114 protein-coding genes, 3 tRNA genes, 1 other RNA gene, 1 pseudogene and 1 riboswitch (2 of these 120 cut by a window edge) are annotated in these 111,852 nt (G+C 61.9%); of the genes and pseudogenes, 64 read left to right on the top strand and 55 right to left on the bottom strand.

The window, feature by feature from the left end; all coding sequences use genetic code 11:
• On the bottom strand, positions 1–563 hold the 5' portion of the coding sequence (ctrA, locus tag M3N55_RS01530) for a response regulator transcription factor CtrA (RefSeq protein WP_249055698.1). Its footprint begins 160 nt before the window's first position; the window shows 563 of its 723 coding nt (coding positions 1–563); it begins with the start codon at positions 561–563; its stop codon lies off the left edge, out of view.
• An 88-nt stretch (positions 564–651) separates the two neighbouring features.
• A complete protein-coding gene (gene sciP / locus M3N55_RS01525; RefSeq protein WP_249055697.1) occupies positions 652–930 on the bottom strand; it encodes a CtrA inhibitor SciP in 279 nt (92 codons plus the stop codon).
• Positions 931–1,064: 134 nt separating this feature from the next.
• On the opposite strand from sciP, the gene mnmA reads away from it, so the two are divergent.
• The 4 genes from mnmA to alr all read left to right on the top strand — a co-directional run bounded on the left by mnmA (position 1,065) and on the right by alr (position 5,143).
• Positions 1,065–2,204, top strand: coding sequence for a tRNA 2-thiouridine(34) synthase MnmA (gene mnmA, locus M3N55_RS01520; RefSeq protein WP_249055695.1), 1,140 nt, complete (start codon positions 1,065–1,067; stop codon positions 2,202–2,204).
• Positions 2,205–2,301: 97 nt separating this feature from the next.
• Complete coding sequence (gene pdxA / locus M3N55_RS01515) at positions 2,302–3,255, top strand: 4-hydroxythreonine-4-phosphate dehydrogenase PdxA (protein ID WP_249055693.1); 954 nt, start codon at positions 2,302–2,304, stop codon at positions 3,253–3,255.
• Positions 3,252–4,091: a 16S rRNA (adenine(1518)-N(6)/adenine(1519)-N(6))-dimethyltransferase RsmA gene (gene rsmA, locus M3N55_RS01510; protein WP_249055692.1), complete on the top strand. Its 840-nt coding sequence runs from the start codon at positions 3,252–3,254 to the stop codon at positions 4,089–4,091. Before pdxA ends, rsmA begins: the two co-directional genes overlap by 4 nt.
• Positions 4,092–4,108: 17 nt before the next feature.
• Positions 4,109–5,143, top strand: a complete 1,035-nt coding sequence (alr, locus tag M3N55_RS01505) for an alanine racemase (RefSeq protein ID WP_249055690.1) — start codon at positions 4,109–4,111, stop codon at positions 5,141–5,143.
• Positions 5,144–5,228: 85 nt separating this feature from the next.
• Here alr and M3N55_RS01500 read toward each other — a convergent pair whose 3' ends face one another.
• Together M3N55_RS01500 and M3N55_RS01495 are read right to left on the bottom strand one after the other, a co-directional pair.
• Positions 5,229–5,921 carry an ABC transporter ATP-binding protein gene (locus M3N55_RS01500; protein WP_249055688.1) on the bottom strand — a complete coding sequence of 231 codons (693 nt, stop codon included), beginning with the start codon at positions 5,919–5,921 and terminating at the stop codon, positions 5,229–5,231.
• On the bottom strand, positions 5,914–7,200 hold the full coding sequence (locus tag M3N55_RS01495) for a lipoprotein-releasing ABC transporter permease subunit (protein WP_249055686.1): 1,287 nt from the start codon (positions 7,198–7,200) through the stop codon (positions 5,914–5,916). Before M3N55_RS01495 ends, M3N55_RS01500 begins: the two co-directional genes overlap by 8 nt.
• A gap of 150 nt (positions 7,201–7,350) precedes the next feature.
• Here M3N55_RS01495 and M3N55_RS01490 point away from each other — a divergent pair, with 150 nt between their 5' ends.
• A complete protein-coding gene (locus M3N55_RS01490) occupies positions 7,351–8,268 on the top strand; it encodes a class I SAM-dependent methyltransferase (RefSeq protein ID WP_249055684.1) in 918 nt (305 codons plus the stop codon).
• 36 nt (positions 8,269–8,304) lie between these two features.
• Here the strand turns inward: M3N55_RS01490 and fumC are convergent, their stop codons facing one another.
• Positions 8,305–9,699 (bottom strand): class II fumarate hydratase, encoded by a 1,395-nt coding sequence (gene fumC / locus M3N55_RS01485; protein ID WP_249055682.1) that lies wholly within the window; start codon positions 9,697–9,699, stop codon positions 8,305–8,307.
• Between the two features lie 80 nt (positions 9,700–9,779).
• A complete protein-coding gene (locus tag M3N55_RS01480; RefSeq protein ID WP_249055680.1) occupies positions 9,780–10,256 on the bottom strand; it encodes an SspB family protein in 477 nt (158 codons plus the stop codon).
• A 352-nt stretch (positions 10,257–10,608) separates the two neighbouring features.
• Between M3N55_RS01480 and M3N55_RS01475 the strand changes: the two genes are divergently transcribed.
• Positions 10,609–10,905 carry a hypothetical protein gene (locus tag M3N55_RS01475; RefSeq protein WP_249055678.1) on the top strand — a complete coding sequence of 99 codons (297 nt, stop codon included), beginning with the start codon at positions 10,609–10,611 and terminating at the stop codon, positions 10,903–10,905.
• 162 nt (positions 10,906–11,067) lie between these two features.
• Here M3N55_RS01475 and ssrA read toward each other — a convergent pair.
• Positions 11,068–11,416: a transfer-messenger RNA gene (gene ssrA, locus M3N55_RS01470) on the bottom strand.
• A gap of 171 nt (positions 11,417–11,587) precedes the next feature.
• On the opposite strand from ssrA, the gene M3N55_RS01465 reads away from it, so the two are divergent.
• From M3N55_RS01465 to M3N55_RS01450, 4 genes and pseudogenes are all read left to right on the top strand, one after another.
• Positions 11,588–12,547, top strand: a complete 960-nt coding sequence (locus tag M3N55_RS01465) for a metal ABC transporter solute-binding protein, Zn/Mn family (protein ID WP_249055676.1) — start codon at positions 11,588–11,590, stop codon at positions 12,545–12,547.
• Positions 12,544–13,311, top strand: a complete 768-nt coding sequence (locus M3N55_RS01460) for a metal ABC transporter ATP-binding protein (RefSeq protein WP_249055674.1) — start codon at positions 12,544–12,546, stop codon at positions 13,309–13,311. Before M3N55_RS01465 ends, M3N55_RS01460 begins: the two co-directional genes overlap by 4 nt.
• Positions 13,308–14,213, top strand: a pseudogene (locus tag M3N55_RS01455) (metal ABC transporter permease); the annotation flags it as partial. The gene M3N55_RS01460 and the pseudogene M3N55_RS01455, both read left to right, overlap by 4 nt.
• A gap of 17 nt (positions 14,214–14,230) precedes the next feature.
• Positions 14,231–15,148 (top strand): metal ABC transporter permease, encoded by a 918-nt coding sequence (locus M3N55_RS01450; protein WP_249055673.1) that lies wholly within the window; start codon positions 14,231–14,233, stop codon positions 15,146–15,148.
• 5 nt (positions 15,149–15,153) lie between these two features.
• Here M3N55_RS01450 and M3N55_RS01445 read toward each other — a convergent pair whose 3' ends face one another.
• From M3N55_RS01445 to M3N55_RS01435, 3 genes are all read right to left on the bottom strand, one after another.
• The gene (locus M3N55_RS01445) at positions 15,154–15,738 is read right to left on the bottom strand and encodes a hypothetical protein (protein WP_249055671.1); all 585 of its coding nucleotides are present in this window, start codon (positions 15,736–15,738) and stop codon (positions 15,154–15,156) included.
• 87 nt (positions 15,739–15,825) lie between these two features.
• Entirely contained in the window at positions 15,826–16,491 is a 666-nt protein-coding gene (locus tag M3N55_RS01440; RefSeq protein WP_249055669.1) for an alpha/beta hydrolase, read from the bottom strand.
• Positions 16,488–17,135: a DNA-3-methyladenine glycosylase family protein gene (locus tag M3N55_RS01435; RefSeq protein ID WP_249055667.1), complete on the bottom strand. Its 648-nt coding sequence runs from the start codon at positions 17,133–17,135 to the stop codon at positions 16,488–16,490. The genes M3N55_RS01440 and M3N55_RS01435 overlap by 4 nt, the downstream gene beginning before the upstream one ends.
• A 48-nt stretch (positions 17,136–17,183) precedes the next feature.
• Here M3N55_RS01435 and M3N55_RS01430 point away from each other — a divergent pair, with 48 nt between their 5' ends.
• The 3 genes from M3N55_RS01430 to M3N55_RS01420 all read left to right on the top strand — a co-directional run bounded on the left by M3N55_RS01430 (position 17,184) and on the right by M3N55_RS01420 (position 21,335).
• Entirely contained in the window at positions 17,184–18,413 is a 1,230-nt protein-coding gene (locus tag M3N55_RS01430) for an MFS transporter (protein WP_249055665.1), read from the top strand.
• 102 nt (positions 18,414–18,515) lie between these two features.
• Positions 18,516–20,396: an acyl-CoA synthetase gene (locus M3N55_RS01425; RefSeq protein ID WP_249055663.1), complete on the top strand. Its 1,881-nt coding sequence runs from the start codon at positions 18,516–18,518 to the stop codon at positions 20,394–20,396.
• Positions 20,397–20,510: 114 nt separating this feature from the next.
• Positions 20,511–21,335 carry a transferrin-binding protein-like solute binding protein gene (locus M3N55_RS01420; RefSeq protein WP_249055661.1) on the top strand — a complete coding sequence of 275 codons (825 nt, stop codon included), beginning with the start codon at positions 20,511–20,513 and terminating at the stop codon, positions 21,333–21,335.
• A gap of 56 nt (positions 21,336–21,391) precedes the next feature.
• Here the strand turns inward: M3N55_RS01420 and M3N55_RS01415 are convergent.
• The 4 genes from M3N55_RS01415 to pdxH all read right to left on the bottom strand — a co-directional run bounded on the left by M3N55_RS01415 (position 21,392) and on the right by pdxH (position 23,257).
• Positions 21,392–21,468, bottom strand: a tRNA-Pro gene (locus M3N55_RS01415).
• Between the two features lie 90 nt (positions 21,469–21,558).
• Positions 21,559–22,020: a DUF192 domain-containing protein gene (locus M3N55_RS01410; RefSeq protein WP_249055659.1), complete on the bottom strand. Its 462-nt coding sequence runs from the start codon at positions 22,018–22,020 to the stop codon at positions 21,559–21,561.
• 16 nt (positions 22,021–22,036) lie between these two features.
• A complete protein-coding gene (locus M3N55_RS01405) occupies positions 22,037–22,564 on the bottom strand; it encodes a cold-shock protein (protein WP_249055657.1) in 528 nt (175 codons plus the stop codon).
• 87 nt (positions 22,565–22,651) lie between these two features.
• Positions 22,652–23,257: a pyridoxamine 5'-phosphate oxidase gene (gene pdxH, locus M3N55_RS01400; RefSeq protein WP_249055656.1), complete on the bottom strand. Its 606-nt coding sequence runs from the start codon at positions 23,255–23,257 to the stop codon at positions 22,652–22,654.
• Positions 23,258–23,449: 192 nt separating this feature from the next.
• On the opposite strand from pdxH, the gene fabI reads away from it, so the two are divergent.
• The 7 genes from fabI (at position 23,450) to rimO (ending at position 31,519) form a co-directional block, all read left to right on the top strand.
• Entirely contained in the window at positions 23,450–24,271 is an 822-nt protein-coding gene (fabI, locus tag M3N55_RS01395; protein WP_249055654.1) for an enoyl-ACP reductase FabI, read from the top strand.
• 3 nt (positions 24,272–24,274) lie between these two features.
• Positions 24,275–24,778 (top strand): xanthine phosphoribosyltransferase, encoded by a 504-nt coding sequence (gpt, locus tag M3N55_RS01390; protein WP_249055651.1) that lies wholly within the window; start codon positions 24,275–24,277, stop codon positions 24,776–24,778.
• Between the two features lie 142 nt (positions 24,779–24,920).
• Complete coding sequence (locus M3N55_RS01385) at positions 24,921–25,643, top strand: MipA/OmpV family protein (RefSeq protein WP_249055650.1); 723 nt, start codon at positions 24,921–24,923, stop codon at positions 25,641–25,643.
• 98 nt (positions 25,644–25,741) lie between these two features.
• Positions 25,742–27,589, top strand: a complete 1,848-nt coding sequence (locus tag M3N55_RS01380; RefSeq protein ID WP_249055648.1) for a peptidylprolyl isomerase — start codon at positions 25,742–25,744, stop codon at positions 27,587–27,589.
• Between the two features lie 3 nt (positions 27,590–27,592).
• The gene (gene trpE / locus M3N55_RS01375) at positions 27,593–29,119 is read left to right on the top strand and encodes an anthranilate synthase component I (RefSeq protein WP_249055646.1); all 1,527 of its coding nucleotides are present in this window, start codon (positions 27,593–27,595) and stop codon (positions 29,117–29,119) included.
• Positions 29,076–30,092, top strand: coding sequence for a class I SAM-dependent methyltransferase (locus tag M3N55_RS01370; RefSeq protein ID WP_249055644.1), 1,017 nt, complete (start codon positions 29,076–29,078; stop codon positions 30,090–30,092). Before trpE ends, M3N55_RS01370 begins: the two co-directional genes overlap by 44 nt.
• A gap of 44 nt (positions 30,093–30,136) precedes the next feature.
• Positions 30,137–31,519 carry a 30S ribosomal protein S12 methylthiotransferase RimO gene (rimO, locus tag M3N55_RS01365; protein ID WP_249055643.1) on the top strand — a complete coding sequence of 461 codons (1,383 nt, stop codon included), beginning with the start codon at positions 30,137–30,139 and terminating at the stop codon, positions 31,517–31,519.
• Positions 31,520–31,712: 193 nt separating this feature from the next.
• On the opposite strand, the gene M3N55_RS01360 is transcribed toward rimO, so the two are convergent.
• Complete coding sequence (locus M3N55_RS01360; RefSeq protein WP_249055641.1) at positions 31,713–32,723, bottom strand: hypothetical protein; 1,011 nt, start codon at positions 32,721–32,723, stop codon at positions 31,713–31,715.
• A 429-nt stretch (positions 32,724–33,152) separates the two neighbouring features.
• Between M3N55_RS01360 and M3N55_RS01355 the strand changes: the two genes are divergently transcribed.
• The 4 genes from M3N55_RS01355 to M3N55_RS01340 all read left to right on the top strand — a co-directional run bounded on the left by M3N55_RS01355 (position 33,153) and on the right by M3N55_RS01340 (position 36,659).
• Positions 33,153–34,067 (top strand): phosphoadenosine phosphosulfate reductase, encoded by a 915-nt coding sequence (locus M3N55_RS01355; protein WP_249055639.1) that lies wholly within the window; start codon positions 33,153–33,155, stop codon positions 34,065–34,067.
• 97 nt (positions 34,068–34,164) lie between these two features.
• On the top strand, positions 34,165–34,761 hold the full coding sequence (locus M3N55_RS01350; protein ID WP_249055638.1) for a VOC family protein: 597 nt from the start codon (positions 34,165–34,167) through the stop codon (positions 34,759–34,761).
• Between the two features lie 68 nt (positions 34,762–34,829).
• Positions 34,830–36,164, top strand: a complete 1,335-nt coding sequence (gene proS, locus M3N55_RS01345; protein WP_249055636.1) for a proline--tRNA ligase — start codon at positions 34,830–34,832, stop codon at positions 36,162–36,164.
• A gap of 144 nt (positions 36,165–36,308) precedes the next feature.
• Complete coding sequence (locus M3N55_RS01340) at positions 36,309–36,659, top strand: single stranded DNA-binding domain-containing protein (protein ID WP_249055634.1); 351 nt, start codon at positions 36,309–36,311, stop codon at positions 36,657–36,659.
• A gap of 63 nt (positions 36,660–36,722) precedes the next feature.
• Here M3N55_RS01340 and carA read toward each other — a convergent pair whose 3' ends face one another.
• A complete protein-coding gene (carA, locus tag M3N55_RS01335; RefSeq protein ID WP_249055633.1) occupies positions 36,723–37,883 on the bottom strand; it encodes a glutamine-hydrolyzing carbamoyl-phosphate synthase small subunit in 1,161 nt (386 codons plus the stop codon).
• A 193-nt stretch (positions 37,884–38,076) separates the two neighbouring features.
• Here carA and M3N55_RS01330 point away from each other — a divergent pair, with 193 nt between their 5' ends.
• From M3N55_RS01330 to M3N55_RS01290, 9 genes are all read left to right on the top strand, one after another.
• The gene (locus M3N55_RS01330) at positions 38,077–38,532 is read left to right on the top strand and encodes a GatB/YqeY domain-containing protein (protein ID WP_249055630.1); all 456 of its coding nucleotides are present in this window, start codon (positions 38,077–38,079) and stop codon (positions 38,530–38,532) included.
• Positions 38,525–39,757, top strand: a complete 1,233-nt coding sequence (locus M3N55_RS01325) for an AGE family epimerase/isomerase (protein ID WP_249055627.1) — start codon at positions 38,525–38,527, stop codon at positions 39,755–39,757. Before M3N55_RS01330 ends, M3N55_RS01325 begins: the two co-directional genes overlap by 8 nt.
• Before the next feature lie 142 nt (positions 39,758–39,899).
• The gene (locus tag M3N55_RS01320) at positions 39,900–40,937 is read left to right on the top strand and encodes a rod shape-determining protein (RefSeq protein ID WP_249055626.1); all 1,038 of its coding nucleotides are present in this window, start codon (positions 39,900–39,902) and stop codon (positions 40,935–40,937) included.
• A 16-nt stretch (positions 40,938–40,953) separates the two neighbouring features.
• The gene (gene mreC, locus M3N55_RS01315; RefSeq protein WP_249055624.1) at positions 40,954–41,937 is read left to right on the top strand and encodes a rod shape-determining protein MreC; all 984 of its coding nucleotides are present in this window, start codon (positions 40,954–40,956) and stop codon (positions 41,935–41,937) included.
• On the top strand, positions 41,930–42,508 hold the full coding sequence (locus M3N55_RS01310) for a rod shape-determining protein MreD (RefSeq protein ID WP_249055621.1): 579 nt from the start codon (positions 41,930–41,932) through the stop codon (positions 42,506–42,508). The genes mreC and M3N55_RS01310 overlap by 8 nt, the downstream gene beginning before the upstream one ends.
• Positions 42,505–44,442: a penicillin-binding protein 2 gene (gene mrdA / locus M3N55_RS01305; protein WP_249055620.1), complete on the top strand. Its 1,938-nt coding sequence runs from the start codon at positions 42,505–42,507 to the stop codon at positions 44,440–44,442. Before M3N55_RS01310 ends, mrdA begins: the two co-directional genes overlap by 4 nt.
• A complete protein-coding gene (rodA, locus tag M3N55_RS01300; RefSeq protein WP_249055618.1) occupies positions 44,439–45,587 on the top strand; it encodes a rod shape-determining protein RodA in 1,149 nt (382 codons plus the stop codon). The genes mrdA and rodA overlap by 4 nt, the downstream gene beginning before the upstream one ends.
• The gene (locus tag M3N55_RS01295) at positions 45,584–46,504 is read left to right on the top strand and encodes a 2-hydroxyacid dehydrogenase (protein ID WP_249055615.1); all 921 of its coding nucleotides are present in this window, start codon (positions 45,584–45,586) and stop codon (positions 46,502–46,504) included. Before rodA ends, M3N55_RS01295 begins: the two co-directional genes overlap by 4 nt.
• 101 nt (positions 46,505–46,605) lie before the next feature.
• Positions 46,606–47,172, top strand: a complete 567-nt coding sequence (locus tag M3N55_RS01290; RefSeq protein ID WP_249055614.1) for a pilus assembly protein PilP — start codon at positions 46,606–46,608, stop codon at positions 47,170–47,172.
• On the opposite strand, the gene M3N55_RS01285 is transcribed toward M3N55_RS01290, so the two are convergent.
• Positions 47,169–47,771 (bottom strand): rhodanese-like domain-containing protein, encoded by a 603-nt coding sequence (locus M3N55_RS01285; protein WP_249055612.1) that lies wholly within the window; start codon positions 47,769–47,771, stop codon positions 47,169–47,171. The two genes, M3N55_RS01290 and M3N55_RS01285, sit on opposite strands and share 4 nt — an antisense overlap.
• Before the next feature lie 250 nt (positions 47,772–48,021).
• Between M3N55_RS01285 and M3N55_RS01280 the strand changes: the two genes are divergently transcribed.
• The 3 genes from M3N55_RS01280 (at position 48,022) to M3N55_RS01270 (ending at position 49,674) form a co-directional block, all read left to right on the top strand.
• Positions 48,022–48,711 carry a 50S ribosomal protein L21 gene (locus M3N55_RS01280; protein ID WP_249055907.1) on the top strand — a complete coding sequence of 230 codons (690 nt, stop codon included), beginning with the start codon at positions 48,022–48,024 and terminating at the stop codon, positions 48,709–48,711.
• Positions 48,712–48,717: 6 nt separating this feature from the next.
• A complete protein-coding gene (gene rpmA / locus M3N55_RS01275; RefSeq protein WP_249055610.1) occupies positions 48,718–48,987 on the top strand; it encodes a 50S ribosomal protein L27 in 270 nt (89 codons plus the stop codon).
• 144 nt (positions 48,988–49,131) lie between these two features.
• Complete coding sequence (locus tag M3N55_RS01270) at positions 49,132–49,674, top strand: GNAT family N-acetyltransferase (protein ID WP_249055609.1); 543 nt, start codon at positions 49,132–49,134, stop codon at positions 49,672–49,674.
• A 56-nt stretch (positions 49,675–49,730) separates the two neighbouring features.
• Here M3N55_RS01270 and infC read toward each other — a convergent pair whose 3' ends face one another.
• Positions 49,731–50,270 (bottom strand): translation initiation factor IF-3, encoded by a 540-nt coding sequence (gene infC / locus M3N55_RS01265; protein WP_249055905.1) that lies wholly within the window; start codon positions 50,268–50,270, stop codon positions 49,731–49,733.
• Positions 50,271–50,444: 174 nt separating this feature from the next.
• On the opposite strand from infC, the gene M3N55_RS01260 reads away from it, so the two are divergent.
• On the top strand, positions 50,445–51,056 hold the full coding sequence (locus tag M3N55_RS01260; protein ID WP_249055606.1) for a hypothetical protein: 612 nt from the start codon (positions 50,445–50,447) through the stop codon (positions 51,054–51,056).
• A 103-nt stretch (positions 51,057–51,159) separates the two neighbouring features.
• Here M3N55_RS01260 and M3N55_RS01255 read toward each other — a convergent pair whose 3' ends face one another.
• The 5 genes from M3N55_RS01255 to M3N55_RS01235 all read right to left on the bottom strand — a co-directional run bounded on the left by M3N55_RS01255 (position 51,160) and on the right by M3N55_RS01235 (position 55,402).
• Positions 51,160–52,092: an SPOR domain-containing protein gene (locus tag M3N55_RS01255; protein WP_249055604.1), complete on the bottom strand. Its 933-nt coding sequence runs from the start codon at positions 52,090–52,092 to the stop codon at positions 51,160–51,162.
• Positions 52,093–52,168: 76 nt separating this feature from the next.
• Positions 52,169–52,804: a uracil phosphoribosyltransferase gene (gene upp / locus M3N55_RS01250; RefSeq protein WP_249055603.1), complete on the bottom strand. Its 636-nt coding sequence runs from the start codon at positions 52,802–52,804 to the stop codon at positions 52,169–52,171.
• The gene (locus M3N55_RS01245; RefSeq protein WP_249055602.1) at positions 52,801–53,790 is read right to left on the bottom strand and encodes an adenosine deaminase; all 990 of its coding nucleotides are present in this window, start codon (positions 53,788–53,790) and stop codon (positions 52,801–52,803) included. Before M3N55_RS01245 ends, upp begins: the two co-directional genes overlap by 4 nt.
• Positions 53,787–54,986: a phosphopentomutase gene (locus M3N55_RS01240; protein WP_249055600.1), complete on the bottom strand. Its 1,200-nt coding sequence runs from the start codon at positions 54,984–54,986 to the stop codon at positions 53,787–53,789. Before M3N55_RS01240 ends, M3N55_RS01245 begins: the two co-directional genes overlap by 4 nt.
• Complete coding sequence (locus M3N55_RS01235; protein ID WP_283163827.1) at positions 54,986–55,402, bottom strand: cytidine deaminase; 417 nt, start codon at positions 55,400–55,402, stop codon at positions 54,986–54,988. Before M3N55_RS01235 ends, M3N55_RS01240 begins: the two co-directional genes overlap by 1 nt.
• 140 nt (positions 55,403–55,542) lie before the next feature.
• On the opposite strand from M3N55_RS01235, the gene M3N55_RS01230 reads away from it, so the two are divergent.
• From M3N55_RS01230 to M3N55_RS01200, 7 genes are all read left to right on the top strand, one after another.
• A complete protein-coding gene (locus M3N55_RS01230; protein ID WP_249055597.1) occupies positions 55,543–57,822 on the top strand; it encodes an NADP-dependent malic enzyme in 2,280 nt (759 codons plus the stop codon).
• A 360-nt stretch (positions 57,823–58,182) separates the two neighbouring features.
• Positions 58,183–60,084 carry a propionate-CoA ligase PrpE gene (gene prpE, locus M3N55_RS01225; RefSeq protein WP_249055595.1) on the top strand — a complete coding sequence of 634 codons (1,902 nt, stop codon included), beginning with the start codon at positions 58,183–58,185 and terminating at the stop codon, positions 60,082–60,084.
• Positions 60,085–60,211: 127 nt separating this feature from the next.
• Positions 60,212–60,592: an Hpt domain-containing protein gene (locus M3N55_RS01220; protein ID WP_249055593.1), complete on the top strand. Its 381-nt coding sequence runs from the start codon at positions 60,212–60,214 to the stop codon at positions 60,590–60,592.
• Positions 60,592–61,986, top strand: a complete 1,395-nt coding sequence (locus tag M3N55_RS01215) for a sigma-54-dependent transcriptional regulator (RefSeq protein WP_249055592.1) — start codon at positions 60,592–60,594, stop codon at positions 61,984–61,986. Before M3N55_RS01220 ends, M3N55_RS01215 begins: the two co-directional genes overlap by 1 nt.
• 9 nt (positions 61,987–61,995) lie before the next feature.
• Complete coding sequence (locus M3N55_RS01210) at positions 61,996–62,820, top strand: SDR family oxidoreductase (protein WP_249055590.1); 825 nt, start codon at positions 61,996–61,998, stop codon at positions 62,818–62,820.
• 81 nt (positions 62,821–62,901) lie between these two features.
• Positions 62,902–63,111, top strand: coding sequence for a twin transmembrane helix small protein (locus M3N55_RS01205; RefSeq protein ID WP_249055589.1), 210 nt, complete (start codon positions 62,902–62,904; stop codon positions 63,109–63,111).
• A 1-nt stretch (position 63,112) separates the two neighbouring features.
• The gene (locus tag M3N55_RS01200; RefSeq protein ID WP_249055587.1) at positions 63,113–63,685 is read left to right on the top strand and encodes a cob(I)yrinic acid a,c-diamide adenosyltransferase; all 573 of its coding nucleotides are present in this window, start codon (positions 63,113–63,115) and stop codon (positions 63,683–63,685) included.
• Between the two features lie 47 nt (positions 63,686–63,732).
• Here the strand turns inward: M3N55_RS01200 and M3N55_RS01195 are convergent, their stop codons facing one another.
• Entirely contained in the window at positions 63,733–64,134 is a 402-nt protein-coding gene (locus M3N55_RS01195) for a DUF4864 domain-containing protein (RefSeq protein ID WP_249055585.1), read from the bottom strand.
• Between the two features lie 139 nt (positions 64,135–64,273).
• Here M3N55_RS01195 and M3N55_RS01190 point away from each other — a divergent pair, with 139 nt between their 5' ends.
• Complete coding sequence (locus M3N55_RS01190; protein ID WP_249055584.1) at positions 64,274–65,143, top strand: CHAD domain-containing protein; 870 nt, start codon at positions 64,274–64,276, stop codon at positions 65,141–65,143.
• Here M3N55_RS01190 and M3N55_RS01185 read toward each other — a convergent pair.
• Entirely contained in the window at positions 65,140–66,759 is a 1,620-nt protein-coding gene (locus M3N55_RS01185; RefSeq protein WP_249055581.1) for a lysine--tRNA ligase, read from the bottom strand. The two genes, M3N55_RS01190 and M3N55_RS01185, sit on opposite strands and share 4 nt — an antisense overlap.
• Positions 66,760–66,868: 109 nt before the next feature.
• Here M3N55_RS01185 and M3N55_RS01180 point away from each other — a divergent pair, with 109 nt between their 5' ends.
• The 5 genes from M3N55_RS01180 to M3N55_RS01160 all read left to right on the top strand — a co-directional run bounded on the left by M3N55_RS01180 (position 66,869) and on the right by M3N55_RS01160 (position 72,352).
• Positions 66,869–67,291 (top strand): tellurite resistance TerB family protein, encoded by a 423-nt coding sequence (locus tag M3N55_RS01180; RefSeq protein ID WP_249055580.1) that lies wholly within the window; start codon positions 66,869–66,871, stop codon positions 67,289–67,291.
• A gap of 20 nt (positions 67,292–67,311) precedes the next feature.
• Entirely contained in the window at positions 67,312–68,367 is a 1,056-nt protein-coding gene (locus M3N55_RS01175; RefSeq protein WP_428982579.1) for an AI-2E family transporter, read from the top strand.
• Positions 68,364–69,032 (top strand): P-loop NTPase family protein, encoded by a 669-nt coding sequence (locus M3N55_RS01170; protein WP_249055576.1) that lies wholly within the window; start codon positions 68,364–68,366, stop codon positions 69,030–69,032. Before M3N55_RS01175 ends, M3N55_RS01170 begins: the two co-directional genes overlap by 4 nt.
• Positions 69,033–69,171: 139 nt before the next feature.
• Positions 69,172–70,113, top strand: a complete 942-nt coding sequence (locus M3N55_RS01165) for an META domain-containing protein (protein WP_249055573.1) — start codon at positions 69,172–69,174, stop codon at positions 70,111–70,113.
• A gap of 55 nt (positions 70,114–70,168) precedes the next feature.
• Positions 70,169–72,352, top strand: a complete 2,184-nt coding sequence (locus M3N55_RS01160) for an RNA degradosome polyphosphate kinase (protein WP_249055571.1) — start codon at positions 70,169–70,171, stop codon at positions 72,350–72,352.
• A 218-nt stretch (positions 72,353–72,570) separates the two neighbouring features.
• On the opposite strand, the gene M3N55_RS01155 is transcribed toward M3N55_RS01160, so the two are convergent.
• A tRNA-Pro gene (locus M3N55_RS01155) sits at positions 72,571–72,647 on the bottom strand.
• A 100-nt stretch (positions 72,648–72,747) separates the two neighbouring features.
• Here M3N55_RS01155 and rnd point away from each other — a divergent pair.
• On the top strand, positions 72,748–73,932 hold the full coding sequence (gene rnd, locus M3N55_RS01150; protein ID WP_249055570.1) for a ribonuclease D: 1,185 nt from the start codon (positions 72,748–72,750) through the stop codon (positions 73,930–73,932).
• Positions 73,933–74,106: 174 nt separating this feature from the next.
• On the opposite strand, the gene M3N55_RS01145 is transcribed toward rnd, so the two are convergent.
• A complete protein-coding gene (locus M3N55_RS01145) occupies positions 74,107–74,574 on the bottom strand; it encodes a hypothetical protein (RefSeq protein ID WP_249055568.1) in 468 nt (155 codons plus the stop codon).
• A gap of 133 nt (positions 74,575–74,707) precedes the next feature.
• Between M3N55_RS01145 and M3N55_RS01140 the strand changes: the two genes are divergently transcribed.
• On the top strand, positions 74,708–75,133 hold the full coding sequence (locus M3N55_RS01140) for a SufE family protein (RefSeq protein ID WP_249055566.1): 426 nt from the start codon (positions 74,708–74,710) through the stop codon (positions 75,131–75,133).
• A gap of 26 nt (positions 75,134–75,159) precedes the next feature.
• On the top strand, positions 75,160–75,951 hold the full coding sequence (locus M3N55_RS01135; RefSeq protein ID WP_249055902.1) for a sulfite exporter TauE/SafE family protein: 792 nt from the start codon (positions 75,160–75,162) through the stop codon (positions 75,949–75,951).
• A gap of 166 nt (positions 75,952–76,117) precedes the next feature.
• On the opposite strand, the gene M3N55_RS01130 is transcribed toward M3N55_RS01135, so the two are convergent.
• Both M3N55_RS01130 and M3N55_RS01125 read right to left on the bottom strand, forming a co-directional pair.
• Positions 76,118–76,654 carry an RSP_2648 family PIN domain-containing protein gene (locus M3N55_RS01130; RefSeq protein WP_249055564.1) on the bottom strand — a complete coding sequence of 179 codons (537 nt, stop codon included), beginning with the start codon at positions 76,652–76,654 and terminating at the stop codon, positions 76,118–76,120.
• Positions 76,654–77,835 (bottom strand): RSP_2647 family RNA methyltransferase, encoded by a 1,182-nt coding sequence (locus M3N55_RS01125; RefSeq protein WP_249055563.1) that lies wholly within the window; start codon positions 77,833–77,835, stop codon positions 76,654–76,656. The genes M3N55_RS01130 and M3N55_RS01125 overlap by 1 nt, the downstream gene beginning before the upstream one ends.
• Before the next feature lie 146 nt (positions 77,836–77,981).
• On the opposite strand from M3N55_RS01125, the gene M3N55_RS01120 reads away from it, so the two are divergent.
• The 3 genes from M3N55_RS01120 to M3N55_RS01110 all read left to right on the top strand — a co-directional run bounded on the left by M3N55_RS01120 (position 77,982) and on the right by M3N55_RS01110 (position 80,923).
• Positions 77,982–78,221, top strand: coding sequence for a hypothetical protein (locus M3N55_RS01120; protein ID WP_249055900.1), 240 nt, complete (start codon positions 77,982–77,984; stop codon positions 78,219–78,221).
• A 77-nt stretch (positions 78,222–78,298) separates the two neighbouring features.
• Positions 78,299–79,675 (top strand): aminotransferase, encoded by a 1,377-nt coding sequence (locus M3N55_RS01115; protein WP_249055560.1) that lies wholly within the window; start codon positions 78,299–78,301, stop codon positions 79,673–79,675.
• 66 nt (positions 79,676–79,741) lie between these two features.
• On the top strand, positions 79,742–80,923 hold the full coding sequence (locus tag M3N55_RS01110) for a M24 family metallopeptidase (protein ID WP_249055558.1): 1,182 nt from the start codon (positions 79,742–79,744) through the stop codon (positions 80,921–80,923).
• A gap of 173 nt (positions 80,924–81,096) precedes the next feature.
• Here the strand turns inward: M3N55_RS01110 and M3N55_RS01105 are convergent, their stop codons facing one another.
• Positions 81,097–82,752, bottom strand: a complete 1,656-nt coding sequence (locus tag M3N55_RS01105; RefSeq protein WP_249055556.1) for an ABC transporter permease — start codon at positions 82,750–82,752, stop codon at positions 81,097–81,099.
• A 202-nt stretch (positions 82,753–82,954) separates the two neighbouring features.
• Between M3N55_RS01105 and M3N55_RS01100 the strand changes: the two genes are divergently transcribed.
• Positions 82,955–83,965: a Fe(3+) ABC transporter substrate-binding protein gene (locus tag M3N55_RS01100; RefSeq protein WP_249055554.1), complete on the top strand. Its 1,011-nt coding sequence runs from the start codon at positions 82,955–82,957 to the stop codon at positions 83,963–83,965.
• Positions 83,966–84,037: 72 nt separating this feature from the next.
• Here M3N55_RS01100 and M3N55_RS01095 read toward each other — a convergent pair whose 3' ends face one another.
• The 3 genes from M3N55_RS01095 to M3N55_RS01085 form a co-directional block, all read right to left on the bottom strand.
• Positions 84,038–85,033 carry an NAD(P)H-quinone oxidoreductase gene (locus tag M3N55_RS01095; protein WP_249055898.1) on the bottom strand — a complete coding sequence of 332 codons (996 nt, stop codon included), beginning with the start codon at positions 85,031–85,033 and terminating at the stop codon, positions 84,038–84,040.
• Positions 85,034–85,111: 78 nt separating this feature from the next.
• Positions 85,112–86,011, bottom strand: coding sequence for a branched-chain amino acid aminotransferase (locus M3N55_RS01090; protein WP_249055552.1), 900 nt, complete (start codon positions 86,009–86,011; stop codon positions 85,112–85,114).
• Between the two features lie 58 nt (positions 86,012–86,069).
• Positions 86,070–86,759 (bottom strand): COQ9 family protein, encoded by a 690-nt coding sequence (locus tag M3N55_RS01085; protein ID WP_249055549.1) that lies wholly within the window; start codon positions 86,757–86,759, stop codon positions 86,070–86,072.
• Between the two features lie 109 nt (positions 86,760–86,868).
• Here M3N55_RS01085 and rpsU point away from each other — a divergent pair, with 109 nt between their 5' ends.
• Positions 86,869–87,075, top strand: a complete 207-nt coding sequence (gene rpsU / locus M3N55_RS01080; RefSeq protein WP_092885234.1) for a 30S ribosomal protein S21 — start codon at positions 86,869–86,871, stop codon at positions 87,073–87,075.
• An 80-nt stretch (positions 87,076–87,155) separates the two neighbouring features.
• On the opposite strand, the gene M3N55_RS01075 is transcribed toward rpsU, so the two are convergent.
• The 5 genes from M3N55_RS01075 to M3N55_RS01055 form a co-directional block, all read right to left on the bottom strand.
• The gene (locus M3N55_RS01075; RefSeq protein WP_249055548.1) at positions 87,156–87,572 is read right to left on the bottom strand and encodes a universal stress protein; all 417 of its coding nucleotides are present in this window, start codon (positions 87,570–87,572) and stop codon (positions 87,156–87,158) included.
• Between the two features lie 118 nt (positions 87,573–87,690).
• Positions 87,691–88,185 (bottom strand): 30S ribosomal protein S9, encoded by a 495-nt coding sequence (rpsI, locus tag M3N55_RS01070; protein WP_249055545.1) that lies wholly within the window; start codon positions 88,183–88,185, stop codon positions 87,691–87,693.
• Between the two features lie 2 nt (positions 88,186–88,187).
• Positions 88,188–88,649 carry a 50S ribosomal protein L13 gene (gene rplM, locus M3N55_RS01065; RefSeq protein WP_121093098.1) on the bottom strand — a complete coding sequence of 154 codons (462 nt, stop codon included), beginning with the start codon at positions 88,647–88,649 and terminating at the stop codon, positions 88,188–88,190.
• Positions 88,650–88,786: 137 nt separating this feature from the next.
• Positions 88,787–89,560 (bottom strand): YiiX/YebB-like N1pC/P60 family cysteine hydrolase, encoded by a 774-nt coding sequence (locus tag M3N55_RS01060; protein WP_249055543.1) that lies wholly within the window; start codon positions 89,558–89,560, stop codon positions 88,787–88,789.
• A 39-nt stretch (positions 89,561–89,599) separates the two neighbouring features.
• On the bottom strand, positions 89,600–90,382 hold the full coding sequence (locus tag M3N55_RS01055; RefSeq protein ID WP_249055541.1) for an SseB family protein: 783 nt from the start codon (positions 90,380–90,382) through the stop codon (positions 89,600–89,602).
• Between the two features lie 120 nt (positions 90,383–90,502).
• Here M3N55_RS01055 and M3N55_RS01050 point away from each other — a divergent pair, with 120 nt between their 5' ends.
• The 4 genes from M3N55_RS01050 (at position 90,503) to M3N55_RS01035 (ending at position 93,951) form a co-directional block, all read left to right on the top strand.
• Complete coding sequence (locus M3N55_RS01050; protein WP_249055539.1) at positions 90,503–91,429, top strand: DMT family transporter; 927 nt, start codon at positions 90,503–90,505, stop codon at positions 91,427–91,429.
• A 217-nt stretch (positions 91,430–91,646) separates the two neighbouring features.
• Positions 91,647–92,579 carry a sulfurtransferase gene (locus M3N55_RS01045; RefSeq protein ID WP_249055536.1) on the top strand — a complete coding sequence of 311 codons (933 nt, stop codon included), beginning with the start codon at positions 91,647–91,649 and terminating at the stop codon, positions 92,577–92,579.
• Positions 92,580–92,659: 80 nt separating this feature from the next.
• Complete coding sequence (locus M3N55_RS01040; protein WP_249055535.1) at positions 92,660–93,778, top strand: YeeE/YedE family protein; 1,119 nt, start codon at positions 92,660–92,662, stop codon at positions 93,776–93,778.
• Complete coding sequence (locus M3N55_RS01035) at positions 93,775–93,951, top strand: hypothetical protein (RefSeq protein WP_249055532.1); 177 nt, start codon at positions 93,775–93,777, stop codon at positions 93,949–93,951. Before M3N55_RS01040 ends, M3N55_RS01035 begins: the two co-directional genes overlap by 4 nt.
• A gap of 5 nt (positions 93,952–93,956) precedes the next feature.
• On the opposite strand, the gene M3N55_RS01030 is transcribed toward M3N55_RS01035, so the two are convergent.
• Positions 93,957–94,469 carry an SH3 domain-containing protein gene (locus tag M3N55_RS01030; protein ID WP_249055530.1) on the bottom strand — a complete coding sequence of 171 codons (513 nt, stop codon included), beginning with the start codon at positions 94,467–94,469 and terminating at the stop codon, positions 93,957–93,959.
• Positions 94,470–94,626: 157 nt separating this feature from the next.
• Here M3N55_RS01030 and M3N55_RS01025 point away from each other — a divergent pair, with 157 nt between their 5' ends.
• The gene (locus M3N55_RS01025; protein WP_249055529.1) at positions 94,627–95,613 is read left to right on the top strand and encodes a 2-hydroxyacid dehydrogenase; all 987 of its coding nucleotides are present in this window, start codon (positions 94,627–94,629) and stop codon (positions 95,611–95,613) included.
• 89 nt (positions 95,614–95,702) lie between these two features.
• On the opposite strand, the gene M3N55_RS01020 is transcribed toward M3N55_RS01025, so the two are convergent.
• From M3N55_RS01020 to M3N55_RS00955, 14 genes are all read right to left on the bottom strand, one after another.
• Positions 95,703–96,053 (bottom strand): DUF6614 family protein, encoded by a 351-nt coding sequence (locus M3N55_RS01020; protein WP_249055528.1) that lies wholly within the window; start codon positions 96,051–96,053, stop codon positions 95,703–95,705.
• A 58-nt stretch (positions 96,054–96,111) separates the two neighbouring features.
• On the bottom strand, positions 96,112–96,573 hold the full coding sequence (locus M3N55_RS01015; RefSeq protein WP_249055526.1) for a disulfide bond formation protein B: 462 nt from the start codon (positions 96,571–96,573) through the stop codon (positions 96,112–96,114).
• Positions 96,570–97,148, bottom strand: coding sequence for a YqaA family protein (locus tag M3N55_RS01010; RefSeq protein ID WP_249055525.1), 579 nt, complete (start codon positions 97,146–97,148; stop codon positions 96,570–96,572). The genes M3N55_RS01015 and M3N55_RS01010 overlap by 4 nt, the downstream gene beginning before the upstream one ends.
• 90 nt (positions 97,149–97,238) lie before the next feature.
• Positions 97,239–97,871: an ABC-type transport auxiliary lipoprotein family protein gene (locus M3N55_RS01005; RefSeq protein WP_249055524.1), complete on the bottom strand. Its 633-nt coding sequence runs from the start codon at positions 97,869–97,871 to the stop codon at positions 97,239–97,241.
• Positions 97,868–99,580 carry an MlaD family protein gene (locus M3N55_RS01000; RefSeq protein ID WP_249055522.1) on the bottom strand — a complete coding sequence of 571 codons (1,713 nt, stop codon included), beginning with the start codon at positions 99,578–99,580 and terminating at the stop codon, positions 97,868–97,870. Before M3N55_RS01000 ends, M3N55_RS01005 begins: the two co-directional genes overlap by 4 nt.
• Positions 99,581–99,583: 3 nt before the next feature.
• Complete coding sequence (locus M3N55_RS00995; RefSeq protein WP_249055521.1) at positions 99,584–100,363, bottom strand: ABC transporter ATP-binding protein; 780 nt, start codon at positions 100,361–100,363, stop codon at positions 99,584–99,586.
• Complete coding sequence (locus tag M3N55_RS00990) at positions 100,363–101,490, bottom strand: ABC transporter permease (RefSeq protein ID WP_428982573.1); 1,128 nt, start codon at positions 101,488–101,490, stop codon at positions 100,363–100,365. Before M3N55_RS00990 ends, M3N55_RS00995 begins: the two co-directional genes overlap by 1 nt.
• Before the next feature lie 115 nt (positions 101,491–101,605).
• Positions 101,606–101,681 (bottom strand) — tRNA-Thr (locus tag M3N55_RS00985).
• Positions 101,682–101,741: 60 nt separating this feature from the next.
• Positions 101,742–102,482 (bottom strand): glutamine amidotransferase, encoded by a 741-nt coding sequence (locus M3N55_RS00980; protein WP_249055520.1) that lies wholly within the window; start codon positions 102,480–102,482, stop codon positions 101,742–101,744.
• On the bottom strand, positions 102,483–103,931 hold the full coding sequence (locus M3N55_RS00975; protein WP_249055518.1) for a TrkH family potassium uptake protein: 1,449 nt from the start codon (positions 103,929–103,931) through the stop codon (positions 102,483–102,485).
• Between the two features lie 59 nt (positions 103,932–103,990).
• A complete protein-coding gene (locus M3N55_RS00970) occupies positions 103,991–104,530 on the bottom strand; it encodes an AprI/Inh family metalloprotease inhibitor (RefSeq protein WP_249055517.1) in 540 nt (179 codons plus the stop codon).
• 139 nt (positions 104,531–104,669) lie between these two features.
• Positions 104,670–105,761 (bottom strand): GTP cyclohydrolase FolE2, encoded by a 1,092-nt coding sequence (gene folE2 / locus M3N55_RS00965; RefSeq protein WP_249055516.1) that lies wholly within the window; start codon positions 105,759–105,761, stop codon positions 104,670–104,672.
• Positions 105,762–105,863: 102 nt separating this feature from the next.
• On the bottom strand, positions 105,864–107,045 hold the full coding sequence (metZ, locus tag M3N55_RS00960) for an O-succinylhomoserine sulfhydrylase (RefSeq protein ID WP_249055514.1): 1,182 nt from the start codon (positions 107,043–107,045) through the stop codon (positions 105,864–105,866).
• Between the two features lie 54 nt (positions 107,046–107,099).
• Positions 107,100–107,177: riboswitch (SAM riboswitch) on the bottom strand.
• Positions 107,178–107,246: 69 nt separating this feature from the next.
• Positions 107,247–109,088 carry a M3 family oligoendopeptidase gene (locus M3N55_RS00955; RefSeq protein ID WP_249055513.1) on the bottom strand — a complete coding sequence of 614 codons (1,842 nt, stop codon included), beginning with the start codon at positions 109,086–109,088 and terminating at the stop codon, positions 107,247–107,249.
• 205 nt (positions 109,089–109,293) lie between these two features.
• On the opposite strand from M3N55_RS00955, the gene mgtE reads away from it, so the two are divergent.
• Positions 109,294–110,676, top strand: coding sequence for a magnesium transporter (mgtE, locus tag M3N55_RS00950; protein ID WP_249055511.1), 1,383 nt, complete (start codon positions 109,294–109,296; stop codon positions 110,674–110,676).
• Between the two features lie 3 nt (positions 110,677–110,679).
• Here the strand turns inward: mgtE and M3N55_RS00945 are convergent, their stop codons facing one another.
• A complete protein-coding gene (locus M3N55_RS00945) occupies positions 110,680–110,970 on the bottom strand; it encodes a DUF4389 domain-containing protein (protein WP_249055510.1) in 291 nt (96 codons plus the stop codon).
• A gap of 40 nt (positions 110,971–111,010) precedes the next feature.
• A protein-coding gene (locus M3N55_RS00940) for an SAM-dependent methyltransferase (RefSeq protein WP_249055508.1) crosses the window boundary here: on the bottom strand, positions 111,011–111,852 show its 3' portion. 400 nt of this gene lie beyond the right edge of the window; the window shows 842 of its 1,242 coding nt (coding positions 401–1,242); its start codon lies beyond the right edge, outside the window; it ends in the stop codon at positions 111,011–111,013.

The raw sequence follows: 111,852 nt of genomic DNA, 5'->3' as shown, positions 1-111,852 counted from the left end.
TTCAATTCCGGTTCATCCATCCCGCCATACAGGTGATTCAGGAACATTTCCTTGGTCAGCGTGGTGCCTTTGCGCAGGCTTAAAAGTTCCAGCATCTGATATTCCTTGCCGGTCAAATGCACCACAGTGCCATCCACCTCGACCGATTTCGCATCAAGGTTCACATTCAACCGTCCGGTGCGAATGACCGATTGCGCATGCCCCTTGCTGCGACGGATAATCGCATGAATGCGCGCCACCAGTTCTTCGCGATGGAAGGGTTTTGTCAGATAATCATCCGCACCGCCGCCGAAGCCGCGCAGCTTGGTGTCGGTGTCCAGATCGCCCGTTAAAATCAACACGGGCGTGTCGACCTTTGCGACCCGGATCTGGCGCAGCACATCCAGCCCCGCCATGTCCGGCAGGTTCAGGTCCAGCAATATCAGATCGTAATCGTAAAGCTTGCTGAGCTCGACCGCGTCCTCGCCCAAGTCGGTGCAATAGACGTTAAAATTCGAGTGTGTCAGCATTAATTCGATCGAGCGGGCAGTGGTCGGATCATCTTCAACAAGCAGCACGCGCATAAGGGTTCTCCATTGTCGCCATTAACCCTAGCTTCAACCAAATTCGTTAATTCTAGGTTACCGTGCGTCAATAAAGAGCACACTCGCCTTATAGTTGTCTATATCTTTGAAGTGCCGTGACTTTCAATGCCTCTATCCCGTGGGTTTCGACCGCGTCTGCCCAGAGATCGAACTCCTCCTCCGACAATGCGTAGCGTTCCAGCGCGGCCTTGCGTGAGATCAGCCCCGCGCCGACGGCTTGCACGACAATCGCTTTGCGGCTGGCGACCCAGCGGCGTGTGTCCTGCGGCGGCAGGTCCGCCAATGTCAGAACCGTTCCATCGTCCAGACTAACCGCGCGCGGCCCGTCCACTTTCTTGATATACATTAGGCACCCTCCTTGGTCCTTCGCCCCGATGACCCAAGAATTGCGCGAGAATGTTAAGCAGAGGTTGAATGCAGGGGTTGAGAATACAGAGCATTTTCTTATATTTCGCGCTTGTTTTCCAGGAGTGATCCAAAATGCCCTTCGACCCGCCGCTCAATTCGCTCGGGCTGCCCAAGCCGGTGGCCGAAACCCGCGTGGTTGTGGCCATGTCCGGCGGTGTGGACAGTTCGGTCGTGGCTGCCGAACTGGCCGCCGAAGGGTATGATGTGGTGGGCGTCACGCTCCAGCTTTATGACCATGGCGCGGCACTGGCGAAAAAAGGCGCCTGCTGCGCGGGCCGCGACATTCACGATGCCCGCCGCGTGGCAGAGGACATGGGCTTTCCGCATTATGTGCTGGATTACGAATCGAAATTCCGCGACGCGGTGATTGACGAATTCGCGGACGCCTACCTTGGTGGCGCGACGCCCGTGCCCTGCATTCGCTGCAACGAGCGGGTAAAGTTCCGGGACCTGCTGGAAACCGCGAAAGATTTGGGCGCGGATTGCATGGCGACCGGCCATTACATTCAGCGCAAAATGGGCGCGCAGGGCGCGGAATTGCACCGCGCCGCAGACCCGGTGCGCGACCAAAGCTACTTTCTGTTTTCGACCACGCAAGAGCAATTGGATTACCTGCGCTTCCCGCTGGGGCATCTGGCGACCAAGGCGGAAACCCGCGCGCTGGCCGCAAAGCACGGGCTGGCGGTGGCTGACAAGCCCGACAGTCAGGATATTTGTTTTGTGCCCGATGGCAATTATGCCGCCGTAATCGAGAAACTGCGCCCCGGCGCGGGCGAGCCGGGCGAGATTGTCGATATGGACGGGCATGTTCTGGGCACGCATGAGGGCGTCATTCACTACACGATCGGTCAGCGGCGCGGACTTGGCATTGGCGGGCTGTCCGACCCATTATATGTGGTCAAGCTGGACCCGGAGGCGCGACAGGTCATCGTTGGCCCGAAAACCGCTTTGGCGACCCGCACCGTGCCGATACGTGAGGTGAATTGGCTGGGGGATGGACCTTTCACGGGGCAAGCCGAATGGCACCTGTCGGTCAAGCTGCGCTCCACCCGGCCACCGGCGCCCGCGATCATTCGGCCTGTGTCCGCCACCGAGGCCGAGGTTGAATTGCTAACGCCCGAAGAAGGGGTCAGCCCCGGACAGGCCTGCGTATTCTATGATGGCGACGGCACGCGTGTTTTGGGCGGCGGCTGGATCTGGAAAGGGCGTTAAGCGGGTAAAGGGGGGCGTGCGCCGCCCCCCTCTGGCCCTTGCGGGCCATTCACCCCCTTGCGGAGTATTTCGGGCAAGATGAAGAGGAGTACGGCGCATGGGTGAACGACCCTTGGTGATGTCTTGCGGCGACCCGTCCGGCATTGGCCCAGAGATTGCGGCAAAGGCATGGAACGCGGTGGGGCGCGCGTGCCCTTTTGTCTGGCTGGGCGACCCACAGCATTTGCCCGAAGGCGTAGCGTTTCGGGTTGTCGATGACGTGGCCGATTGCGGCGGCGACGTGTTGCCCGTGGTGCCCGTGACTTTTGCGGCACAAGCGCGCGCGGGCCATCCCGACCTGGCCAATGCGGCGGGCGTGATAGACGCAATCCGGCGCGGGGCGGAGCTTGTGCAATCCGGTGCGGCGCGGGGTCTTGTGACCTGTCCGATCCACAAAGCGGCCCTGAAGGCCGGGGCGGGGTTCAGGTTTCCGGGCCATACCGAATATCTGGCGCATCTGGCCGGCGTGGACCGCGTGGTGATGATGCTGGCGAGCGACGCGTTGCGCGTGGTGCCCGTGACGATCCACATTCCGTTGGCCGATGTGCCGAAGGCTTTGACGCCCGATCTGCTGGAGGCGACGATCCGCATCACCCATGCCGCTCTGATCCGCGATTTCGGGATTGCGCGCCCGCGTTTGGCCGTGGCGGGGCTGAACCCGCATGCGGGCGAGGATGGCACGATGGGGCATGAGGACCGCGAGGTGATTGCGCGGGTGATTGCGCGGCTTTGCGCCGAAGGAATGGACCTGCGCGGACCGCTGCCCGCCGACACCATGTTCCACGGCCCTGCCCGCGCGCGCTACGACGCGGCGCTGTGCATGTATCACGATCAAGCGCTGATCCCGATCAAGACGCTGGCCTTTGACGAGGGCGTGAATGTCACGCTGGGGCTGCCTTTCGTGCGCACATCTCCCGATCATGGCACGGCTTATGACATCGCAGGGCAAGACGTGGCGCGGCCCGACAGCCTGATTGCGGCCATCCGCATGGCGTGGGAGATGGGCGCGTGATCGACGACTTGCCGCCTCTGCGCGAGGTGATCCGCAACCATGACCTGCGGGCGAAAAAGAGCTTTGGGCAAAATTTTTTGCTGGATCTGAACCTGACGGCGCGGATTGCGCGGGCGGCGGGCGATTTGGCCGGGTCCGACGTGTTAGAGGTTGGCCCCGGCCCCGGCGGGCTGACGCGCGGGTTGCTGGCGACAGGCGCGCGCCGGGTGCTGGCGATTGAAAAGGATGCGCGCTGTTTGCCGGCCTTGGCCGAGATCGAGGCCGCCTATCCGGGCCGGTTGGCTGTGATAGAAGGCGACGCTCTGGCGATTGACCCGCTGGGTCATCTGACGCCGCCCATCAAGATCGTGTCGAACCTGCCCTATAACGTGGGCACGGAACTGCTGATCCGCTGGATGACGCCCGCACAATGGCCGCCCTTCTGGGACAGTCTGACGCTGATGTTTCAGCGCGAGGTGGCCGAGCGGATCGTGGCAAAACCGGGGTCCAAGGCTTACGGACGGTTGGCGCTGATGGTCGCGTGGCGGGCCGAGGCGAAGATCGTGCTGCACCTGCCGCCAGAGGCGTTCACACCGCCGCCCAAGGTCAGCTCGGCGGTGGTGCATATCACCCGGCTGGAGACGCCGCGCTATCCGGCGGATGCGAAGGTTCTGGAGCGCGTGATCGCCATGGCGTTTAACCAGAGGCGCAAGATGTTGCGCGCGGCGTTGAAAGGGTTGCACCCGGATATTGAAACGCTGCTACAGACATCGGGCATCGCGCCCACCGCGCGGGCAGAAGAAATCGGGCTAGAGCAGTTCTGCGCCTTGGCGCGGGCGGTCAAAGACAACAGGTAAAGGACGCGAAACCACGCATGGCACAGGCAGAATTGCAGATCGACCTTGGCGCGCTGAAAGCGAATTGGCGCGCGCTGGATGCAATGACTTCGGTCGAGACAGCCGCGACCGTCAAGGCCAATGGCTACGGGCTTGGCGCAGGCCGTGTGGCATATGCGCTGGCAGAAGCTGGCGCGCGGCGGTTTTTCGTGGCGGTGGCCGAAGAAGGGGCCGCCATACGCGCGGCGATTGGTCCCGACCTGCCAATTCACGTCTATGGCGGGCATATGGCGGATGACGCAGCCACGCTGCGCGACGGGGCTCTGATCCCGATGCTGAACTCGGTCGAGCAACTGACCCGGCATGTCGAAGACCTGCCGGGCGCGCCCTTTGGCATACAGCTTGATACCGGCATGAACCGGCTGGGCATGGAACCCGCCGAATGGGCCAGCGTGGCGGAAATTGCTTTGGCGCAAGGCCCGACGCTGATTATGTCGCATTTGGCGTGTTCGGACGAACCAGACCACGCCATGAACGCGCAACAACTGGCCACCTTCCGCGAATTGACCGATGGTGCCGGGGTGCCGCGCTCGCTTTCTGCCACGGGCGGGGTGCTGCTGGGGCGCGAGTATCATTTCGACCTGACCCGACCGGGGATCGGGCTTTATGGCGGGCTACCCTTCGCGCAGGCGCAGCCGGTGGTGCGCCTGTCGATCCCGGTGATCCAGACGCGGGCTGTCGCGGCAGGCGAAAGCGTGGGCTATGGCAACAGTTTCGTGGCCGAGCGCGATATGCGGGTGGCCACCATCGCGGCGGGTTATGCCGATGGCATTCAGCGCGCCTTGTCGGGCAAGGCCACGCTTTGGGCGGGCGATACGCCCTGCCCGCTTGTTGGCCGCGTGTCGATGGATTTGCTGACGATTGATGTCAGCCGCGTTGATGGCCCTGTCGAGGCGCTGGACCTGCTGGGTCCGCATCAGGGCGTAGACGCACTGGCAGATATGATCGGGACCATCGGGTATGAGATGCTGACCGGGTTGGGGCCACGGTATCGGCGGGTCTATTCGGACTGATCGAAACAACTTACGCCCACCCAAGGCGGATGCGGAGGACCCGCGCCGTCTGGGAGGGCGCGCGTTCAGCATTAACCGCCCAGGTTCACCCCACCACCTGCCCATCTTCCAGCCGCAACACGCGGTCCATGCGGCGGGCCAGTTCAAGGTTATGCGTGGCGATCAAGGCCGATAAGCCGGTTTCGCGCACAAGGTCCATTAGTGCGCCGAAGACCTGATCGGATGTTGTCGGGTCAAGATTGCCCGTCGGTTCATCCGCCAGCAAAAGCCCCGGCGCATTGGCCAGCGCGCGGCAGAAGGCGACGCGCTGTTGCTCACCGCCCGACAAAGCGGCGGGGCGATGATCGGCGCGCGGCGCCACACCAACACGGTCCAGCAACAGACGCGCGCGGTCCCGCGCTTGTGCCGCCCCGACACCATTGGCCAGTTGCGGCAGCACGATATTTTCCAGCGCGGTAAATTCGGGCAACAGGTGATGAAACTGGTAGATGAACCCAATTTGATCGCGCCGTGCGCGCGTGCGCGCATCATCGCCCAGCCGGGTCATATTCATGCCATCCACTTGCACATCGCCTGTATCGGGCATGTCCAGTAGCCCCGCGATATGCAGCAACGTGGACTTGCCGGCACCGGACGGCGCTACAAGGGCGACCACCTCTCCCCGGTCCAGCGTGACGGACACATCGCGCAGCACCTGCACCTCGTTTGGGCGACCGGCATTATAGGTTTTGCTGATACCGTGCAGCGCCAGCGCCTGATCCAACGACAGCTCATTCATAGCGCAACGCCTCTACCGGGTTCATACGGGCCGCGCGGCGCGCCGGAAAGATGGTGACAATAAACGACAGCGACAGCGACAAAGCCACAGATTTCAACACATCTTCCAGCCGCAATTCGGCCGGCAGAGCATAGATGCCGCGAATGGCCGGGTCCCAGACGCCGCCGCCCGAGACAAAGTTCACAAGGCTGAAAATCGGGTCGATATAGATGACGAACAGGCACCCCAGCACGACGCCCGCCAGCGTGCCCAGAATGCCGATACTCGCGCCACAGATAAAGAATACCCGCAGGATGGAGCCTTCGGTCAATCCCATCGTGCGCAGGATGCCGATATCGCGGCCCTTGTTTTTGACCAGCATGATAAGCCCGGAAATGATGTTCATCGCCGCGATCAGCACAAGGATAGAGAGGATCACGAACATCACGTTGTCCTCGACCTCCAGCGCGCGCAGGAACGACCCGGCACTGTCGCGCCATGTCCAGAGCATGGCGCGCTCGCCGCCTGCACGCAAAAGGGCGGCGCGCAGCGTGTCAATCTGGTCGGGGTTTTCGACCATCACTTCCATTTCGTCAGCCACGCCGTCGCGGTTAAAGTAAAGCTGCGCTTCGGAAAACGGCATGTAAAGGCGCGTGCGGTCGATATCATACCGCCCGGCGCTGAAAATATAGACCACCTCATAGGCCGAAATGCGCGGGCTGGTCCCGAATGCCGTGCGCACCCCATCGGGAGAGATCAACCGGATGCTGTCGCCCACCCCAAGGTTCAACTCTCGCGCAACGCCAGAGCCAATGGCGACCCCGTCCGCAAAGCGGTCGATATCGCCCATGGAGGTCTGAGGGTCAGCGATACGCGGGATCGTGGCCAGATTTTCGGGGCTGATCCCGAACACCTCTACCCCGGTATTGCGGCCATTGGCAGAGGCCATGACCTGCCCTTTCACCAACGGCGCAACACGGGTCACACCAGGGATTGCGGCAAGCTGGGCAGCCATATCGTCATAATCTTCAATCACACGGCTGGTGCGCCCGGCCTCATCAACCTCTACTGCGGAATAGACGGTGACATGGGCATTGGCCCCCAGAATCGTGCCCACGAATTCGGTGCGAAAGCCCGACCGCACCGCCAAGGTGGCGATCAGCGCGAAGACCGCAAGCGTGATCCCGATGAAGGAGATCACCGTCATGACACTGACGCCGCCCTCTGCCCGGCGCGCACGCAGATATCGCCAGGCGATCATCCATTCGAAAGGCGCGAAAGGTGGGGTACGATGCGGCATGGATGGCAGGGCCTTGGATTGGAGCAACATGTTGCCGCATGTCTAGCCCCTGCCCGGCTTAAGCGCAAAGCCAAAGCGGGCATAAGGTTCTTGAACTTGCCCTGTTTCTCGGTCACGCTTTGGTCATTATGAGTTCGGCAAGGCTATGACATGAAATCCTACTTGCGTGGCGATCGCGGATTTCGCGCCATGATGGCAGAGCTCTTGGCCCTGTATCGGCGGCAGACACAGGACATTCCCCGCAGCGTCTCTGAATTTCTTGAAGTGCAGCGCGATACGGTTGCACGGATAGAGCAGTTGCGCGGCGCGCCATTGGCCGGATGCGATGTGCTTGAAATCGGCCCCGGTCAGACACGGCTGTTCCTGATGGCCGTAGGTTTGACAAATCGCGCGGTCGGCGTCGATATGGAGCGCACGCCAGACCACCTTGGGTTGGCTGCATTATGGCGCATCTGGCGCAAGAATGGCAGCCTGCGACTGGTGAAGACACTGGGCCGTCATGCGCTGGGGGTAGACCGGCGGACCCGTGCGGAACTGGCGCGGCAACTTGGGGTGCGGAAGGGCCAGTTGCGCAGCCGGATCACAGAGGGCGACGCGATGGCCCTGCCCTTTCCCGATGCCAGCTTCGACGCGGTTGTGTCCACATCTGTTTTCGAGCATCTGGAACACCCTGACCGCGCGGCTGCCGAAGTTGCGCGCGTGCTGCGCCCCGGCGGCGTGGCGCATATGATTACCCATCTTTATACCAGCCACACCGGCGCGCATGACACGCGGCTGTTTGCCGACCCGCATGCGCTGCCGCCATGGTCGCATTTGCGCGCAAAGACACGCGCGTTGGTGCAGTCAAATTCCTACCTGAACGAATGGCGGCTGGCTGATTACCGGCATGTGTTCGAAGACCACTGGCCCGGCCATTCGGACTGGCTGGGGATAGAGGACTATCCGGCACAATCGGATCTGGACACGCTGCGGGCGGCGGGCGAATTGCAGGGGTTCAGCGACGAGGAATTGCGCGCTTCGGTTCTGATAACCTACTGGCGCAAGCCCGGAACAACCGTGGCGAATTAGGGCGCACCCCCGGCAAATCCGAGGGTGCGGATGGTTTTAACCCTTCGGGCCAATCATCTCTTCCGGCCGCACGACGCGGTCGAAAGTTTCCGCATCGACGAACCCAAGCGCAATCGCTTCTTCCTTCAATGTGGTGCCGTTCTTATGCGCCGTCTTGGCGACCTTGGTGGCGTTGTCATAGCCAATGGTCGGGGCCAGCGCCGTGACCAGCATCAGCGATTCTTTCATCAGCTTGTCGATCCGATCGACATTGGCACGGGTTCCAACGACCATATTATCGGTAAAGCTGCTGGCCGCATCGCCCAGAAGCTGCATGGACTGCAACACATTGTAGGACATCATCGGGTTATACACGTTCAACTCGAAATGCCCCTGAGAACCGGCGAAGCCAACCGCCGCATCATTGCCCATAACATGCGCGCAGACCATGGTCAGCGCCTCGGCCTGCGTGGGGTTCACCTTGCCGGGCATAATGGAACTGCCCGGCTCATTTTCCGGCAGAATCAACTCTCCCAGTCCCGAACGCGGGCCGGAGCCGAGCAAGCGCATGTCATTGGCGATCTTGAACAGGCTTGCGGCGACCGTTTTCAGCGCGCCAGAGAACATGACCATTGCGTCATGCGCGGCGAGCGCTTCGAACTTGTTCGGCGCGGTCACAAAAGGCAGATCGGTGATCTGCGCGATATGCGCGGCCACGCCCGTATCCCAGCCCTTGCGGGTGTTCAGGCCCGTGCCGACTGCCGTGCCGCCTTGGGCCAACTCATAGATATGCGGCAGGCACATTTCCACCCGCGCAATGCCCATTTTCACCTGATGCGCATAGCCGCCGAATTCCTGCCCCAGGGTCAGCGGCGTCGCATCCTGCGTATGCGTGCGGCCGATTTTGATGATGTCCTTGAATTCCTCGGATTTGGCGGCAAGTGCCAAATGCAGCTTTGTCAGCCCCGGCAACAGCACATCGCGCGCCAGCATGCCGATACCGACATGCATCGCGGTCGGGAAGGTGTCGTTGCTGGACTGGCCCATGTTGCAATGGTCGTTGGGGTGCACCGGGTCTTTTGACCCCATCTCGCCGCCCAGAATTTCGATGGCACGGTTCGAGATGACCTCATTCGCGTTCATGTTCGACTGTGTGCCGGACCCCGTCTGCCACACGACCAGCGGGAAATTGTCGTCGAACTTGCCGTTGAACACCTCTGTTGCGGCCTGCACGATAGCCCCGCCCCGGCGGTCATCGAGCGTGCCTTGTTCCATATTTACCAAGGCGCAAGCCCATTTGATCGCCCCAAGTGCGCGGATAATCGGCACCGGCTGGCGTTCCCAACCAATCGGGAAATTCATAATGGAGCGTTGCGTCTGCGCGCCCCAATACTTGTCGGCGGGCACGTCCAGCGGGCCGAAGCTGTCGGTTTCAACGCGGATATTGGTCATGGCGGCGCTCCTTGCGACTGATTTCCCTTTCGCTTAGCGCCAGAGCGCGCGAAGATCAATCAGCATACCGCCGCATACCGCTATTTGCGGAACTGATCCAGACTAACGACATCGGCGCTTTTCTCGACGCGCTCGGCATCCTCAAGCATCGGGGCTTCCCCATCGTCATCATCACCGAACTCTGCGTCGTCATCCTCGTCATCCTGCTGCAATTCAAAGCGCAGCCCGAATTCTACGGACGGGTCCACAAAGGTCGAGATCGAATCGAACGGGATATACAAAGGTTCCGGCGCGTTGCCGAAATTGAGCGTGATGGCAAAACCGTTCGGGTCCACCACCAGGTTCTCGAACCAATGTTGCACCACAAGCGTGATTTCTTCTGGGTAGCGGTCGCGCAGCCAGTCGGCCATCTGCATGTCAGGGTGCCCGGTATCGACGGTGATGAAGAAATGATGCTCGCCCGGCAAACCGTCCTGCGCCACGCGTTCCATCACCGACCGGATCAGGCCGCGCATGGCGTCATGCATCAGGTTGCCATAGTCGATTTCGCCAATCATTCCGTTCCGTCCTTCGAAGCTTGTGCGCCCAGCATACCCAACTGTGACCCGATTGAAAGGGGCGCCGTGAGCCTGCGACAGTAAATGCTTGGGGAAAGTGCAGGCAGGGAGTGTTAAGGAAGCGACTAATTTAACCAAGACTCAACGCCATCTAGCGCCAACAACGCGTTGGAACTACATAAAAGCTGCGTTAGGTCCGAATACAAAAGTCCAGTCTTCTCCATCGCTCATTCGGATCGTTCCAGAACCAGAAACGCCATTTGTCTCTCTTATAGCTGTGCCTAAGCCTTTTCTACCATCAGTGCAGAGGATAGGGAAACTGAGCGTTGGGCTTTGCGACAGTGCATCGTAATTGCCGCTGCATCTGATATCTCCACGCGACAAGATGAAGCTTCCGCCTTCCGTAAGACTTGCTGTCGCTGTTCCTCTGTATATCTCGCCACGTTCGCTGATTGCAGTGATCGGCTGCGAAACCGAACCGCAAGCCGACAAGGCAAGGATTGAGAAAATGGCAGCTAGCGATCGCATTAAGACAATACCTTTTCTGAAGAAGCTTGCGGGCAGTCGCGCAAGCTTTCCTAACCCGGCTTCTACTTGTCGTAATCTTGTTCCTGTTGCAACTTCATTCGTGAATCCTTTAGCAAAATGAGGAAAGGTTTCATCCTATAATTCATAGCGTTTTGATAGCCTTGGCCCAAACCTGAGCTCAACAGCACCGGAAAGCAAACCTCGTGCAACAAACCACAAGACTATTACCTAAATGAGACTACATATCTCTGTACTAAACTTACATTGAAAGGGGAGTGATGAAAGTGCAGGCTTCTGTTGCCAGGTGCCTGCGAACCCCGCCTTACGCTGCTAGGCGCAAGGGCTTAAGTTTCGGTCTAGAGGCAGCTTACGCTGCGACTGCGACCGGAGCACGGTTGTCATTTGCAACTGTACGTTTTGCACCGATAACGGTGGTGGCTCACCGAAGCAAAGCTAACCCCTTTACACGTTCGTCGATCCTGTTTCGGCCCCATGATCCCCAAATGAAGGATATTGGTGGAGCCGCCGGGTACCGCCCCCGGGTCCGATCCGCTTATTCCGAGCGCGTTTATGCTCATAGTCCCTTGCGAGACAAGACAGATGTAAGGGTGCATTGCGGCTGATGCAAGAGGCACATGAAGACAGATTGGCCCCCGCTTGATGATCGGAACCCGGAACCTGCTGGCAAATTCGTGATTGCGGCGTGATCTGGTATCGCTTGTTTTTGAGAATGATTTGCATTTACGTTGACGTTGCGACTTAATCGCAATATATCCCACTGAGACGAGAGGAGTCTTGCGTCCATGCGTGCCATAACGCGTTTGTTTCAAACCTGTGCCCTTGCGGGCATTGCGGCCTTTCTGACCGCCCCCCTTGCCGCTCAGGAGCGGCTGAACGTGGTCGCCACGACCGGGATGATCGCCGACACGGCCCGCGCCATTGGCGGTGACTTGGTCGAGATGCGTGCACTGATGGGGCCGGGCATTGACCCGCATGCCTTCCGCCAGACCCGCACCGATATTGTCGCACTTGCCCAAGCCGATCTGGTGCTGTGGAACGGGTTGTTTCTAGAAGCGCAGATGGAAGAATTTTTGCTGGAACTGGGCGAGGACGGGCATGTTGTCGCCGTGGCCGAAACCTTGCCGCAAGACCGGCTGCTTGCGCATGAAGATTATGAAGGCCGGTTCGATCCGCATGTCTGGATGGACCCGACGCTTTGGGCCGATGTGACCGTGACAATACGCGACGCCCTGATAGCGGCGGACCCGGAGGGCGCCGATACTTTCACAGCCAATGCCGAAGCCTATCTGGCAAAACTGGAGCAGTTGGAAAGCTACTCGCGCGATGTGCTGTCCTCTGTGCCGGAAACGGCGCGTGTGCTTCTTAGCGCGCATGACGCTTTTGGTTACTTTGGTGCGGCCTACGGGTTCGAGGTGGTGGGCATTCAGGGCGTTTCGACCGCATCCGAGGCCGGGCTTGGCCGCATTGCAGAGATGGTCAACATGTTGGTCGACCGTGAGATCGACGCGGTTTTCGTGGAAACCTCTGTCAGTGACCGCAATATCCGGGCGCTGATCGAAGGGGCCGCCGCGCAGGGCCATGAGGTGGTCATTGGCGGTGAACTGTTTTCCGACGCAATGGGCGCGGATGGCACCTATGAGGGAACGTATATCGGCATGATCGATTCCAACGTCACCACCATTGCCCGCGCATTGGGCGGCAGCGCACCCGAATTGGGCCTGAAAGGAACGCTCACGCAATGACACCCTTACCCCACCATAGCCCCCTCGCCGTGCACGGCCTGAGTGTGACCTATGGTGACAAACCTGCTGTGCGCGCGGTGGATGCCAATTTCCCGCGCGCCGCGCTTTCGGCCATCATCGGGCCTAACGGCGCAGGCAAATCGACCTTTCTGAAAGCCTGCCTTGGCATTGTTGCGCCCCTGTCGGGAGAGGTCGCGTTCTTCGGCCAGCCGATTGCTCAGGCCCGCGCGCGCGTGGCCTATGTGCCGCAGCGCGCCAGCGTGGATTGGGATTTCCCGACAACGGTGCTGGATGTGGTGCAGATGGGGCAATACCGCCGCGCCGGTCTGTGGGGGCGGCTGTCGGGTGCCGCACGCACGCAAGCCATGGGCTGCCTGGAGCGCGTTGGCATGGCCGAATTCGCCAGCCGTCAGATCGGGCAGCTTTCGGGCGGGCAGCAGCAGCGCGTGTTCCTTGCCCGCGCTCTGGCGCAAGAGGCCGAGCTTTACCTGCTGGATGAACCCTTCGCCGGGGTCGATGCCGCGACAGAACATGCCATCATGGACGTGCTGCGCGGGCTGCGCGCAGAGGGCAAATCGGTCATTGCCGTGCATCATGACCTTGCCACGGTGGAGGACTATTTCGACCATGTGTTCCTGATTAACGTGGACCGCATCGCCGAAGGGCCGGTCAAGACAACCTTTACGGCGCAGAACCTGAACGCCGCGTATGGCGGGCGCTTGGTGGCGTCCACTCCGACGACTCTCATACAGGCGGCGGAATGACACAATTCTGGGCCGCCCTGACGCTGCAAGCGGGCTATAACGCCGCCCTTGTGGCCATTGGCGCGGCGCTTCTGGGTCTGGCGGCAGGTGTTGCGGGCAGTTTCGTGATGCTGCGCAAACGGTCGCTGGTCTCTGATGCGGTTGCCCATGCCGCGCTTCCCGGCATTGTGCTGGCCTTCATGGTCATGGTGGCGCTTGGCGGCGAGGGGCGCTCGCTTCTGGGGCTGCTGCTGGGGGCCGCGTTAAGCGGTGGCGCGGGGCTGCTGGTCATGTCCTGGCTGACGACCCGCACCCGACTGGCGGAAGATGCCGCGATTGGCGCAGTGCTGGGTGTGTTCTTCGGGGCCGGGATCGTGCTGTTGACTGTGGTGCAGACAATGCGCGCCGGGCGGCAGGCGGGGCTGGAGGATTTCCTGCTGGGCGCCACCGCCGGAATGCTGCGCGAGGATGCCATTCTGATCGCGCTGGGCGGGGCGGTGGTTCTGGCGCTATGCTGGCTGCTGCGCCGCCCCATGACGCTTGTCGCGTTCGATCCGGGCCATGCCGCGACATTGGGCTACAACACCCGCGCGATTGATCTTGCCATCATGGGGCTTGCCATGGCGGTTACGATCATCGGGCTGAAGCTGGTTGGGCTGGTGCTGATTGTCGCGCTGTTGATTATTCCACCGGTCGCGGCGCGGTTCTGGACGGATCGCGCAGGGGTGATGGTCTGGATCGCGGGCGGCATTGGAGGCGCGGGCGCCTATCTGGGGGCCGCCATTTCGGCAAGCGCGCCAGATCTGCCCACCGGTCCGGTAATCGTGCTGGTGCTTGCAGCGGGCTTTGCGCTGTCGATGCTTTTAGCGCCCAAGCGCGGGATTGTTAGCGCGGCATGGCGCTATCTTCGGCTGCGTCGACAGTTTCAACAGGGGGCGTGATGGGTGCGGAATTCGTGCAATTCTCGCTGACGCCAATCCTCATTGGCACTTTCGCCGCGATGGCCTGCGCCCTGCCCGGCAATTTCCTGATATTACGGCGTCAGGCCCTGATTGGCGATGCGATCAGCCATGTCGTATTGCCCGGCATCGTGGTCGGTTTTCTGGTTAGCGGCACGATCGCAGCGGGGCCAATGGGGCTGGGCGCTGCGGGCGCGGCGATTATCGCCGTTGTGCTGATCGAAGCCATCCGCCGCTTTGGCCGGGTCGAGCCGGGTGCGGCAATGGGTGTCGTCTTTACCACCATGTTCGCCGCCGGGGTGCTGCTGCTGGAGCAATCCGGCAGCGCGCAGGTGCATCTGGATGTGGAACACGCGTTGATGGGCAATCTGGAGCAGTTGATCTGGTTGCGCGCGTCTGGTTGGCAGTCGCTGACCGATCCCGCAGCCCTGTCCGCCCTGCCCCAGGAATTGCCCACCATGGCACTGGCCTGCGCCCTGATCGCGGCGCTGATCCTTGCCTTCTGGCGCTGGCTGAAGATCGCGACCTTTGATGAGGGCTTTGCGCAATCGCTGGGCATTCCCACCGGCGCACTGGGTTTTGGACTGGTCATTTCGGCAGCACTGGCCGCTGTCGCCGCCTTTCAGGCCGTCGGGTCGATCCTTGTGATCGCGATGTTCATCTGCCCGCCCGCCGCCGCGCGCCTGATGACCAATTCACTTGCCGCGCAGGTCTGGTGGTCGCTTTTATTCGCCGCAGCCTCGGCCATCCTTGGCTATGTGCTGGCTGGCTATGGCCCGCTCTGGCTGGGCGCACAGAACGCGGTCAGTGCGGCGGGGATGATCGCCGTGGTGTCTGGCGTGATCCTTGCCCTTGCTGCCATGTTCGGCCCACACCGCAAGGGCGCGCAAACGGTCTGACCGGGTCAGCCGCCCTGCATCATCTTTTCATGCACCGCCTGCATCCCGCGTTCGGCCATGTCGGTGACTTCTTGCGCATGGACATGCAGCGCCGTGACCATTTCCGGGTCTTCCGAGGTCTGGACCACGATAATCCCTTCATCCGTCAGGTCGATTTCGGTCGCAAGCACCTCTGGCCGCTCAAAGAAAATATCCAGCGTGCGGCTTTGGATGAAAATCTGCGGATCGCGGCCCTCTTCCACGCGGGCAATCATGCCGACAACGTGGCTGACCAGTGCGGCCATCACATCGGCGTCGGTCGAACTGGTCACGGTGCGAATGCCATTTGGCAGCAACTCGACCTCGCGGCGAAGCGTGTCGAAATTGCGGAACATGACCGCCAATTCCTCGCTTTCCAGCGCTGTTGCGTCCAACCCGCGCAGGCCGGGCATGGTCGCTTCGTCATGGCCGGTGCCGTCGGCGCCGTGCATGTGGCCATGGCCATGGCCCATCATCTGCGCCAAAGCGCGGGTGTCGGCGGCAAACAGACCCGCGCCGATTACGGCAGCCCCCAGTAATGCGGCAAATCCAATCTTGATGGTGCGGTGCATATCTCTCTCCTAGTCGCTGGCATCCGGGTCGCACAACCTGCGCCCGGTTCATATGACAGCGATCATGTTCACGCGAATATGAGGGGCTTAGCCGGGCAGTTTGTCACGCAGGAAAGACAGCGCCAGCGACAGACCGTCATGGGCAATGCCATGCGCGGTGCCCTTGGAGATATGGCTATAGGTTTCGAACCCCGTCGCAACCAGCGCATCGGCGGCCTCTGGCAAAGACGCAACCGGAACCACATCATCCTGATCGCCATGGACCAGCAACACCGGCGGGCGGCTGACGGTCTCTGCCTCCAGCAGGTTGGGTTCCAGCAAGCGGCCCGAAAACCCGACCAAAGCCCCCAAAGGTGCCGCGCGCCGTGGCGCGACATGCAGGCTTAGCATGGTGCCTTGCGAAAAGCCGACCAGCGCCAAGGCTTCGGGCGCAAGCCCTTCGGTTTCCAGAATACCATCCAGAAAGGCATTGAAATCATCCGCGGCGGCCAGCAGGCCTGCGCGCGCTTGGTCCTCGGATGACCCGTCGATCCATGGAATCGGGAACCACTGAAAGCCCATCGGGTTGGCCACACTGCGTTCGGGGGCATCGGGCGCGTAGAACACCGTGCCCGGCATATGTGGCCCCAACGGGTCGGCCAGCCCCAGCAGGTCGGACCCGTCCGCGCCATAGCCATGCACGAACACCACAGCCGATGTTGCCTGGCCGCCGTTGGCAGGCCCGCGCTTTTCCGATTTCAACACCCGTGTCATATGACGCCTTCCCTGTCGGTTTCCACGCGGTAATAGGCCCACAAGAGGCCCGCCGCAACCGTGCGCCACGGCGACCAGCTTTCGGCCATACGGCGCATGGGCGCTTCACGCGGGCGGTCGGGTAACATGAACAGGCGGCGCGCGGATTCTTGCAGCGCCAGATCGTTCGGCGCAAACACATCGGCGCGGCCAAGGCTGAACATGGCGTAAATCTCGGCGGTCCAGCGGCCTATGCCGGTGACTTGCACAAGCGTTGCCGTGACCTCGGCATCGGGCGCATCGCGCAGCGCGTCAAAGTCGATCCCCGCCTCTGCCAAGGCCCGCGCATAGCGAATTTTCTGGCGCGACAGGCCCGGCGCGCGCAATGTTTCGTCATCCGCGGCCAGAACCGCTTCGGGCGTGGTCAGGCCCGCCGCGTCCATCCGGTCCCAGATGGCGCGGGCGGCATGGGTGCTGACCTGCTGGCCGATAATGGCGCCCAATAGGTGCCCGAACCCCTCGGGGCGGCGGCGCAAGGGCGGCACGCCGGTCAGGGACAGCGCATGGGCAAAGCGCGGCTCTGCACGTGCCAGCCATTCCGCCCCTTCGGCCATGCAAGCCTCCGAGGTCAGGATACGGCCAATCGCCCCCCTATCGTTGCACATGTAAAACACCTCTTCCAAATGGAATACGTTCAGGCTAATCCTGCGCGCATGACCGACACGATTGCAACCCCCGCAACCCAAGCCCGCGCCAAGCGCAATGTCGCCGTTCTGGTCGCCGCACAAGCGGTGGTGGGCGCGCAACTGCCGATCATGTTCATCATTGGCGGGCTGTCGGGTCAGATGCTGGCCCCGAATCCCTGCTGGGCGACCCTGCCGATTTCCATGATCGTGCTGGGCTCTATGCTGGCGGCGACCCCGCTTTCGGCCATTATGCAGGCTTACGGGCGGCGCGCGGGCTTCTGGCTGGCCTGCGTTTGCGGGGCGATTGGCGCAATGCTGGCGGCCTATGGGCTGTATGCCGGGTCTTTCATCATCTTCCTGCTGGGCAGTTTGCTGTCGGGTGTCTACATGTCGGCCAATGGTTTCTACCGCTTTGCCGCCGCCGATATGGCCAGCCCCGAATTCCGCCCCAAGGCAATTTCCTTTGTCATGGCGGGCGGGCTGCTATCGGCCATTTTCGGCCCGCAACTGGTGTCGGCCACGTCCGACGCCATGGCGGTGCCTTTTCTGGCGACCTATCTGGGCGTGATCTGCCTGAACATTGCGGGCATGGTGCTGCTATCCTTCCTGGACATCCCGACGCCCCCGAAACCCGAAGAGGGCGCCGACCGGGGCCGACCCGTGCGCGAGTTGCTAACAAGCCCGGTCATTGCCGTTGCCATCATCTGCGGCACAGTGGCCTATGCGCTGATGAACCTTGTCATGACCTCTACGCCGCTGGCCGTGGTCGGCTGCGGGTTCGATACCGGGGATGCGGCCAATATCGTCTCGGCGCATGTGCTGGCCATGTATGCGCCCTCCTTCATTACCGGCCATGTCATTACGCGCTTCGGGTCGCGCGCGGTGGTGGCGGTTGGGCTGGTCATTCTGGCGTTGTCGGGTGCTGTGGCCATTTCCGGGGTCGAGCTGGAGCAGTTCTACATCGCACTGATCCTGCTGGGCATTGGCTGGAACTTTGGCTTTATCGGCGCGACCACCATGCTGACCGCCGCGCATTCGGTGGAAGAGCGCGGCCGCGTGCAGGGGCTGAACGACATGATCGTGTTTGGCGGTGTGTTCCTGGCCTCGCTCAGTTCGGGCACGTTGATGAACTGCTCTGGCGGGACCACGCAAACCGGCTGGCAATTCGTCAATATGGCCATGATCCCCTTCCTTGTGCTGGCTGGCGGTGCGCTGATCTGGCTGGCCATGCGCCCGAAAGACGCCGCGGCGCGCTAAAGCGCCCTGACGCCACGTGATTTTCCTGTTTCACTTGCACGCCCCCGGCGCCGGTGCTTTTGTGTTTGCAACATAAAAATACTGGAACGGGAGGGGGACGGTATGCGGGATTTCAGATCACCCGAGGATGTGCGCACGGTCGAAGCAGAAGGCGCGTGGGAAGCGCGCGATCTGCCGGTCTCTGTCTATCAGGCGCTGACACGCGCGCGCGACAAATGGGGTAACAGGCCCGCAATCTCGTTTCAGTTGTTTTCTGACCCGAAAGCGCAGGCGGAAACCTATACATGGGCACAGCTTCATAACCGTGTCACGCAGGCGGCGAACCTGTTTCGCAGTCTTGGCGTGCAAGAGGATGACACGGTCGCCTATGTGCTGCCCACGTTGAACGACACCGCCATCGCGCTGCTGGGCGGAATGACTGTCGGGCGTGTGAACCCGATTAACCCGCTGCTGGAGCCGGAGAAGATTTCGTCCATCCTGCGCGAAACCGGTGCGAAAGTCGTGGTCACGCTCAAGGCGTTTCCGAAAACCGATGTCGCGCAAAAGGTGGCAGAAGCCGTGGCCCATGCACCAGAGGTCAAACATGTGCTGGAAGTGGACCTTCTGCGCCATCTGTCACCGCCGAAAAGCTGGATCGTGCCGCTGATCCGCCCCAAGGTGACGGTGCATCATCATGCCAAAGTGCAAGATTTTCACGCCGCCATGTTCGAATGTAGCAAGGCGCTGTCCTTTGCCGCGCCCAATACAGACCGGGTGGCCGCCTATTTCCACACCGGCGGCACCACCGGCACGCCGAAAGTGGCGCAGCACAGGTTCGCGGGCATGATCTACAATGGCTGGCTTGGGGCGGAACTGCTGTTTAACGAGCGCGACGTGCTGCTCTGCCCGCTGCCGCTGTTCCATGTCTTTGCCGCCTACCCAATCCTGATGTGCTGCGTCATGTCGGGCGCGCATGTGGTTTTCCCGACCCCGCAAGGCTACCGGGGTGAAGGTGTGTTCGACAATTTCTGGAAGCTGATCGAACGGTGGAATGCCACCTTCATGATTACCGTGCCGACCGCGCTGTCCGCACTCATGCAGCGCCCGGTCAATGCAGATGTATCCAGCCTGCGGACTGGCATTTCAGGGTCCGCCCCCTTGCCCAAGGAACTTTACCGCCGCTTCGAAGAGGCAACCGGCGTGCAGATTTCCGAAGGCTACGGGCTGACCGAAGCCACCTGTCTTGTCTCGTGCAACCCGGTGGACGGGTTGAAAAAGGTGGGCTCCGTTGGCATTCCCCTGCCCTTTACAGAGGTGAAGATCCTGCGCACCGGCCCAGATGGCTTTATCGACTGCGCGACTGATGAGGTGGGCGAGATCTGCGTGTCCTCGCCGGGCGTGTTTGAAGGGGCAACCTATACAGAGGCCGACAAGAATAACGACCTGTTCGCCCAAGGCCGCTTCCTGCGCACGGGCGATTTGGGACGCATTGATCCCGATGGGTATCTGTGGATCACCGGACGCGCGAAAGACCTGATTATTCGCGGCGGCCATAACCTTGATCCCGCAGAGATAGAGGAAGCCCTGTTGACGCATCCCGCGGTTGGCTTCGTGGGCGCTATCGGCCAGCCCGACCCGGTAACCGGCGAAATGCCCTGCGCCTATGTCGAACTGGTCGGGGGCGCACAGGTCACGCCAGAGGAATTGCTGGCCCATGCCACGCCGCGTATATCGGAACGCGCCGCCATCCCCAAACATGTCGAAGTGCTGGCCGAACTGCCCAAAACCGCTGTGGGAAAGGTGTTCAAGCCCGACCTGCGCAAATTGGCCATAGCACGGGTGCTGGATGCAGACCTGTCGGATGCCGGGCTGGATGCCCGTGTGGATACGGTGTTCGAGGATAAAAAACGCGGGCTTGTTGCACAGATCACGGGGGCAGATGCGACCGATCCGCGGCTGGCCGAACGTCTGGGCCGCTTCACCGTAGCCTGGGACGCGAAATAGAGTCTTTCCCGCCACAGCCTTACGCGATTGCCTCGGTGCCTCTGGTAGCGTCCTTGACAAGTCGATGGCGCATGCAGAATCTGCTCACAAAACAAAAACTTATTGAGGCACATTATGAGCAGTCACGCAAAGGCCGCAGGCGCGGTCCTGTCCCTTGGCATTTTGGCCGCCTGTGGTGGCGGCGGCGGTGGCGGGTCCGCACAAATTGCGCCGCCTAACAGCTTTACCCTTGGGACGGCTGGCAAAGTGACGGAGTCGCGCGCCGATATTTCTCGTAGCAGTGACGGGCGCATTGTTCTGAACATGACCGAAGGGGATATGGCAGGCATGACGGTCCTGTGCGAGGATCAGACCATGGGGCGCTGCCAGGTTGTCGGCGGCCCGGCTGGCACCAGCGCCGAAGGCACATTGCTTCAGCGCATGGCTGGCAGCTATGCCTTCGTCGGCAATTTCGCTGTGTTGCAACTGGTTAATGGCACCTTGGTCAGCAATAACCAACTTGCGCATGGCGCTTTGCCGGAAACCGCCAGCATAACGCCCACACTCCCCGCAGGACAGGCCAGCTACACCGGCGCTTTCGAAGCCGGGTTCGGGCTGGAAAGCGGCGAGAGCGGGCTCATGTCAGGCAATGCGCAACTGATCGCCAATTTCAACACCGGGCAGTTGTCGGGTGCTTTTTCGGGCGCGACCGAAAGCGGCACCGGCATTAATGCCAGTTTCAACAACATCACCATCAGTGCCACGAATGGCGAGTTCACGTCCAATGACGACACGCTGATCTTGTTTCAAGGTGCCGAAGCCGGAGGCGACATTCATGGCGCGTTCTATGGCCCGAATGCGGATGAAGCCGCAGGTATCTTCAACTTTGGAAATGCGGCGGGCGGCATGAGCGGGGTCTTCCTGACCTGCCATGGCAACACGGCCACCTGCCTCGAGTAAGACATGCGCGCGCGACCTTGGAAGGCGCGCGCGTTTTATCACATTCAAAGGAAAGATGGTCGGGGCGATAGGATTCGAACCTACGACCTACGGTACCCAAAACCGTCGCGCTACCAGGCTGCGCCACGCCCCGACACGCATCGTTTACTCGGGCAAGCGGCGCTAGGAAAGGGCGAAATCGCCTTTGGGGACGATTTATTTTTCCCGACCAGCGAAGCAAGCCTCAGGGCTGGCAAGGCCAGAGCGCGTTGTCTTGATCTAGACGCGGGTGCCGCAACTCACTTCCGGGTGCGATGCCGAAGCGTTCGGCCAATCCGCCGTTAATTTCCAGCACCATCAGAACATTCTCACCGCCGGGAATCGGGGTTTCGTCCAACGGGATCGCGTTGTGATGCACATGTGTCACGCCCCCATCGGGGCCGACAAAGATCATGTCCAGCGGGATAAGCGTGTTGCGCATCCAGAAACTCGCCGTGGTCGGCGCTTCATAGATGAACAACATGCCCGCGAAACGCGGCAGGCTTTCGCGGAACATCAGCCCTTGCGCGCGGGTTTCGGGCGTGTCCACCACTTCCGCGGTGAAGCGCGCCTGCCCCCACGGGCCGCGCAGGTCAACACGGTCTGGCGCGCAGTCAGCGGCAGCTTGGGCAACAAGCGACAGCACCAGCGCAGCCGCGCCAAGCATCGCCCTGAGTTGCGCCCTAGCCTTCATGCAGCGCGGCCTCCCATGGTTCGATCACCACGGCCATGCGGCCGCGCTCGCCATCTACCACACGGATCGCGATCGCCTCTCCGGGCATAAGTTCGGCCAAACCCGCGCGCCGCAGGGTTTCCATATGCACGAACACATCTTCTGACTTGCCAAAACAGTTGGCAAACCCGAACCCCTTAACCTTGTCGAACCATTTTACGCGCGCGGCTTCCAACGGGACAGAGCGGTCCACGACCGGCGCATCCCCGTCTTCGCCAGTCTCCGGTAGCGTGCTATCCAACGGCGGCAGAACCGCGAACACCTCTGTCACCTGATAACCGCGCGCAGTTTTCTGCACCGACACGGTCATGCGGGCATTGTCGCACACGGAACTTAGGCCGAAATTGCGCAACGCATTGGCATGCAACAGAATATCCGGGCCGCCCTCGGTCGCGACCAGAAACCCAAACCCCTTTGCCGGGTCGAACCACTTTACCGACCCCTGAACCTGTTCATCGGGATCATAATCGGACGCCATGCTATATCTCGCTCGTGCTCTTGGCGCTCTGCGGCGCAATTTCATGAGATAGCCGGAACTCTGGCCAATACAAACCTGTGCTGCGCGCTACGGCGCTAGGCGCGTTATCGCCCAGCCATTGACGGAAGCCCCTTTGCGCCATTGGAAGCGGTCATGCAAGCGGAAAGCACCATCTGCCCAGAACTCGATCTCTGAGGGCACGATGCGAATTCCGCCCCAGAATGGCGGGCGCGGTGGGTTGGTCCCATGTCGGGCGGTCTGTCGCGCAACTTCTGCCATAAGGCTGGCCCGAGACGCAATAGGTTGCGATTGCGGCGAAGACCACGCTCCAAGGCGGCTTTTCAGCGAGCGCGAGGCGTAATAGGCATCCGCCTCTGGCCCCTCGAAGCGTTCTGTCACACCGCGCACGCGAATTTGTCGGCGCAGCGATTTCCAATGCAGAACGAAGGCTGCCTTGCCGGTTGCCGCGATCTCTTGCCCCTTGGTGCTGGTGTAATTCGTGTAGAACACGAAAGAATCGTCCAGAATATCCTTGAGCAGAACCATTCGGACATTTGGCAACCCGTCGGCATCGACGCTGGCAAGCGCAATCGCATTCGGGTCGTTAGGTTCAACCGGCTCGGCCTCTGCCAGCCATTTGCGCGCAATCTCGAAGGGGTCATCTCCAACGAAAATACCGTCCCGTTCGCTCACTCTATCACCATGGTTTCTTGTGTCTTTCGGGGAGGACCTGAGCGAAGGTGCCCTGTCTCGTCTCTGGCAGGAGTATTAACATCTTGGATATATGATGCAAGCGCAGCCCGTAAAGCTCTGAACGACTTGCTGTAGCTTGCAGCAACCGGGCCGATGTCCTAAAGCAGGTTTAATGGGTAAAGGAGCGACCTCATGTCCCTTTTGATGAGCGGCAAACGTGGCCTGATTATGGGCGTGGCCAATGACAAGTCAATCGCCTGGGGCATTGCCAAGGCATTGGGCGAACAAGGGGCCGAACTGGCCTTCAGCTATCAGGGCGACGCTTTGAAAAAGCGCGTGCTGCCACTGGCCGAAAGCCTTGGGACCGCGCATCTGTTCGAATGCGACGTGACCGACATGGCCTCTGTCGATGCGCTGTTCAGCGACTTGGAAGCGCAATGGGGCACGCTTGATTTCGTGGTCCATGCCATCGGGTTTTCGGACAAGGCCGAACTTCGCGGTCGTTATGTCGATACCAGTCGCGATAATTTTACCATGACGATGGATATTTCTGTCTATTCCTTCACCGCTGTGTGCCAGCGCGCAGCCAAACTCATGCCCAATGGCGGCAGCCTGCTGACCATGACCTATTATGGCGCAGAGCAGGTCATGCCGCACTACAATGTCATGGGCGTGGCCAAAGCCGCACTGGAAGCATCGGTCAAATACATTGCCGAGGATTTGGGCAAGGACGGTATTCGCTGCAACGCCATCAGCGCCGGACCGATCAAGACACTTGCGGCTTCGGGCATTGGCGATTTCCGCTATATAATGAAATGGAACGAGTTGAACTCACCGCTGCGCCGCAACGTCACCCAAGAAGAGGTCGGCAAAGCCGCGCTTTACCTACTGTCCGACCTTGGCACCGGCACCACGGGGGAAAACCTGCATGTGGATGCAGGCTATCATGTGGTCGGCATGAAAGCGGTCGATGCGCCCGATATCGACGTTGTGACCGGCAAGAAGGAGGCGTGATCCATGAATGACCGCCTGCCCCACGAAAAAGGCTTCCACATCTCTTGGGACCAGATTCACCGCGACAGCCGCGCGCTGGCGTGGCGGCTGGACAAGCATGGCCCCGATGGCGGCGACTGGCGCGCGGTTGTGGCCATCACCCGTGGCGGGCTGGCCCCGGCGATGATTATCGCGCGCGAGTTGGACATTCGCGTGGTCGATACGATCAGCGTGAAATCCTACGACCATCAAACTCAGGCAGACGCTGCGGTGCTGAAAGCCCCGCAAACCGATATCATGGGGAAGGACGGTGAAGGCGTGCTGATTATCGACGATCTGGTCGATACCGGCAAAACGCTGGAGCTGGTGCGCCGGATGTTCCCCAAAGCCCATTTCGCGACCGTCTATGCCAAGCCGCAAGGCCGCGAGATGGTGGACAGTTTCATCACCGAAGTGTCGCAGGATACATGGATTTTCTTTCCATGGGACATGGCTTTGCAATATGTCGAACCCTATCGCGGCACCTGAACTTAGGGTTTTGTAAACCAGACGTGACTAGACTTGGCGCAGAGCACCCCCAAATATCTGGTGTTGCATGCGGGGTGGGACATTCATGGCAGGAAATTTTATGGTCACGTCCAGAGTTTGCTCAGCTCTTTTCGCCGCTTGTATGGCTGCCAGCCCGCTTGCCGCGCAGGATAACGCACTGTCATTCTCGTTAACCGCAGGCGCGCGCACGGCGCCCAGCTATTTCGGGGCAAACGGGTCCAGCGTGACCCCGGCTTTTGCGTTTGGCTTTACCGGTTTGCGCGCCGGTGGGCTTCAGCTTGGCGACCCGGATGGCCCTGCACTCTTTGCCCCCGGCACCGGGTTGCGCGGTGCAGTCCGCTTTATCCCCAAGCGCGAAGGGCGCAATGAACTTGCCGGTCTGGATGATGTCGATGCCGCGCTGGAACTGGGCATGGGCCTGCATCACACGACCGAAACGTGGCAAGTCTTTGCTGACATTCGCTACGGCGTCACCGGGCATAATGGGTTCGCCGCCGAAACCGGCGCGAACCTGATTTACCGTGCCGATAGCGGGCTGGTCCTGCATGGCGGGCCGCGCGCTGAATTCGGTTCCGGCGCCTTTGCGCGCAGCTATTTCGGCGTCACCCCGGCCGAGGCGCTCGGCTCCAACCTTGGCACCTATACACCATCGGGCGGCCTGACCTCTCTGGGGGTGGAACTGGGTGCATATCAGCCGCTGACCACCGATTGGGGCATTACCGGCACGCTGCGCTATGATCGTTTAATGGGTGATGCGGCGAACTCTCCCATTACGCGGCAAGGCAGTCGCGATCAGATCAGCGCGAAAATTGGCCTGACACGCCATTTCAACCTGCGTTTCTGACCGACTGCGGGTCTGCGGCGCGCGGGCAGCCTTGCCCCTGCCCGGCGCATTCTCTAGACAGGCAAAATATCCTTTCCTCGCTGATCGAGAGTGCCCGCATGTCGTCGAACAAGAATTCCAAAGGCAAGAAACTGGGCGCTGGCCTGCTGATGGGTTTGCTGGCGCTCAGCCTGCTCGGTTTCGGCGTCGAAGGCTTCGGCACCGCGCGCCAGACCATTGGCACAGTCGGCGACCGTGACATAACCGCGGATGAGTATGCGCGCACGCTGCAAAACGACCTGCGCGCGTTGCAAGCGCAGCTTGGCCAGCCGATCACAATGGAACAGGCGCGTCTATTCGGGTTGGACCAGCGCGCGCTGGAACAACTCATCGATCAAGCCGCGCTCAACACCGAAGCCGACCGCCTTGGCGTGTCGGCTGGCGACGAAACCGTGCAGGCAGAGATCCTCGCCATACCAAGTTTCCAAGGGCTGGATGGGTCTTTCGACCGCGAATCCTACCGCTTCGCCTTGCAAAACGCGGGCCTGAGCGAAGCAGAATTCGAAACCTCGATCCGCGAAGAAATCAGCCGTTCCATTCTGCAACTGGCGACAATCGGCGGCGCCAGCGCGCCCGAAGGGTTGGTTGAACCGCTGCTGGAATATCAGGCCCAAACGCGCGATTTCACCGTGCTGACATTGACTGCGGATGATCTGGACAGCCCCGTCGGCCAGCCAAACAACGCGGAGTTAACGGCGTATTACGAGGCAAATCTTGAGCGTTACACCCTGCCTGCCGGAAAACGGCTGGATTACGCATGGATCACCCCGGAAATGCTTCTTGACACGCTGGAAGCTGACGAGGACGAGTTGCGTGCGGCTTATGAGGCGCGCTCAGCACAGTATCGTCAACCCGAACGGCGGCTTGTAGAGCGCTTGATCCTGCCCGACATGACCGCCGCGCAAGACGCGTTGGACCGTATCACATCGGGCGAAACCACCTTCGAAGACGTGGTCGCCGCGCGCGGTCTGACATTGGACGATACCGATATGGGCGATGTGACCCGCGAAGCTCTTGGCGCCGCAGGGGACACTGTGTTCGCGCTGAATGAGCCGGGCGTGGCCGGGCCGGTAGAGACCAATCTTGGCCCCGCGATCTTTCGGATGAACGCCATTCTGGCCGCACGCGAAACCCCGTTTGAAGACGCGCGCACCGAATTGCGCGATGCTTTGCTGATGGACCGCGCGCGCCGCATTCTGGCAGAGAATATTGATCTCTATGAAGACCTGCTGGCCGGCGGCGCCACGGTGACGCAACTGGCCAATGAAACAGAGATGCAGGCCGGACAGATAGACTGGCGCCCCGATGTGCAAAGCGGGATCGCGGCATACGAGGAATTCCGCGACGCCGCACGCAGCGTGCAAGCGGGCGATTTTGCCGAAATCCTGATACTGGAAGATGGCGGCATGTTCGCGCTTGAACTGGTCGAAGAGCTGCCCGCCGCGCCGCGCCCGCTGGAAGATATCCGCACGCAGGCCGTGCAGGATTGGCAAACTGCCGAAATCCGTGCGCGACTGAGCGCGCAGGCCGACGCCTTGATCGCCGAGGTTGAAAGCGGCACCGAGATAGATGCGCTGGGAATCGACAGTCTGCGCTTTGCCGACCTGTCGCGTTCGGACCCCGTGCCAGACCTGCCCCGCGCGGTCCTGACCCAAGCGTTCGAGTTGCAAAGCGGAGAGTTGGCCACCGTGACCGATGGCGCGCGGGTGCATGTCGTGCAGTTGCACGCCGTTGCGTCCCCCGATCCTGATCTGGATACCACGCAGCAAATACGCCGCGCCCTCGAAAGCCAGATCACGCAAAGCTATACGCAAGACCTGTTCGGGTATTTCAGCGGTGCGCTGCGCCAGTCCATGCCGATTACGCTGAACCAGCAGATGATCGACGCGGTTCAGCAGAGCTTTTGACGCATGGCCAGCCTGACCCCCGATTTCGACCGTTTCGAGGCTGCTTGGTCGCGCGGTGAAAACCAGCTTGTCTATATGCGGCTGGCGGCCGATCTGGACACGCCGGTTTCGCTATACCTGAAACTGGCAGGTGCTGCGCGCGGCAGTTTCATCCTCGAATCCGTCACCGGCGGAGAGGTGCGTGGGCGCTATTCGATCATCGGGATGAAACCGGATCTGGTCTGGCAATGCCGCGATGGCCGCGCGCGGCTGAACCGCGCTGCACGGTTCGACCCGGATGCGTGGGAAGATCAGGGGGCGGCCCCACTGGACGCGCTGCGCGCCCTGTTGGCCGAATCGCGAATCGAGATACCCGACGACCTGCCCGCCGCCTGTGCCGGACTGTTCGGCTATCTGGGTTACGATATGATCCGGCTGGTCGAGCACTTGCCCGATGTGAACCCCGACCCCATCGGTGCACCCGATGCGCTGATGCTGCGACCTTCGGTCGTGGCGGTGCTGGACGGGGTCAAGGGCGAGGTCATCGTGGTTGCCCCGGCCTGGGTGGCGTCTGACCTGCCTGCCCGCGCGGCTTACGCCCAAGCCGCCGAGCGGGTCATGGACGCCGTGCGCGACCTTGAACGCGGCTTGCCAAGCGCCCCGCGCGAGTTGGCCGATGCGGACGCGCCGATTGGCGTGCCCATGTCCAATTTCGCCAAGCCGGATTATCTGGCGGCTGTGGACAAGGCCAAGGATTACATTCGGGCGGGTGACATCTTTCAGGTGGTGCCGTCGCAGCGTTGGTCGCAGCGTTTCGCGCTACCGCCCTTTGCGCTGTATCGATCCTTGCGGCGGATGAACCCATCGCCTTTCATGTTCTATTTCGATTTCTCGCTGGCTGAGGGGCCGTTTCAGGTCATTGGCGCCAGTCCCGAAATCTTGGTGCGCCTGCGCGATAACGAGGTCACGATTCGCCCCATCGCAGGCACGCGCCCGCGCGGCGCCACGCCGGAAGAAGATCGCGCGCATGAACAGGATTTGCTGTCCGATGAAAAGGAACTGTCAGAACATTTGATGTTGCTGGACCTTGGCCGCAACGATGTAGGCCGTGTCGCCCGCATTGGCACCGTGCGCCCGACAGAGGAATTCGTGATCGAACGCTACAGCCATGTCATGCATATCGTATCCAACGTGGTGGGCGAGTTGGCCGAGGGGCAGGATGCGCTATCCGCGCTGTTGGCCGGGCTGCCCGCAGGCACGGTCAGCGGTGCGCCGAAAGTCCGCGCCATGCAGATCATAGACGAGTTGGAACCCGAAAAACGGGGTGTCTATGGTGGCGGGGCGGGATATTTTTCTGCCAATGGCGAAATGGACATGTGCATCTGCCTGCGCACGGCCGTTCTGAAGGATGAAACTTTGTATATTCAGGCCGGGGGCGGTGTTGTCTATGACAGCGATCCAGAGGCCGAATATCAAGAGACGGTGAACAAATCCCGAGCCCTGCGCCGTGCCGCAGAAGAAGCGGGCCGCTTTGCGCGCGGCAACGCCTGACCGTTTCGCCATGCCCCATGCCCGGACCACACCCTTTGCCATGTCCTTGACCGAAGCTCTGGGGCATGTGGACCGGGTTTTCGGCATTGACCAGATCCTGGCCGATGAAGGGCAGGACATTCTGAAACCTTATTATCTGCAATCCGAACCGGGCTATAAACGTGTGCATTCCGAAAAGGGGTGTATGCATATGGCTCTGAACCCTGACGGGGTTTACGCCACCGATGGCTATTTCACCCAGATCCGCAACGTGGCCTACCAGATCAGGCAGGTGCAAGCCGCCCGCGTGCTGGAACTGGGCAGCGGCATGGGGTTCAACACACTCTCGCTTGCGCCAGATCATCCGGATGTGCAGTTCACCGGGCTGGACCTGATGGCGCATCATGTCAAAGCCGCCCGCAAGAACGCGGGCCATGTGCCCAATCTGCGGTTCCTGCAGGGCAGCTATTTCGACATTTCCCCCGATCTGCACAATGCGGATGTGATCTTTGCCTTGGAAACCCTGTGCTATGCCAACGACCTGGATGCTGTAGCACGCCAGATTGCCGCCGCGATGGCGCCGGGCGGGCGTTTCGTGATGTATGACGGGTTTCGCCGCGCCGATTTCGTCACCGCGCCCGAAGATGTGCAGACCGCCGCCCGACTGTTCGAGGTGACGACCGCTGTCACCGGGGGCTTTCATATGATCGAGGCTTGGGAAGCCGCGCTCGCCCGTGCCGGGCTGGTGGTCCTGCACTCCGATGATCTGAGCGATCAATCCATCGCCGGACTGCGCTACCTGCACAATCGCGCGGCGCGGTTTTTTCATTCGTGGAAATACCGTCTGCTGCGTCCTTTCTTGCCGAAATACCTGATCCGCAATGCCGTGGCCGCGCTGGTCGGCCCCTATATGATCGAAGGGGCCGGGCCGAATTCTGGCGACACGATGGGAGCAATCACCTATTCGGTGTTAGTTGCCGAAAAGCCGCGCTGAGTTTTGCGCTTTCCTGCGCGCCTGCGTGGGACTATATGGCGCGCATGTCTCAAAACCCGCCCCAGCTTCGCCCCGATATCGCCCCGCGCGCGCTTATGCGTGACAGCACCCGCCCTGGTCAGCCGACCATCGGTATGGTCAGCCTTGGCTGCCCCAAGGCGCTGGTCGACAGCGAACGCATTTTGACCCGCCTGCGCGCCGAGGGGTATGCTATCAGCCCCGATTACACCGGCGCGGATGCAGTGATCGTCAACACCTGCGGGTTTCTGGACAGCGCCAAGGCCGAAAGTCTGGATGCAATTGGCGAGGCGTTGACCGAAAACGGCCGCGTAATCGTGACCGGCTGTCTGGGCGCGGAACCCGATTACATCACCGGGGCGCATCCCAAGGTTCTGGCCGTGACCGGGCCGCACCAATATGAGCAAGTGCTGGACGCTGTGCACAAGGCCGTCCCGCCGAAGCCCGATCCGTTCGTGGACCTGCTGCCCGCCAGCAGTGTCAGCCTGACGCCACGCCATTACAGCTACCTCAAGATTTCCGAGGGCTGTAACCACAAGTGCAAATTCTGCATTATCCCCGACATGCGCGGGAAACTGGTCAGCCGTCCCGCCCATGCAATCATACGCGAGGCCGAAAAGCTGGTCGAGGCCGGGGTGCGGGAATTGCTGGTGATTTCGCAGGATACATCGGCTTATGGCGTGGACATTAAACACGCCGAGGACCGGGGCCACCGCGCCCATATCACAGACCTTGCGCGCGATCTGGGGTCTTTGGGCGCTTGGGTGCGGCTGCATTATGTCTACCCCTACCCGCATGTCCGCGATCTGATCCCGCTTATGGCAGACGGGTTGATCCTGCCCTATCTGGATATACCCTTCCAGCACGCGCATCCCGACACATTGAAACGCATGGCGCGGCCCGCCCATGCAGAGCGCACGCTGGACCATATCGCGGCTTGGCGCGACATCTGCCCCGACATCACGCTACGGTCCACCTTCATCGTCGGCTATCCGGGAGAGACGGAAGCAGAATTCCAGACCCTGCTGGATTGGCTGGACGAGGCGCAGTTGGACCGTGTCGGGTGTTTCCAATACGAAAATGTTGCGGGCGCCCGCGCCAATGCCCTGCCCGACCATGTGCCCGCCGAGGTCAAGGCCGACCGCTGGGACCGTTTCATGCAAAAAGCGCAAGCCATTTCCGAGGCCAAATTGGCCGCGAAAGTAGGTCAGGTGATGCAGGTGATTGTTGATGATATCGACGAAGACGGCATTGCCACCTGCCGCACCAAGGCCGATGCGCCAGAGATCGACGGCAACCTGTTCATTGACGAAAACACGGACGGGTTGGCCGCCGGTGATATCGTCACAGTCGAAGTGGACGAAGCCGGCGAGTATGACCTTTGGGGAACGCGGGCAGACGGGGTCTGACCCCCTGCTCGCGCCATCTTCTGCCCCGCAGAGGCGACCAAGCGGCGCCAGCAAATCGGCGCTTTTCAGAGATCGGCAAGCATTTTCGGATGTGTCGGCAAAGGTCGCACTTGTCTATAAGCCGATCATAGGTGGCTGCACCACCCTATGACTTTCCATAAGGCCGACACCTGGCCACGAGCGAATTTACCACCTACTGCGGCGCGGGGATTTTGCGCGTGGTATGCGCCTCGAATTGCGCGGCAAGCCAGTCGGTGGCGCACAGGCTGACCTCTACCAGTTTCACGCGCTCTGCTTCGCGCATCCGGGTCGAGCGCATCAGCATAATGCGCCGCGCCAGAGCAGCTTGCCCGCGCGGGCTGGCGGCCAGCTCTGCATCCGGGACAATGCTGTTCGCCGGGCTACCATGGGTAAGCAGCGCCTGATAATTGCCCAGAGCATGATACAGCGCCAGCACGCATTGCGACGCCTCAGACGGACAGACAGAGGCACAGGTCGCGCGCAAATGCAGCGCAGCGGGGGCTTGCCCCAACCAATCCTGCAAGGCGGCCTTGGGTGGCTTCAGCCCATTTTGGTAACGGTGCTGCGGATCTCCCGGATGTAGCCCTGCTGCCCGCTCTGCGGTCAGGGTCATGTCCGGCGACAGAAACAACAAGGTTTCAGGATACCAGTCCTGCGCCACTATATCGGCGGCAAAACCATGCTCTTGCCGTTTTGCAATGCTCAGCAGCGCCTGCGCCAATGCGCGCGTTTCTTCCAATTCGGCAAATTGGGCGGCCATCTCCAGGTCGCTTTGCACCTCGGCCATAGCACGCCACGCGCGCGCAAGCGCATTGCCCTGCTCGGCAGCGACGCCCACCCAGTTGCGGCCAGACATCCCGCCGGGTGCGCGCAACAGCGCAATTCGGTCCGCCCGCGTCAGGCCCAACACGGCTGGCCCCTGCAACGCGGCATGGCGGTCGATCAGCCCCAGGAAAAGCTGGGCTTGCGCATCACCTTGATGCGCAAGATCCGCCAAGCCGCGCAAGCCCGTCAATTCGTCATCCGCCAGCCAGGCGGCAATCGCCGCATCGCGCCGCACTTCCAGTGTTTGGGCACGCAGCGCGCCCGGCACCAGCATGACAGCCAGGCACAGCAACACAAACAGCCACACCACCGTTCGGGGACAACGCAGGGCATAATCTGGGCCGTAAGAGTTCGTCATGGGGCCTCGGCTCTGGGTCATGGCGCGACTATGCAGCGCAACGCACAGCACGGCAAGCCATCTCGGGTGTCAAAGACCATATCCGGAGCAAGGAAAAAGCCCGCCCTTGGTCAAGGGCGGGTTAGTCACCCGCGTGTCGGCGGGACAGGGAGGAAAGTGTTTTCCGGCAAAGCCAAAAAACATATATATGCGTATAATCATTGTGTCCGGCGTTCATTGATCTGGATCAAGAAGCGCACCGCAAACGTGTCAAAGACCTGATAATGCGCACAATCAGCTATTTTGCAGAGGAAAGTCTGCGTTACGCAAACAATCCTTCAAGATTGCCTCGATTTTGACAGAAACTTGACGTTTCTTCGCCATGCGGGATTTGCCAGCGCAGGTCCTGCTCGGTAGTTTTACAGCAATCCATGATCCGGCAGGGTAACCATGACCGATATTGACCTTTCCACCGCGCGCACCGATGCCGAATGGCTGGCACGACTGGACGAATTGGGCGATGAGTTGGGCGCGTTCACCCCGCTGGGCAGCCAGCACGCCGCATTCTATGCCGATGGCGATGACACCCTGATCGTCAGCTTTGAGACGATCGCAGAGTGTCGCGCCACCGGCCCAGAACACAAACCCCTCGGGTTGCTCGTCGCAGAGGCGAATGGCTGGTCGCACTTAAGCCTGATCGCCCGTGCCCCGCGGTGGTATCGCGACACGGAAGTGCTGGATTTTTTCGATGCGCAGATTGACGAAGGGTTCTTCGACAGCTTCAAGCGCGTGCTGTTCTTCGGTGTCGGCATGGCCGGCTACGCGGCCTGCGCCTTCAGCCTGACCGCGCCGGGTGCGACGGTTCTGGCGATTGCCCCGCAAGCCACGCTCGACCCGGAATTCGCGGTTTGGGACACGCGTTTCAAATGGGCGCGACGGCTGGATTTCCGCAGCCGCTTCGGCTTTGCACCCGACATGCTCGACGGCAGCCGCAACGCCTTTGTGGTAAGTGATCCGTCCCGCCCGGAAGACAGCATGCATGCAGCATTGTTCCAGCGGCCTTTCGTGCATGTTCTGCGCACCCCACGCCTTTATGGCCCAACGCCAGAGGTGCTTGCCCGGATGGACCTGCTTGCGCCCATTATGGAACTGGCGGTCACTGGCCGCCTGACCGGCACCAAGCTGGCCGCGCTCTTGCGCAAACGCCATAGCGACAAAGCCTATCTGCGCGCCCTGACCCGCCACATCGCCCGCAGCGAGCGCCCGGCCCTGACCGCAATCGCCGCGCGCAAGGCCATGGCGCTGACCCGCGACGCCAAGACATCACAAACCGGCGCCCGCCAACCGGTCGAACCGGTCGCCTGACCGGATCGCGCCGAGCCAACAGGGCCTGTGCAGCGGCGAACAGGACAAAGGCAGAATTTTGCGCTACCTGTCGACGACACCAAGTCAGGGGGGCATCATGTCCGACGCGCAGCACCGAAAAATTCAAACCCAAGGGGTCCATCACATCACCCTGATCGGGGCGGATCGGCAGACTTCGATCGATTTCTGGGAAGGGGTGCTGGGCATGCCCTTCATCTTCGACCAGCCCAATCTGGACAACCCGGATGAAGGGCATCTGTATTTCGATCCGGGTGATGGACGGCTGATAACCATCTTCACCAACGAGTCCCGCAAGCCCGACCCGAAAGCTGTGCCGGAAGATACCGGCAGCTTGCACCATCTGGCCTTCAACCTGTCGCAAGCCACGTTCTGGCAAGTGGCCGCGCGGCTGGACGCGCGGGGCGTGCGCCATTCGGGGCCGGTGGATCGCGGCTTCATGGACTCGATCTATTTCCGCGACCCTTTGGGCCTGCGCATCGAACTGGCCAGCTACCGGTTCGAGCCGCCCGAAGGCTGCCGCCATGCCGACGTGATGATCGAAGCCCACCGCATCCGCGTGGCGCAGGGCGACCGCAACATTGACCGCGAGCACTTGGCCGACGCGATAGAGCTGCTTGTGGAACGGCGGCAACAGTCGCTGAGTGGCGACCGGGGCGCGCGAAAGGGATATTGAGGGCGCTTGCCCCTGCCCGCGCCACGTCTTACACCGGGCGCAGACCGCAGATGCCAAAGGACACCCCCATGCGCCTGACCCGCTATTTCCTGCCCGTGCTGAAGGAAACCCCGTCCGAGGCGCAGATCGTCAGCCACCGGCTGATGCTGCGCGCAGGGCTTATAAAGCAGGCGAGCGCGGGGATCTATTCGTGGCTGCCCTTGGGCTACAAGGTGCTGAAGCGCATTGAAACCATCGTGCATGAAGAACAGATCCGCGCGGGGCATATCCCCATGCTCATGCCCACGCTGCAATCGGCCGATCTGTGGCGCGAATCCGGGCGCTACGATGACTACGGGCAGGAAATGCTGCGCATCACCGACCGGCACGGGCGCGATATGCTCTATGGTCCCACCAACGAAGAGCTGATTACCGACATTTTCCGCACCCATGTCAGCAGCTACAAGGATCTGCCGCTGACGCTGTATCATATTCAGTGGAAGTTCCGCGACGAGGTGCGCCCGCGCTTCGGCGTCATGCGGGGCCGCGAGTTCTATATGAAGGACGGGTATAATTTCGACCTGACCAAGGAAGACGCGCTGCACGCCTATAACCGCCATCTGGTCAGCTACCTGCGCAGCTATGAGCGGATGGGGCTGCAAGCCATCCCGATGCGCGCCGATGGTGGCCCGATTGGCGGCGATTACACGCATGAGTTTCTGGTTCTGGCCGAAACGGGCGAGTCGGAAGTGTTCTATGACAGCGCGATCACCGACCAGAGCTTTGGCGACCGCGCGGTAGATTACGACAGCGTGCCCGAATGCCAGGCGGTGCTGGAGGAGTTTACCTCGCGCTACGCACGCACCGATGAAACCCACGACGAAGCCACATTTAACGAGCAAGTGCCCGAAGAGCGCCGCCGCGTTGCGCGCGGGATCGAAGTGGGGCAAATCTTCTATTTCGGCACCAAGTATTCCGAAGCTATGGGCGCCACCGTTGTGACCCCCGATGGCAGCCGCGTGCCGGTGCATATGGGCAGCCACGGGATTGGCGTGTCGCGCCTGCTGGGCGCGATTATCGAGGCGAGCCATGATGACCGTGGCATCATCTGGCCCGAAGGCGTGACGCCCTTCCATTGCGGGATCGTGAACCTGAAGCAGGGCGATGAAGCAGCGGATGCAGCCTGTGAAAGCCTGTATGCGGCACTAACTGCCAAGGGGCTGGAGCCGCTTTACGACGACCGCTCGGAACGCGCGGGCGCGAAATTCGCCACGATGGACCTGATTGGCCTGCCATGGCGCATTACCGTCGGCCCGCGCGGGTTGGCGAAAGGTGTTGTGGAACTGACCTCGCGCCGCACGGGCGAGAGCGAAGACATGTCGCCAGAGGTCGCGATCGATCGGATCGCCCAGATCTACGCATAAATCCGGCGGGCGGCGACAGCGCGGCCTCCCCCCCTGCAATTCATCGATAACGCCGAAGTCATCCGGCGTTATCGTGTCGGCGATTGCCACCGAACCCGGTTGTTCCTAAATGTTAAACACCTTAACATGAAAGGAATAACACCAATGGCTCGCTTGGGCTTTCTGCCTGCAATGTTCACCACCGCCCTGATCGCGCTGCCCCTTGGCGGGGCCAGCTTGGCCGATACGGTCATTCCCATCGCCGACGCCAAGCGCGGCATGATGGTGACGGTCGCGGGCACGGTAGAGCGCATTACCGACGAAGATGAATTCATCCTGACCGATACCAGCGACAGTATCCGCGTCTATGTCGGCCCGAACTGGGTGCCCGCCAAGGTGGGCGATGCCGTGACAGTGCATGGATTCATAGACAATGACCTGCTGCGCGAGCTTTATGCCCGCACCCTGACCATGCCCAATGGCGAGGTTGTCACATTCGAGCGCCGCTACGATTGATACAAAAAGGGCCAGCCCGAAGCTGCGGCTGGCCCTTTCAAAATACCGGGAACAGGCTTGCTATCAGACAGTTGCCTTGCGGTCTTCCATCGCCTTGGCGAACCTTTCAAACAGGTAGAAGCTGTCTTGCGGGCCGGGGCTGGCCTCTGGGTGGTGCTGAACCGAAAACACCGGCTTGCCCTGCACTTGGATGCCGCAATTTGACCCATCGAACAGCGAGGTATGCGTTTCGACCACCCCATCCGGCAGAGTCTGCGCATCGACCGCGAACCCGTGGTTCATGGAGGTGATCTCGACCTTGCCGGTGGTGTGGTCTTTCACCGGGTGGTTCGCACCGTGATGGCCGTGGCTCATCTTGATGGTTTTCGCGCCAAGGGCCAGCGCCAGCATCTGGTGGCCAAGGCAAATGCCAAAAACCGGCAGATCGGCTTTCAACACGTCGCGGATCATCGGCACGGCATAATCGCCCGTCGCGGCGGGGTCGCCGGGTCCGTTCGACAAGAACACCCCATCGGGGTTCAGCGCCAGCACATCTTCCGCTGTAGCGCTGGCCGGGAGCACGGTCACATCGCAGCCCGCCGAGGCCAAACACCGAAGGATGTTGCGCTTCGCGCCATAGTCGATGGCGACGACCTTGTGCTTCGGGTCGGTCTGGCGGGTGTAGCCTTCGGGCCAAGCCCACCGCATTTCATCCCACCGGTAGCTTTGCGCGCAGGTCACATCGCGTGCAAGATCAAGGCCAACCAGCCCTTTCCAGGCGCGCGCCTTGGCAACCAGCGCTTCCAGATCGAACACCCCGTCGGGGTTATGGGCCAACGCGACATGCGGTGCGCCTTGCAGGCGGATCGCACGGGTCAGGCGGCGGGTATCCACCCCGCCCATGCAGATACGGCCACGCCGCTCCAGCCACGTCAGAAGCGTTTCCTGCGCGCGCCAGTTGGAAGGCGCGGTCGGGTCCCATTTCACCACCATGCCGGCAGCAACGGGTTCAGCGGTTTCATCGTCTTCAATGGTCACGCCGGTATTGCCGATATGCGGGAAGGTGAAGGTCACGATCTGGCCCGCATAGGACGGGTCGGTCATGATTTCCTGATAGCCGGTCATGGCGGTGTTGAAGCACAGTTCCGCCACCGTTTCGCCAGTCGCGCCAAAGCCGCGCCCGTAGAAAATGGTTCCATCGGCCAATGCAAGGCATGCTGTGGGTTTGAGTGGCTGGGCACACATTGCGAAACGACTCCGGGCTGGCTGAATTTGGCGCAAACTATGGGGCCGGACCAAAAGAATCAAGCGAAACCGGCCCGAAGTGAAAATACGCACAAGGCTATGTTTTCATGAAGTTTTAATTGGCATTGCCGTGCTCGCTCTGCTTGCCTAGTATGTGGCCTTTGCAGAACCGACCATGAAAAGAGGACCGCCCATGTCCATGCGGGACAAGATCTCTAACGCGCTGAAAACAGCCATGAAAGCGCGCGATACAGAGCGCCTTGCCGCGTTGCGGCTGATAAACGCCGCCATCAAGGACCGCGACATCGTGGCCCGCGGCGAGGGTGCGCCAGAGGTGTCGGATGCAGAGATCATCACGGTGCTGACCCGGATGGTCAAGCAACGCCGCGAATCGGCGCGCGCCTATGAAGAAGCCGCACGTCTGGACCTGGCCGAGAAGGAAACCGCAGAGATCGCCGTTATCGAGGATTTCCTGCCGCGCCAGATGACCGACGACGAAATCGCCGCCGCAGTAGAGGCAGCTGTGACAGAAACCAACGCCGCCAGCGTGCGCGATATTGGCCGCGTCATGGGGGTATTGAAAACCCGCCATGCGGGCGAGATGGATTTTGCCAAGGCCGGAGCAGCAATCAAGGCCCGCCTTGGCTGAGTCGCTCACTCTGTTGCAAGACCCGTCCCATCGTGCGGCACTTGCCAGCGATGCGCGGGCGTTGCTGGGCTTTCACCGCGCCAGCCTTGGCCCGGATGGCGCTTTCGTGCCCCTTGGCACTGATGGCACGCGGCAGCACGGGGCTGCGCAAGAACTGCATGTGACCACGCGCATGGTGCATTCCTATGCAATGGGTCAGGCTTGGGGCGCACCCGATTGCGCTGGCCTGATAGAGGCCGGGATGCGCGCGCTTTGGAACTGGCACCGCGACCCGGATCACGGCGGCTATGTCTGGGCGGTGCAAGGGCCAAAAGCACTGGACACGCGCAAGCTGGCCTATGGGCATGTGTTCGTGTTGCTCGCAGCCAGCAGCGCGTCAGAGGTCGGGCATGACGACGCGCCGCGCCTGATGGCCGATATATCCACCATATTGGAGCGCCACTTCTGGGACGAAGAGGCCGGTCGCCTGCGCGAAGAATTCGCGCGCGATTGGTCGCCGCTGTCGCGTTACCGGGGCATGAACGCCAATATGCACGGGGTAGAGGCGTTTCTGGCCGCCTATGAGGCTACGGGGCAAGAGGTCTGGCTTGACCGTGCGGGGCGCATTCTGGATTTCTTCACCGACCGGATGGCCGGGGCTAATGGCCACCGCATTCCCGAACATTACACCGAAACCTGGCAGGTTGACCCGGATTTCCGGGGCGATCCGGTCTTTCGCCCACCGGGCACGACGCCCGGTCATTCGCTGGAATTTGCGCGGCTTCTATTGCAACACTGGGATTTGACAGGCCGCGCCGATCCGACAGCCCTGCCCCGCGCCCGCGCGCTTGTTGACACCGCCCTGAACGATGCTTGGTTGCCGGCTGGCGGGCTGGCCTACACGCTTGCCCCCGGCGGCGCTGTCGATCAATCTGTGCGGCTATGGTGGCCGGTGGCCGAAGGGCTGGCCGTGTTGGCCATGTTGCAAAAGCTGGACCCGCGCCCGCCAGAAGCCGTCTGGTATGCCAGACTGCATGATTTCGCGCGCGCGCATTTCATCGACAGCCGTCATGGCGGGTGGCATCCCGAATTGGGTGATGACGGATTGCCCGCAGCATCCATCTTTCACGGCAAGCCCGATATATACCACGCGCTGCAAGCCGATCTGCTGGCGCTGGTTCCGGGCGTGTCGGGTGTGTTTGACGGGCTGCGCAAGCAGCGTCAGGCGGGGTCGGACACGCAATAGTGTCGCGCGCTGGCCATTTCCTGCCGATCCCGACAAGACGCCCCCTTTACCGCCTGCCCTACCCGGCCCTATAAGGTGCGAGAGAATCCGGCTATCTCCCCCATATCTTGGGGTTTCGCGGCGCAAACACGGAAATACCAGTATGAACCCTTTTGCCAGCCTGTTCACATCCGATATGGCGATAGACCTCGGCACCGCGAATACGCTCGTCTACGTCAAAGGGCGCGGGATCATCCTGAATGAACCCTCCGTGGTGGCCTATCATATCAAGGACGGGCGCAAGGCGGTTCTGGCCGTGGGTGAAGATGCCAAGCTTATGCTGGGGCGCACCCCCGGCAGCATCGAGGCGATCCGCCCCATGCGCGACGGGGTGATTGCGGATTTTGATGTTGCGGAAGAAATGATTAAGCATTTCATCCGCAAGGTTCACCGCAACACATTGTTTTCCAAGCCAAAAGTTATCGTCTGTGTGCCTTATGGCGCGACCCCTGTGGAAAAGCGCGCAATCCGTCAGTCGGTGCTGTCGGCAGGTGCGCGGCGCGCGGGTCTGATCTCGGAACCCATCGCGGCGGCAATTGGTGCCGGTATGCCCATCACCGACCCGACGGGCAGCATGGTCGTCGATATCGGCGGCGGCACGACCGAAGTGGCGGTGCTGTCGCTGGGTGACATCGTCTATGCGCGCTCGGTGCGCGTGGGCGGCGACCGGATGGATGAAGCCATCGTCAACTTCCTGCGCCGTAACCAGAACCTGTTGATCGGGGATGCGACGGCGGAAAAGATCAAATGCTCCATCGGCACGGCGCGGATGCCCGATGACGGGCGCGGCAAATCCATGCTGGTGCGCGGGCGTGACCTGCTGAACGGGGTGCCCAAGGAAACCGAGATCACGCAGGCGCAGGTCGCCGAGGCGCTCTCGGAAACCGTGACCACCATGTGCGAAGCGGTGATGATCGCGCTGGAAACCACGCCGCCTGATCTGGCCGCCGACATTGTGGACCGCGGCGTCATGCTGACCGGTGGCGGCGCGTTGCTGGGAGAGCTGGACCTTGCCTTGCGCGAACAGACGGGACTCAGCATCTCTGTTGCGGATGAAGCGTTGAACTGTGTCGCCATCGGCACCGGCAAAGCGCTGGAATATGAGAAACAATTGCGCCACGCGATTGATTATGACAGCTGACAGGTAGGGCTTGGCCTTGGCCAGCGAACGCCAGACAGACACAGAGTACGCACGGCCGTTACGACGCATCTTCGTCGGCTTGCTTGCTGTTGTCTTGATTGCGGTATTTCTGGTCTGGCGCATCGACAGCCCACGCGTTGAGCGTTTTCGTATGGCCGTGATTGACACTGTAGTGCCCTCCTTCGATTGGGCGATTGCCCCTGTCACACAGGCCACGGCGCTGCTGGATGATTTCCGGTCCTATGCCCGGATCATGGAGCAGAACCAACAGCTTCGCCGCGAATTGCAACAGATGCGCGCTTGGCGCGAGGCGGCCTTGCAACTGGAACAGCGCAATGCAGAGTTGCTGGATTTGAACCAAGTGCGGCTTGACCCGCAACTGACCCATGTTACCGGTGTCGTCATGGCCGATAGCGGCTCTCCCTTCCGCAATTCGGTGCTGCTGAACGTAGGCGCGCGCGACGGGCTGATTGATGGCTGGGCAGTGATGGACGGGCTTGGCCTTGCCGGTCGCATTGCCGGCGTGGGGCAACGCACATCACGGGTTGTGTTGCTGACCGACAGCGCCAGCCGCGTGCCGGTGGTGGTGCAACCCTCTGGGCAACGCGCCATGCTGTCGGGCGACAACAGCGCCTTCCCGCTTCTGGATTTTGTCGAAGACCCTGACGACCTGCGCCCCGGCGACCGGGTGGTGAGTTCCGACGATGGCGGCGTGTTTCCCGCCGGGCTGCTGGTGGGCGAAGTGGTGTTGTCCCGCGACCGCCGTTTGCGGGTGCGTCTGGCTGCGGATTATGGGCGGTTGGAATTTCTGCGCGTCCTGCGGTCGCGCCCGCTGGAAGAGATCACCTCGACCGGCGAATTGATCCTGCCCCCCGAAGTCGATAGCGCGCCCGAAACGCCCGGACCCGAGGGTGAAACACCATCCGTGACCGGCATTGTGACGCCAAATATTGCGCCCCCCCTTGCCCCCGTCCCCGACGCGGCCCGGACCGATGGCTGAGCGGAGCCTCTCTAGCCGGCTCTGGTATGTTGCGCTGTTCCTTGGCATCGGCGCATTGATCTGGTTGTTTCGCTTATTGCCATTGCAGGGCTTGGGTGATGCCAGTCGCGTGCCCGGTGATACAAGCCTCAGCCTTGCGACATGGCCTACCCCCGACCTGATGCTGGCCCTATGCTTGGCGTGGGTGGTGCGCCGACCCGACCTGCTACCCGCGCCATTGATCGCAGGTTACATCTTTTTCGAAGACATCCTGATGATGCGCCCGCCCGGATTATGGGCGCTGATCGTGCTGGGGGCGACAGAATTTCTGCGCCAACGCAACCCGACCTTGCGCGGATTGTCCTTCTTGCTGGAATATGCGTTGATAGCGGCTCTTATGCTGGGCATGTTCTTGCTGAACCGTATGATGCTCGGAATTGTGATGGTGCCGCAAGCGCCACTTGGCTTGAGCCTTGCGCAGTTTGTCGGCACTGTCGCCACATACCCGCTGGTGGCGGCGGGGCTGCATTTCGGGCTGAGCCTGCGCAAACCCGCCACCGGCGAAGTCGATGATCTGGGGCAGAAACTGTGAAACGCACCGACCGTGACAAGGAACAGAGTCGCCGGGTGATTACACGCCGGGCGCTTGGTCTTGGTGCGCTACAACTGGCGGTTACGGGCACGCTGCTCTGGCGGCTGCGTGATATGCAACTGGAACAGGCCGACGCCTTTCGCCTGCTGGCAGAGGAAAACCGCATCAACCTGCGGCTGTTGCCGCCTACGCGTGGCCCGATCCACGATCGCAACGGCGTGCTGCTGGCCGGGAATGAGCAGAATTACCGCGTGGTCATGACCCGCGATGATGCGGGCGATATCGACCTTGTTCTGGACCGGCTGCAACGCTTGATCGGGCTGGAGGACGAGATGGTCGAGCGCGCCCGCGAGGATATGCTGCGCAACCGTCCCTTCGTGCCGGTCACGGTCGCAGAGCGGCTGAGCTGGGAAGAGATAAGCCGCGTTGCCGCCAATGCCCCGGCCCTGCCCGGCGTCACGCCAGAGATGGGGCTGTCGCGCGCTTATCCGCTGATGGCCGATATGGCGCATGTGGTTGGTTATGTCGGCCCTGTCTCGGACCGTGATCTTGCGCGCGAGGAAAGCCCAGATCCGGTGCTGATGATCCCGCGCTTCCAGATCGGCAAAAGCGGGGTCGAGCGCGAGGTGGAAGCGCGTCTGCGTGGCAAGGCCGGATCGCAACGTGTCGAGGTGAACTCGGTCGGTCGGGTCATGCGCGAGCTGGACCGGATCGAGGGAGAACCGGGCGAAACCCTGCACCTGACCATTGACGCACGTTTGCAGAATTACGCGCTGGAACGGCTTGCGGGGCAAAGCGCAGCCGCGGTGGTCATCGACATTCCGACCGGCGACATCCTCGCCTCGGCCTCTGCGCCCAGCTATGACGCCAACATGTTCGTGCGCGGCATTTCCAGGACGAACTACAATGCTCTGCTGGAAAATGATTTCCGCCCGTTGGTCAATAAATGCGTGCAGGGCATGTATCCGCCGGGCTCAACCTTCAAGATGGTCACGGCGCTGGCAGCGCTGGACGCCGCCGAAACCGATGGTCGCGAGCGCGTCTACTGCCCCGGCCATATGGACGTGTCGGGCAACCGGTTTCATTGTTGGAAGCGCAGCGGCCACGGGCAGATGGACCTTGTATCGGCGCTGTCGGAAAGCTGTGACGTCTATTTCTATGAAATGTCGCAGCGTTGCGGGATTGACCGCATCAACGCCATGGCAGAACGTCTTGGGCTTGGCGAGCGTTACGACCTGCCAATGACCTCTGTCGCGTCCGGCCTGAACCCCTCGCGTGAGTGGAAGACGCGCACCCGCGATGCCGCTTGGCGCATTGGTGACACGGTCAATGTCTCTATCGGGCAAGGCTATGTGCTGACCACGCCTTTGCAACTGGCGATCATGACAGCGCGTCTGGCGAGCAATCGCGCGGTGTTGCCGCGCTTGCTGCGCGACCCGCTGGAACGCGCGATACCGCAAGCCGCAAGTCTTGATTTGCGCCCTGAATGGCTGGAGATGGTGCGCCGTGGCATGGTGCAAACCGTCAATGACCGGCGCGGCACGGCCTATTCCTCTCGCGTGGTAGAGCCAACGATGGCGATGGCTGGCAAGACCGGCACCAGCCAGGTATTCCGCATCACCCAAGCCGAGCGTGACGCCGGAATCCGACGGCAGGAAGATCTGCCCTGGAACCGGCGCAACCATGCGCTGTTCGTGAATTACGCGCCGATCGACAATCCGCGTGTGGCCGTGGCCGTCATTGTCGAACATGGGGGCGGCGGGTCCACGGCAGCCGCCCCCATTGGGCGCGATATTCTGCTTGCCGCGCTGAATGAGGGACGTCCCCCGCTTGGCGCTTACCCGACATCGCAGCGCAACCGCATCAATGCCGAACAAGAAGCCCTGAAAGACCGGCTGCGCGATCTGGGCTCTTTCCGGGTAAGCCGCGCATGAGCTACCTTGAATACAACACCCAACGCATGCCCAAGGGTATGGCCAAGGTGCTTTACATGAATTGGCCGCTGGTGGTGCTGCTGATCGCGGTCGCATGTTATGGTTTCGTGATGCTGTATTCGGTGGCGGCAGGCAATGCGCGCCCGTGGATGGAACCGCAGATGCAGCGTTTTGGCGTCGGGCTGGTTGTGATGCTCGTGGTTGCCATGGTGCCGATCTGGTTCTGGCGCTCTGTATCCGGGTTGGCCTATGGGCTGACCACCATTCTGCTGTTGGGGGTCGAATTCTTCGGGTCGGTCGGCATGGGGGCGCAGCGCTGGCTGGAGATCGGGCCGCTGCGCCTGCAACCGTCGGAACTGGCCAAGATCACGACAATCATGGCGCTCGCCGCCTATTTCGACTGGGTCGACATCAAGAAAATCTCGCGCCCCGTGTTCGTTCTGGGCGCGGCGGTCATTGTCTTGCTGCCGGTCTTTCTTGTGGTGCGCCAGCCCGATCTGGGCACGGCTTTGCTTATCGCGGCTGCAGGCGGCGCCGTGATCTTCGCCGCGGGCGTGCATTGGGGGTATTTCGCCGGGGTTATCGGGTCTTTCGTGGGCCTGGTTGTGGCCGTGTTCACCTCTCGCGGCACGGACTGGCAACTGCTGAAAGACTACCAGTATCGCCGGATCGATGCGTTTCTGGACCCCACGCTCGACCCGCTGGGCGCGGGCTACCACATTAACCAAGCCATGATCGCGCTGGGGTCAGGTGGTTGGTCCGGACGCGGCTTTATGGAAGGCACGCAATCGCGGCTGAACTTCTTGCCCGAAAAGCAGACCGATTTCATCTTCACCACCTTGGCCGAGGAATTCGGCTTTATCGGGGCCGGATCGCTTCTGGTCCTCTATGTGATGATCCTTGGCTTCTGCCTTGTGACGGTGCTGCGCACGTCGAACCGTTTTGCGGCCCTGCTTGCTGTGGGGGTGACGGCCAATTTCTTCCTGTATTTTGCCGTGAATACCGCAATGGTCATGGGGCTTGCGCCCGTGGTCGGCGTGCCCTTGCCGCTGGTCAGCTATGGCGGCTCTGCCATGCTGGTGCTGATGGGCGGCTTCGGATTGCTGCAATCTGCCCATATCCACCGCCCAAGGTTGCCGACATGACTCTGACTGTTCTGCTGGCCGCCGGGGATGGTGTATTCGAAGATTATGACGCGCCTTTGCGCGCGGCCATCGCAAAACAGGGGCTGGACGCGCAGCTTGTAACCGATGCGCCCGCCCAGACGGTGGATTACATCGTCTACGCCCCGTCCAGCCCGTTGCAGGATTTCACGCCCTTTACCAACTGCCGCGCCGTTCTAAGCCTGTGGGCCGGGGTTGAGCGCATTGTCGGCAACGCGACCCTGACGCAGCCCTTGGCGCGCATGGTCGACCCCAGCCTGACACAAGGCATGGTCGAATATGTCGTGGGGCATGTGTTGCGCTATCATCTGGCACTGGATAAGCCCGCCACATCATGGACGCCGGTTGTGCCGCCGCTGGCGCAGGATCGCTGCGTTGGCTTTCTTGGACTGGGCGAATTGGGCCGTGCCTGTGCCGGGGCTTTAAGAGCGTTGGGGTTTGACGTGGCGGGCTGGTCGCGCAGCCCCCGCCAGCTTGAGGGCATCGCCTGCCATAGCGGGCCAGAGGGGCTGCGCGCCGTGCTGGCGCGCTCGGACATCCTTGTCACCCTTCTGCCCGACACGCCGGCCACAACCAACATTCTGAACGCAACGACGCTGGCGCACCTGCCGCGCGGCGCACGGATCATCAATCCGGGACGCGGGACAGCGATTGATGATGCGGCACTTCTGGCCGCGCTGGACCAAGGCCAAATTGCCGCCGCCACGCTTGATGTGTTCCGCACCGAACCTTTGCCCGAAAATCATCCGTTCTGGCACCACCCGAATGTGACCGTGACCCCGCATATCGCGGCGGCCACGCGAACCGAAACGGCATCCGACGTGATCGCGGCGAATATCGCGCGGGTCGAGCGCGGGCAACCGCTCTTGCACGAGGTCTCACGCCATAACGGCTATTAACGCCCAGCTTCATGCATTCGTAACCCACGGCTGTTACACTTCAGGCTCTCGCACAGACGCATGATCTATACTACGTTTGCACCATGAAAGCCCGCCGCCCTATGCGACAGATTTCGCACCCCCTGCCGGAGCATCTGCGCCCGGTATCACCCGCACCTGCCCGCGCTTGGCTGTGGCAGGTGCCGCTCTGCGTTACACTGACCTTGGGCGCGCTTTACGCAGCGGCGGCGCTGGTCGGCCCTTGTGCCGGGCCGGGCGCCACTTGCCCCGAACCCGCCTTGCCAATGGTAACGGCAGCGCCATCGCCACAAGACCCACCGTCAGAAGCAGCGCCACCCGCGCGCCCTATCCTGCGTGTGGCCTTTGCACCCTTGCCGCTCAGTATGGCGGATGCTCCGACACATCGAACCTACAGCCTGCCGCCGGGCCAGACGGTGCAGGATGTGGCGACCTTGCCCAATGCCATCCCGCTGGATGAAATGAACCTGATCGCCGTTGTCGAAGCTGACGGCGTGCGCCATGCGCTTGTGCGCTTACCCGGCGGGCGCATCCTGCGCGTGCAAGAAGGCGACACGTTGCAAGATGCCACCGTGGCCACGATCGGCGCGCGCAAACTTTACATGCTGCGCCCTGACAACACGTCCAGCGCGCTGGTGCTGGGGGGTTAACCCTCGGCGCCACCGGCCACCGTCAGGCCCAACATACGCCAGCCCTGCATACCCCACCGATAATAGGCGATCTTTTCGACCGGGTAGCCCGCATCGATAATGCGCCGGATTGCAGCGGGCGATTGACCGCACCACGGCCCGTTGCAGAACATCACCAGATTCGGCACCACATCGGCATCGCAGATAAAGCCCTCGAAATCCGGCTCGCAGCCCAGTTCATGCAACTGATCGGCCATTTCCGTGTAGGGCATGCTGATCGCGCCGGGGATCGTGCCGGTTTGCCAGTCGGGGCGCACGCGGCCATCGACAACCAAGGTGCCGGGGTCTTGCAGCGCGTCCATCACTTCCAGCTCACCCACGGTGCGCACACCTTCGGCGGGTGTCATGGGCTGAATACAAAATTCCGGGCAAGGTCGCGCGATGCGTGCGAACTCCCCCTCTATCACCGCCGATTCGTCCTGCACGCGCGAAATCTCTACCGCGCCGGACGGTGTTTCGACCGTGACAGCGGACATATCGGGCGTGATATTGACGCTCTCAGCCAGCGCAGGCCCGGCAAAGGCCAAGGCGATGGCAGTCATGGGAACAAAGCGGGTCATGGTCTTCTCCTCCGATAAGACAAGCCCCCAGCCTAACGCAGTTCTCTCAGCACGCAACACCCCGCGAAACTACCGCCGGGAGCGCTTGACAGAGCGCGCCCTCTGGTGCATCAGGCAGCTTCCGTTCGGGCATTCGGTCCGCGCGGACTTATGGCTATGCCCCAAAAGGGGCACGCAGCCCGACGGCACCAAACGCCTGCGCCAGCCGCAGGGGCCACAGGGCGCGGCAGACAGACAAGGAATGACCGACATGTTCGCGGTCCTGAAAACAGGTGGCAAGCAATACCGGGTGCAGGCGGGTGACGTTCTGCGCGTGGAACGCATTGCCGCACAAGCTGGCGAAACCGTCCAGTTCAACGAAATTCTGATGGTTGGCGGCGACAGCCCCGTCATCGGCACGCCCACCGTTGAAGGTGCAGGCGTGCAGGCCGAAGTGATCGACCAGATCAAGGCCGACAAAGTCATCCATTTTGTCAAGCGTCGCCGCAAGCACAGCTCGCAGCGCACCAAGGGCCACCGCCAGAAGCTGACGCTTGTGCGCGTGACCGACATTCTGGCCTCTGGCGCGGATGCATCCGGCGTGAAAGCGGCGATCGGCACGGGTTCGGTATCGGGCTTTGCGATCGAAGCGGCCGCCCCTGGCCCCAAACCCGGCAAGAAAGCCGCAGCCCCTGCGGCCGATGCAGTCGAAGGCACCCGCCCTGCCAACCTGCTGACCGAAGCCCGCGACGGCAAAGCCGATGATCTGAAAAAGATTTCCGGCGTTGGTCCCAAGCTGGAAGGTCTGCTGCACGAAAACGGCGTGTTCCATTTCGACCAGATCGCCTCTTGGGGTCCGGCAGAGATTGCCTATATGGATGACAAGCTGTCGTTCAAAGGCCGCATCGAACGCGATGGCTGGATCGACCAAGCCAAGCAATTCGCATCTGAACAGGAGTAACAGCTCATGGCACACAAGAAAGCAGGCGGTTCCTCCCGCAACGGTCGCGACTCTGCCGGACGCCGCCTTGGCGTCAAGCTCTATGGCGGTCAGCTCGCGATCCCCGGCAACATCATCGTGCGTCAGCGCGGCACCAAACATTTCGCAGGTGAAGGCGTCGGCATGGGCCGCGACCACACCCTGTTTGCCCTGACTGAAGGTCACGTGACCTTTACCAAGGGTTTGAAAGGTCGCAGCTTCGTGTCCATTCAACCGATGGCAGACGCCGCTGAATAAGCCGAACTGTTACATTTATTTAGTAACACGGGGTCGGCAGAAATGCCGGCCCTGTTTCGTTTTGCGCTATGTGTCGCCTGGAGGAGCAGCCGACCAATCACCCCGCGCGAAACGATCCGGGTGAGGGCCCGATTGGAGGATGACATGACACTCAACACCACGTTCGGCGCGGATTTGCCGGTGCTCACCAGCGCGCGTTTGGTGCTGCGCCCGTTGCAGCCGTCAGACGAAGGGCTGCTGGAACTTTACACAAGCGATGCCCGCGTGGCCAAGGGAACGCGGTCCATTCCCCACCCGTTGCCACCGGGCGCGACAGAGCAATTCATTGCCCGCGCAACCGCCCCCAACCACGAGGAAGACGTCTGGGTTCTGGACGGTGCCGGGCATGATCGCGCGGCGGTGCTGGGGCTGATTTCGCTCAAACCGCTGGACCGCCAGCAAAGCCAGATCGGCTACTGGGTGGCACCCGCCTTCTGGAACGCGGGCTACGCATCGGAAGCCGTGGCCTGCATCATCAAGGCAAACCCGCACAACGCCCGCACGCTGTTTGCCGAAGTGTTTCAGGACAACGCGGCCTCTGCCCATGTGCTGACCAATGCAGGGTTCGATTATCTGGGCGATGCCGAAGCCTACTCGGTCGCCCGCCGCGCCAATGTGCCCACATGGACCTATATCCGGCGGATGTAGCGCATGAAAAAGCCCGGCAGGCGCCGGGCTTTTGCCAATCTGAAAGCTTGAAAGGGTCAGCGCGGCGCGATCATCATGATCATCTGCCGTCCTTCCATCTTGGGCATGTTCTCGACCTTGCCGATTTCGTCGACATCAGCCGCCACACGGTGAAGCAGGTCTGACCCAAGATTCTGGTGCGCCATTTCACGCCCCCGGAAACGCAGCGTCACCTTCACCTTGTCGCCCCCTTCAAGAAAGCGCATGACATTGCGCATCTTGACCTCGTAGTCATGCGTGTCGGTGTTGGGGCGGAATTTGACTTCCTTGATCTCGATGATGTGCTGCTTCTTGCGGGCCTCGGCCTCGCGCTTCTGCTGCTCATACTTGAACTTACCGAAATCCATGATCTTGCACACCGGCGGGGTGGCATTGGGCGAAATCTCGACCAAATCGAGGCCGGCCTCTTCCGCCAGCATCATGGCTTGAGACGGTTTAACCACGCCCAGATTCTCGCCTTCGGCACCGATCAGGCGTATTTCAGGCGCACGAATGCGCTCATTGACGCGGGGTCCGGTATCGCGCGGGGGCGGGGCGTTGTGCGGTCTGCGAGCTATGGCTGAATTCCTTGTATATTGACGTGTGTGGCGCGCAATCTAAGGCCGCGCCCCGCGTGATTCAAGCAGGAATCGCGCGCAGTATATCGCTGGTTTATCGGGGCTCACCTTTGCAAGCGCAGAAAAATCTGGCATAGGCAGCGGCAGCGTAATTAGGTTTGAGAGGACCGTAACATGAATAAAATGGTTTTGGCATTGATCGCGATCGCGGTCGCCGCGGTGGGAATCTGGCTGGGTGTTCAGTCGCGCACGCCGACAGAAGTTGTCGCGCCTGTCGAAGAACCGGTCGAGGCACCGGCCGAAGAAAGCACCGAAGCGCCCGAATCTGACCCGGTGGAAGATGCCGTGACCGAAGCGGAAACTGCGGTCGAAGACGCAACCGGCGCGGTCGAAACGGCTGTGGAAGATGCCGTAACGGCGGCTGAGACTGCTGTGGAAGACGCAACCACCGCAGCGCAAGACGCCGTGGACAGTGCTGTCGAAGAAGCCGAATCAATGGTGAACGATCTGATGGGTTCGGGCGAAGAGGCCGCAACTGACGCCGCATCTGAAGGCGCTGACATGGCCAATGACGCAGCAGAGGCCAGCACCGAGGCCGCGACCGATGCAGTCGATGCGACCACAGACGCCGTCGATGCAACGACCGACGCCGCTTCTGAGGCCACAACCGACGCAACCACAGACGCGGTTGATGCTACATCTGACGCAGCGACGGAAGCCACGGACGCCGCAACGGACGCTGCCGAAGACATCCTGCCCGAAGGCGAAGACGCCACCGCTCAATAAGCGCGGGCCAGATTGGCAAAACAGAACCCCCGGCGCGATGCTTGCGTGCCGGGGGTTTTTTAATGTCATCTGTTTCAGCAGGTCGTGGCGAAGGAGCCGCCGATCAGCGACGCAGGAACGCGTCTCCGAACCCCATGGCCCGCACTTGCGACAAAGCCTGATGTGCCGATGAACCGCTGGCAAAAGGCCCGACGGTGACAACCATCAGCCCGCGTGCAGAATGAGTTCCGGCAGGCAGACCATGCGCTTTCAGACGCGCAACAAGGCGATGCGCGTTGCTTGCCACGCCAAAACTGCCCACCTGAACCCGTGCCCCTTGCCCAACCGCAGCGCGCACAGCAGGGGCCGCAGCTTGCACCGGGCTGACATCATAGTCGCTCAGAAAGAGCGACGGGCTGGTCACGCAGCGCACCATTTTGCGGCCAACCATCGTGTCGACCAATTGCCCGTAAGGCGCGCTGCCGGGGCAAGACGGATGCCGGCCAGAGGCATCAGCCACTGGATAACGCGGCTTGGCACGGGCCACGGGCGCTGCCGCCTGACGGCGCGGCGCAAGACCCGACACGGTTGGTTCTTTGCCAAGATAGCTTGGGGCCGGGCGGCGCACCGGGTCATTGACCGGGCCAACCACTTCTATCCGGCCGCGCGGCGCCTCGGGGGCAGTCACTGCTGCCGCATCATTAGAGTCCGGAGCTGGTGCCATGCTGGACGCCGCATTCTCGGTCGCTGCGGGATCATTCTGGGCAGGCAGTTCGGTTTCGGCGGCCTCCATCGCAGGTGCCGCAGACGGAGCAGACGCGAAATCGGTTGGTGACAGGTCGCAGACCGGGTTGCGGTCCGGCCCGTAGCGCGGAACCCATGTCACCTCGCCCCCGAATGTCGAGCGCAGAAAGGAACAGCCCGCGCTGTCAACGAACTCGCGCCCCTCGAAGCTGGAAGGCGGTAAATTCGCCGGGTCAAGCCCATTGGTTTGGGCCTGCGCCGCTAACCCGGTGCAAATTGCCGCCACGCTTGCGGCCATTAAAAATCGGTTCATCCTAACCCCCCGGTCAATTGCTTAAAGGATGCCGTTGCAACCCTAAGAAAGTAAAGCCGATTCGCCGTGAATGCCGTCAAACTGTCCCGAAAATGCGATCACCCGCATCGCCCAAGCCCGGCACAATATAGCCTTTCTCGTTCAGATGGCTGTCAAGCGCGGCGGTCACGATCCGCACATCGGGGTGTTGCTCGGCCATAACCGCCACGCCTTCGGGCGCCGCCAGAAGGCAGATGAAACAGATCCGCGCGGCGCCCGCCCGTTTCAACAGGTCAATCGCGGCAGCGGCGGAATGGCCGGTGGCCAGCATCGGGTCCACGGCTATGACAAACCGCGCATCCATGTCCGAGGGCAACTTGTTGTAATACTCGATGGGGCGGAGGGTTTTCTCGTCACGATAGAGGCCGACGAACCCGACCTTCGCGGTTGGCACCACGTCCAACACCCCGTCCAGCAAGCCGTTACCCGCCCGCAGGATCGAGACCACAGCAGGGTCGGGACCGGCCAGCATGGGCGCGTCCATCGCCGTCAACGGCGTGTCGATGCGTTGCGGCGCGATGGGCAGATCGCGCGTGGCCTCATAGGTCAGCAGCAGCGCGATTTCACGCAGCAGGCGACGAAATTCCGGGCTGGGCGTGCGCATGTCGCGCATCAGGCTAAGTTTATGCTGCACCAGCGGGTGGTCGATCAGGGTCAGGTCGGGATGGGTCATGCAGGCTCCAATCGTTTGGCAAGTCGTGCGCGGGTGCTGTCGTCGCAAAAGGCAGCACGCAGCCCGGTTTGCGCCAGCGCGTCGAATTCGGGCTGTTCCCAGCCAAAGGCGCGGTGCAGCCCGGCATATTCCGCGCTCATATCGGTGTGGAAAAATGGCGGATCATCGGTCGAGACAGTTATGGCCACGCCCGCCGCCCTCAGTTTTTCAACCGGATGTGCGCGCAAATCGGGATAAACACCAAGCACGACATTAGAGCCGGGGCAGACTTCCAGCACCGTGCCGGTTTCGGCCAGATGGTCCACCAAGGCGGGATCGTCGATGGCGCGCACCCCGTGGCCGATGCGACTGACACGCAAGTGCTTGAGCGCCGCGCGCACCTCATCCGGGCCACGCCACTCGCCCGCATGGGCGGTCAGACCCAGCCCTGCCTCGCGCGCGGCGTCGAAACTGTAGATAAAATCGGCCAACTCGCCCGCGTTCTCATCCCCGGCTATGCCAAAACCAGTGATGAAATCGCCCGCCGTTTCCTGAGCGCAGCGCGCAATGATGCGCGCCTGTTCCGGCCCGAAATGCCGGATGCAAGTGATGCAACCGCGCAGGGTGACGCCCATCTGCGCCTCTGCCGTTTGTGCCGCCGTCTGGATCGCCGCCATATAGTCGCGCCATGCCAGCAGATCGCCGCCGCCGCAGAAATCCGGCGACAGGAACGCTTCGGAATAGATCACCCCATGGGCCGCGGATTGCTCCAGCACCGCAAGCGTCAGATCGTGGAAATCCTGCGGCGTGGTCAGCACCGTGCAAGCGGCTTCATAGACGCGCAGAAAATCTACGAAGCCCTTGTATTTATAGGCACCCTGCTCATCGAAGATGCCGGACAAATCGACACCCTTGCGCTGTGCAAGCCCACGGATAAAGGCAGGCGGCGCCGCTCCTTCCAGATGCAGATGCAGTTCCAGTTTCGGCAGGTTTGTGAAATCGTTCATGGCAGAAAGCTCCGTCCCGGCCCTTGCGCGGGGACGCCAAGGTGATCGGCGACACTTGCCGCGACATCGACGAAACCGCAATGCCCGATTTGCCCTGCGCCCTGCCCTGCCACCAGCACCGGCACGCGCTCGCGCGTGTGGTCGGATCCCGGCGCGGTTGGGTCATTGCCGTGGTCGGCAGTAAAGATCGCCATATCGCCGGGGCGCAAGCGGTCAAGCATCTGGCCCGCCACCTTATCGAAGCGCTCCAGCGCGCGCGCATATCCCGCCACGTCGCGCGGGTGGCCATAGAGGCTGTCGAATTCGACCAAGTTGCAGAAAGTCAGCGCGCCATCCTCCGCACTTTCAACCAGCCGTAACAGGTGATTGCAAAGTGCAGCGTCATCCTTGCCCTTGTGGCTATGGGTAATGCCCTGCCCCGAAAAAATGTCAGAAATCTTGCCCACGGCATGCACCGCGCGCCCGGAGTTGCTGACCCAGTCGCAGAGCGTGGGCGCGGGCGGGGCAATGGCGTAGTCGCGGCGGTGATGGGTGCGCGTGAAATTGCCGTCGGTCCCGACAAAGGGGCGCGCAATGACCCGGCCCACGCGCATTGCATGCAGATGCGGGGCAAGGTCGGCGCATAGCTTGTGCAAGCGTTCTAGACCGAAGGCGGTTTCATGCGCGGCAATCTGGAACACGCTATCGGCAGACGTGTAGCAAATAGGCCAGCCGGTGCGCAGGTGCTCTGCCCCGAAACGGTCGATTATGGCCACCCCGCCGGAATGGCAGTTGCCCAAAATGCCGTCGGTCCCGGCCAAGTCGCAAACCTTGGAGGTCAGTTCGGGCGGAAAGGCAGGCACCTGACGCGGAAAATATGTCCAGTCCCACGGAACCGGCACGCCCGCCAGTTCCCAATGCCCAGAGGGCGTGTCCTTCCCGCGCGAGAGTTCGGTCGCCGCCCCCCACAGCCCCGTGGGTATGGCCCCAAGCCCCGGCGCCGTCATACCAGAGGCCAGCTTGATCGCAGCCCCCAGCCCCAGCCGGTCCAGCACGGGCAGACGCAGCGGGCCTGCGCGACCCTGATCTGCCTGCCCCAAAGCGCAGGCCTGCGCGATATGACCCAGCGTATTCGCGCCCGCATCGCCGAACGCTTCGGCATCGGGCGCGCCGCCGCAGCCGACAGAATCGAGCACGACCACGAAAGCGCGCGGCATCAGCCGCGCTCCATATGATCCGCGCCAAAGGCTCCGGGCAGCAGGGCTGCGACCGTGGTCTCCAGCCGCGCGCCGTTCAGTGACAATAGCGTGACCGGGACGTCACCCGCCGCGAATTCCGCGATCTTTTGGCGGCAGCCACCGCAGGGCGGCACCGGCGTCGGACTATCGGCAATAACCACGATTTCCATGATCCGCCGCGCGCCACCGGCGACCATGGCTGCAATCGCCCCCGCTTCGGCGCAAGTGCCTTCCGGATAGGCCACGTTTTCCACGTTGCAGCCAACAAAGACGGCACCGGTATCGGACCGCAACGCGGCCCCCACCTTGAAATTGGAATAGGGCACATAGGCCCGCTCTCGCACATCGCGCGCCGCGTCTTCCAGTGTCATGTCGCACCCCTTGTTCTGGGCCAAGTTTGCGCCGCGACGCAGGCCGATGCAAGCCTTGGGCGCGCCAATTGTCCGCACAGGCTTGAAACAGCTTTAGCGCTACCGGGCCTTGCAGCGATCCAGCAATGGTTTAAGGGTAAACCAGATTTCGGCAGGAGGGACAGATGACCGAGCAGACCCAAGACGACAACCGCCACCCTGCCCTTTTGTATCACGAATACCCGCGCCCCGGTAAACTGGAGATCCGCGCAACCAAGCCTTTGGCAAATGGGTATGACCTGTCGCGCGCGTATTCGCCCGGCGTTGCCGAAGCCTGCCTGGAGATAAAGGCAGACCCGGAAAACGCCGCCCGCTACACCACGCGCGGCAACCTTGTGGCAGTTGTCACCAATGGCAGCGCCGTTCTGGGATTGGGCAATATCGGCGCGCTGGCCTCCAAGCCGGTGATGGAAGGCAAGGCGGTTCTGTTCAAGAAATTCGCCAATATTGATTGTTTTGATATCGAGCTGGATGAACCGGACCCGGTGAAGCTGGCGGAAATTGTCTGCGCGATGGAACCAACCTTCGGCGCGATCAATCTGGAAGACATCAAGGCGCCCGATTGTTTTATCGTGGAAAAAATCTGCCGCGAGCGGATGGGCATTCCGGTGTTCCATGATGACCAGCACGGCACCGCGATTGTGGTCGGCGCTGCCGCAACCAACGCGCTGCGGGTTGCGGGCAAACGGTTCGAGGATATCAAGATCGTCAGCACCGGCGGTGGCGCCGCGGGCATTGCCTGCCTGAACATGCTGCTGAAGCTGGGTGTGAAGCGCGAAAACGTGTGGCTGTGCGATATTCACGGGCTGGTCCATGCGGGGCGCGAGGTGGATATGAACCCGCAAAAAGCCGCCTTCGCCCAAGTCACTGACGGGCGCACGCTGGATGATGTGATCGACGGGGCCGACCTGTTTTTGGGCCTGTCCGGCCCCGGCGCTTTGACTGCCGATCATGTCGCCCGCATGGCGCAGCGGCCGATTATTTTTGCACTGGCCAACCCGACGCCCGAAATTCTGCCTGACCAAGTGCGCGAAGTCGCCCCCGATGCCATCATTGCGACCGGGCGTTCTGATTTTCCCAATCAGGTCAATAACGTGCTGTGCTTTCCGTTCATCTTTCGCGGTGCGCTGGATGTCGGCGCGACCGAAATCAACGATGCCATGCAAATCGGCTGTGTTGAAGGAATCGCCGCTTTGGCCCGCGCAACCACCAGCGCCGAAGCGGCGGCGGCCTATAAGGGCGAGCAACTGAGCTTCGGGGCGGATTACCTGATCCCCAAGCCGTTTGACCCGCGCCTGATGGGGATTGTCGCCAGTTCCGTGGCGCGCGCGGCAATGGACTCTGGCGTGGCCAAGCGCCCCTTGCCCGATCTGGACGCCTACAAGGCCGGGCTGGATGCCTCTGTCTTCCGGTCTGCGATGATTATGCGCCCGGTGTTTGAGGCCGCGCGCCACGCGTCACGCCGTATCGTCTTTGCCGAGGGCGAGGATGAGCGCGTGCTGCGCGCCGCCAGCGCCATGCTGGAAGAAACCACCGAAGTTCCAATTCTGATCGGTCGGCCAGAGGTCATCGCCAACAGGCTGGAACGCGCGGGCCTGTCGATCAAGCCGGGGCGCGATTTCGAACTGGTCAACCCGCAAGATGACCCGCGCTACCGGAATTACTGGCAAAGCTACCACCAGATCATGCAACGGCGCGGTGTCACGCCGGACCTTGCGCGTGCCATTCTGCGCACCAACACCACCGCCATCGGGGCGATCATGGTGCACAGAGGCGATGCCGACAGCCTGATCTGCGGCACGTTTGGGCAATATCTGTGGCACCTGAATTACATCTCTCAGATACTTGGAAGCGCCGCGCGTCACCCGGTTGGCGCGCTGTCCTTGCTGATCCAGCAGGAAGGCAACCTGTTCGTGGCCGATACGCAGGTCCATCCAAACCCAACCCCCGAGCAGATTGTCGAAACCACAATCGGGGCTGCGCGCCATGTGCGCCGCTTTGGTCTGGACCCGAAAATCGCGCTCTGTTCGCACAGTCAGTTCGGCAATCTGGACACACCCTCGGGCCGCAACATGCGCGCCGCGCTGGAAATGCTGGACTCTATGGGCATGGATTTCGACTACGAGGGCGAGATGCATGTCGATGCGGCGCTGGATACAGACCTGCGCGCGCGGTTGTTGCCCGATGCGCGGTTCAGCGGCCCGGCAAATGTGCTGATCTTTGCCAATACCGATGCCGCAAGCGGCGTGCGCAACATTCTGAAAACCCGCGCGGGTGCGTTGGAAGTGGGGCCGATCCTGATGGGCATGGGCAACACGGCGCATATCGTGACACCGTCGATCACAGCGCGGGGCTTGTTGAACATGTCGGCGCTGGCGGGCACGCCGGTGGCGCAATACGGGTAGGCGAACGTGTTGGGCGCGGAACAAGGGCGAAGCCCGCCGCGCCATCGGCAGGCCGTCCCGCGGCCTGCCGATTTGTTGCAGCAACTGCGTAGGTCAGATGGACGATGGACATGGCTGCCATAAAGCGCGGCAGATCATAGGACGGTTCGGCAGTCCCCGGCCCGCCGCTGGCGCTCTGATCGCACCAATTTGCAAACATGGCACCAGATCAGGCAATCAGGCGCAGAACGCGCAATATTTGCAAACTCTACCCGCAAAATTGCAAACTTTCCGCACCCCCGGCCCGCATGTTCCCGGTAACACCCATTGCGCGTGGCCCTTGCGCTCGGCTAAGCCATAGTCATTCTGAGGAGGATGACCATGGCCTATGCCGATCTGCACCGCGCATCATTGACCGACCCCAACGCATTCTGGATGGAGCAAGCAAAATCCATCGACTGGGTGACGCCGCCGACCAAGGCACTGTTCGACGAGAACGCACCGCTTTACGAATGGTTCAAGGACGGTCAGGTCAACACGTGCTGGAACGCGGTCGACCGCCATGTCGAAGCCGGGCGCGGGGACCAAACGGCCATCATCTATGATAGCCCCATCACCCATACCAAGCGCGAACTCAGCTATGTGGAACTGCGGAACCGCGTGGCCAATCTGGCAGGTGCGCTGCGCGCCAAGGGTGTGGAAAAAGGCGACCGGGTCATCATCTACATGCCGATGATCCCCGAAGCGCTGGAAGCAATGCTGGCCTGCGCGCGGCTGGGCGCTGTGCATTCGGTGGTGTTCGGGGGCTTTGCCGCCAATGAACTGGCCGTGCGCATTGACGACGCGACCCCCAAGGCCATCATCGCCGCAAGCTGCGGGCTAGAGCCGGGCCGCGTGGTCCATTACAAACCGCTGCTGGATGCCGCGATCGACGCCGCCAGCCACAAGCCCGATTTCTGCGTCATCTTCCAGCGCGAGCAGGAAGTGGCCAAGCTCATCGACGGGCGCGACTATAACTGGCACGGCTTTCAATATGGCGTTGCCCCGGCAGACTGTGTGCCCGTGTCGGGCGACCATCCGGCCTATATTCTCTACACGTCTGGCACGACCGGCCAGCCCAAGGGCGTGGTGCGCCCCACCGGCGGGCATTTGGTGGCGCTGAACTGGACGATGAAGGCCATCTATAACGTAGACCCCGGCGATGTGTTCTGGGCGGCATCCGATGTCGGCTGGGTCGTGGGCCATAGCTATATCTGCTACGCGCCGCTGATTGCCGGGAACACCACCATCGTGTTCGAAGGCAAACCCATCGGCACCCCCGATGCGGGCACGTTCTGGCGCGTGATTTCAGAACATAAGGTCAAAAGCTTCTTCACCGCGCCCACGGCGTTTCGTGCCGTGAAACGCGAAGACCCGAAGGGCGAGTTTGTCGGCAAATATGACCTGTCCTGTCTGAAACAGGTCTATCTTGCAGGCGAACGCGCCGACCCTGACACGATCACCTGGGCGCAAAACCAGTTGAACGTGCCGGTGATCGACCATTGGTGGCAGACCGAAACCGGCTGGGCAATTGCCGCAAACCCGGTGGGCGTGGAACAACTGCCGGTCAAGATCGGCTCTCCCGCCGTGCCAATGCCGGGCTATGACGTGCGAGTGCTGGACGAAGGCGGCCACCCGGTCGCGGCAGGCGAATTGGGCGCCATCGCCATCAAGCTGCCGCTGCCACCGGGCACGCTGCCAACGCTTTGGAACGCCGAAGCGCGCTTCCGCAAAAGCTATCTGGACCAATTCCCCGGTTACTATGCGTCGGGCGATGCGGGCTATATGGATGAAGACGGCTATGTCTACATCATGGCGCGCACAGATGACGTCATCAACGTGGCGGGGCATCGCCTGTCGACCGGCGGCATGGAAGAAGTGCTGGCCAGCCACCCGGACGTGGCCGAATGCGCGGTGATCGGTGTGTCGGACACGCTGAAAGGCCAAGCGCCGCTGGGGTTTTTGTGCTTGAACAAAGGTGCCGACCGCGAGGCATCCGAGGTCGTGGCAGAATGCGTCAAACTGGTGCGTAATCAGATCGGCCCGGTTGCGGCGTTCAAACTGGCCGTGGTCGTGGACCGCCTGCCCAAAACCCGCTCTGGCAAGATCCTGCGCGCGACCATGGTCAAGATCGCGGATGGCGAGGCATTCAAGATGCCTGCGACCATCGATGATCCGGTCATCCTTGATGAAATCGCGGCAGCCCTGAAAACGCTGGGCCTGCCCGCAAAAGACGCAGGCTGACACAACCGCAAGCACCAAGCCCGTTGCGAATTACACGCAGAGGCAATGAAACCCCTTGTTGTCGGAACCGGCTTCGGACTAGGCTGGCATCAAGGGGTTTCGCCCTTGGTAACAACGTGGTGTAACGGTGTCTGGCAGCTCTGCGACAGAGATAATCTCTATTGATGCGAAAACTCTGTCAGAGTTTCTGGCAATGGGTGGATCGGAGTTGAGAGGCGCGCTTTTGGCACAGGTGCAACTGGACCTGAACAGGTGCCATGATGCATTGACGGCAACGCTACATGCCCCGGAACAGGACCGCGACCTATTGGCCCTGTGCAAGACCGCACATGAGGTCAAGGGGCTTGCGGCCACCATCGGCGCATTCACCCTTGCAGAAACGGCCATGCGGGCCGAACTGGCCTGCACTTCGCAGGACGTGGCGGCGCTTGCATATCTGCTGCCGGAGTTGACCACGCAAACCGCACAAGCCGGAACCGCTTTGGCCGCTCTGGCCAAGGAAGACTGATGCCGCATCAGCAAGACGGGACCGCACACGGGTTGCTTCTGGTCGAGGATACGCCATCCTTGCAGATGCTTTATGCCACAGTCTTGCGCAAGGCTGGATACAAGCCCATGCTGGCCGCTAGCGGTGCCGAAGCGCTGACCAAATTCGCAGAGCACCGACCGCGCGTGGTGTTGCTGGACCTGATGCTGCCAGATGCTGACGGGCTTATGGTCATGCGCGAAATACTGGAATTGCAGCCGGAAACGCGGATTATCGTCATCACCGCCAACGGGTCGGTGAACAACGCGATCGAGGCGACGCGCGAAGGCGCGCATGATTTCCTTGTCAAACCGCTGGGCGACATTCGAATGATCGGGGCCGTGGCAAGCGCCTTTGCGGAATTGCGCGAAGATGTCAGCCTGACCATCGATGAAGCCAGCCGCAGCGATGCTCTGGACCGCGCGTTTATGGGGCGCTCCGTCGCGATGCAAGAGGTCCATAGCCGGATTGCCGCCGTCGCCGCATCGACCGCGCCGGTCTTTATTCTGGGAGAAAGCGGCACTGGCAAGGAAATGTGCGCGCGCGCGGTGCATCTTAAATCAGCTCGCGCCGCACAGCGTTTCGTCACACTCAATTGCAGCGCCACAGATCCCGAACGGCTGGAGATCGAATTGTTCGGGCAATCCCCGCCGAAATCGGGGCGCGGGCAGGCACAGTCTCAGGTCCGCGCAGGCGCGGTTGCGCAGGCCGATGGCGGCACGCTGTTCGTGCAGAATATTCAGGATATGAGCCCGGATTTGCAGGCGGCTTTCCTGCGCTTTCTGCAACGCTCCAGCTTTACGCCCGTGGGCGATACGCGCCAGATCAAGGTCGATGTGCGGCTTATCTGCACCGCCAGCCGCGACCCGACCGAAGACATGCGCGCAGGCCGTCTGCGAGAGGATTTGTATTACCGGCTGTTCGTCATCCCCATTACCATGCCGCCATTGCGCGCGCGCGGAACCGACATTCATTTGCTGGCGCAGCATTATCTTGCCCAGATCGCCGCAGAGGAAAACAAGCAATTCTGCCGTTTCAGCCCCGATGTGCTGGACCTGTTCCTGAACCTGCCATGGCAGGGCAATGTGCGCGAATTGATAAACGTTCTGCGCCATGCCGTGATCCTGCATGAGGGCGAGATCGTGACCCGAGAAATGCTGCCCCCCGGCCTTTCGGACGCGCGGAAGCTGGCGACCAATGCCGGTCACAGCCCGACCAACGCGGTTTTCGAGGGGCTGACCATGGCGCAGATCGAAGAGCGCGTTATCACCGCAGCCATTGCGCGCCATGACGGGTCGGTGCCGCGCGCGGCGCGTGAACTGGACATCGCGCCCTCGACCATCTACCGCAAACGCGAACAATGGGACAAATCGTAAGGGCCGCAGATGCGCAGCGTTCTGATGACCGGGTGCAGCTCTGGAATTGGCTATCATGCGGCGCATGCAATGGCTGCACGCGGTTGGCATGTGCTGGCCAGTTGCCGCAAAGAAGAGGATTGCGCGCGTTTGCGCGCCGAAGGGCTGGATAGTTTCGCGCTGGACCTGACCGACGCGGCCAGCATTCACCAAGGGCTTTCAAAGGCGCTGGATAGCACCGGCGGTCGGCTTGACGCGCTGTTCAACAACGGGGCCTTCGCTTTGCCCGGCGCGGTCGAAGACCTGCCCACCGACGGGTTGCGCGCGCTGTTTGAAACCAACCTCTTTGGCTGGCACGAACTGACCCGCGCGGTCATTCCGGTAATGCGGGCGCAAGGGCATGGCAGGATCGTGCAGAATTCCTCCGTTCTGGGGCTGGCCGCGCTGAAATGGCGCGGCGCTTATGTCGCCAGCAAATTCGCGCTGGAAGGGCTGACCGACGTGATGCGGCTGGAGCTGGCGGGCACGGGCCTTCATGTATCGCTTATAGAGCCGGGGCCGATCACCTCGCGCATACGGGAAAATTCGATCCCGCATTTCGAGCGGTGGATCGACTGGGAAAACAGCCCGCGCGCCGAGCAGTATCGCGATAACCTGCTGGCGCGGCTATACGACAAACGCGAACCCGATTTCTTCGAATTGCCGCCCGACGCGGTCACAAAACGCCTGATCCATGCGCTGGAAGCGCGCCGCCCGTGCGCGCGCTACCCGGTCACAACCCCCACCTACCTGCTGGCGGCCTTGCGCCGCGTGCTGCCCACGCGACTGTTGGACATGGTCTTGCAGCGCCTGTAATCACGCGGGAAAATTAGGGGTCGCAACGCGCGGCAATAGCGTTAAGTTGCGCGACAAGACGCGATAACAGAGGGACAGGCCATGCTTGCAAGCGATCCGTTATTCATAGCCGCACTGGTGGCCTGTCTTGGGGTGCTGGGCGTTCTGGTGGTCGGCATTGGCGGTTTTGGCCGCGGCGGGGCTTTTAACCAGAAGCACGGCAACCGGATGATGCGCTGGCGGCTTTATGCGCAGTTCGCCGCGGTCATCCTGATCGTCGCATTCGTCTATTTCCGACAAAAAGGGGCCTGACATGGTTGTTCTGAACAAGATCTACACGCGCACTGGCGACGCGGGCGAAACCGCGCTGGGCAATGGCGCGCGGGTGGCCAAACACTCGCAGCGCGTAACGGCCTATGGCACGGTCGATGAGCTGAACGCGGTTATGGGAATCGCCCGGCTGCATGCCGAGGGTGACATGGCTGCTGCGATGTCACGCATCCAGAATGACCTGTTCGATCTGGGGGCCGACCTGTGCACCCCGGACATGGAGCGCGACTCAGAGGCCGAATACACCCCCTTGCGCATGATCCCCGAACAGGTCGACAGGCTGGAAGCCGAGATCGACGCGATGAACAAGGATTTGAACCCCCTGCGCAGTTTCATCCTGCCCGGCGGCACGCCTTTGGCCGCGCATTTCCACATGTGCCGCACCGTTGCACGCCGCGCCGAGCGGGAAACGATATCCTTGGCCGCAGTCGAATCGGTCAATGAATCGGCGGTCAAATACCTGAACCGATTGTCGGACTGGTTCTTTGTCGCGGGCCGTGTGGTCAACAATAATGGCGCGGACGACATTTTGTGGGTGCCCGGCGCGAACCGCTGACACAATCGCAACAGCGTATCGGCGTTTCAGCGAGATGCCGATACGCGTCAGGCGCCGACCTGTGCGGCTCGCACGATCTGCACGCCGTTGATCTGCCAGCCATCTTCGCTGGGCACCATCTGGTAATCCAGAAAATGCAGGCGTCCGCCGTCATCGCGGATCATCACGCGCTGCACGCGGGCTGCGCCCATGTCGCGCAGCTCCAGCATTTGCACATCGGCAGGGCGGTAGACCATCGGGTAGCCATTCTGCACCATTTGCCCAAACCGTTCCGCTGTGCCAAAAAGGCGCTTAATCGTCGGGCTGGCATAGTCGAAGGCGGCACCGAAATCATCGGCCTGAAAGGCACTGATCTGGTCACGGATCACATTGGGAATCTCTGATTCTTGGGCCCGCAAACCGGCGGGCGCAAGGGAAACAGCAAGCAACAAGGCAATCACGACGCGCATGGCATGTCCTTTCGCATATAGGTGCTTACGCCACGGCAGCACCATCGGATCAGTTTCAGCGCGCCGCCTTGGATTGGCCCTGCCTCTGCCATATTCGCCCTGCACGGTCGGGCACCACGATTAACGAGTGTTCCGCGCAATGAAATTGTCCTACCCGTCCGAACGCCCCAAACTGAAACCGGCGCTGCGCCAAACACTTTCCCTGCGCGCAGAGATGGCCTGCACCGAGGTGACGACGCATGGCGCATCCGCAAGCGTGTTCGCGCTGCGCAAACGCGCGAAGGAATGTCGCGGGCTTTTGCACTTGTTACACAGCGGATGGGAGGACAGCACGCAGTGGAACGCCCGACTTCGTGACGCCGCCGCCAAACTGGCCCCTGCCCGCGATGCCGAAGTGATGCTGAACACCTTTGACAGCCTGACGGCGCGGCGGCGCGCGCCATCCGAATTCGACAGCCTGCGCGAGGTTTTGCTGGATGAGATAGAGATCGCGGATGCCGCCACGGACCCCGATTCCATCGCGCAATTCGCCGACATCATGGCAGAGTTCGCGCGCGCGGCCCGATCGCTGAAGATGGCCGACAAGACAGCGCCAATCGTCTGGCATAATCTGGCGCGCACATGGACGAAAGGCCAACGCGCCTGCCAGGAAGCCGCGCAAGCTGGCGAAGATGCCACCGCCTTTCATGACTGGCGCAAGTGGCTGAAGCGGCATTGGTATCAGGCGCGGTTTTTCAAACCCATCGACCGCCCGGCTTTGCGCGCGCATGTCGCACAAGTGGATGCATTGGGCAAAACCCTTGGCGCGCATAATGATATGGACGTGCTGCACATGTATTTGCAGGCGTTATGCCCCAACGACCCAGCCCTTGCCCGCCTTGCCCCGGACCTTTTGCGGGCTCGGCGCGGGCTGGCGCAGCAAGCCCTTGATGCGGCCGCTACGCTTTACGCCGCCCCCAACCCAGCAGAGGGATGGGCGGCAAGCTGGCAACTCTGGCGCGCGGGTTAAGCTGCCAATTCGCCCGCAAGCGCGCGGTCGATCAGCGTCACGGTCTCTGACAGGCCATAAAGCGCGATAAAGCTGCCCCAGCGCGGCCCTTGGTCGGACCCCAGAAGCACCTCATAGAGCACCTTGAACCATGCGCGCAGGTTGTCGAACCCATGCGCCTTGCCAGTGTCGCGGACGACCGACATGAACAGTTCTTCGCTGAAACTGTCATATTCAGCCGCATGCGCCGCCGGGACAGCGCCGGTTTGAGCCATCTGCGCCAAGGTGGCGGACAAGTCGACCAACGCCGCGCGCTCTGCGGCATCGGGCGCACGCGGGTGCAGCGTGGGGGCCACGAAATCGGCAAAATAGCGCACGGCAAAGCCTGCGGCCTGGTCAAGGTCCGGGTGGGTTTCCGGCGCGGCCTCTGGCGCATAGCGGCGAATAAATCCCCAGAGCGTATCCTTGTCCTGTGCCCGTGCGACCGACGCAAGGTTCAGCAGCAACGAGAAGCTGACGACCATACCCGACGCAGGCACCTGCCCGCCATGGATATGCCAGACCGGGTTCGCGGCCTGCTGGTCCGGCGTCTGGCCGGGGAACGCGCGCAACTGCTGGTGGTATTCATCCACCGCCTTGGGGATCACGTCCCATGACAGGCGCTTGGCCGTGCGGGGCTTGAGGAACATGTAATAGGATAGCGATTCCGTGCTGGCATATTTCAGCCATTCGTCAATGCTGATGCCGTTCCCCTTGGATTTGCTGATCTTCTCGCCCTGCTCATCAAGGAAAAGCTCATAGATGTAATGCTCTGGCTTGCGCCCACCCAGAATTTCGCAAATCCGGTCATAGATCGGGGTGTTGGCGGCGTGGTCCTTTCCATACATCTCGAAATCGACACCAAGACCCGCCCAGCGCGCGCCGAAATCCGGCTTCCACTGTAGCTTGACCTGCCCGCCTGTGACCGGCAGCGTCCATTCGCGGCCATGTTCGTCGTCGAAGGTAATCTCGCCCTTGGCGCCGTCCACATGCTTCATCGGAACATACAGAACGCGGCCCGTTTCCGGGTGGATGGGCAGGAAAATGGAATAGGTCTGCTGGCGTTCTTCGCGCAAGGATTTCAGCATCACGGCCATCAGGTCGTCATAGCGTTCGGCGGCGCGCAACAGCACCGGGTCGAACTGGCCGGATGTGTAATATTCCGTGGCCGAGATGAACTCGTAATCGAAGCCGAACGTGTCCAGAAACCGGCGCAGCATGGCGTTGTTATGCGCGCCGAAGCTGTCATGCGTGCCAAACGGGTCGGGCACGGCGGTCAGCGGCTTTTGCAGATGCGTGGCCAGCGCTGCCGGGTCCGGCACGTTGTCGGGCACTTTGCGCATGCCGTCCATATCGTCGGAAAAGCAGATCATGCGAGTCGGAATGTCGCTGATGGTTTCAAACGCGCGCCGGATCATGGTGGTGCGCGCCACCTCTCCAAAGGTGCCGATATGCGGCAGGCCAGAAGGGCCATAGCCGGTTTCAAACAGCACATGTCCTTTCGCGGGGGGGCCATCCTTGTAGCGCGCGGCCAGTTTGCGGGCCTCCTCGAACGGCCAGGCTTTCGAAGAGAGGGCAGCGTCGCGCAAGCTGGACATGGATCTGGTCACTTCCGTGTGGGGGGTGCTGGTCTGGCCTTGGTTCCTATTGCGGTGGCGCGCCCACGTCAATATTCTGCGCCTGCACGCATACAAACAGGACACACACATGCCCGCCCTTCCACACCCGATGTCACCGCAGGACAGCCTTGTCGCGGTGATGATCGCGGTCTCTGCCGCCGACCAGAGCATCCGCACCTCTGAACTGGTCGCCATTCAGGCACTGGTGAACCATCTGCCGATCTTTGCCGAATATGATGTCGACCGCATTCGCACCATCGCGCAGACCGTGTTCGACCTGTTCGAGGAAGATGACGGGCTGGATGCCCTGTTCGGGATTGTTCGCGATAGCCTGCCGGAAAAACTGTTCGAGACGGCGTATGCCCTGTCTTGCGACGTCGCCGCCGCTGATGGCTTGCTAGGACAGCAGGAATTGCGCATGCTGGAAGAAATTCGCCATGAACTTGGCATAGACAGGCTGTATGCCGCCGCTATTGAGCGCGGCTCTCGCGCGCGGCATCTGACACTTTAGAAGGATTGTTTGCCTTGGCCATGCCGATCGACCAGCAATTGCGCTATTGGGGCGTGGCGGGGGTGGTGTTTATCGCCCTGCTGTGGGTGATGGGGGACGTGCTGTTGCCCTTTATCACCGGCATGGCCATGGCCTATTTCCTGAACCCGGTTGTGACAAAGCTGCAAAATCGCGGGATACCACGCAGTTTGGCCGTGTCTGCCCTGATGGCGGTGGCGATTGGTGTGGTGGTGCTTGCGGGGGTTCTGGTCATCCCCGCGGTTGTCAGCCAAGCCGTGCAGTTTTCAGAAACCGCCCCCAACCTGTTCGCTCGATTGCAAGAATTCCTGACAGCGCGCTTTCCCGATATCGCGCAACTCGAAGACACGCTGCGCAATTCGCTGTCATCGCTGGGCGAAGCGATCCGCGAGCGCGGCGCGGCGCTGGCGCAGGGCCTGCTGCGCTCGGTCACGGGGCTGGTGGGCGCGCTTGTGTTCATGGTGGTCACGCCGGTTGTGGCGTTTTACCTGCTGCTGGATTGGGAACGCCTTGTCCGCCAGCTTGACGACCTGCTGCCGCGCCAACACGCACCGATGCTGCGCCATCTTGCCGGAGAGATCGACGCCAGCATTGCCGGATTCGTGCGCGGGCAGGTAACGGTGTGCTTTATCCTTGCCGCCTATTACGCGACGGCGCTGGGGCTGATCGGTCTGCAATTCGGGCTGGCGATTGGCGTGACGGCGGGGCTGATCTCTTTCATTCCCTATATCGGGGCTATCATCGGCGGCGCGCTTGCGATTGGCGTGGCGCTTTGGCAATTCTGGGGCAGCCCGATAGAGCTGGGCCTTGTAGGTGCGGTGTTTGTCTTTGGGCAGATGCTGGAAGGCAATATCCTTGTGCCCCGCATTGTCGGCAACTCGGTGCGGCTGCACCCGGTCTGGTTGCTGTTTGCGGTCTCGGCCTTTGGCGCGCTTCTGGGCTTTACCGGGATGCTGATCGCGGTGCCACTGGCCGCCAGCATCGGCGTGCTGGTGCGCTTTGGGGTCTCGCAATACATGGATAGCAAGCTGTATGGCAAGGGCGGCGGATCATCATGAGCCCGCGTCAGAGTGCCCTGAAACTGGACCTGCCTGCGCGCATGGGCCGCGCCGATTTCGTGCCAAGTGCCTGCAACGCGGCCGCATTGGGCCTGCTGGGCGCGGCCCTGCCCGGCGGGCGACTGGTGCTGCACGGGCCGCAAGGGTCGGGCAAGACCCATTTGGGCCATGTGTGGGGCGCGGCGCGCGGCGCGCAGCATCTTATGGGGGCGCAGCTTGCCGGGGCAGACCTGCCAGCGCTGATCGCGCATGGCGCGGTCTGGCTGGATGAAGCCGAGCGCGTGGCCGATAGCTCTGAGGCGCAAACCGCGCTGTTTCATCTGCTGAACCTTGCGCAAGCACATGGGGCAGAGGTGCTGATGGCCGCGCGCGCGCCAGCCCGCGATTGGGGTGTCACCCTGCCCGATCTTGCGTCGCGGCTTGGTGCCTGCGCGCATGTGGCCCTTGCCGCACCGGATGACGCGCTTCTGGCCGCCGTTCTGGCCAAGCTATTCGCTGACCGGCAGGTGGTCATCTCGGACCGGCTGATCCCCTATCTGCTGCCACGGATGGAACGGTCACTGGCCGCCGCGCAACGCCTTGTCGCCCAACTGGATACCGAAGCCTTGGCACGCGGCAAACCCATCGGGCGGGCCTTGGCGGCAGAGGTCATGCAGCGCGCCTAGCTGTCGCCCTCTGGCGACACGCTTCGGCGCTTGGCCGCGTGCAAACATCACGCGCTTTCTTGCGCGGCGTGCCTTGTAGCGTCGCAGGCCCGCGCTTACTGTTGTTGGAATTCATTTCAAATCGTCAGAGGCCTACGCCGTGCTCCGCCCCCTTCTCATTGCTCTTGGCCTGATTCTGGCCGCTCCTGCCACGCTGGCTCAGACCGTGCGGCATGTCAGCGGCGAAGTCATGCTGCTGGAACGGATTGCCCTGCCCTTCGGCACCAGTTTCATGGTCGACATTGTCGATACCCATGACAACACGATCACCGACAGCCGCCAAAGCGTGGGCGAAACGCAAAGCCCCTTCGCCTTTGGGCTTGATGTGCCCAGCGACCGCCCACTGATCCTGCGCACAGGCGTGCGGGTTCCGGGTGGGCGGCTCTGGCTGACCGAACCCGTGGCCATCGCCCCCGGCACCGAAGATATCACCCTGCCGCCATTGCGTGCCATTGCCACCCCTCCGATGGGGTTTGCCAGCTTGCTCGAATGTGGCGGGCAATATCTGGAAATCGGCTTTCTGCCCGAAGAATTGCGGCTGCGCTTCAACGAACAAGTGCTGACCATGGTGCCCCGCCCAGCGGCATCCGGCGCGTATTACGAACAGGCCGACAATCCGGCTACCTCGGCGCATCTGAAAGGTGAGAGCGCGATCCTCAGCATTGACGGCGCCAAACTGGCGGAATGCAGCTTCATCGCTGCCAGCGAGGAACTGGCCCGCGGCGTCTGGAACCTGACCCAAATTGACGGCACCGCGGCACTGTTCCCATCGCGCACCGAACTGGTATTCTTTGCAGATGGGCGCATGTCGGCCACAGTCGGCTGCAACCGGCTGATTGGCAGCTTCCAGCGCCATGGCGGCATTCTGGCCTTCGGGCGCATTGCCAGCACCAAGATGGCCTGCACCGAACCGACCATGGCGCAGGAACGCCGTTTCGCCCGCGCATTGGAACGCGTTGACGGGTTCCGCCTGTCGCCCGAAACCGGGCGGCTGGCGCTGACCACTGCGGGCGAGATTGTGATAGACGCCCGCCGCCAATAGCGCCATGCGCCTGCGCCGTTACAAAACCGACATGAAATCTGGCTATGCGAGCATTATGACACACCCAACCCCTTCGGCAGATTTCCTGTCCAGCCCCTTCGCCGCACCTGTGACCCTGCCCGGTTTCGACCCGACCGGACCGGATCGCTTTTTCAACCGCGAATTGTCATGGCTGGCCTTCAACTGGCGGGTTCTGGAAGAGGCGATGAATCCGCGTGTGCCGCTGCTGGAGCGGGTGCGATTCCTGTCCATTTCCGCCACCAATCTGGACGAGTTCTACACCGTGCGCGTGGCCGGTCTGCGCGAATTGGCGCGCGCCGGGCATGTTGCCCCGTCCGACGATGGCAAGACCCCCGCCGAACAGCTTGTGCTGATCGACACGGATGCGCGCCGCCTGATGGAGTATCAACAAGAGGTCTGGGCCAATCTGCGCCCGCTTCTGGCCGAAGAAGGCATCGCCATTCTGTCGCGCCATGATCTGACCGAAGCCGACCGCGCATGGCTACAGGATTGGTATCTGGACAATGTCTTTCCGGTGCTCTCGCCCTTGGCGATCGACCCGGCGCACCCGTTTCCGTTCATCCCCAATGCGGGCTTCTCGCTGGCTTTGGAACTGGAAGATCCGACAGGCCGCCAACTGGATGCCTTGGTCCCGGTTCCCGGCCAGATCGACCGTTTCGTGCGCGTGGGCACGAACCCGATCCGCCTGTTGCCTTTGGAAGAGCTGATCCTTGCAGAACTGGACAGCCTGTTTCCGGGCTACCGGTTGCGCGGCTCTTGCACCTTCTCTGTGCTGCGCGACAGTGACCTTGAAGTCGAAGAAGAAGCCGAAGACCTTGTGCGCGAGTTTGAAGTGGCCTTGAAACGCCGCCGCCGGGGCGAGGTCGTCCGCTTGAAGCTGTCGCAAGGCGCGCCCGAAGACCTGCGCGATCTGGTCATGGACAAGCTGCGCGTCGATGCCGGTGAAGTGGTCGAAGTGCGCGGCATCATGGGGATTTCCACGCTGAAAGAGCTGGTCCTCGATGAACGCCCCGACCTGTTATGGCCCAGCTTCAGCCCGCGCGTGCCCGAACGTGTGCAAGACCATGACGGCGACATGTTCGCGGCCATCCGGCAAAAGGACATGCTGCTGCACCACCCCTATGAGACCTTCGACATGGTGGTGCGCTTCTTGCAACAGGCCGCGCGCGACCCCGATGTGCTGGCCATTCGGCAGACGCTCTATCGCACCTCGCGCAACAGCCCCATTGTCGAAGCCCTGTGCGAGGCTGCGGAAGACGGCAAATCCGTCACCGCCCTGGTCGAACTGAAAGCCCGCTTTGACGAGGCCGCCAATATCCGCCAATCCCGCCGTCTGGAACGTGCGGGCGCGCATGTGGTTTACGGCTTTGTCAACTACAAGACACACGCCAAGATCAGCACCGTCGTGCGCCGCGAGGGCGACCGGCTTGTGACCTATACCCACTGGGGCACCGGCAATTACCACCCCATTACAGCGCGCATCTATACCGACCTGTCGCTGTTCACCTGCGATGCCGCCTTGGGGCGCGATGCGGCGCGGGTGTTCAACTATGTCTCTGGTTATGCCGAACCCGCGCGGCTGGAAAACCTGGCGATTTCACCCATGGGCATCAAGCCGCGCCTGCTGGACCTGATTGCCGCAGAGGCCGGGAATGCCCGCGCCGGGCGCCCCGCCGAAATCTGGGCCAAGATGAATTCGCTGATAGAGCCGGACATCATCGACGCGCTCTATGATGCCAGCCGCGCGGGTGTGAAGATCAGCCTTGTCATTCGCGGCATTTGCGGGCTGCGGCCCGGCATTGCGGGGCTGTCTGAAAATATCCGCATCAAGTCCGTGGTGGGCCGGTTTCTGGAGCATTCGCGCATCGTGTGCTTCGGCAATGGCGCGGCGCTGCCCTCGGATCAGGCGCGGGTGTTCATCTCCTCGGCCGACTGGATGGGGCGCAACCTGAACCGGCGGGTGGAAACCCTGGTCGAGATCATGAACGACACGGTCAAAGCGCAGATCGTGGGGCAGGTCATGGCCGCGAACCTTGCCGATGAGGCGCAAAGCTGGGTGCTGCAACCCGACGGCCCGGCGCGCCGCATGCTGCCCGAAGATGGCGACGCGCGGCGGCTGTTCAACTGCCACCGCTTCTTCATGGAAAACCCGTCTTTGTCCGGGCGCGGGTCGGCGGGGGCAGATGACGTCCCGGAACTGACACATGGGTTTGATTGAGGGGTTTGGGTCTTGGCGCCTGATCGGTCGTATGACGGCGCTGGGAACTTAAAGCCGCAAAATGTGACTGATGCGGAAACATGACTGCGCGCATGTCGCTACCGTTCTGTTCTAGCGTTGACGAACAGCGCATCTGACGGATCGCGGAAACCACGGCCCACAGGAACACCCATCGCGCGACACTGCGGCTTGCGTGCTGGGTTTTCCGGCGCTTTATATGGTCGGAGTGAGAGGATTCGAACCTCCGGCCCCTGCCTCCCGAAGACAGTGCTCTACCAGGCTGAGCTACACTCCGACCGTGCCGCGGCGTATAAGACTGCGCGCCGGGCTTGGCAAGAGGGTCGCGCTCAAGAAGTTCTTTTCAAGTCTCTGGAATTTGCCTATGGCTCTGGAGCATGACACAAGACAGCTCCCTCCCGCTTATCACCACGACCGCCGCGCTGACCGCCTTTTGCGCGCAGGCCGCCGACGCGCCCTATGTCACCATAGACACGGAATTTCTGCGCGAGCGCACCTATTACGCCAAGCTCTGCCTGTTGCAGATGGCGCTGCCGGGGGCGGATGGTCCGACCAGCGGTCCTGCGGTGTTGGTGGACCCGCTGGCAGAGGGGCTGGACCTTGCGCCATTCTATGCGCTGATGCGGGATGAAGCGGTGGTCAAGGTGCTGCACGCCGCGCGGCAGGATCTGGAGATCTTCTGCATCGAAGGCGGCACCCTGCCCCGGCCGCTGTTCGACACGCAGGTGGCCGCGATGGTCTGTGGCTTTGGCGATCAGGCTGGATATGAAACCTTGGCGCGGAAGTTGGCGCGCGCCAATATCGACAAATCGTCGCGCTTTACCGATTGGTCGCGCCGCCCTCTATCGGATGCGCAGGCGAAATACGCGCTGGCCGATGTGACGCATTTGCGGGTGATCTATGAAAAGCTGGCGGCCATGCTGCAAGAGACCGGGCGCGCGCCGTGGCTGGACGAAGAAATCGCCGTCTTGCTGGACCCCGAAACCTATATCATCCGCCCGGAAGACGCTTGGAAACGGGTCAAGACCCGCAACGATTCGGGCAAGTTCTTGGCTATTCTGCGGGAACTTGCGGCGTTCCGCGAAGAGCATGCCCAGACCCGCAACATTCCGCGCGGGCGTGTGTTCAAGGATGACGCGCTGCTGGAACTGGCCGCGCTGAAGCCACGCAGCACCGACGACCTTGGCCGCACGCGCCTGCTTTTGCGCGAGGCGCGGCGCGGTGATATTGCTGACGGCATTCTTGCCGCCGTCGCGCGCGGGCTGGATTGCGCGCCGGAAAACCACCCAAAAGCCAGCGGCGCGCGCGACAATCTTCAGGTAAATCCGGCGCTGGCCGATTTGCTGCGGGTGTTGCTGAAGGCGAAATCCGACAATGAGGGGGTCGCGGCCAAGCTCATCGCGTCAAGCGCCGATCTGGACGGAATCGCGGCGGGTTTGCGCGATGCCCCTGCCCTGCGCGGCTGGCGTGCGGATGTCTTCGGACAGGATGCGCTGCGGCTTTGTGCGGGCGAAGTTGCGCTGGCGGCAAAAGGCGAGCGGGTCGAAGTCATCACGCTTTAGAGCATATCGCGCAAAAGCGGTTCCTCGCTTTTGCGCAAAAGGATCTGCGACAACAACAGGTTAGAGTGGGTCAGGTGAATGCCAATGCGCGCCAGCCGCTGCTGAGGGCATTGCGAGCCCGCAAACTCACTTGCCTGACACCCTCAGCCTGAACTTGGACGCTGACGCCAGAACCTAGCGACGCACGCTCAGTGCGTTCTGAGCACCGCGCACCACGATGCGCCGCACGCCTGCCAATTGGAAATTCGTCACTTTCACCGCAGCGTTTACGGTGCGGGAGGGCTCTGGCCCAGTGCCCGTCTGGGTGCGCGGCGCGGCAAGCACGAATTCATAGATCAACGCCCCGTCAAGCGGGCGTTCATCATTGACCGGGCGCAACTGCACGTCCCACCAGCCTTGTGTTTCGGTCACGCCACTGGCGCGAATGATTGCACCTTCGGGGGTGCGCAGAACTTCCATGTCGCGCACTGCCGGCACAAGCGCGCGCCGATCCGCAGGGCCACCCCATCCGCCCGCAGGCGCGATGGTCTCAACCTCGTCACTGCCGAACCACGTCATCGGGTTCAGGCGCGACAGGCTACCCGAACCGCAAGCGCCAAGCGCAAGCACCAGGGCAAGGGCGGCAACAGCGGGCTTTTGCATAGGGGCGGTCCTCATATGGCAAGGGCGTTGTTTCGGGTTAGCGCAAATGGGCCCGCTTGAAAAGTGCTCTCGCAGGCTGGACCTTGATCGCCCTGCGCTTTACCTGTTGCGCGACCATCAGAGAGGAACGGCTATGGCCAGCGCGGCATTCGAGGATATCGTTGAGACATTCGAATTTCTGGACGGGTGGGAAGACCGCTACCGCCATGTCATTGAAATGGGCCGCGCCCTACCAAGCATGGACCCGGCGCTGAAAACGCCGGCCACCAAGGTCGATGGCTGTGCCAGCCAGGTCTGGATTCAGCCCTTGATCGACGGTACCGGCCCCGACGCCAGTTTCGATTTCGCGGGCGAAAGCGATGCGATGATCGTGCAGGGTCTGATCGCGGTGCTGCATGCGCTTTATGCCGGGCAGAAGCTGGGCGATGTTCCCGCCATCGACGCACCCGCCGAACTGGCGCGGCTGGGGCTGGATCAACATTTGTCTTCGCAACGCTCGAACGGGCTGCGCGCCATGGTCGAACGCATTCGCATCAAAGCCGCAGAGGCCGCCGCGTGACCGCCGATCCATGGCTACTGGCGCAGATGGCCGGGCTTTTGCTGGTCATCGGTGCCTTTGCGGGCGTGGTGGCTGGGCTGTTGGGCGTGGGCGGCGGCATTGTGCTGGTGCCTGCGTTTTTCTACCTGTTTTCTGCTTTGGGCTATGGCAGCGCGCAATTGATGCAAGTCTGCCTTGCCACGTCCCTGGCCACGATCATCGTAACCTCTGCACGGTCTGTCCAAAGCCATAACCGCAAGGGCGCGGTGGATTGGGATATCCTGCGCGGCTGGGCGATCTGGATCGGTCTGGGCGCGGTGCTGGGGGTTCTGGTTGCCGCAGGGCTGCGGTCGGTCGTGTTGCAAGGTATTTTCGGGCTTCTGGGCGTATTCATCGGCCTTTATTTCGGCTTCGGTCGCAATAGTTGGCAATTGGGCCCGGTCATGCCATCCGGGGTGAAAAAGCTGCTGATAGCTCCGGTCATCGGGTTTCTGTCAGTGCTGATGGGCATTGGCGGCGGGTCTTTTGGCGTGCCGCTCATGACGTTGCATGGCGTGGCCATCCACCGCGCGGTGGCAACGGCCGCCGGATTCGGGATAATCATCGCACTGCCCTCGGTGCTGACATTTTTGCTTGTGCCGATTGCGGATGCACCACCCTTCACAATCGGTGCCGTCAACCTGCCCGCCTTTGCACTGGTGGTGGCAATGACCCTGATAACCGCCCCCATGGGCGCGAAACTGGCCCATGCGATGGACCCGAAACCGCTGAAACGGGTCTTCGCGGTGTTTATCATGGTCATGGCGCTGAACATGTTGCGCAAGGCGGTGGGGTTCTAACCCTCTGGCGCGGAACAAGGGCGTAGCCCGCCGCGCCATTGGCGGGCCGTCCCGCGGCCTGCCGATGGGCTGATGCATGCGCGCCGCACGACTGTTTTACGGAATTGGTAGCCATAAAGCACTGCTGATCGGCAGTCCCCGGCCCGCCGCTGGCGCTAAAGTGGCCCTACCCGTCCAGCGCCTTCCCCAATCTTGGCAGCTTGGCGCGTTTCAACATGGCCCGCAGCGGGCGCGGCTGGCCAGAGATCGCCTGCGCGCGGTCCCGCACCTGCGTCACAGCCTGCTCGACCATAGCACTGTCTGCCAACCACAGATCCATCAACAGATCGTCGGGCGAGGTCGCACGCATCCCTTCCATCTGACGGGTGGGAAAGTCGCGCAGGTTAAGTGTGACGACCGCATCCGCCCTGCCGAGGATCGCCGCTGCCAGAACGTGACAATCCGCCGGGTCGGGCAAGGATAGTCGCGCTTCCAGCACCGGGTCGGCGGGAATTTCGGCCTTGGGCCAGCGCGCGCGCAAAATCGCAATTTCACCAGAGGCGACCTGCGCGCCCTCTGGCCCCAGCCGCGCCGCCGCATGCTGCCATTCACCCAAGATCCGCGCGGACCAAAGCGGCACGAACCCGCCCTGCTCGGCCACGCCGATCAGGATTTCGCGCAGAATGGTCGGATAGAGGACGCAAGCATCCAGAACCAGCCGCATCAATCCAGCCGGAAGAACACGGCTTTCAGATAACCGCTTTCGGCCAGTTGCGGCAGTTGCGGGTGGTCCGGCCCGGCAAAGCCTGTATGCAGCATAACCCCACGCCGCCCGGCGCGGCCTATGCCGCGCGCACTGGCGTTGCGAAAGCTGCTAAGGTCGGCGGCGTGCGAACACGAACACAGCCCCAGATAGCCCCCCGGTGCCACCAAGGCCGCTGCCCCGCGCGCCACGCGCTCATAGGCACGCAGACCCGCATCAAGGGCCGGTTTGTTCGGCGCGAACGCGGGCGGGTCACAGATGACAGTGTCGAAACGTCGCCCGTCTTCCGCCAGCTTTTGCAAAATGTCGAACGCATCGCCTTGCAAGGTGTCAAACCGGTCGGTCATGCCGCTGGCCTTTGCGCCGGCTTCGGCCAGCGCCAGCGCGGGCGCCGAACTGTCGACCGCCAAGGCTTGGGTGGCACCACCTGCAAGGGCTGCCAGCGAAAAGCCCCCCACATGCGCGAACACATCCAGCACAGAGCCGCCCTTGGCCAGTTTTGCGGCAAAGGCATGGTTCGGACGCTGGTCGAAGAACAGCCCGGTTTTCTGCCCGCCAAGCACATCGGCCATATAGGTCGCCCCGTTCATCGGCACCGGGACCGGGCCATCCACCGCGCCGCGCGCGATCTCTGTCAGTTCTGGCAAACCTTCCAGGGCGCGCGCGCGCCCAGACCCGTTGCGGACAATGCTGCTGACGCCCGTTACCTGTATCAGCGCATCAGCGATCAGGTCAAAATGCGCTTCGGCCCATACGGCATTGGGCTGGATCACCGCCACATCGCCAAAGCGGTCGATGACCACGCCGGGCAGTCCGTCAGCCTCGGCATGAACAAGGCGGTAATGCGGGGTCTCATAGAGCGCGGCGCGCATGGCCAGCGCATGGGCAATCTTGCCTGCGATCCAGGCTTGGTCGATTTGCGCATCGGGGTCCCGGTCCATCATCCGCCCGATGATTTTTGACGCCGGGTTGACCGTGACCAAGCCCAGGGCGCGCCCGTCATGTTCTTCCAGCCGCGCGAATGTTCCGGGCGCGATGGCACGCGTGCGCCTGTCGGTCACGACCTCATTGGCAAACACCCATGGGAAGCCATGACGGATGGCGCGGGCTTCGGCCTTGGGTTTCAGGCGGATCGTGGGCATGGGGCGGCTCTTTCACTGATAGATGCAAACGCAGCCCATAGCCGCTTTGATCCTCCGGGGAAAGGGGCGCGCGGCACCGGCAAATCCCGACAGGCGGGCTGATGCCCCCCCTTTCAATGGGCGCGTCACTCGGCTACGCTCTGCACATGTTTACCATCGAGCATGATTTCGACGCGACCATCATCACCCTGATCGACGAAGGCACCCCCAGCCTGCGCGAGGATATTACCATCCGCGCCACCGATGACCGGGTAAGCGTGGCGCAGTTCGACGCAAGCGCGCAGACCGAAGCGGTCGTCACGCTGTCGCTGTCGCAACTGCGCGATCTGGCCGCAGCGCTTGACCTGCCCGAGGGAAGCTACCGGTTGGTGCGCAAAACCTCATAAGGGCATAGCCCGTTGAGCAAAGGCCCCTCCGCCCTCTGAACAGACCTGCCCGCAAAACGGGTAAGAAAGGACATCCGATGCTGACCAATGACCAGCTTAACAAGTGGGACCGCGAGCATTTCCTGCACGCGTCCACCCATTTCGCACAGCACGCACGCGGCGAAAGCGCCACGCGGATCGTGACCACCGCGAAAGGCGTGCATATCGAAGACCGCGACGGCAACCGCTTTCTGGATGCGTTCGCGGGCCTCTATTGCGTGAATGTGGGTTATGGACGCACCGAGATTGCCGACGCCATTTCCAAGCAGGCGCACGAACTGGCCTATTACCATTCCTATGTCGGCCATGGCACCGAAGCCTCGATCACGCTGGCGCATATGGTGGCAGAGCGCGCGCCTGCGCATATGAACCGGGTCTATTTCGGGTTGTCCGGGTCGGACGCGAATGAAACCAACGTCAAGCTGGTCTGGTATTACTGGAACGTGAAGGGCCGCCCCGAAAAGCGCAAGATCATCTCGCGCTGGCGCGGCTATCACGGGTCGGGCCTTGTGACCGGGTCGCTGACCGGGCTGACGCCATTCCACGCCAAATTCGGCCTGCCAATGGCTGAAGTCGTGCATACCGAAGCGCCCTATTACTTCCGCCGCCCGCGCCGTGACATGTCGGAAGCCGAATTCACCGCCCATTGCGCGGCAGAACTGGAAGCGCTGATCGAGCGCGAAGGCGCGGACAATATCGGCGCGTTCATCGGCGAGCCAATCTTGGGCACCGGCGGCATTGTTCCCCCGCCTGCGGGCTATTGGGAGGCGATTCAGCCGATCCTGAAAAAGCACGACATCCTGCTGATTGCCGATGAAGTGGTCACGGGCTTTGGCCGTTTGGGCACGATGATGGGGTCCACCCATTACGGCATCACGCCCGACATCATCACCATCGCCAAGGGTCTGACCTCGGCCTATGCGCCGCTGTCGGGCAGTATTGTCAGCGACGATCTGTTCAAGGTGCTGGAAGAGGGCACCGACAAATTCGGCCCCTTCGGGCATGGCTGGACCTATTCGGCACACCCCATCGGTGCGGCGGCAGGTGTCGCCAACCTGAAGCTGGTGGATGATCTGGGGCTGGTGCAAAACTCACGCGACACTGGCGCCTATTTCCAGAACGCGCTGAAAGCACGGCTGGGCAGCCACCGTTTCGTGGGCGATGTGCGCGGCGAGGGGCTGATGGCCGCCGTCGAATTGCAGCGCGACCCGGACGCAGGGACCGATTTCGACGCGGCCGACAAGATCACCGCACAAGTGGTGGGCGCGATGGCGAAACATGGCGTGATTGCCCGCGCCATGCCACAGGGAGAGATCATCGGCTTTGCCCCGCCTTTGTGCATCACGCCAGCAGAGGTCGACAAGGTCGCGGATGTGACAGCCCAAGCGCTGGAAGATGTCACCGGCGCACTCTGATCCCCCTGCCCCGGCGCGTCCTTCGCGTCGGGGTTTTTCGTTCTCGCGCCACAGGACCGCACGCTCATGACCACCACCAACCCGAATTTTACCGATGCCGAATATGAAGCCCGCATCGCCCGCACCCGCGCCGAAATGGAACTGCGCGGGCTGGACCTGATGATTATTTCCGACCCGTCGAACATGAACTGGATCACCGGCTATGACGGCTGGACCTTTTATGTGCATCAGGCGGTCTTGTTGCCGATGGAGGGGGAACCCGTCTGGTGGGGGCGCGGCATTGACGGGCCGGGAGCCGCGCGCACCGTGTTCATGCGCAGCCCCGACAGCATTGTGCCCTATGATGACACCTATGTGCAGAACCCCCAGAAACACGCAATGGAATCGCTGGCGGCGCTGATCGTCGATCGCGGCTGGAATACCGGCTGGATCGGGGTGGAAATGGACAATTACTATTATTCCGCCGCCGCACACCAGACGCTGGTCAACCACCTGCACGAGGCTCGGTTCGAGGATGGGACAGGGCTGGTCAACTGGCAACGGCTCGTCAAATCCGAATCGGAATTGCTGTATATGCGCCGCGCCGCGCGCATCGTGGAGCGCATGCACCGCGTCATTCTGGAGGTGGCCGAACCGGGCATGGCCAAGAACAAGCTGGTGGCTGAAATCACCAAGGCCGGGATCGAAGGCGCTGATGGGCAATGGGGAGACTACCCTGCCATCGTGCCGATGGCCCCGTCAGGTCTGGATGCCACTGCGGCGCATCTGACATGGGACGACCGGCCCATGCGCGCGGGCGAGGCGACGTTTTTCGAGATCGCGGGCGTGCACCGGCGCTACCATTGCCCGCAATCGCGCACATTGTTCTTTGGATCGGTCCCAGACCTGTATCGCCACGCGGAAGAAGCGGTGCTGGAAGCAACCGAGGCCGGGCTGTCGCAATGCCACCCCGGCGCGCGGGCCGAAGACGTGGCCAACGCCTTCAACGCGGCGCTGAACAAACGCGGCTTCGAGAAGGACAATCGCTGCGGCTATTCCATCGGGCTAAGCTACCCGCCAGACTGGGGCGAGCGCACGCTGTCGCTGCGGCGCGGTGACATGACCGAATTGAAACCCGGCATGGTCATGCATTTCATGCCCGCGTTGTGGCTGGAAGACGGTGGCTTGGAAATTACCGAACCCGTGCTGATTACCGAGCACGGGCCGGAACCCTTATGCACCACCCCGCGCGAGATTTTCGTCAAGTAGGGGAGGCGCCCTGACGGGCGGAGGCGGGCCAAGACCCGCCCCCACCCGTCAGGCCATAAGTGCGACCCCGGCTGACGCGGGGCCGCAAGCCGGGGCAAATCTGATCGCATCGTGCCAAGGACCACTTGTGACCAAGCGCGTGTCGTGAGTATTTCTGGCAAGATGAAGCCGAATTAACGGTTCATCGCGCGGCTGAGGATGATAACCGGCAAGATGCCGACCGCGACGATCAACAGCGCCGCGGTCGAGGCTTCCTCGAGCCGTCCGTCGCTGGCCAAACGGAAGACGCGAATTGCCAGCGTGTCGAAATTGAACGGTCGCACGATAAGCGTGGCCGGCAGCTCCTTCATCACATCGGCAAAAACGAAGATCGCAGCCGTCAGCATACCCCGGCGCAAGAGCGGAATATGCACACGGGTCAGCAGCCCGAACGGCCCCAGCCCAAGATTGCGCGCTGCGTCATCCATGCTGCGGGGAATACGGGTGAACGCCGCTTCGGTGGTTTTGAGTGCCACGGCCAGGTAGCGCACGACATAGGCGAACATCAGCGCGGTGATCGTGCCCGTCAGCAAAAGCCCGGTCGAGATGCCAAAGGTCGTGCGCATGAAACTGTCGAGCGCATTGTCGAAGGCGGCCATCGGGATCAGGATGCCCACCGCGATCACAGCACCGGGCAGCGCATAGCCAAGGCTGGCCGCCTGTGTGGCGATAGAAACCACCGGGCCACCCTGCAAGCGCTTGGCATAGGCCAGAAGCAAGGCCACCGCGACCAGAAGCAGCGCAGCGCCCCCGGCCATGCTCAGACTGTTGACCACGAATTCATAGAATCGCGGCCCCCACATCGGGTCGCCCGCGATATAGGCAAGGCGTGCCAGTTCGGCAGCCGGAAACGCAAACCCCAAGGCAAGCGGCAAAGCGCAGGACAGCGCGGCCAGCAAGCCCAGCCCCGTCGTTAGCCGTTTGCGCACAAGCTGCGCCGACCGTCCGCCGCTGTCAGAGGCGAAATGCCGTTTCCCGCGGGCCAGTTTCTCGGCGTAAAACAAGGCCAGCACGAAGAACAACAAAAGCGCGGCCAACTGCGCTGCTGCGACCGGTGCGCCACGCGCGAACCATGTCCGGAAGATGCCGGTGGTCAGGGTTTGCACCCCCAGATGCAGCACCGCGCCATATTCCGCCAGCGTTTCCATGGCAACAAAGGCGGCCCCGGCAGCAATGGCAGGCCATGCCATGGGCAGCGCCACCCGGAAGAACGCCGATACCCGACTGTGACCAAGCGTGCGCGCGGCCTCCATCAAATGTTGTGACTGGCCCATAAAGGCCGCCCGCGCCAACAGATAGACATAGGGATAGAGCACCAAGGCCAGCACAAAAATCGCGCCGGGCACCGATGCGATATCGGGAAACCAATAGCCCTGCCCGCTCCAGCCAAAAAGGTCGCGCAGTCCCGACTGGATCGGCCCCCAATAGCTAAGCCGGTCGTAATAGACATAGGCGATCACATAGCCCGGCATGGCCAAGGGCAGCATCAGCGCCCATTCAAACATCCGGCGGCCCGGAAAATCATAGGCGGCAACCAGCCAGCCGGTCGCCACCCCGATCAGGGCCGCCAAGCTGACGACGCCCAGCACCATCAGCACCGAATTGCGGATGTAGAGCGGCAGCACCGTGTCGATCAGTTGCGCCCAGACATCTTCGGCCGGCACAAAGACCCGGCTGACGACACTGGCAATGGGCATCAGGATCACCAAGGCCACGATCAACGCCAACACCGCCCAAGGCGAATAGCGCGGGCGCGAGCGGGCGAGGATGGGAGGTGTCTGGTCTGTCATACCGGTTGATTATAGGGTTTGACGGCGCAGGAAAAGCGAATATCCGGCGGCACGAAAATAATAACTGATTATTATTGTCAAGTTTGAATTGGCAGGTTATGTCAGGGCCAAGGCGGGGCAAACCCCTGTCCGAACGGCCAACCCAGCGGGGCGCGCAGCCCTGCCCAGGCAGGCGGAAAGCTGTAACATAAAGGAGAAATCCATGCTTCGGTTCGCAACTGTATCCGCAATGGCGCTGGCAACCGCGCTTCCGGCCTTGGCACAAGAGGTAAACCTCTATTCCGGGCGCCACTACGACACAGACTTGGCAATCTACGAGCGTTTCACCGAGGAGACCGGCATCACGGTCAATGTGCTGGACGGGTCCGGCGACGAACTTCAGGCCCGTATCCAAGCCGAGGGGGCCAACTCCCCCGCAGACCTGTTCTGGACAGTCGATGGCGGACGCCTGCATCGGGCGGTAGAAGCAGACCTGTTCCAGCCGGTCGAAAGCGACATTCTGAACGAACGTATCCCGGCCGATCTGCGGCATCCTGACGGGCTGTTCTACAGCCTGACCAGCCGCGCCCGCGTCATCTATTACAGCGCCGATGCCGGAATGCCCGAAGGCGTCACCACCTACGAAGACCTGGCGCGTGACGATCTGGGCCTGACGGTCTGCATCCGCACCTCTTCGAATATCTATAACGTCTCGCTGATGGCAGAGATGGTCCATGTCCATGGCGAGGAAGATGCGCAAGCCTGGGCCGAAGGGCTGAAAGGCAACCTTGCGCGCGATCCGCAAGGCGGCGACACCGACCAGCTTCGCGCGCTTGCCGCGGGCGAATGCGACCTTGCCGTGGCCAACACCTATTACTGGGGCCGCCTGCAAACCTCGTCAAATCCGGCCGACCGCGAAGTGGCAAGCAAGGTTCTGCCAATCTTCCCCAACCAGGACGATCGCGGCACGCATGTGAACGTCTCGGGCATCGGTGTGGTGGCGAATGCGCCGAATGCGGAAAACGCGGTCAAATTCATCGAATACCTGACCTCGCCTTTCGTGCAGAGCATTCTGGCCGACACCAATAACGAATACCCGGTCGTCGAAGGCACGGTTATTTCCGGGCCGATGCGTGATTGGGCCGATTTCAAGCGCAGCGACACCAATATCGCCGATTACGGCACCAATCAGGCCGCCGCGATCACCGTCTGGGACCGTGCCGCGTTTCCCTGATCCCCTGTCAGGGCTGACATGCGAAGGGCCGGTCATATGACCGGCCCTTTTGCGTAGGCACCATTCCGAATATCATTCCGGCGCGATGGACAAAGCGATCTTGCCGATATGTTCGGAACTCTCCATCCGAGCATGCGCGCCCGCGGCATCGGCCAGGGGAAACTCGCTGTCCATCACCGGGGCCAGCCGTCCGGCGGCGATCAACGGCCAAACCTTGCCCTCCAGCTCGGCGGCAATCGCAGCCTTCGCGGCATCCGACTGCGGGCGCAACGTGGACCCGGTAATCGTCAGCCGTCGCACCATCAGCGGCGCGAAATTCACCGCCACTTTCGGCCCTTGCAGAAAAGCGATCTGCACCAGCCTCCCATCTTCAGCCAGGGCTTTCAAATTGCGCGGCAGGTAATCGCCGCCGACCATGTCGAGGATCAGGTTCGCGCCGCCCTCATCGCGCAGCACCGTCACGAAATCCTCGTCGCGGTAATTGATCGCGCGCTCGGCCCCCAATTGCACACAGGCATCGCATTTCTTGGCCGACCCGGCGGTTGCAAACACCCGCGCGCCAAAGGCAGTGGCCAGTTGAATCGCCGTCGTGCCAATGCCAGACGATCCCCCATGCACCAAGAACCGCTCGCCTGCCTGCAAGCCGCCGCGCATGAACACGTTCGACCAGACGGTAAAACAGGTCTCCGGCAAACAGGCGGCTTCGCGCAGGCTTAACCCTTCGGGCACCGGCAGCACCTGCCCGGCATCGGTCGCGGCATGCTCGGCATAGGCCCCGCCGGGAAACAGGGCGCAGACCCTGTCGCCCACCTTCCAACGCGCGACCCCTGCCCCCACAGCGGCGATCACGCCCGCGCCTTCCAACCCCGGCAGATCGCTTGCCCCCGGCGGTGGGTCATAGGCACCGGCGCGCTGCAATGCATCGGGCCGGTTCACGCCCGCATAGGCCATGCGCACCACCACTTGCCCCGCAACCGGCACCGGCACGGGACGCTCGACCTCTCGCAGCACCTCCGGCCCGCCGGGCTTGGCAATTTCGATCGCGCGCATCGTATGTGGCAGGTCCATGCCCATGCCCTCCCATTTCATCCTTGCAGAAATATCCTGGGGTGAATGAGGCCAACGGCCTCAGAGGGGCAAAGCCCCTTACACCAAGCCCGCCGTCTTGCGCAGCGCCGCGACGGTCTCACCCCCTGACAGCGCATAATCCCAATACAACTCCCGCGCCCGCATCCCCATCCGGGGCGTGCCCATCTCGCGGTCTTTGTAGCGCGCGACCGGCATCACCTTGGCGATATTTCCGGTCACGAAAATTTCCTCCGCCGTGTCGAAATCGTCCAAAGTCAGGCTTGTCTCGACCACCTCGATCCCGTCGGCCCGCAGCAGCGCGATCACCCGCTGGCGCGTGATCCCATTCAGGAACATGCCATTTGGCACCGGCGTAAACACCACCCCGTCGCGCACCATGAACACGTTAGTGGACGCGGTTTCAGCCACGAATCCGTCTACATCCAGCGAAAGCGCGTTGGAAAAGCCGCGCTTGCGGGCATCGGCCATGATCCGGGCATTGTTGGCGTAAAGCGCGCCGGCCTTGGCCTCTGTTACCGCCATGTCGGGGCGCGGGCGGCAGAAGGGCGACACGGTCAGCGAAAAGCCCCCGGGTGCGGGCATGTCCAGCGCCTCGATACAGATCGCGAAGCCGGTGTTTTCCGGCTCCACATCGATAATACCGGGGGCGGAGTCGCGCGACCACATCATCGGACGCAGATAAAGGCTACGGTCAGCGCCAAAGCGCGCGCAGCCTTCCTCCATCAGCCCTTGCACGGTCGCAGCATCGACCGGGGGGATCATTCCCATCGTCTCGGCAGAGCGGATGATGCGCGCAGAATGCAGGTCCAGATCGGGGCGTGCGCCCTCGAACTGGCGCGCGCCGTCGAACACGGTGCTGCCCAGCCACGCGGCATGGTCCGCCGATGAGATGATCGGCGCGGCCCCGTCATGCCACGTGCCCTCATACCAGGTGAGTATCTCCTTGCCGACCGCCATTGCGCCTGTCCCGTCTTGCTGTTGGATAGGCGCAACTTGCGGCGTGAGGGCGGTGGCGTCAACCCTGCGGCTTCGGCGGCATATAGCCCGGCAGATCGGGCCGCGCGCGGGCCGTTGGCGCCTTGATACAGGACAAGACCGCGCTTGGCCCGGCAAAGAGCGTGCGCAAAACCGGGTTCTTGCGCGCGGCCCCTTTCACCCGCTCTATCTGCATCACACCGTCAATGCGGCGGTCCAGAAAGCCCCATGTCGCGTGCGTGCCCTCGCTCTCGTCGCCCAGCCAGAACAGCACCGTGGCCGAATAGACACCCGCCAATGTCGCGCGCTTGGTATACCAGTTGTAATCGGTCGCACTGTCGCCAAGCGCGGTCCAGATCGCATCTGCCGTCCCCCAGATCGCGCGCGCACCATCAGCGGCATAAAGCGGCAGGGCGAACAACGTGGTGCCGCGCCGCACCAGCTCGCGGTCCTCTGCGGCTTCCAAGCGCAAGCGTACCGCCAACGTTATCCGGTCGCGGATGCGCAGTTGCGACAGGTCATGATCGGCCAGCCGCGCCAGCATCAAAGCATCCCCGCGCGCGTGATAGGCCAGCGCCATATCGACACCACCGCGCGGGAAGACCGCGCGTGCTGCGGCCATGTCCACCCCGCAATCCGCGGCAGCGGCGCTCAAAGCGGCCTCGCTCCAGCCGTCAAACGGCACATGGATCAACGCGGCATCAAGCAATTTCTCTGTCAGATCATTCATCGGATGCTCCCTGTCATGGTCACATGGCTGGACATAGCGCCACGGCTCTGCTATGCGACCGCTTCCTGCGATTTATGCAACTTTAACTTGGAAAGGTGGTGAAAACCACATGCAGGTATCGGTTCGTGACAACAATGTCGATCAGGCCCTTCGTGCGCTGAAGAAGAAACTCCAGCGTGAAGGTGTGTTTCGCGAAATGAAGCTCAAGCAGCATTTCGAGAAACCGTCCGAGAAAAAGGCCCGTGAAAAAGCCGAAGCGATTCGTCGTGCTCGCAAGCTGGCGCGCAAGAAATTGCAGCGCGAGAACGGGCTCTAAGCTCGACAGGACCGAAGGCAAGGCTTGCCTTGCATCAAAAACGAACCCCCGAAGGCTTGGCCTGCGGGGGTTTTTTGATGTCAGTCCTCACGCCGTGCAACATGCACCGCGCACAGGGCACGGCCCACGATCTTTGCGGCGGTAGACCCAAGCATCAGGCTATGAGTGCCAGGGCGATGCGACGCAACAACGATGCAATCAACCCCGTTTTCTTGCGCATAATCCAGCACCTCATGTGCCGGATCCCCCTCTGTCACAACGACGCGGCCATCCTCGAACGTCGACGCCAGCGCGCCCAGATCGGCAGTGATCGCCCGTTGCATATCCTCGCGCCAGTTATCCGGCAGATAGTCCAACGTGAACAGCGGCGCGGGTTCCATCACGTGAATCAGCGTGACCTTCGCCCCCGGCGCGGCCAGCGCGCGCGCAACTTGTAACGAGCGGGCGGCATCATGTTCGCCCTCATAGGCGACGGTAACAAGTAAATGGGAATACATGCGGCCTCCTGTCTGGTGTGGCACAGCCACTAAACCAAGAGAGGTCGCAGAAAGAAACCCGAAAAGTAAAACGCCCGGACGATCCGTCCGGGCGTTTAAGATGGCATGTTCGAAACGATTAACGCTTGGAGAACTGGAAGCTACGGCGGGCTTTCGCGCGGCCGAACTTCTTGCGTTCCACAACGCGGCTGTCGCGGGTCAGGAAGCCTGCCGCTTTCAGCGCAGCGCGCAAGGACGGATCGTAAAGCTGCAACGCTTTCGAAATGCCGTGCTTGACCGCGCCGGCCTGACCGGACAGGCCACCACCGGCAACCGTTGCGATCACGTCGAACTGGTCGACAACACCGGCCACCTGGAAAGGCTGGCGCAGGATCATCTGCAACACCGGGCGTGCGAAATACTTGGTGTAGTCGATGAACTGACCCTTGTTGTCGCGCACCAGCATCTTGCCGGAACCCGGCTTGATCCAGACACGGGCAACAGCGTCTTTGCGCTTGCCGGTCGCGTAGGAACGACCCAGCTCGTCACGGACGGCTTCGCGGACGGGTGCCTCTTCGGCAACCGGGGTGACGACCGATTTCAGATCGTCCAGCGTTTTCAGATCGTCGCTCATGGTCATGCGCTCCGCGTGTTCTTGGTGTTCATGGATTTGACATCCAGAACTTCGGGTTGCTGGGCTTCATGCGGATGCTCGGTGCCTGCATAGACGCGCAGGTTGGTCATCTGCTGGCGCGACAGCGGGCCGCCGGGCAGCATGCGCTTGACGGCCTGCATCAGCACGCGCTCGGGGAAGCGCCCTTCCAGAATCTGGCCGGTGGTGCGCGATTTGATGCCGCCGGGGTGGCCGGTGTGCCAGTAGTTCGGCTTGGCGCGCTTGTTGCCGGTGATCTGCACCTTTTCCGCGTTGATCACGATGACATTGTCACCCATGTCCATATGCGGAGTGAAAGAGGCTTTGTGCTTGCCGCGCAAGCGCATGGCGATGATCGAGGCAAGACGGCCCAGCACGACACCTTCGGCGTCGATGATGATCCATTTCTTCTCGATATCCGCCGGTTTGGCAGAGAAGGTTTTCATGACGAGACCCTTGAGAGAGAACATTTCAGCCCCCAACCGGGGCGCTGGGTGTCTTCTAAGGATATTCACGCTACGGTCAAGGGGCGTTGACTTGAATTAAATGAGTATAATCAGTGCATTACAATTTAGGTATTATATTACCCCAAATTTTTCGCCTCTGATTGAACTGCCCATTCGATCAATCCGTGGTCAAACCCGTTGCGGATGCTTGGCTTCACGATCTCGAAATACGGCGACAGGTCGAAGTCGCGCGGCACGAACAGCGAATGATGACGAATGTGGAATATCTCGCGCCGGGAATAGTCGGACCCGTGCGCGCGCGACCGGCGAATGTCGGGCAGGATCGGATAGCGCACCGATTGAAACGCTTGCGCGACCAGCGACGAGCAGATCGCCCGTGTCGGATCACCAGACCCAAGCGCCAGCATACGCCGACGAAAACGCACCGGGACAGGCGGAGTCGGGAACAGGTAGCGCGCAAGGTCGATGATGTTACGCAGATCGTATTCATACCCGATGCGGTCGATCATATAGCGCGCCACCGCCTTGCGTTCGGCCTCTGACAACCCAACCGCGCGGCAGATGCGGATATTCGCGCGCGCGTATTTCGACAGCGGCACAGCATGAACCCCGTCTTGCAGCGTCGCCTCGACCAGCATGTGCGGCCCCTGCCCCGGCAGCATATCACCCACATACAGGGCCGCATGTGACCATGTGCTTTGCGTCAGATACTTGATCGCGGTCGAAATCTTGGCCCGCCCCTCGACCAACAGCACATCGCCGCGCCGCAAAGTGCGCACCAAAGTGTCGGGGTCGAGCGCTGCACGCGGTTCGAATTGCGGGCGGTCGCGTTCCAACCATCGGCCCAGCGCCTGCCCGATGCGGTCACGGATGGAAATCGATTCACTCATATCAAACTCTTCGGCCTGCGCCCCAGCACCGTTACGTGCCTATTTCAGCCGGGGCGGTGTGTCGGGGTCCAGCCCCGGCGCTTTCATTTCAACCGGCTTGGCCGGTTGCGGCAGATCAAACCGCAAGCCCACGCGCGCCAATTCCGCCGCGCGTTGATCGTCAGACCCCAAAAAAGTCACATCCAACTGCCCCGCTTCCACACCCGAAAAGCCCAAAGCGCCCTGCACCGCCCGCGCCAGCGCGCTTTCGGCGCCAGGAGCGGCATCGACAAAAACCAGCATATGGCCGCGCACACCGCCCTCATATTCGGTGCCCACAAGATAAGCGAGCGCGGCCAGCCCCTCCATCCGCGCCAGACGCGCATCAAGCGCAGTCAACAAAGCCTCTGGCATCCCGCGTGGGGCGCGAAAGGCGGTGACACGGTTTTCCAGTTCTTCGGGCCGTTCCGACAGCGTTTCTGCCAACCACGCAAGTATCTCTGGCGGGAATACCCGCGCCGAGGGCGCGACCCCAAGGTTCAGCCCCAGCCCAAGATTGCTGCCCGCCAGCATCTCGACCACCACACGCCCCGGAAGCGCCGCGTAGGGGGCAGCCAAACCAGTGAATTCGGTCAAGCGGTCCTCACGGTCGAAGGCCAGCACAATCGGGCCATCCTCCAGTTCGAACACTTTTGGGTCCAGCTTGTCGCCCGTCGCTTCATGCTCCAGCAGCAGGAACAACTCACCCTCTGTCAGGCGTGCATAATAGCTCAGACGGGTCGGAATATCGTCCGGCGCGGCTTCTGTCGCGGCAAAGGCAAGGTCGAGCGGCGTATCGGTCATGGTCGGCCCCTGTGTTGTCCTGTGCCATGGCTAGAAGCCACGCGCCCGATTGGCAAGCCAACAGAATTGCATTTTGCTCAGGGCGCGCCTATTGAACATGTGAAGCACCAAGGACGCCCCATGCTCACCCGCGGCCATACCGCAAAACCCCTGACCGGCATCTCGTTGAATGTCGCGGCGCTGTTCGTGCTGGTCTGCATGGCCGCCTGCGTCAAGGCCGCAACCGCAGAGGTGCCCACGGGTCAGGCGGTATTCGCACGCGCCGCGTTCTCGCTGCCGCTGATCCTTGGGTGGATCGCGGCGCAAGGCCCGCTTTGGGATGGGTTGCGCATGGCCAGACCGGGCCACCACCTGCTGCGCGGCACGCTTGGCACGGTGGCGCTGTCGCTGAACTTTCTGGCGCTGTCACTGCTCCCTTTGCCCGAGGTGACCACCATCGGATTTGCCGCCCCTATGGTCACACTGGTTTTCGCCGTGGTCATCCTTGGCGAAAAGGTGCGGCTGGTGCGCTGGGGCGCGGTCATCATCGGCTTTGCAGGTGTGATGATCGTGGTCTGGCCGCGTCTGGGCATGGGCGGCGGCGCCGATAACCTTGCCCGGATCGGCGCATTTGCGGCGCTTGGGTCCGCCACCGCAGCGGCCTTGGTGAAAATTCTGCTGCGCCGGATGGTGGTGCAGGAAAGCACCCCCGCCATCGTGTTCTACTTCGCGCTGACGGCCAGCCTGATGGGCCTGTTGACGGCCCCCTTCGGTTGGGTCTGGCCCACGCCAGAAGTGGCCATGCTGCTGGTCGCCTCTGGCCTGTTGGGCGGCGTTGGGCAATTGATGATGACCGCCAGCTACCGCTATGCCGATGCCTCGGCGCTGGCCCCCTTCTGGTATGCGCAGCTTATCTTCGCCACGGTTCTGGGCTTTGTGCTGTTCGACGAGGTGCCAACCCCGCAAATGCTGGCAGGTGCCGGGCTGGTGATCGCGGCGGGTTTGCTGATCGCATGGCGCGAATCGCGGCTGGGCAAGGTGGCACCACGGCGCATAACGCCGCTATAGCAGGCCACGGGCAAATAAGGGCCATTTGCCAGCCATCGCGCACCGCGCGTGACGCTGTTCCAAGTTCACGCCCCAGCGCGGAACAGATGTTTTTCTGCCTTGGAATTCGGGCAAATTTCCGTCGCGCAGACAAGCGGCAGCTCCCGCCCCTATCCCTTGCGCGGCAGTCGGCACAGGCCTAGCTGAGCGACAACACATCACAACCGGAGGCTCTGACATGTTGCGCAAGACCGCCCTGACCCTGACACTGACCGCCCTGCCCGGCTTCGCCCTTGCCGCGCCCGAAGGTTGGCAGCCCCTGCTGGCACCGTCCGACCTGTCGGCGCTGCTGGAACGTGGCGAGGACATCCACATCATCCGCGTGACCGGTGACTTTGAGGCCGGCCATATCCCCGGCGCGGTCTTCTCGCCCTATTCCGAATGGCGGGCCGGCCCGACCAATCCCGGCGCGCTGAAGCCCGAACTGGAATACGAATCCGAGGCCGTGCGCGTCGGCGTCACCGCAGACCGCCCCACCGTGATCGTGCATAATGGCGACAGCCCATCCGACATGGGCGCCGCCGCGCGGGTGTATTGGACATTGAAATCCCTGGGCGTGCAGGATTTGGCGCTGCTCAATGGCGGGTATCAGGCTTGGGCCGCTGCTGGTCTGCCCACCGCCAAAGGCAAAGTTACACCAACAGAATCGGATTTCTACGCCGAATGGCGCGACGACTGGTATATTCCGACCTCTGAAGTTGTGGACCTGGTCGAGAGCGGCGAAGCCCGGCTGGTCGACAGCCGCCCCGAAGGCTTCTTCGAGGGGATCACCTGGTCCATCGCCCGCCCCGGCACCATCCGCAGCGCCGAAAACCTGCAATTCTCGCAATTCTTCGAGGATAGCCTGATGGTCGCCCCAGAGCGCGCCCGCGAAATCGCCGCCGAGCAAGGCTTGCAAGACGCCCCCGTAACCGTATCCTTCTGCAATACCGGCCATTGGGCCGCAATCAACTGGTTCGCCCTGAGCGAATTGGCAGAAGTTCCCAATACCCGGCTCTATGCGGAAAGCATGGCGGAATATACAATTCACGGCCACGCGCTCGACAATGAACCGAACCGCGTTGCATATCTGTGGCTCTCGACCAAACGCTGGGTAAACGGGTTGTTCTGACCTGCTTCATCTTGCTTTAAATACTCAAAACACCCCGGCCTGCCACATGCAGCGCCGGGGCATAACTTGAAAGGCCGACCATGCTGCGCCGCCGCCTGTTCGTTTCGCTGCTCCTTTTGTCCGCCCTGCTTTTTACCTTCGTCATGGCCGGCCCGCGCGCCGGTCTTCTCATGGCAATCGGCATCGGCTTTGGGCTGGTGCTGGAAGGGTTGCGCTTTGGCTTTGCCGGGCCTTGGCGCTTGATCGTGGTCGAACGCGACGGGCGGGGCTTGCTGGCGCAATTTGTTGCCATCGGTCTGGTGGCCTCTGTCGCCTTTCCACTGCTGGCCGCGCATGGGGGCGAATTGTCGGCGGCGCACGCGCCGGTCGGCTTGGGCATGATCCTTGGCGCTTTCGTGTTCGGCGCGGCGATGCAACTGGTCATGGGCTGCGGATCGGGGACACTTATCAATGCCGGATCGGGCAACCTTGTCGGGTTGATCGCACTTGTCGGCTTTATCGGTGGCAGTTTCGCGGGCAGCTTGCACTTGGGCTGGTGGACCGGACTGGCCAGCCTGCCGGTGATTTCCGTGCAGGGCGTGCTAGGGGCCGAAACGGGCCTTTATGCGACCCTTGTGGGGTTGGCCGCACTTGGGGCGCTGGTCATCTGGCGCGCAGCACCCGGCAAACGTCTGCCGCCTGCGCGGTTGTGGTGGGCGGCGGTGCTGATCGCGGCGCTGGCGCTGGCCAATCTGATCGTGGCAGGTCAGCCTTGGGGCATTGTCTACGGGCTTGGCCTGTGGGGCGCCAAGATCGCGCAGGCAGGGGGAGCAGACCTCGCCGCGTCCGGGTTCTGGGCCAATCCCGGCAATGCCGAGCGGTTGGGCGCGTCCATTCTGACAGATGTGACCTCACTTACCAATATCGGGCTGCTGCTGGGGGCTTTCGCCGTCATGCGGTTCCGGGCGGAACCGGGCGCCCCCGCGCAAGCCCTGACAACGCGCAGCTACGCGCTTGTGCTGCTGGCGGGGTTGGTGCTGGGCTATTCGGCACGCATGGCGTTCGGCTGTAATGTGGGCGCGTTCTTCAGCGGTATCTCGACCGGGTCGCTACATGGCTGGGTCTGGCTGGCTGCGGCCTTCGTAGGATCGACCCTTGGTCTGAAATTGCGCCCAGTCATCTTGCGCCCGGCCGCTCAGCCGAAAGGAGCCTTCGCATGACACTTGCCACCCTGCCCCGTCAGATCGTCGGTATCTCCGCAATCGCGCTGATTGGTGCGATCCTTGCGCTTGACCTTGCCCGCGTCGGCGCCCCCGACCTTTTCAGCGCGCCGCCCGCGCTGGCGCTTGGGTCCGGTCAGGCTCCGACCGGCGCGCATTGCACCGCGCAATAGCGCGGTCAATTCAGCAATTCGCCCGGTTCGACACCCCATAGCACACTGATGGGCAACCAGCCTTTGACATTACCGATCTGCAACTCGCACCACTCCGCCTCGCAGCTTTGGAGCACGCCGATCACGCCTTGCTCCAGCAAGGCCACGTCCCGCGCGTCGGCATTGGGATGCACGCGCAGGGGCGCCATATCCGCTTGCACCAGCGCCGTGCGTTCGCCCGACAACAGCGCAGAATGAATCCAGCCACCCTTGCCGTCCATATCCTCAATCCGGCGCCAGTGTTCGAACTCTGCTGTCACCCGCAACGGCATGTCACGCCGCTTATAGACCCAGTCAATCCGGTGCGACAGGTCAGGGCCGCGCCGGGCATTGGCCTCGTTCGTCTTGAGCGAGACGAAACGCGGCAAGGGCAGATTCGTGACCGGGCCGCGTTGCTGCGCCCACGCCGCCAGCGGAGAGGCCAGACCAACAGCCACTGCCATGACAGCTGCGGCGATCCGGTGGAAAGATCGTGTCATACGCCCATGCCCCGGCCTTTTCGGCCCGGTCCTTCTGAAAATTCTGCGTCCTGCCCGCCCCCGCACCCGCCGGACTGCAAAAGCCGGTCTTGTCGCGCGAGGAGATTGCAGGCAGTTTGCCATAAGAAACCCGACACACAAGAGATGAGCCCGCAACATGCCGAAATCCCGCCTGAGTGTTGTCGTAACGCGACGCCTGCCCGACGCGGTCGAAACCCGTCTGTCGGAATTGTTCGACCTGCGCCTGAACGAGACCGACGCGCCAATGGACCGCGCGGCCCTGATCGCGGCCATGCAGGATTGTGACGTTCTGGTGCCCACGCTGACAGACAATATCGACGCCGCGTTGCTGGCCCAGGCCAGCGAACGCCTGAAACTGATCGCCAATTACGGTGCCGGGGTGGACCATATCGACGTGGCCACGGCCCGCCAGCGGGGTATTCTTGTCACCAACACGCCCGGTGTCGTGACAGAAGACACCGCCGACATGGCCATGGCCCTGATGCTGGCGGTCACGCGCAACATTCCCGCCGGGCTGGCGCAGATGCAAGCGGGCGACTGGGCGGGCTGGTCGCCAATGGCCAATCTGGGCACACGCATCAACGGCAAACGCCTCGGGGTTCTGGGGATGGGACGAATCGGGCAAGCCGTTGCACGCCGCGCGCAGGCTTTCGGCATGCAGATCCATTATCACAACCGTCGCCGCCTGCGGCCCGAAGTGGAAAGCGCGCTAGAGGCCACATGGTGGGAAAGCCTTGACCAGATGGTGGCGCGCATGGACGTCATTTCGGTGAATTGCCCGCATACACCCGCGACCTTCCACCTGCTGAACGCCCGGCGGCTGAAGCTGCTGAAACCCTCTGCCATTATCGTCAACACCTCGCGCGGCGAGGTGATCGACGAAAATGCCCTGACACGCGGCCTGCGCGCGGGGGAAATTGCGGGCGCGGGGCTGGACGTGTTCGAGCGCGGGCGACAGGTGAACCCCCGGCTGCGCGAGCTGTCCAACGTGGTCTTGATGCCGCATATGGGGTCGGCCACGCGCGAAGGGCGGGCCGAGATGGGCGAAAAGGTTATTATCAACATCAAAACCTTCGCCGATGGCCACCGCCCGCCCGATCTTGTCTTGCCATCTATGCTGTAGGGCAGCGCGCCACTGCCGCCACGCAAACAGGCCGATCAAGCCGGCACAGCAGGCAGATATAGGCCGAAGAACGGTTAAAAGCGCGTCCCTCATATCAATGACAAGCGCTCCACCGGCATTGGGTCTGGATACGGCCGATACAGCCCCGCCTCTGCCCGGTCGATCATGCCGTGCATCTGGGAATAGGCCTGCGCCGCAGTATGATCGCCCTCTGCCAGATGGGCAAAGGCACGGTCCATCTGCGCCATGTCGTCGAATTCGACAACCAGCAGGAAATCCCCAAAGCCCGCACCCGCCAGCCGCAGCTTGCGCCGTGACAAGTGCCAGCCGCTTAGCTTGCCCGCAGCCTGCAATATCCCGAACCACAGCGCCACGGCCCGCGCGAAAGCCAGTTCATTGGCATTCGGTTTCAGGTCTATCATGCAATGGTAGCGGGTCATTTTCACATGCCTGTTCAACTCCATGGCATGACCGTAACAACGCCCCGTGAAGAAAGGTTTAACCCCGCAGCCGCAGACTCAAAAGCCACAAACCCGCCAAACCGAAGGACAAAACCGCGTTCCAGCTTGCCATGGACAGGCCCAGCATCTCCCACGGCACCTCGTCGCAGCGCACCACGGGCGCGGCCATGATCTGGTTCAGCAATTCCTGCGCGGTCAGCCCCGACAGATCGCCCCCCGATGTGCAACTGGACGGGCCTTCCCACCAGCCGCGCTCGACCCCGGTGTGGTAAACCCCGATCACGCCCGACCCGGCGGTTCCCAACGCCCCCAGCACAGCCCACGGCCCCGGCAGGATCAGCCCGGCGCCGGCAACCAGTGCGACGACATGCGGCCAGCGTTGCCAGATACACAGCGCACAGGGTGCCATGCCGCCAATATACTGGAAGGCCAGCGCCCCCAGCAGCAACCCGGCCGATCCGGCCAATGCCAGCATTTGAACCCGTCTGGAGCGCGTCACAGAAACCTCACCGCGTAAAACCCGCCGACCAGCAACACCACAAACACGATGAAAACAAGCCCAAGGCGTTTTTCGATGAAATCACGAATCGGTGCGCCGAATTTCCACAACAGTGCCGCCACGATGAAAAACCGCAGCGCCCGCGCGATGATAGACGCGACAATGAAGACCGGCAGTGACAGCGCGGTTGCGCCCGACAGGATGGTGATAACCTTGTAGGGAAAGGGCGTGACCCCCGCGATCAACACGGCCCAAGCGCCAAATTCGGCGTAACGCGCGGAAAATTCTGCGAAATAGGCGTCTTTGCCGTAAAATTCCAACACCGGCCGGCCCACCAGTTCGAACGCACCTGCGCCAATCCAGTAGCCCAGCAGGCCGCCGGCCACTGACGCGACCGTCGCAATCGCCGCGATTAAAAAAGCGCGCGACGGGCGGGCAATTATCATCGGGATCATCAGCACATCGGGTGGGATGGGAAAAACCGAAGATTCGATGAACGCGACAAAAGCCAAAACCCAGAGTGCATGACGGTGACTGGCCATGGACAATGTCCAGTTGTAAAGCGATTTCAACACCTTATGTGCCCTTTTATCTTGCTAAAAATACTCTGGGGTCGTTATGGATGCGCCATTGGTTCAAGCATCAATGGCTATGGTAGCGCCCGGTCACGACGCAGGCAGCCTTAGCCCCATCCCTTGCAATCCCCAAGCCACCATCTCGGCCAGAACCTCGTCCGAGGCTACGTTAAACCCGTTCACAAGCGTCAGCGTTTCAGTGCCCTCGACCGGCACCGCGGCGCTGAAAACCCGCCGCGCCACCACCCGCGCGTCGCTTTCGCGCACCAGACGTGCGGTCAGGCGCAACCGGATTGTGGCGGTGTCGTCGTCGCCCAATTCGGCCTGAAAATCCGTAATCTCGCTGATGAGCGCGAAATCCCCCACCGCACCCAAAGGTCTGCGCCCTACATAGGACAACGCGCCGGTGTCCTCGAAGGCACGCAGCGCCATGGTCTGCCACATCGCAGGCAATTCGGACGCCCAACGCCCATCGGGCAGATACAGCGATTGCACCGGGTTGGGTTTGACAAGAATCCGGTCCGTATCAAGCGCGCCAGAGGTCGTCGGTGGCTCTATGCTCAGCGCCCTGTTCAAGCTGCGCCCGGCTTGCGGCATGTCCGACGGCGCGCGCAATTCATAAGCATCAAGCGGGATCGCGGCCTTGTTCAACGCCGACACAGCGCCACAGCCGCCAAGCGCCAGAAGGCTTGCGAAAACAACACCTAATCGAGCATTCTTCATCTTCTGAACTCCGGTGTCTGACTGTTGAGCAGCAGGCGCGCAGGGTCGCTGTCCAGCTTGCGCGCCAGCCCATCCAGATTGGCAATCAAGCCGCGCGCCTCACGCGCCAGTTGCGTGATGTTGGGAAGGCCCGCAGCGGTGAAATCCCGCACCGGGCCGGCGCTGTCACGCACCACCGCGCCCAGATCATCGAAGGTGCGCGCGGCACTGGCGGCAGTCGCGCGCAGATCGGCGGTAACGGCGGGAATATCGGCAGAGACCGCGTCGACCGCTGCCCCCAAGCGGTCCAGCACATCCCGCAAATCGGCGGTGATGGCCGCGACATCCTCATTGATGACCCGGTCAGCGCCGACAAAGGCCCGCTCAGCGGCTTCCAGCGCGCCCTCTCCGGTCTCTAAGGCGCGGTTGATCGCTTCCAGCGTTGTGTTTGCTTTGCCAAAGGTTTCCGTAACCTGGTCAAGGGCTTGCAGGCCGGATGTGCTGAGCGCATCAATGTTGCCCGAGACGTTGCTGAGGTCATTTCCAACCGTCTCGACAACGCCGCGCACCTCGGCGGTCGCGGCGCGAATATCGGACATGATGACCGGCAGATCATTTTCAGCCACTTGCGCCACGCTGTCGATGGCGCTGGTCGCACGAGAGACCATCTCACGCGCTTCCGACACCAGCATACTGCCTTCGCCGCTGACCAGCGTTTCAACACTGTCGGACATCTGCTCGACCGATTGCAAGGTGGTTTCGGCGCGCTCCAGAAGCGGCTCCAGCAGCGCAAGCGCCGGGTCAAGCGCCTCCATCCGCTCGGTCGCGGCCTGCCCGGTGCGTGACAGCTCCGAGAACATGCCAGTCGCCTCACGGCTTGCAGTTTCCAACTCGGTGCGCAGCGCAGTCGCATCCGCACGCAACTGGACGACCATTTCGGTCAGGTCTTGCGCGACAAAGGAATCAACCGTTTCCAGTGTTTGTGTGCCAGTCTCGAACGCGATGCGCGCATTGGTCGCCACCAGCGCGCCTTCATCCACGGCAAATTGCAGGCTTTCGAGCGCTTTTTCAGCCTGAAGCAATATCGGCTCCAGATTGCCGGCAAATTCCGCAAAGGTCTGTGTCGCGGCCTCGATCGTGTCGGTAAAGCCCGCGAAACTGTCCAATGCGCGCGAAATCTCGCCCGAGGAGGATTCAAGATTTATCAATATATTCTGGATCCTTGTGCGATTTTCTTCGCCAAGGATGGCATTGACCTGTTCGACCACCTGCAAGGCTTCGTCCAGGATGCGCGGCGCCCCTTCGGTCAAGGACTGGATGGTCGAGCGTCCGGACTCGAGCACCGGCACATCGCTGCGGTCATTGATGAGAGCCGCGGTCAGGCTACCCGGCGAAAGCGCAACATAGGCCACGCCGGTAATGCCGGAACTGTCCACCACCGCCACCGTATCGGCACGCACGGGTGTTTCGCGTTCCACCTCGAGCGAGACAAGCACCGTTCCGTCCTGATCGGGCGACAGGCGAATATCGACCACCCGCCCGACCGGCAGGCCTGCAAAGGTCACATCGGCGGCGGGTGACAGGCCCGCGACACTGTCGAATCGGACATCGTAATAGGCGTATTGCTGGTCGAAGCTGATTTTGCCGAAGGCCAGGAAAAAGCCCAGCACCCCAAGGAACCCAAGCAGCGCAAACACGCCGACAAGAACGTAATTTGCTTTTGTTTCCATGGGTTACTGCGCCTTTTCCTTGGTGGCAATCGCGGCACGCGCGCGCGGACCGTGGAAATATTCATGCACCCATGGGTGGTCGATCTTCAGCATCTCTTCCATCGTGCCTGTATACTTCACACGCTTGTCCGCCAAAACCGCGATTCGGTCACAGGTGGCGTGCAACGTGTCCAGATCATGGGTCACAAGGAACACGGTCAGCCCCATCGCGCGGCTAAGCCCCTTGATAAGTTCGTCAAATGCAGAAGCGCCAATCGGGTCCAGCCCTGCCGTGGGTTCGTCCAGAAACACGATTTCGGGGTCGAGCGCCAGCGCGCGCGCCAGCCCCGCGCGTTTGCGCATACCGCCCGACAGTTCGGACGGGTAGTTGTCGCCCGCCTTGTAGGGCAACCCCGACATGGCAATTTTCAGGTCCGCCAAGTCGCGGCGCAGCCCGGCATCAAGACCGTCAATTGTGCGCAGCGGCACTTCGACATTCTCGCGCACGGTCAGGCTGGAAAAAAGCGCGCCGTCTTGAAACATCACACCCATACGCTGGTCAATCTCCAGCCGGGCCGCTTCCGTGCAGTTGAGCGCGTCCTGACCGAATATCTCTATGGTGCCCGCCTGTGGCGGGCGCAGTCCGGCAATGCAGCGCAACAGCACCGATTTTCCGCTACCCGACCCGCCGACAACACCCAACACCTCTCCGCGATAGACATCAAGGTCGAGGTTTTCATGCACCGTGTGCGGCCCGAACGCATTGCGTATGCCGCGCAGTTTTATGACCACGTCCTGCGACATCAGATATCCATCATGGCAAAAAAGACAGAAAACAGGGCATCTGCCACGATGACGGCGAAAATGGCGCGCACCACGGCGGCAGAGGTCTGGGCACCAAGGCTTTCGGCATTGCCACGCACCTGCATCCCGGCATGGCAGCCGATCACCCCGATGATAAGCGCGAAAACCGGCGCCTTGATAAAGCCGACCATGACATGGTTGGTGCCGGTTTCTGCCAGCAGACGCGCCAGAAAGACGGCAGGCGACACGCCCAGTTCAATCCATGACATCAGTGCGCCGCCCAACAGGCCCATGAAATTGGCCACCGCGCCCAAAATGGGCAGCGTAATCAGCAACGCCAGAATACGTGGCACGAACAGCACCATAGCCGGATCAATCGCCAATGTGCGCATGGCGTCGATTTCCTCGCGCATTTTCATGGAGCCGATCGCGGCGGTAAAACTGGACGCGGTGCGCCCTGCCACGATGATGGCTGTCAAAAGAATGCCCAATTCGCGCAAGATGGAAATGGCGATCAGGTCGACGACGAAAATCTCGGCCCCGAACTGGCGCAACTGCACAGCGCCCTGAAAGGCCAGCACCACCCCGATGAGAAAAGACATAAGCGAGACAATCGGCACCGCGCGCCACCCCACCTGATCGGCGTGATGAACCAGCGCCGTCATCGGCAATTGCCCCGGATGCCGGGCTATCTGACCCAGCCGCGCAAGGAACAAGCCCAGCATACCTGTAATCTCTTGCAAAAAGCTGCCGCCGCTCACGACCATGCGGCCAATGCCTTCCAATAGCTGCGACAGTGACCAATTTCGCGCGGTTTGTTCGGGCGGCTCCGGGATAGAGGCCGCGACCCGCTCTAACAGGGCCGCATGATCGGCCTGTGCGCCGCGCATATGCAGGCGCTCGGCATGGCGGTGAAGCAGATAGGCGCCTGCCGTGTCCAACCGTGTCAGCCCCGACAGGTCCAGTGTTCCGCTGGCGCGGGGCAAATCCGCTGCCACGGCCGAAACATAGCGCACCGTCAACGCCCCGGACAGTTGCCAGTCCTGCCCGCCCCCGTCCAGCACGGCGGGCTGAGGTTCCAGGATTTGCGACGCGGGCGCGTCTGACGGGTCGGCGGTTGCGGTCAAAACGGCGCTTTCGTTTGGGTCCGAGTCACCCCTTATACCTTGGCGCGACTGCACCCGCCATGGCCGCAAACCGTTGCGGATGCAGGCTGCGTGTTTTCCGGGCAAATCGGGTGACTGGTGCCGGCAGAGGGACTTGAACCCCCGACCTTCGGTTTACAAAACCGCTGCTCTACCAACTGAGCTATGCCGGCGTGGAGCGGGAATTAGCCCAAGCCGCGCGCAAGCGCAATCGGGGATCGCAACAGCTTTGCTTAATCGCGCGCAAAATGCTGCACGAAATTCGCAAGCACCCGGCCCGAAGCCTCTGTGCGCACATCAGCGCAGGCCGCCGTCAGCTCCGCCGCGCGTTCGGGTGGGAAATAGCCTTTGTCCTTGTAGACCGCGATGCGCAGGGCGAAATTTGCGCCATCGGCTTCGGGGTGGAACTGCGTGGCATAAATGCGACCACCGTAGCGCAGCATCTGGATCGGGCAGCGGTCGCCTTGCAGCAAGTGAACGGCACCGGGCGGCAGCGCGTCAAGCGCCTCTTTATGGCCGACAAGGGCGGTCATTTCATCGGGCAGCCCTTCGAGCAGCGGATCAGCCGCGCCCTCTGGTCGGCGGCGGCAGATGATCGGGCCGACATCTTCGCCGTGATGGTCTTGCGAAACAGGCGCACCAAGGAACCGGCCCAGAATACCGATACCGTAGCAGCACCCCAGAAACGGCGTGCCGCTGTCAGCAATGCGCGGCATCAGCGACAGGATTTGCGCTTCGATCCGCGCCTCCATAGGGGTTTTCTTCGCTGGCGGGTCGCTGACACATCCCGGCCCGCCCCCGACAATGACACCGCTATGCGCGCCAAGGTCCAGATCGCCGGGCAGCGTCTGCTGATCCAGCCGGATGCGGCGCGTATCGTCCGCGGCTAATCCGGCACGCCGCAGGATGGCGGCGTATTCGTCATCTGCCACATCCGCTTCGGGGCGCAACTGTATGACAAGGAACGGCTTCATCTAACTTCTCCAGAACCGGGGGAAGAACAGGACCAGCACTGCCAGAACCTCTAGCCGGCCCAGATACATGCCAAGCATCATCAGCCATTTCGCCACGGTCGAGAATTGATCCACCGCGCCGGTTGGCCCCACTTCGGGCCCGAAAGCCGGACCGACATTGCAGATCGCGGTCCAGGCGGCGGTCAGGGCGGTGCGGGTATCCAGCCCACTCAGCGCCAGCGCGGCGGCCAGAAGCGCGAAAATTCCCGCAAAGGCGGTGAACATCACAATAACAGAGGACACCACATCCTCTTCCAACCGTTTGCCCCCAAGCCGCAGCGCCACCACCTGATGCGGGCTGCCAAGCTGCCGCATCCGCAGCTTGATCGCCTCGAACAGCACCAAAAAGCGGAACACTTTCAGCGAACACCCGGTAGAGGCCGTGCAGGCCCCGATGAAGCCCACCAGCATGACCACCATCAACGGGAAATCACCCCATGCCGAGACATCCTCGCTGCCATAGCCTGTGCCCGTGAACAGCGTGACCACATTGAACAAAGTGCCGCGCAGAATATCAAGCAGCGTGCCCTCTTCTGTGGCGAAACGATACAGCACGATCACGCCCACCGCATAGGCAATCCAGCGCAGGAAGGCGCGCACCTGCACGTCTTGCAGCAACGCCGTGGGTTGACCGCCCATCAACTGGATCAACCGGATAAAAGGTAACCCCGCCAGCACCATGAACAGCACCGAGACATATTCCAGCGGGCCGGTAAATGCCGCGAAGGACTGGTCTGTGGTGGAAAACCCACCCGTGGCGACCGTTGTCAGTCCGTGGTTCAGCGCGTCGAACCCGCCCATGCCGAACGCCATGTAAGCGATGATCGCCGCCAAGGTCAGCGCAAGGTAGACCTGCAACAGCGCGCGCGAGATGTCGTAGACCCGCGGCATGATCTTGCCCAGCGTGTCAAACCCTTCGGACTGGAAATGCTGCATCCCGCCCACACGCAGCACCGGCAAAAACACCAGCGCCACGACAACAATGCCCAAGCCACCCAGCCATTGCAGGATGGAGCGCCACAGCAACACCCCGCGCGGCATGTCATCCAGCCCCACGAACACCGTGGTTCCGGTTGTGGTCATACCCGATATCGCCTCGAAATAGGCATCGGTCCAGCTTGCCTGCGGGGCGCCGATCATGAAGGGCACCGATGCAAACGCGGGCAGCACCAGCCAAAGGCTGCTGGCCAGAAGAAAGGACTGTCGCCGCCCAAGCCCAACGCCCAGCGAATTGCGGGTTGCCCCGGCCAAAAGCCCCCCCACCAAGAGAGAGGCAAACCCCGACAGCGCAAAGCCACGCCAATTCGGGTCGCCACGGCTTAGGTCCAGCGCCATGGGCAGCAGCATCAACGCGCCAAGCGTAAAAGTCAGCAGGCCGACCAGGTAGATGACAGGGCGAAGGTCCAACATGACGCGCAGCCTTTGTCGCTGCGCGCCCGGCTGTCAAGCGCGCAATAGAGGCCGATGCCCTAGCGCCACATCAGCACGTCACCACCTTCAAGGCGGTTGCGCGCTGTCGGCCGCAGGCTGGCCACCGAATTGCCGAACCCGTCGGTCAGAACCAGCTCACTGCCGCGCAAACTCCAGCGGCTGACATTGAACAATTCCTGAAAACACCCTTGGTTCTGCACCATCGCCGGAGCGCCGGCTGTTGCGGGCGCGCGCAAAACCATGCGGCATTGGCGATTATTGGGGCTGGTCACGTTCCAACTGCCTGCGTAATCGGCGGCGGTATTCGCAGCCTGCCCGCCACCTGCCAGCGCCGCAAGAGGGCCCCCCGCATTCACCCCGACAGAGGTCGATGTCGTTTCTGTTATGGTGGTGTTGCCGCTGACGGTGGTGGTGGTGGTCGTGCTGGTGTCAGAGACACTGGCAGTCCCAACCTGTGGCGCGGGCATAATGTCGCGCTGCGGGGTCGCCGCCGGAGAGGTCGATTGCGGCGCGCCCTCGATCTCACACCCGGCAAGGGCGATGACAGCGCAGGCTGCGATCAGGAAATTCTTGGTCATGATGGTGATCCAACATTGTTATGTCTATTGATACACATAATGCAAAGCACGCGATACCGATCAAAATTATACGTCGAGACAGAACAAAAATGGCGCGGACCGGGCCCGCGCCATGTAATTAGACAGTTATAAGGCTCAATCAGCCGACATGGAACAAGCTGGCGAACAGGCGTGGGTCCAAACTGTCGGAATCAAACGCCGCGCCCCGTGTCAGCACGCTGACCGCATCATGGCTGTGCAGGCTTTCCTGATGGCTGGCCAGCACCCGGAAATCCCCGATGCGCGGGTCAGCGTCCAGTTGCTCACAAAAGCTGCGCGCGGCATCTTCCACGAAAATCGGGTTGGCAGCGTTCAGTTCGGCAAACGCCTGTTCATCCTCGCGCTTGACCATGACCTGCGTTTCCGTGGGCACGGCAGCGCGGCACAGGTCGATCAGGTCTTCGAACCACAGCTTAGCACCATTCAGCACTTGCACCGAAATGCGCGCGACCGAGCGCTGCGAATGCGGCGTGGCCAGTTGTCCGCGCGTGGCACGCGCATGTTCGCTTAGCTCCAGCGAGCATGGGCAGGTCGACGAATAGACATAGTCCAGATGCATGAAGGTCTGGCGCACGCCCGCACGGTCCACCACTTCCATGGCGATGTCGTAATACTGGTAGCCCTGAAGGCCAGAGCGCAGGCTTTCCACCTTCACCGGGAAGCTGAAGCGCATCATGATGCGGGCGTCAAAACTTTCCAGATCGGCCTTGTAGTCGTCCAGCGCCGCGCGCACCACGTCGGCGCTGAACGTGCGCTCTGCGTGGCCATAGAAGCTGCGCATGATGCGCGACATGTTGATGCCCTTCTTCTCTGCTTCCAGGCTGACAGACCCGGTGACAGAGGTTTCCAGCGTCAGATCGCCATTGTCGCGCGTGTGGTAGCGGATGGGCAGACGGAAGTTGGAAATGCCCACATGCTGGATCGGGGCTTTCGCGCCCACAATCAGGCTGGCAGGGCCGTTCTGCAAATCCGGCAGGCCCGCCTTGTAGACGGCATCGGCGCGAAACGCGTCAGGGTAATCGCGGCTCAATTCCGGATAAGCCACAGTTGGCAACAGGCTGGTTGCCGCCGCCTCAACGCGCGCGCGGGCGTCATCGGACGCGCCATCGGCAAAACGGCGCAAGGTTTCCAGCGCCGCCTGCGCCTCTGCTTCCGAAGGGGTCTGCTCTAGGCCGGGGACATGCACGTTCATCAGGGATCGTCCTTCCTGTCTGTCGGAGCCATAGGTAAGCGCCCGCTCCTGCTTTTCCACTTTTTTCGTGGCCCCTGCGGCACGCGACGCGACTCTCTGGCGTCAAATCGCGCCAAGCGCCCCGCGCAGGTCGGCAATCAGGTCGGATGTATCTTCCAGCCCGATCGACAGGCGGATCAGCCCCGGCGTAATACCCAAAAGCGCCTTCTGGTCGTCAGGCAGTCGCTGATGCGTGGTCGTGGCCGGGTGCGTCGCAATCGTGCGCGCATCGCCCAAATTATTGGAGATGACGGCAATTTTCAGCGCGTTCAGCAACCGAAATGCCGCTGCCTGCCCACCGGCCACATCAAAGGACAAAACGGTGCCAAAGCCCGGCATCTGCGCCGCGGCAATGCCATGTTGCGGATGCTCGGGCAAGCCGGGATAGATCACACGCGAAAGCCGATCATCGCCCTGCAACGCTTCTGCCACGGCCTGCGCGGTTGCGGCCTGAGCGCGCACGCGCAAATCCATCGTGGTCATGCCGTTCAGCATGATCCACGCGTTGAAAGGCGACAGCGCCCCGCCGGTATGTTTCAGATAGGGCTCCACCGTGCCGCGAATAAAATCGCGCGTGCCGCAAATCACACCGCCCAGCGCGCGGCCTTGCCCGTCTATGTGTTTGGTGGCCGAATAAATCACCACATCCGCCCCAAGGCGGACCGCGCGGCTGAACACTGGCGTTGCAAAAACATTATCGACCACAACCGTTGCGCCGACCGCATGGGCCAGTTTGGCCACGCCCTCAAGGTCGATCACCTCCAGCGTGGGGTTCGATATGGATTCCAGGAAAACCGCCTTGGTATCCGGGCGGATCGCGCCGCGCCAAGCGTCCAGATCGGTGCCGTCAATCAGCGTCACCTCTACCCCGTAGCGGGCCAGCACGTTTTCCAAAACATACAGGCACGACCCGAACAGCGCCCGCGCCGCGACCACATGATCGCCCGTGCGCAGCATCGACATCAGCGCGCCAGAGACGGCGGCCATGCCGGATGCGGTGGCAAACGCGTCTTCGGTGCCTTCGATGGCGGCGATGCGGTCTTCAAAGGCCGCAACCGTCGGGTTGCCGTAGCGCGCATAAATGAACTCATCCGGGCCTGTACCCAGGAAGCGCGCCTCTGCGGCTTCGGCGGTGGGGTAGACGAACCCTTGGGTCATGTAGATGGCTTCGGCCACTTCACCATATTGGCTGCGGCGAGCGCCTTGATGCACCAGTTTGGTGCGCGTGTTCCAGTCCTGGCTCATATCAGCCCCTATCGGCCCATTGGGCCATAAAAAACCCCCGAACCTACAGTAGGCCGGGGTTGGACCCAGACCTCTTTAGCGGATGGATTAACGTGGCCCGCAATCGGGTGACAAATCGCCACGGCGCGGCGCTGCCGCACATACGCCTGATTATAGCCCCCCACGCCGCGCGTCAACACAGGTGGCGCGGGGGGCGCTATATCACTCCATCGCTTCCAATTCGTCGATGAAGCCTGCGATCATGCTCAGACCCTTATCCCAGAAAGCGGGGTCCGATGCATCCAGCCCGAACGGGGCCAACAGGTCTTTGTGGTGCTTGGACCCGCCTGCGGCCAGCATTTCGAAATACTTGTCCTGAAAGCCCTCGGGCTGTTCTTCGTAAACCGCATAAAGCGCGTTCACCAAGCCGTCGCCGAAGGCATAGGCGTAAACGTAAAACGGCGAATGCACGAAATGCGGGATGTAGGACCAGAAGGTTTCATACCCCTCCATATAGGTAAAGACCGGCCCAAGGCTTTCGGCCTGCACGCTCATCCACAGCGCGTTAATGTCGTCGGGCGTCAACTCCCCGCCGCGCCGCGCGTCGTGCAGCTTGCATTCGAAATCGTAAAACGCGATCTGGCGGACCACGGTGTTAATCATGTCCTCTACCTTGCCAGCCAGCAGGGTCTTGCGTTCTTCCTTGGTGGAGGCCTTGGCCAGCATCCGGCGGAAGGTCAGCATTTCGCCAAAGACACTGGCGGTTTCCGCCAGCGTCAGCGGGGTCGAAGACAGTAACTCCCCCTGCCCCGCGGCCAATCGTTGATGCACCCCGTGCCCCAGTTCATGCGCCAGCGTCATCACGTCACGCGGCTTGCCCAGGTAGTTCAGCATAACGAACGGGTGCGCGTCGGTCACGGTGGGATGGGCAAAGGCGCCGGGTGCCTTGCCCGGTGTGACGGCGGCATCAATCCAGCCACGCTCGAAAAAAGGTGCCGCCAGATCGGCCAGCTTGGGTGAAAACCCGGCATAGGCATCCAGCACCATATCCTGCGCCTCTGGCCAGGCTATCGTGCGCGCGGCTTCGGTTGGCAGCGGCGCGTTGCGGTCCCAGACCTGCAATTCGTCCAGCCCCAGCCACTTGGCTTTCAGCGCGTAATAGCGGTGCGACAGCTTCGGATAGGCCGCGACAACCGCATCGCGCAACGCTTGCACAACTTCGGGTTCGACATGGTTGGCCAGATGCCGCCCATGCTGCGGGCTGGGCATTTTGCGCCAGCGATCCTCGATTTCTTTTTCCTTGGCGAGCGTATTATGCACCCGCGCAAACAGCCGGATATTCGCGCCGAACGCTTCGGCAAGCGCCCGCGCACCCGCTTCGCGGCGGTCGCGGTCGCGATCAGTCAGCAGGTTCAGCGTGGATTCCAGCCCAAGCGGTTCGTCCTCTCCCTCTACCGGAAATTCCAGCCCCGCCATGGTTTCATCGAACAAGCGGTTCCACGCAGCCGCGCCGACGGTGGACTGATCGTGCAGGAATTTCTCCAATTCGTCGGATAATTGATGCGGGCGCATGGCGCGCATCCGCTCGAATACCGGGCGATACCGCGCCAGATCGGGATTCGCATCCAGCTTGGCGTCGAATTCCGCATCGGGAATACGGTTCAGCTCCAACGCGAAGAACACCAGCGGGGTCGTGGCCGTGGTCACACGGTCCTGCGCATCGGACATGGCCTTGGCGCGGGCGGGATCGACCGTGTTCTGGTAATAGCGCAGCCCGAAAAACGACATCAGCCGCCCGGCAACCTGTTCAATCTGCTCATACCGGGTCACGCAGTTCAACAAGCTGGCGGCATCCGACCCGGCAAGCTTGCCTTCGTAATCGGCGGCAAAGCTGGAACATTCCTGCTCAAGCCATTCGAAATCACGGGCGACTTCCGGCGCATCCGGCGCGGCATACAGGCTGGAAAAATCCCAAACGGGCAGATCGCCCAGATCCTGTCTGCCCTTGGGGCGGTCAAGATCAAAAGCCGGTTGCGGATAGCGGGCAGAGGGGGTCAGGGACATAGGCAACTCCAATCGTTTCATCAGACTTAGGCCGCGCCCCGCCGCCCTGCAAGACGCACGGCCCGGCAATCGGGAAAATCGGGCGGTCCACGATGCTTGTTTTTGGGCAACACAGGGAAGTGACCACTCATTTCGAGGCAAGGGCAATCGACTTTCTCGGCAAAGCCTGTAGACAGCCCGCGTGTTCCGCAACCTCGGGGAGGCCATGATGACCAATGATCCAACAGATGGCTTTCGTGACAAAGACGGCTACGATCTGGATTCAGGGTATCTGAAACAGGTTCTGAAAGCAGTCGAAGCACAGGACGCGCAACGCATATTCGAGATGTTCGAGCCGTTGCACCCGGCGGATATTGCCGACATCCTTGAACAAATCGGGGCGGACGCGCGCCGCGCCCTGGTGCATCTGTATGGCACCGAGTTCGATGGCGATATTCTCTCGGAACTGGACGAGGGACTGCGCGACGAGGTGGTCGGCTACCTGCGGCCAGACGTTCTGGCCGACGCTGTCCGCGACATGGATTCGGACGATGTGGTCGACCTGCTGGAAGACCTCGACGAATCGCAACACAGCGCGATTCTTGATGCGCTGGAAGAAGATGACCGCGATGCCGCACGGCAGGCGCTCAGCTATCCGGAATATTCCGCCGGGCGTTTGATGCAACGGGAATTCGTCAAGGTGCCGCAGGACTGGACCGTGGGCCAGACCATCGACATGATGCGCACCAGCAAAGAGCTTCCCGACCAGTTCTACCATGTTTTCCTGGTCACGCCCGACGATACCCCGGCGGGATATGTGACCCTTGGACGGCTCTTGTCCTCAAATCGCAACACGGCATTGTCCTCTGTCACCGAAGACAGTTTCCGCAGCTTTGAACTGGACGAAGAGGAAGGCGATGTCGCCTATGCGTTCAACCAATATCATCTGATCTCCGCCCCCGTGGTGGATACGAATGGACGCCTTGTCGGTGTCATCACCATCGACGACGCCATGGCGGTGCTGGATGAAGAACACGAAGAAGACATGCTGCGCATGGCCGGGGCCGGCGAAGGCAGCTTGTCAGACGGGGTCATGGAAACCACATGGCAGCGCCTGCCATGGCTGGGGGTCAACCTTGTGACAGCGATCATCGCGTCGCTGGTCATCGCGGTCTTTGAGGCCACGATCCAAACTCTTGTCGCGCTGGCAGTGCTGATGCCGATTGTGGCGTCGATGGGGGGCAATGCAGGCACGCAATCTATGGCCGTCGCGGTGCGCGGGCTGGCGACACGCGACTTGACCGGCGCGAATGTCTGGCGGGTTATCCGGCGCGAGACCCTTGTAGGAATGTTCAACGGCATGATCTTTGCCCTAGTGATGGGCGTGGTGGGCTATGTCTGGTTCGGGTCGCTGATGCTGGCTGGCGTGATCGCGGCGGCGATGGTCATAAACCTTGTGGTCGCGGGCCTTTCAGGCATTGGTCTGCCCGCATTGCTGGACCGCCTGGGCGTTGATCCGGCATTGGCCTCCGGCACGTTCGTGACCACGGTGACGGATGTGGTGGGCTTCGCAGCCTTTCTGGGGCTGGCGACGATGCTGCTGTTGTAGCCGTCAGTCCATTTCTCGGAACGGCCATGGCTTTGCATCGGTCGCGCCAACCATGTAGCGCGCGGCCTTGGCCACCCAAGCCCCCACCATGCAACCCAGATCGGCCAGCCGCGCATTCGGCTGGCGGTTGTCGATGATAATAATGATGAACTGGATCACCGCCAGCAAGATCAGCACCGATTGCGCGAAGCTCAGCATAACCCCGATAATCAGCATATAGACAAGCCGCAGGCCCAAAGGCTCTTTCAGCTTGTCCAGCGGCGCAGTATCGCGGTCGTCATCGACGTCTTGCATGGGCACACCTGTTTGACAGTTACCCCAAGTCTACCCAAGCTCAGGGACGTTGCAACACCAGTTGCGTGACATCGCACGCGCCACCGCGGAAAGCCGCCGCGCAGGATGTCAGGTAGAAATCCCACATGCGCTTGAAACGCGCATCATAGCCCATTTCCGATATCTCGTCCCAACGGGCATTGAACGCGTCATGCCATCGCCGCAGCGTATCCGAATAGCTTTTCCCGAAATCATGGGTGTCGACATAGCTGAGCCCGGCGTTTTCAGCCACGCGCCGCACCGGGGTCGGCGCGCCCAGCATTCCACCGGGGAAGATGTGTTTCTGGATGAAATCGACATTGCTGCTGTAGTTTTTGAACCGCGCATCGGGCACCATGATGATCTGAATTACCGCTTGCGCGCCGGGGCGCAGCCGGTCGCGCACGGCATTGAAATAGGTCGGCCAGTAGCGTTCGCCCACGGCTTCGAACATCTCTATCGACGCAATACCGTCGAATTCCCCGCGCGTATCGCGGTAGTCCTGCATGCGGATTTCGACCTTGTCGGACAGGCCCAAACGCGCCATGCGCGCAACCGCGTAATCATGCTGCGCTTGGGAAATGGTCAGACCGGTCACGCGCAAGCCACGTTTGGCGGCGGCGTATTCGGCAAAGCCGCCCCAGCCGCAGCCAATCTCCAACACATGATCGCCGGGCTTTACGTCCATCCGGTCCACCATGGCGGCATATTTGGCTTCCTGAGCCGCTTCGAGGCTTTCCTGCCCGGTGGTGAACAGGGCAGAGGAATAGGTCATGCTGTCATCCAGCCACAGGCTGTAGAAATCATTGCCCAGATCGTAATGATGCGAGATGTTCTTGCGCGCCTGCGCCTTGTGGTTGCGGC

It is taken from the genome of Roseinatronobacter domitianus (assembly GCF_023336755.1).
GTDB classification, from domain to species: Bacteria; Pseudomonadota; Alphaproteobacteria; order Rhodobacterales; family Rhodobacteraceae; genus Roseinatronobacter; species Roseinatronobacter domitianus.
Note: the sequence above shows the minus strand (reverse complement) of the source record. Positions and strands in the feature narration are given on the sequence as shown.

Bases quoted from the DNA above. Each gene is read 5' to 3' on its own strand.
- sciP (WP_249055697.1), bottom strand. From the start codon at position 930: ATGTATATCAAGAAAGTGGACGGGCCGCGCGCGGTTAGTCTGGACGAT.
- mnmA (WP_249055695.1), top strand. From the start codon at position 1,065: ATGCCCTTCGACCCGCCGCTCAATTCGCTCGGGCTGCCCAAGCCGGTG.
- pdxA (WP_249055693.1), top strand. From the start codon at position 2,302: ATGGGTGAACGACCCTTGGTGATGTCTTGCGGCGACCCGTCCGGCATT.
- alr (WP_249055690.1), top strand. From the start codon at position 4,109: ATGGCACAGGCAGAATTGCAGATCGACCTTGGCGCGCTGAAAGCGAAT.
- M3N55_RS01500 (WP_249055688.1), bottom strand. From the start codon at position 5,921: ATGAATGAGCTGTCGTTGGATCAGGCGCTGGCGCTGCACGGTATCAGC.
- M3N55_RS01495 (WP_249055686.1), bottom strand. From the start codon at position 7,200: ATGCCGCATCGTACCCCACCTTTCGCGCCTTTCGAATGGATGATCGCC.
- M3N55_RS01490 (WP_249055684.1), top strand. From the start codon at position 7,351: ATGAAATCCTACTTGCGTGGCGATCGCGGATTTCGCGCCATGATGGCA.
- fumC (WP_249055682.1), bottom strand. From the start codon at position 9,699: ATGACCAATATCCGCGTTGAAACCGACAGCTTCGGCCCGCTGGACGTG.
- M3N55_RS01480 (WP_249055680.1), bottom strand. From the start codon at position 10,256: ATGATTGGCGAAATCGACTATGGCAACCTGATGCATGACGCCATGCGC.
- M3N55_RS01465 (WP_249055676.1), top strand. From the start codon at position 11,588: ATGCGTGCCATAACGCGTTTGTTTCAAACCTGTGCCCTTGCGGGCATT.
- M3N55_RS01460 (WP_249055674.1), top strand. From the start codon at position 12,544: ATGACACCCTTACCCCACCATAGCCCCCTCGCCGTGCACGGCCTGAGT.
- M3N55_RS01450 (WP_249055673.1), top strand. From the start codon at position 14,231: ATGGGTGCGGAATTCGTGCAATTCTCGCTGACGCCAATCCTCATTGGC.
- M3N55_RS01445 (WP_249055671.1), bottom strand. From the start codon at position 15,738: ATGCACCGCACCATCAAGATTGGATTTGCCGCATTACTGGGGGCTGCC.
- M3N55_RS01440 (WP_249055669.1), bottom strand. From the start codon at position 16,491: ATGACACGGGTGTTGAAATCGGAAAAGCGCGGGCCTGCCAACGGCGGC.
- M3N55_RS01435 (WP_249055667.1), bottom strand. From the start codon at position 17,135: ATGTGCAACGATAGGGGGGCGATTGGCCGTATCCTGACCTCGGAGGCT.
- M3N55_RS01430 (WP_249055665.1), top strand. From the start codon at position 17,184: ATGACCGACACGATTGCAACCCCCGCAACCCAAGCCCGCGCCAAGCGC.
- M3N55_RS01425 (WP_249055663.1), top strand. From the start codon at position 18,516: ATGCGGGATTTCAGATCACCCGAGGATGTGCGCACGGTCGAAGCAGAA.
- M3N55_RS01420 (WP_249055661.1), top strand. From the start codon at position 20,511: ATGAGCAGTCACGCAAAGGCCGCAGGCGCGGTCCTGTCCCTTGGCATT.
- M3N55_RS01410 (WP_249055659.1), bottom strand. From the start codon at position 22,020: ATGCTTGGCGCGGCTGCGCTGGTGCTGTCGCTTGTTGCCCAAGCTGCC.
- M3N55_RS01405 (WP_249055657.1), bottom strand. From the start codon at position 22,564: ATGGCGTCCGATTATGATCCCGATGAACAGGTTCAGGGGTCGGTAAAG.
- fabI (WP_249055654.1), top strand. From the start codon at position 23,450: ATGTCCCTTTTGATGAGCGGCAAACGTGGCCTGATTATGGGCGTGGCC.
- gpt (WP_249055651.1), top strand. From the start codon at position 24,275: ATGAATGACCGCCTGCCCCACGAAAAAGGCTTCCACATCTCTTGGGAC.
- M3N55_RS01385 (WP_249055650.1), top strand. From the start codon at position 24,921: ATGGCTGCCAGCCCGCTTGCCGCGCAGGATAACGCACTGTCATTCTCG.
- M3N55_RS01380 (WP_249055648.1), top strand. From the start codon at position 25,742: ATGTCGTCGAACAAGAATTCCAAAGGCAAGAAACTGGGCGCTGGCCTG.
- trpE (WP_249055646.1), top strand. From the start codon at position 27,593: ATGGCCAGCCTGACCCCCGATTTCGACCGTTTCGAGGCTGCTTGGTCG.
- rimO (WP_249055643.1), top strand. From the start codon at position 30,137: ATGTCTCAAAACCCGCCCCAGCTTCGCCCCGATATCGCCCCGCGCGCG.
- M3N55_RS01360 (WP_249055641.1), bottom strand. From the start codon at position 32,723: ATGACGAACTCTTACGGCCCAGATTATGCCCTGCGTTGTCCCCGAACG.
- M3N55_RS01355 (WP_249055639.1), top strand. From the start codon at position 33,153: ATGACCGATATTGACCTTTCCACCGCGCGCACCGATGCCGAATGGCTG.
- M3N55_RS01350 (WP_249055638.1), top strand. From the start codon at position 34,165: ATGTCCGACGCGCAGCACCGAAAAATTCAAACCCAAGGGGTCCATCAC.
- proS (WP_249055636.1), top strand. From the start codon at position 34,830: ATGCGCCTGACCCGCTATTTCCTGCCCGTGCTGAAGGAAACCCCGTCC.
- M3N55_RS01340 (WP_249055634.1), top strand. From the start codon at position 36,309: ATGGCTCGCTTGGGCTTTCTGCCTGCAATGTTCACCACCGCCCTGATC.
- carA (WP_249055633.1), bottom strand. From the start codon at position 37,883: ATGTGTGCCCAGCCACTCAAACCCACAGCATGCCTTGCATTGGCCGAT.
- M3N55_RS01330 (WP_249055630.1), top strand. From the start codon at position 38,077: ATGTCCATGCGGGACAAGATCTCTAACGCGCTGAAAACAGCCATGAAA.
- M3N55_RS01320 (WP_249055626.1), top strand. From the start codon at position 39,900: ATGAACCCTTTTGCCAGCCTGTTCACATCCGATATGGCGATAGACCTC.
- M3N55_RS01310 (WP_249055621.1), top strand. From the start codon at position 41,930: ATGGCTGAGCGGAGCCTCTCTAGCCGGCTCTGGTATGTTGCGCTGTTC.
- rodA (WP_249055618.1), top strand. From the start codon at position 44,439: ATGAGCTACCTTGAATACAACACCCAACGCATGCCCAAGGGTATGGCC.
- M3N55_RS01295 (WP_249055615.1), top strand. From the start codon at position 45,584: ATGACTCTGACTGTTCTGCTGGCCGCCGGGGATGGTGTATTCGAAGAT.
- M3N55_RS01290 (WP_249055614.1), top strand. From the start codon at position 46,606: ATGCGACAGATTTCGCACCCCCTGCCGGAGCATCTGCGCCCGGTATCA.
- M3N55_RS01285 (WP_249055612.1), bottom strand. From the start codon at position 47,771: ATGACCCGCTTTGTTCCCATGACTGCCATCGCCTTGGCCTTTGCCGGG.
- M3N55_RS01280 (WP_249055907.1), top strand. From the start codon at position 48,022: ATGTTCGCGGTCCTGAAAACAGGTGGCAAGCAATACCGGGTGCAGGCG.
- rpmA (WP_249055610.1), top strand. From the start codon at position 48,718: ATGGCACACAAGAAAGCAGGCGGTTCCTCCCGCAACGGTCGCGACTCT.
- M3N55_RS01270 (WP_249055609.1), top strand. From the start codon at position 49,132: ATGACACTCAACACCACGTTCGGCGCGGATTTGCCGGTGCTCACCAGC.
- M3N55_RS01260 (WP_249055606.1), top strand. From the start codon at position 50,445: ATGAATAAAATGGTTTTGGCATTGATCGCGATCGCGGTCGCCGCGGTG.
- M3N55_RS01255 (WP_249055604.1), bottom strand. From the start codon at position 52,092: ATGAACCGATTTTTAATGGCCGCAAGCGTGGCGGCAATTTGCACCGGG.
- upp (WP_249055603.1), bottom strand. From the start codon at position 52,804: ATGACCCATCCCGACCTGACCCTGATCGACCACCCGCTGGTGCAGCAT.
- M3N55_RS01245 (WP_249055602.1), bottom strand. From the start codon at position 53,790: ATGAACGATTTCACAAACCTGCCGAAACTGGAACTGCATCTGCATCTG.
- M3N55_RS01240 (WP_249055600.1), bottom strand. From the start codon at position 54,986: ATGCCGCGCGCTTTCGTGGTCGTGCTCGATTCTGTCGGCTGCGGCGGC.
- M3N55_RS01230 (WP_249055597.1), top strand. From the start codon at position 55,543: ATGACCGAGCAGACCCAAGACGACAACCGCCACCCTGCCCTTTTGTAT.
- prpE (WP_249055595.1), top strand. From the start codon at position 58,183: ATGGCCTATGCCGATCTGCACCGCGCATCATTGACCGACCCCAACGCA.
- M3N55_RS01215 (WP_249055592.1), top strand. From the start codon at position 60,592: ATGCCGCATCAGCAAGACGGGACCGCACACGGGTTGCTTCTGGTCGAG.
- M3N55_RS01210 (WP_249055590.1), top strand. From the start codon at position 61,996: ATGCGCAGCGTTCTGATGACCGGGTGCAGCTCTGGAATTGGCTATCAT.
- M3N55_RS01205 (WP_249055589.1), top strand. From the start codon at position 62,902: ATGCTTGCAAGCGATCCGTTATTCATAGCCGCACTGGTGGCCTGTCTT.
- M3N55_RS01200 (WP_249055587.1), top strand. From the start codon at position 63,113: ATGGTTGTTCTGAACAAGATCTACACGCGCACTGGCGACGCGGGCGAA.
- M3N55_RS01195 (WP_249055585.1), bottom strand. From the start codon at position 64,134: ATGCGCGTCGTGATTGCCTTGTTGCTTGCTGTTTCCCTTGCGCCCGCC.
- M3N55_RS01190 (WP_249055584.1), top strand. From the start codon at position 64,274: ATGAAATTGTCCTACCCGTCCGAACGCCCCAAACTGAAACCGGCGCTG.
- M3N55_RS01185 (WP_249055581.1), bottom strand. From the start codon at position 66,759: ATGTCCAGCTTGCGCGACGCTGCCCTCTCTTCGAAAGCCTGGCCGTTC.
- M3N55_RS01180 (WP_249055580.1), top strand. From the start codon at position 66,869: ATGCCCGCCCTTCCACACCCGATGTCACCGCAGGACAGCCTTGTCGCG.
- M3N55_RS01175 (WP_428982579.1), top strand. From the start codon at position 67,312: ATGCCGATCGACCAGCAATTGCGCTATTGGGGCGTGGCGGGGGTGGTG.
- M3N55_RS01170 (WP_249055576.1), top strand. From the start codon at position 68,364: ATGAGCCCGCGTCAGAGTGCCCTGAAACTGGACCTGCCTGCGCGCATG.
- M3N55_RS01160 (WP_249055571.1), top strand. From the start codon at position 70,169: ATGACACACCCAACCCCTTCGGCAGATTTCCTGTCCAGCCCCTTCGCC.
- rnd (WP_249055570.1), top strand. From the start codon at position 72,748: ATGACACAAGACAGCTCCCTCCCGCTTATCACCACGACCGCCGCGCTG.
- M3N55_RS01145 (WP_249055568.1), bottom strand. From the start codon at position 74,574: ATGCAAAAGCCCGCTGTTGCCGCCCTTGCCCTGGTGCTTGCGCTTGGC.
- M3N55_RS01140 (WP_249055566.1), top strand. From the start codon at position 74,708: ATGGCCAGCGCGGCATTCGAGGATATCGTTGAGACATTCGAATTTCTG.
- M3N55_RS01135 (WP_249055902.1), top strand. From the start codon at position 75,160: ATGGCCGGGCTTTTGCTGGTCATCGGTGCCTTTGCGGGCGTGGTGGCT.
- M3N55_RS01130 (WP_249055564.1), bottom strand. From the start codon at position 76,654: ATGCGGCTGGTTCTGGATGCTTGCGTCCTCTATCCGACCATTCTGCGC.
- M3N55_RS01125 (WP_249055563.1), bottom strand. From the start codon at position 77,835: ATGCCCACGATCCGCCTGAAACCCAAGGCCGAAGCCCGCGCCATCCGT.
- M3N55_RS01120 (WP_249055900.1), top strand. From the start codon at position 77,982: ATGTTTACCATCGAGCATGATTTCGACGCGACCATCATCACCCTGATC.
- M3N55_RS01115 (WP_249055560.1), top strand. From the start codon at position 78,299: ATGCTGACCAATGACCAGCTTAACAAGTGGGACCGCGAGCATTTCCTG.
- M3N55_RS01110 (WP_249055558.1), top strand. From the start codon at position 79,742: ATGACCACCACCAACCCGAATTTTACCGATGCCGAATATGAAGCCCGC.
- M3N55_RS01105 (WP_249055556.1), bottom strand. From the start codon at position 82,752: ATGACAGACCAGACACCTCCCATCCTCGCCCGCTCGCGCCCGCGCTAT.
- M3N55_RS01100 (WP_249055554.1), top strand. From the start codon at position 82,955: ATGCTTCGGTTCGCAACTGTATCCGCAATGGCGCTGGCAACCGCGCTT.
- M3N55_RS01095 (WP_249055898.1), bottom strand. From the start codon at position 85,033: ATGGACCTGCCACATACGATGCGCGCGATCGAAATTGCCAAGCCCGGC.
- M3N55_RS01090 (WP_249055552.1), bottom strand. From the start codon at position 86,011: ATGGCGGTCGGCAAGGAGATACTCACCTGGTATGAGGGCACGTGGCAT.
- M3N55_RS01085 (WP_249055549.1), bottom strand. From the start codon at position 86,759: ATGAATGATCTGACAGAGAAATTGCTTGATGCCGCGTTGATCCATGTG.
- rpsU (WP_092885234.1), top strand. From the start codon at position 86,869: ATGCAGGTATCGGTTCGTGACAACAATGTCGATCAGGCCCTTCGTGCG.
- M3N55_RS01075 (WP_249055548.1), bottom strand. From the start codon at position 87,572: ATGTATTCCCATTTACTTGTTACCGTCGCCTATGAGGGCGAACATGAT.
- rpsI (WP_249055545.1), bottom strand. From the start codon at position 88,185: ATGAGCGACGATCTGAAAACGCTGGACGATCTGAAATCGGTCGTCACC.
- rplM (WP_121093098.1), bottom strand. From the start codon at position 88,649: ATGAAAACCTTCTCTGCCAAACCGGCGGATATCGAGAAGAAATGGATC.
- M3N55_RS01060 (WP_249055543.1), bottom strand. From the start codon at position 89,560: ATGAGTGAATCGATTTCCATCCGTGACCGCATCGGGCAGGCGCTGGGC.
- M3N55_RS01055 (WP_249055541.1), bottom strand. From the start codon at position 90,382: ATGACCGATACGCCGCTCGACCTTGCCTTTGCCGCGACAGAAGCCGCG.
- M3N55_RS01050 (WP_249055539.1), top strand. From the start codon at position 90,503: ATGCTCACCCGCGGCCATACCGCAAAACCCCTGACCGGCATCTCGTTG.
- M3N55_RS01045 (WP_249055536.1), top strand. From the start codon at position 91,647: ATGTTGCGCAAGACCGCCCTGACCCTGACACTGACCGCCCTGCCCGGC.
- M3N55_RS01040 (WP_249055535.1), top strand. From the start codon at position 92,660: ATGCTGCGCCGCCGCCTGTTCGTTTCGCTGCTCCTTTTGTCCGCCCTG.
- M3N55_RS01035 (WP_249055532.1), top strand. From the start codon at position 93,775: ATGACACTTGCCACCCTGCCCCGTCAGATCGTCGGTATCTCCGCAATC.
- M3N55_RS01030 (WP_249055530.1), bottom strand. From the start codon at position 94,469: ATGACACGATCTTTCCACCGGATCGCCGCAGCTGTCATGGCAGTGGCT.
- M3N55_RS01025 (WP_249055529.1), top strand. From the start codon at position 94,627: ATGCCGAAATCCCGCCTGAGTGTTGTCGTAACGCGACGCCTGCCCGAC.
- M3N55_RS01020 (WP_249055528.1), bottom strand. From the start codon at position 96,053: ATGACCCGCTACCATTGCATGATAGACCTGAAACCGAATGCCAATGAA.
- M3N55_RS01005 (WP_249055524.1), bottom strand. From the start codon at position 97,871: ATGAAGAATGCTCGATTAGGTGTTGTTTTCGCAAGCCTTCTGGCGCTT.
- M3N55_RS01000 (WP_249055522.1), bottom strand. From the start codon at position 99,580: ATGGAAACAAAAGCAAATTACGTTCTTGTCGGCGTGTTTGCGCTGCTT.
- M3N55_RS00995 (WP_249055521.1), bottom strand. From the start codon at position 100,363: ATGTCGCAGGACGTGGTCATAAAACTGCGCGGCATACGCAATGCGTTC.
- M3N55_RS00980 (WP_249055520.1), bottom strand. From the start codon at position 102,482: ATGAAGCCGTTCCTTGTCATACAGTTGCGCCCCGAAGCGGATGTGGCA.
- M3N55_RS00975 (WP_249055518.1), bottom strand. From the start codon at position 103,931: ATGTTGGACCTTCGCCCTGTCATCTACCTGGTCGGCCTGCTGACTTTT.
- M3N55_RS00970 (WP_249055517.1), bottom strand. From the start codon at position 104,530: ATGACCAAGAATTTCCTGATCGCAGCCTGCGCTGTCATCGCCCTTGCC.
- folE2 (WP_249055516.1), bottom strand. From the start codon at position 105,761: ATGAACGTGCATGTCCCCGGCCTAGAGCAGACCCCTTCGGAAGCAGAG.
- metZ (WP_249055514.1), bottom strand. From the start codon at position 107,045: ATGAGCCAGGACTGGAACACGCGCACCAAACTGGTGCATCAAGGCGCT.
- M3N55_RS00955 (WP_249055513.1), bottom strand. From the start codon at position 109,088: ATGTCCCTGACCCCCTCTGCCCGCTATCCGCAACCGGCTTTTGATCTT.
- mgtE (WP_249055511.1), top strand. From the start codon at position 109,294: ATGATGACCAATGATCCAACAGATGGCTTTCGTGACAAAGACGGCTAC.
- M3N55_RS00945 (WP_249055510.1), bottom strand. From the start codon at position 110,970: ATGCAAGACGTCGATGACGACCGCGATACTGCGCCGCTGGACAAGCTG.